Origin of the sequence: uncultured Winogradskyella sp. (genome assembly GCF_947496485.1) — a bacterium.
Classification (GTDB): domain Bacteria; phylum Bacteroidota; class Bacteroidia; order Flavobacteriales; family Flavobacteriaceae; genus Winogradskyella.
Genome location: NZ_CANMCZ010000003.1, coordinates 230,687 through 346,029 on the forward strand (window position 1 = coordinate 230,687; position 115,343 = coordinate 346,029).

The following is a 115,343-nucleotide window of genomic DNA, read 5'->3' on the forward strand; positions in this document are numbered from 1 at the left end:
TCCTTCTTTTACATCTATTGTTTTATGGATGTAAAGGGAGTAAGGATATCCATGTTTTAAAAGAATTTCTTTACACATACAATGCTGAAAATTTTGGATATAGCGATATAAAAAAACTATATAGTCTAGACTCTGTAACTAGAGCACAGTCCTTTTTTAAAAGTGAATCTTTACAGCATTTAGAAATGAACATACAAACTGAGCTTAAGAAAATTGTGCTCAAAAGAACTAAAGATAGTCTTCTAATTTGCTATCAATTATTAAATCCAATACTAGATATAAAAACGGAAGGAGTATCTATTACACTAGACCCAATTATTAAGGACTTAATAAAACCAGTTTTTGTTAGCACAGATACTTATGGTAAAATAGGAAAGCTAAAATTTGATGCAGGCATATCAGACACAGCAACAGGATTATACAAGGATATCTTGGGTAGAATACAGTTTGTAGAATCGTCTAAAAACACCAAAAGTTGGCAAACAGCAGAAGAAAATACTTTAGGTACTTATAAAGCAACCTATCTAAGAGAAAATTCTGATGGACCAAAAAAAGTATACTCAAAAAATATTCTAGAGTATTTAACCTATAAATCAAAAAAAGACAATCATACATTAAAAATAGATAATCATACAACTATTGAAACAGATGTTTCTGGCGTGCTAAAAAAGATAAATACTTCCGAAGCTCAAATAATGCTTCAAAATAATGATACACTTAGTGTTTTAGGTTCTAAAGTATCGATTTTTGAAAGCTCTGAAGAAAATATCCGCAATAGTGTTATTTCAGATCTATTAGCGCTAGAAAAATCTGAAAATTATCGTTTTAAAACAACCTTAAGTGAGGCCATGTCTGATAATAATATTAGAATAATATCTTATTCAAACACTTTAGATACTGACAGTTGGGAAACTTTAATTGAACAACTTTCTACAACTAAAAACCTAACAAAAGAGACCGAAAATAGATTGTTATTAAAATTTAGAGCTCTCTTTTACTTGCACCCAGAGTATTGTGCTCGAGCTGTTTCTCAAACTAAAAATGAAAGCGTTAACTCTAAATTATTTATAGTGATAAGTAAAGCTTTATCCATAACCGAAACCCCATATGCCATAGATGCGTTGGCACTACTTATTGAAAAAAATAAAAATGAAGAAGGCGTTTTACAAAGATTAATTCCTGTATTAACAACAACTAAACATCCAACAAACAAAGCTATAGAAGTAATAAAAGAAATTGCTTTTGGTACTACTGAGCCATTAAATCCTTATATGATGTCTACAGCTCAACTTTCATTAGGTGGAATGGCTCATCAATTGTGGCAGATAGATTCTTTGAAATCTAATAATCTTACACGATATCTATTAGATAAAACAATATCAAAAAAGGATACCATACAGCAAATATTAATACTAGGAAACACAAGGTCTTATCTGGTTTTTCCACGATTAAAATCATTAATTAATAATGATTTGGTCTCTAAAAACGTAAAAATTGAGGCCATTTCAGCAGTGGCACTTATTGATAATGCTAATGTTTCAGATTTTTTAAAAAAATTATTGAGAAACAAAGAAGAGTATATAAAAAAGGAAGCTCAAAAAATCATAGATTTTCGAGACAACTATTTCAAATAAACAAGTCGTAATCACTCATTCTATATTGAATTTACGATAATATAACAGCTATTAATTAATATAAAAATCATGAAAATAAACGAAAACAAATTAAACGATTTATTAGGCAAAGTTGTAACCGAAATGGGAGCTGCAGCCAATGGACCTCTCGTAACGATTGGAGATAAATTAGGGCTTTACAAAACACTTTCAGAGTCTAACTCTATGTCATCACAACAATTAGCAGATGCTACGGATACGGCAGAACGATATGTGCGCGAATGGGCTTCGGCGCAAGCCGCATCAGGATATATTAATTATAATGCTAGTGATAAGACATTCTCGATGTCGCCAGAGCAAACCGCAGTTTTTGGCAATGCCAAAAGTCCTGTTTTTATGACTGGAGCATTTTATGCTATCTCATCAGTATATCATGACGAACCAAAAATAGAAAAAGTTTTCAAAACAGGTGAAGGTGTTTCTTGGGGAGATCATAATGATTGCTTATTCTGTGGTACTGAAAAATTCTTTAGTCCATCTTATGAAGGCAATTTAATTTCTAGTTGGTTACCTGCACTAGACGGTGTCATCGACAAATTAAAAAATGGAGCTAAGGTTGCAGATATAGGATGCGGTCATGCAGCATCGACTATAATAATGGCCAAGGCATTTCCGAAATCTCAATTTATCGGTTATGACTTTCATGATAAATCTATAGAGCAGGCGAAAGAACGAGCAAAAACAGCTGGAGTCTCAAATATTAGATTTGAAGTAGCTACTGCAAAAGATATTCCTGGAAATGAGTATGATTTAATTACGTTTTTTGATTGTCTACACGATATGGGAGATCCTGAAGGAGCCTGTGCCCATGCCAAAAGCATATTAAAGACAGATGGTACCTGTATGATTGTAGAACCATTTGCACATGATTCCCTTGAGGAAAATCTTAACCCTGTCGGACGCGCATTTTATGCCTTTTCTACAATGTTATGTACTCCTTGTTCTCTAAACCAAGAAGTAGGACTTGCATTGGGAGCTCAAGCTGGTGAAAAGCGATTAAAAGATACCATAATCAATGGAGGATTTAGTCAGTTTAGAAAAGCAACAGAAACACCTTTTAATTTAATACTAGAGGCACGACCTTAATATTTTTTTAATTTAAAGCATATAATATGAAAACTCATTTAAAACTATTGAGAAATACATTACTACTACTTATTATTGGTTCATTTAGCTATGCTCAACCTCCTGAAAAGGATATTATCACTTATGAATTCCCAGAAGCTCAGCAAGAAATAATAGAAACGTTTGGAGAAATTGTTCAGAGTTTAAAGGATAGAGACTTAGATAAACTAATTTCTTTTCATGGCTATGGGCCAAAATTTACAGAATTTAAAGATGGAGAACCACGCAATGGTGGTGAAGTAAATGAATCTTTTGAACGCGAAGTTTTTGGAGCAGTTACTGAAGTTGTAAAATTCGACGCTAAAGATTTGCAAATTGCGGTTTATGGTGATGTTGCTAATGTGACGTTTCACTCAGATTTTCATCTCAAATTTGGAGAAGATCTCGTTATTATAAATGAACAAATCACTTTGTTATTTGTCAAAACAAAAAAAGGTTGGAAAATAGTTCACGAACACCATTCACCATTGAATCCTAAAAGTGAGAATTAAAAAAATTAGAAATCATGAAAACAAATAAAAAAGGAGTCTACACCACTATTCTATTTACAATACTATTTTTAGTAGCATGCTCAAGTGACGACAATAATGACACTACACAATTCACTTTCCCAGAAAATGAAACGATATTTTTAGATTCTCAAGAAAAATTAAATGCTTTTGGAGCTCTAGGAAAAACGGTTTTTACCGAAGTTATAGTTATTGGCAATTCAAACCAACCCAATAATTCAATAACAAGTTTAAATGCACTTAGTACACTTACTTCCGTAAAAGGACTAACTATACATTATAACACTCAACTTACCACGCTACAGGGAATAGCCAATTTACACACTATTGAAACAGATGGACTCATTATAGAAGAAAACCCAAGCCTTACCAATTTAAATGGTTTAATTGGGTTGCAATCTATTGAAGGCAATGCTTTTGTACAAATGAACGGCATTATGGCAAACCTTGATGGCTTAAACAATGTATCAAGTATTAGTGGCGATTTAATTATAGAAGAAAACCCTAATCTTTCTAATTATGAAGGTTTAATGGGCTTACAATCTATTGGTGGTGATGCTTTTGTACAAATGAATGGTATTTTAGAAATGAACGGTATTACAGCTAACCTTGAGGGTTTAAATAATTTAGTCAGCATTGGAGGAGACTTAACACTGCATGAAAACCCAAACCTTATTAATGTAAGTGGATTAATTGGTCTAGAAACTATTGGAGGCAATGCTTTTGTAAGTATGAACGGTTTTATGGAGAGTCTCGATGGCTTAAATAATGTGATAAGCATTGGAGGTGACATAACAATTGAAAATAATCCTTTATTAATGAATTTTTGTGGCATAAGACCTGTAATGGTTTCTGATGGTTTTAATGGTACATACACCGCAAATAATAATGCTTTTAATCCAAGTTTCTCAGAAATAATCGCTTTGTCTTGTGATTGATTAAGAACAATTACTATAAAATATTACAAAACAGATTCGCAAAAATAGGATTACAACCTACAAAAAATGATACCTGTATAAAATTCAGTATATTAAAAAGATTGCAACCAACCTTTTAGAACTTATGAAAACACTTAATATAACAATTCAAATAGTTGTTCTTATCCTTATATTATTTATATCTGCGTGCAAAGATAAAACAGCTAAACAAAACCCTGCATTAGCCTCAATAGACTTAAAGCGTGGTGAGCTCTTACTTTGTAGTACTGAGCAATTTGGTGAAGTAAGTTTCTCATTAGATTGCAACTATGAGGTTAGAGAAGTATTTGATCTGGCTATTTCGCTATTACATTCATTTGAATATGCTGAAGCTGAAAAGGCATTTGTTAAAGTTATAGATGCTGATCCAGAATGTGCAATGGCATATTGGGGAGTTGCCATGAGTATATATCATTCTCTTTGGGCAGCACCAGACCCTGAAGTATTAATAAAAGGGTCTAAACTCATAGATATTGCACAAACATTACCAAATACTGGTATTACAAAGCAATATATTGATGCTATAGGCTCTTTTTATAAAGATTATGAAACTAAAACTCATCGAGAGAGAGAATTATTTTATGAAAAGAAAATGGAGGAACTCTATTTAAGCAATAAAGAAGATACAGAAGCTGCAGTATTCTATGCCTTAGCTATTCGCTCAGCTGCAGATCCAAATGACACGACCTATACTAAACAGAAAAAATCTGGCAAAATTCTCGAAGAGCTCTTTTTAGAACAACCGAATCATCCAGGAATTGCACATTATATAATACATTCCTATGATTATCCTGAGTTAGCTCAAATGGGATTACAAACTGCAAGACGTTATGCAGAAATAGCACCAGCATCTGCACATGCACAACACATGCCGTCACATATTTTTACACGTTTGGGACTTTGGCAAGAATCAATTGACACTAATATCAACTCTGCGTCCTCTGCTGTTTGTTATGCTGAAAGCGTTAATCCTGAAGCCAATTGGACACAAGAGATTCATGCAATTGATTATTTAGTCTATGCCTATTTACAACAAGGAAATAACCAAAAAGCCCAAGAATACTTAGAAGAAATGCAAGCTATCAAAGCTGTTTTCCCAAAACAACATTTTGCCTCAACTTATGCTTTATCGGCGATTCCGGTAAGACTAGTTTTAGAAAACAAACAATGGAAAAAAGCTTCCGAATTACAATTACCTTCTATCGACTTCAATTGGGAAACATTGCATTGGGAAAAAGCGATACATCATTTTGGTAAAGCATTAGGACTTTCGAGAAATGGGAAAATTAAATTAGCCGAAAACGAATTACAAATCTTGAAAACTTTACATCAAAATCTTTTAGATAAAAAAGACAAATATCAAGCAGGTCAAGTCTTCATTCAAGTAAATACAACTGAAGCATGGATTGAATTGGCAAAAGGCAATAATGATAAAGCGCTTTCTTTAATGAAACTTGCTGTAAAACTAGAAAATGAAACCTCTAAACATCCTGTAACACCAGGAGAAGTTTTACCTGCAGATGAGCTCTTAGGAGATATGCTCTTAGAACTTAACAAACCTAAACAAGCCTTAAAAGCTTATGAAGTAAATCTAAGAGGTCATCCTGGAAGATTTAACGGAATTTATGGAGCGGCAAAAGCTGCAAAACAATCTGGAAATGATGAAAAGGCTACATTCTATTTTAAGCAACTTATTGAGTTGACTAAAAATTCTAATAGTGACAGACCAGAATTAGAAGAAGCAAAATTATTTATTGCAAAACCACAATCCATTTAAGCAATGCAAATAAAAATTTTAGTAGTCATTTTTGTCTTTGTTTTAATAACATCTTGTAACCAAAAGCAAAACAAGCCATTGCCTATTTATAACCCTTCAAATTTCAATCCAGCATTAGTGGATAAAAGCCTTCAAAATAAAACCGAAAATCATACGGTTTCAGATTTTAGTCTCATCAATCAAAATGGAGATACTATAACTCAAGACACTTACAAGGATAAAATTTATGTTACCGATTTCTTTTTTGCAAGTTGCACTACCATCTGTCCGATTATGACCAATAACATGGTAGAAATTCAAAATCAATTTCTCAATGACAATGATATTATGCTATTATCGCTTTCAGTTACACCAGATATTGATAGTCCTGCAGTATTACGAGACTATGCGCTTACCAAAGGTGTCATAGATTCTAAATGGAATATCACCACAGGAAATAAAAAACACATTTATGATTTAGCTCGTAAAAGCTATTTTGCTGTTGTAGAAAAAGGCGATGGTGGATTACAAGATTTTATACATACACCCAATTTTATTTTAGTCGACAAGGAGAATCAAATTCGCGGTATTTATGATGGTACTGATAATGATGATATTGAACAAATAATCGCTGACATCAAAAACCTAAAATCTAGTTATTAAGTTTAAAAGAGTTCCTTTAACTATCGTTTAAAAAAATTATCTTTGATAAATTTCTCCTTTCAAATATGAACGATACTCTTGTTTTATTAATAGCTATTATAATTTCTGCAGGTATTGGTGGTTTTATTGGCTTAAAATTCGCCCAATTAAAAAGTAAAAGTGATAAAAGTACACTTGAAGAACGTCAAAATCAACTCAATAACAACATTGAAGAATTAAAACAAACTTTAGAAAAAATAGAATCTGAACGTGAAGCTATTAGAAGAGAAAAAGACTTTTTAAATACTGAACTCTCAAGAAAGAACACGGAATTTGAAAATCTTCAACAACAAAATCTTAAACGTGATGAAGAGTTAGCAAAACAACAAGAACAACTTAGAAAAGATTTTGAGTTGTTGGCTACAAAAATACTAGATGAAAAGTCTGAAAAATTTACGCTTCAGAATAAAGAGAACATTAAAAATATTTTAAATCCACTTGAAGAAAAGATAAAAACCTTTGAGAAAAAAGTTGAAGACACCCAAAAGGAAAGCATTAGTATGCATTCCGCTTTAAAAGAACAACTTCTTGGCTTAAAAGATCTTAATCAACAAATGGCATTAGAAGCCACAAATCTTACCAAAGCTTTAAAAGGTGATAGCAAAATGCAAGGAAATTGGGGCGAATTGGTTTTAGAACGTGTTTTAGAAAAATCTGGATTAGAAAAGGATAGAGAGTATTTTGTACAACAGAATTTTCAGCGCGAAGATGGCTCACGCGCCATGCCAGATGTGGTGTTACATCTACCTGATTCTAAAAAAATGATTATTGACTCAAAAGTTTCTTTGACTGCTTACGAGCGCATGGTCAATGCTGAAGATGACGAAAAAGCACTATTCTTAAAGGCTCATGTAAATTCGATTAAAAAACATGTAGATGACCTTTCTGCAAAGAATTATCAGGATTTATATGATATAGAATCGCCAGATTTTGTATTGATGTTTATTCCTATTGAACCTGCTTTTGCAGTTGCCATTAATGAGGACAACAATTTATATAACAAGGCTTTTGAACAAAATATAGTCATCGTAACCCCTTCTACCCTTTTAGCGACGTTGCGTACTATAGATACGATGTGGAACAACGAAAAGCAACAACAAAATGCTATTGAGATTGCAAAACAAGCTGGTGCATTGTACGATAAGTTTGAGGGTTTGGTCACCGACTTAACTGGAGTTGGTAAGAAGATTGATGCTGCTAAAACAGATTATTCTGCAGCTATGAACAAGTTGGTTGCTGGTAAAGGGAATTTGATTTCGAGAGTTGAGAAAATTAAAAAAATGGGTGCTAAAGCCAAAAAAGCGCTTCCTGAAAGTATTATAAAACGTGCTTCTGAAGATGATATTTAAAATATTCTCTTTAAAGGGCATAACTACAATTATTCTATAATAAAGGCATAAATTAGTTAATTGCTTATAGCAATAATGTTTTTTATTATCACGTTAATAAGTGATATATTTGTTTATCACGTAAATAAGTGATATATTTGTTTATCATGTAAATAAGTGATATATGAAAACTAGCGTAATTACTGGAGATATTATAAAGTCTAGGAACCAAGCTGAGCCAAAAATTTGGATGACTGCTCTAAAGCAAGCGTTATCTTATTTAAGTCCTGAAAAAAAATATTGGGATATCTATCGTGGCGACAGTTTTCAATTAGAATACAAGAATATTTCTGAGAGTTTTAAAGCTGCAGTATATATAAAAGCATGTGTAAAATCAATTCATGGGCTAGATGTTCGTTTAGCAATTGGTATTGGTGAGAAAACTAATGAAGGTGATACGGTAAGTGAATCAAGTGGTAGTGCTTTTATTTACTCAGGTGAAACACTAGAAACACTAAAAAAAGAAAAACAAAATCTACGTATAAAAACCGACGATTCTGAAATAGATTATGAACTTAATCTATACTTTAAATTGATACTTATAGCTATGGATAATTGGACTATTAATTCCGCTGAAATAGTTAAGTTAAGTATTGAAAACCAACAGGCACTACAAAAAGAATTAGGGAAACTTATAGGAATCAATCAAAATGCAGTAAGTATGAGACAAAAGCGCGCTCATCTTGATGAAATTATGGCATTAAATAATCTATACCGAGAAAAAACAGCAATTTATTTCACAGAAAAATGATATTAATAAAACTTTTAATTGCACATCTCATTGGAGATTTCTTTTTGCAACCTCAGAAATGGGTTAAGGATAAAGAAAAAAAGAAACTTAAATCTGTTTGGTTATATGTGCATATTGCTATTCATATTGCTTTGATGTTTGTAATTGTATGGGATTTATCGTTTACAATTCTCATATTAAGTATTGGACTATCACATTTTATTATAGATGCTACAAAACTTATTTCACAAAAGAAAACAACAAAACGGTTTTGGTTTTTCTTAGACCAGTTTTTACATATTCTTGCCATCATAGTTTTGGTATACGTGTTATCAGATTCATTCATGTTTAGTAGTGTCTCTCTTTCAGAACATCATCTATTACTTCTATTCTGTTTACTAGTTCTAACAAAACCTGCTTCTATAATTATGCGAACCATCTTCACCAAGTGGGACATTTCTAAACTTACAAAAAATAATAAATCGTTAAAAGATGCAGGGAATTACATTGGTATATTAGAACGTTTATTAGTCTTTATTTTTATAGTAGCTGATCACTGGGAAGCTGTTGGCTTTTTAATTACCGCAAAATCTGTATTTAGATTTGGTGATTTAACAGCCTCTAAAGAACGAAAACTCACTGAGTATATACTTATTGGCACCTTATTGAGTTTTAGTATTGCCATTTTAATAAGTTTATTGTATTTAAATATTAAATCATATGTATAAAACTATAGACTCTTCAAGAATAAGTATCTCGCAATTAATGCTACCATCGCATTCTAACTTTAGTGGTAAAATTCACGGAGGATATATTCTAAATCTTATGGATCAAATTGCTTTTGCATGTGCGTCTAAACACTCTGGCATGTACTGTGTTACAGCATCTGTTGATACTGTAGATTTTATAAATCCAATAGAAGTTGGTGAATTAGTTACGATGAAAGCATCTGTGAACTATGTTGGTAAAACATCTATGGTTATTGGTATTCGTGTAGAATCTGAACATATACAAACCGGAAAAGTAAAGCATTGTAATTCTTCTTATTTTACTATGGTTGCCAAGAACGAAGCTGACGAGTCCAATGAAGTACCAGGATTAATAATAAATGATAAAACAGAGGTATTGCGATTTCTGAAAGCCATAAAACGAATGACTACTAAAAAATCTAGACAAAAAGAATTTAATCGTATTGACTTTGCTTTTGAAGATTATCTCAAAGAATTGAAAAACTACAAAGTAAAGATTCAACTACCCAACGATTATAAAAATTAACGTTTTAGCCATAAAAAAGAAAAGCGACTAATTTAAATTAATCGCTTTAATACTTTATAAATCTTTATTTATTGTTTTATAAATCGTTTTGTATGTGCGGTTTCATTATCAGAAACTCTAACTAAATATACACCACTTTTCCAATTAGACACATCTACAGAGGATTCTAATTGTGTAAGAAGTCCTTTGTAAACTCGCTTCCCTAAAACATCAAAAACTTCCACTCGTAAATCAGTTTTCTTTTCGGATAGCTTAATATTTAAAGTGTTTTTTGCAGGATTGGGCGAAATCGTAAACTCATCATTTTGAATTAACGATACTTGCGAAAAAGCATATGCTGAAATAAAAAACAGCAAATAAAGTAATTTTAGTCTCATAATAAGTAGGTGTTAATAACAGCTAAGTTAATGATTATTAATCAATTTACTTTACACTTCATCGAAAAGCGTGCCATTATTTGCTTAGGTACATCTTTCGTCTAGAATATAAATCATAAAATTCATCATCCTTTAAACTATCTATAAACAAAATACTTTCACCTGTACTTTTCATTTCTGGTCCCAGTTTTTTATTCACATTAGGGAACTTATTGAATGAAAATACGGGTTGCTTTATTGCATAACCATCTAGTTGCGGATTAAAGTCAAAATCAGTTACTTTTTTCTCTCCTAACATTACTTTGGTAGCATAATTTACATAAGGTTCCTTATAAGCTTTTGCTATAAATGGTACTGTACGAGACGCTCTCGGATTTGCTTCTATGATATAAACCGTATCATCCTTAATAGCAAACTGTATATTTATTAAACCTACTGTATCTAATGCACGAGCAATTGTGTGTGTATGGTCTATTATTTGCTGCATTACTAAATCACCTAAGTTAAATGCTGGTAAAGTTGCATTGCTATCACCAGAGTGAATTCCACATGGTTCTATATGTTCCATAATGCCAATGATGTAAACGTTTCCGTCTGCATCACATATGGCATCAGCTTCTGCTTCGATAGCTCCATCTAAATAATGATCTAACAGTAATTTGTTTCCAGGAATAGATTTTAATAAGTCAATAACATGTGCTTCTAATTCTTGTTTATTAATTACGATTTTCATCCCTTGTCCACCAAGTACATACGATGGTCTTACTAAAATCGGAAAGTCTAATACATCTGCTATCGCTAACGCTTCATCAGCAGATTCAGCAACGTCAAATTCTGGGTAAGGGATATTATTAGCCTTCAATATGTTAGAAAAGCTTCCTCTGTCTTCAGCTAGATCTAGAGATTTAAAGCTAGTTCCCATTATTTTAACTCCCCATTTTTCTAACTTTTCTGCAAGTTTTAAAGCAGTTTGTCCACCTAACTGAACAATGACTCCTTCTGGTTTTTCATGCTGAATAATATCGTAAATGTGTTCCCAAAATACAGGCTCAAAATAGAGTTTATCAGCAATATCAAAATCTGTTGAAACTGTTTCTGGGTTACAGTTAATCATAATAGTTTCATAACCACATTCTGCAGCAGCTAGTACACCATGAACACAACAGTAATCGAACTCAATACCTTGACCAATTCTATTTGGACCAGAGCCTAACACTATAATTTTCTTTTTATCAGTGACCACACTTTCATTATGAACAGAAATTTGTCCATCTGGTGTTTCTACTTCACTTTCGAAGGTTGAATAATAATATGGTGTTTGCGCTTTAAACTCTGCAGCACAAGTATCTACCAACTTATATACACGATTAATATTTAATTCTCTTCGTTTATTGTAAACTTCGCTTTCTAGACATTTTAGCATGTGTGCTATTTGCCTGTCACCATAGCCTTTTTGCTTTGCCTCAAGCAATAATTCTCTATCAATAGAATCAACTGTATAAGTTGAAATTTCTTTTTGCAATTGAAACAACTCTTCATATTGCTTTAAGAACCACATATCAATCTTAGTAATTTCAAATATTCTACTTAATGGAATACCTATTTCTATGGCATCATAGATTGCAAAAACACGATCCCAACTTGCATACTTTAGCTTGCTTATAATTGTATCATAATCTTTGTAACCTTTTCCATCGGCACCTAATCCGTTTCGCTTAATTTCTAAAGATTGTGTTGCCTTATGAAGTGCTTCCTGGAATGAACGACCAATCGCCATTACTTCGCCTACGGCTTTCATTTGTAAACCTAAGGTTCTGTCAGAGCCTTCAAACTTATCAAAATTCCAACGTGGTATCTTTACAATAACATAATCTAATGTTGGTTCAAATAAAGCTGATGTAGATTTTGTAATTTGATTATTTAATTCATCAAGAGTGTAACCCAAGGCTAATTTAGCAGCAATCTTTGCAATAGGATAACCAGTTGCTTTACTTGCCAAAGCAGATGAGCGAGACACACGTGGATTAATCTCAATAGCTATAATTTCTTCTTCTTCGTCTGGACTTACAGCAAACTGAACATTACATCCACCAGCAAAATCACCTATACTGCGCATCATATGTATGGCCATATCTCGCATTTTTTGCTGTGTTTTATCAGATAATGTCATTGCTGGAGCAACTGTAATAGAATCACCTGTATGTATGCCCATTGGGTCCATATTCTCGATCGTACAGATGATGACAACATTATCATTTTTATCTCTCAATAATTCTAGCTCATATTCTTTCCAACCTAATAACGCTTTATCAATCATTACTTCATGGATAGGAGAAATTTCTAATCCTCTGGTTAAGGATTCATCAAATTCCTCTTCATCGTAAACTATAGAAGCTCCTGCTCCGCCTAAAGTAAATGATGCTCTAATACATAAAGGAAAACCAAATTCTTGAGCTATTTCTTTTCCTTTTAAAAATGAAGTTGCCGTTTCTTGTGGTGCCATACCTACACCAATTTTCAGCATTAATTCTCTAAATTTTTCTCTATCCTCAGTGATATTTATCGCATCAATATCTACTCCAATGATATCTACATCAAAATCTTCCCAAATTCCTTTTTCATCAGCTTCAATACAAAGATTTAATGCCGTTTGTCCTCCCATCGTTGGCAAAACCGCATCAATTTGAGGATGTTCTTTTAAAATTTTTATAATAGATTTCGTATTCAACGGCAATAAATAAACGTGATCTGCCATTGTAGGATCAGTCATTATAGTTGCAGGATTAGAATTGATAAGAATCGTTTCTATTCCATCTTCTCTGAGTGAACGTAAAGCTTGTGAACCTGAATAATCGAATTCGCAGGCTTGACCTATAATAATTGGACCAGAACCAATAAGTAAGATAGATTTAATGTTTTTGTCTTTTGGCATGAGTTAAAATTTTATGGTGAGCAAAAATAGTTATCAATAGGATACAAAAAAAGACGTTACACCTAAGTAACGTCTTTAAAATATTAACAATTGTTAATCATTATTTTTTATGTCTTGTTTCTGAAGATACAGACAATCTCTTTCTACCTTTAGCTCTTCTACGTGCTAAAACTTTTCTTCCGTTAGCAGAAGCCATTCTCTCTCTGAAACCATGTTTGTTTCTTCTCTTTCTTTTTGACGGTTGAAACGTTCTTTTTGGCATTGTCTTATATTTTTAGAATCTTAAAATCTTTTTTTATGTTTGAGTGCTATCTCAAAACTGCGTGCAAATATACAACAAGTTTTTACTTTAGCAAATGGTAAAATAAAAATTTTTATATAGAATTTTATTACCTTTGCGCACTGCAAAAATACGCACAACATGTTCAACAAAAATATAAAATTAGTCATTGCCGCTTTAATTATTGCCTTCGCAGTATATCAATTCATTGAAGGTGAAATAGGCAACGGCATCATGTACATTCTGCTTTCTACAATATTTATTTTCTTATACTTTAAGAATGAAATGATTTTATTAGCTTTTTTAAGACTTAGGAAGCAAGATTTTCCTGGTGCAAAAAAATGGTTAGATAAAATCAAAAATCCAGAAGGAGCGCTGGTAAAAAAGCAACAAGGCTATTTAAATTATTTAAATGGAATTATGGTTTCTCAAACCAATATGAACGAAGCCGAAAAATACTTTAAAAAAGCTATTAGTTTAGGTTTATCTATGGATCATGATTTAGCTATGGCAAAACTAAACTTAGCTGGTATCGCATTTTCTAAGCGAAGAAAACAGGAAGCACAAAAATTATTAGCTGAAGCAGACAAGCTAGATAAAAGAGATATGTTGGCAGATCAGATTAAAATGATGAAGCAGCAGATGAAGAAAGCAGTGATACCAAAACAACAATATGGTCAACCTACTTCTTCTAGACAAAATCGTAGAAGCAGAAGGTAAAATATTATAACAATGGCGCAGCAAGCCTCGCCAATGCTTCTATAATCTTTGTTTTTTTTGAGCGATTTTTCCACGATTGATAATCTAGTTTTTCAGAATCCTTAAGATCATCATTAAATAATTCTACCAACTGTCCACCAAACTCTTTATGGTAAACTAAGGCGTTAATTTCAAAATTAATATTAAAGCTTCGGTAATCCATATTTGCTGTACCAACAGTTCCAAATACTCCGTCGACTACCATGGTTTTGGCATGAACAAATCCTTTTTTATAAAGATAAACCTCAACTCCTGCCTCCAATAATTGCTCTATATAAGAGTTAGTAGCATATTCTGCGACCCAAGAATCTGATTTTTTTGGGACAATAAGTTTAACTTCTATATTACTTCTTGCTGCAACCTGCAGTGCAGTAACAATTTCATCATTAGGAATAAAATAAGGTGTAGTAATATAAATAAAGTCTTCAGCATTAGTTATAGCTACAAATATAGCCTCCATGATGTTAGACCAATCTGTATCTGGTCCACTCGCAGCAATTTGTAATGGAACCTCTTTTTTACAATTATGATCTGGAAAATAAGTTTTTGAAATTTGTAATTTATCCTCACTAGCAAAATCCCAAGTTGTAAAAAACAAAATTTGCAAGGGCTTTACAGCCTCGCCAACAATCCTTAAATGCGTATCTCGCCAATAACGACTGTTATTCGCATTAACATATGCATCTGATATATTAATACCACCAACATATCCTATATAACCATCGATAACTATAATTTTTCTGTGATCTCGGTAATTCATTTGACCAGTGAATTTAGAAAACAATACTGGCATAAAGGAGTACATTTCTATACCACAATCCTTTAATTTTTGTTTCATTGTAGAAGAAATAGAGCTACCGACGTCATCTATAACAATTCTTACAGCAACACCTTCTTTGGTCTTATCGCAAAGTAGATTTAAGACTTCTGTACCAATCTTATCATCTTTAATTATAAAATACTCGAGATGTATATGATGTTTTGCTCCCTTTATATCCTCAAAAAGTAATTTAAATTTTTCATCTCCATTTATAATGAGTTTAACGTCATTATTAATTGTCATTTTTGACTTTTCGCTATTATACAATAAAGGAATAAGCTTTGACTTTTCATCTAAAAGTTCATCTACTTCATTAATACTTTTAGTGTCTAACTCTAATTCCTCTTGAACCTTTTTAATAATCGATTGATTGAGAACATTCTTTCTGTCGAAAATTTTTGATTTACGGTACTCTTGTCCAAACAGATAATATACTAACAAGCCTACAAAAGGAAAAACCAACAAAACAATAATATAACTTAGTGTCTTTGTTGGATTTATTCTTTTAAATAAAATAGTGAATATGGCGGAAAGGGCTAAAATATAGTTTAATCCTACTAGTATCTGCCAAATATGATTTTTTACGAAATCCAAATATTAAGGTTTAGCACTGTAGTAACCTTCTTTTGGTATTTCTATAGTGTAGGATTTTCTCGATTTATTATTTAAATGTGGCTCTCTCAACCAAGGGTTATGCAACTTTAAAATCTTATAATTAATTCCAAAACGCTTTGCGAATTTAGAAAAACTAGTTACAGCTGTATCAACTTCTACCTTATAAGTAGGCACTTGTTTGTATAAATCGCTTTTATTGAAATTAAAACCATATTTATCTGGATTTGAAAGTATTTCTTTCAATGCTACAATCCTAAATACATAACGACCCGTTTCTTCACCAAGTAGTAGATCATAGTAATCCGAAACACCTTGTTCTTTAAAGCGCCTTGAAATACCGGCATTTCCAGCATTATAAGCAGCAGCAGCAGCTGTCCAAGACCCTAATTTTTCTTTGGCCTTCTTTAAATATTTACAGGCTACTTCTGTAGCTTTTTCTAAGTTATAACGCTCATCAACATTGGCGTTTACTTCTAATCCGTTTTCTCTTCCTGTGGCTTTCATTATTTGCCAAACACCACTTGCTCCAGCTGGTGATTTTGCTGTTTGAACTAAACCACTTTCTATAACCGCCAAATACTTAAAATCATCTGGCACACCATTCTTTTCTAATATTGGTTCAATAATTGGAAAATATTTTTGAGCACGTTTAAACATCAATAAGCCATTTGATTGCCAATAAGTGTTAACTAAGAGTTCTCTATCCATACGCTCGTAAATATCAGCATTCTCCACAGGCACTAATTCTCCTGCAAAGTTTATGCCTTCTGGCATCTCTAAAGCATAGACATTATAATCGTTGATAATTGGTTGTTCTTTTCCTAAAGTTTTATCTGAAGGTGCTTTTTGCATTGAGAATATAAAAAGGCCTGATACACAGATGACTCCAATTATAGCTAAGGTGTTTTTTAAGATTTGCATGGCGTTTATTTTTTCACAATGTAACTAATACCTCATAAACTTCAAAATGATTATGCGAAATCTATTTAATTCTTTCAAAATCAGGACTCTATAAGTCTAGGTAAATTTTCATTAAACCACTTAAATTTTGTGATTACCATGATATGTGTTCCGCCTTTAATAACAATACAATTTCCACCGCAAGAATGAGGAAAAACAATGTCTTTATCACCATGAATGTAAATAGCATCAGGATGCGGTTCTTCCTGATCCCAACATACCACTTGCTTAATCGCCCAATCCAAATACGTTTTATCGCTTACAGAAAGATACTTTTTATAGAGATCTACTCGCTTTTTAATAGTTTCACCAAAAGCATATTTAGCTAATAAATCTATATTGCTCACCAACTGCGTTGGTAGAATTTTATAGGCTTTAGTATATTTAATAAGTTTAAATCGTTTTGGTAGCTCATGATGTGATTTAACACTAGAAACCACAAAGAGTTTTTTTAATGTTAGATATTTACTCATCTCTTGAACCAAAATGCCACCAAACGAAACACCTAATAAAACAATGTTTTCATGCTTAATATATTTGCACATACGCTTTGCATAAGCTTGGAGTGTTTCAGTTTTTTCAGGGATTTGCCATGCTAACCAATGAATTTCATATTGTGCTTTTGGCAACTCAATATGTTCGAATATAGTTGGATTTGCTGCCATTCCTGGCATTAAATATACATGTGTTATTTTAGTATTCATTGGGCTTAAAACTCTTTAACAAAAATGTCTTAATTGATTACAATTTAAGGTTTTAACATCTGTAAACTCATACTTTCACAGATTTTTTGTACCTTTGCACAGCAAAACTATATAAATTATAGTATCTACACGCCAACCGCTAATCTTAAATTAAGAAATTATGACTGAAACTGCTGAACTGATTGACAATGAATTTCTCCGTCAATTTGAATTAAAGGTTGACAACGACATGGCTATTATTGAATATTCTTTACAAGAACGAAAGATATTCTTAACGAAAATGATTATTCCTGACACTATAAGAACAGATGAGTTTGAATTAGACTTTATTGACTTAGTGTTTAGCAATATTAAAGAACGTAACATTAGTGTAGTACCAACAAGTCCTGAAATTGCAAAATTTGTAAGACGAAATAGAAAATATAAGCGTATGCTACCAGTTGGTATTCGTATATAATTTAAAAATAAATACATCATAAAAAAATCCGAAACTCTAAGCTTCGGATTTTTTTATATTATGACACTAAAGATTCAATAAAGTTGAACCTTACTGAGCCATCCTCATCAATCCTAGTTAAACACACCTTGTGAAGTGTGTTTACCAACTCCGGATTCCATGGTGCTTTTACTTTTACATAGTTTTCTGTAAACCCATGGATATAACCCTCCTTATTTTCACCTTCAAATAAAACAGTTCTTTCTGTACCTAATTGCTTTTCGTAAAATGCTCTTCTCTTTTTTGCAGATAACCCTCTTAGCATTTTACTTCGTTTTGCTCTTACATTTTTAGATACAACTCCATCCATTAAGGTAGCTTCCGTATTATCGCGTTCCGAATAGGTGAACACATGCAAATAAGATATATTTAGTTCATTTAAGAAGTTATAAGTTTCTAGGAATAACTCATCTGTTTCCCCAGGAAAACCTACTATCACATCCACACCAATACAGGCATGTGGCATTACTTGTTTTATTTTAACAACACGATCTATGTACAATTCTTTCATGTAACGACGTTTCATCTTTTTAAGAAGCTCATTACTTCCACTCTGCAATGGTATATGAAAATGAGGTACAATTGCTCGTGATTTAGATACTAAATCAATCGTTTCATTCTTTAATAAATTAGGCTCAATAGACGAGATTCTTAAACGTTCTATTCCTTCTACCTTATCAAGTTCAGTTACTAAATCTAAAAAGGTATGCTCATGTTTTTTATTACCAAATTCGCCTTTACCGTAGTCTCCGATATTTACACCTGTAAGTACAATTTCTTTAATACCTTGCTCTGAAATTTCTTTAGCATTATTCAACACATTTTGCATAGTATCGCTACGAGAAATACCTCTAGCTAAAGGAATTGTGCAATAGGTGCACTTATAATCACAACCATCCTGTACTTTTAGAAACGCTCTGGTTCTATCTCCTATTGAATAGCTACCAACATAAAAATCTGCATCTTCAATTTCACAAGAGTGTACTTCCCCAAAGTCATTTTTGGTTAAGTCATTTAGATAATCAGTGATCTTAAATTTTTCAGTAGCACCCAAAACCAAATCTACCCCATTAACATCTGCTAATTCTTCTGGCTTCAGTTGAGCATAGCAACCAATCGCAGCAACGAAAGCATCAGGATTTATATTTTGTGCTTGTTTTACGATGGTTTTAAAACGTTTGTCTGCATTTTCAGTTACAGAACATGTATTGATAACATAGATATCTGCTTTCTGCTTAAAATCCACACGATTAAAACCCTCATCCTCAAAACTTCTTGCTATCGTAGAAGTTTCGGAAAAATTAAGTTTACAACCTAAGGTATAAAATGCGACTTTTTTTTGTTCCATGTTTTGTTATTTCAAACTTGGTTCAGGATTTTTAATAATTTATATTTACTCGGTTCTAATTTAGAGTGCGCAAATTTACATAATTGCTAGACGTCTTGCAATGTATTGATTCCCTCTAACGTTAAAAATCAATAATATACAAGTATATGTCTAAAGCAGAAGCTAGAATAAAGGAGGTTATTTCCTTTTTTAAAAATAAGGATACCGTTCTTGGCTATCGAAAATTAATGGATTGTGTCATTGATACTCAAGATTTAGATATCTACAAAGAGGTTATTGCATTGACCGATTGGAAGGAACAATTTCCTGAAAAAGAAGATGAACTCATAGAAAAGTCACTTGTAATATTAGAACGTGTTTCTAAACTTCCCATTACCGAATATGATATTAATAATCCAGTAGTAATTGGTACAGATCTAACCAAAAGTTATGGTCACAACCGTTTTAAACTTGGGCCGATTTCTGTTGAAATTAGAAAAGGTGAAGTTTATGGTCTTGTTGGTGAAAATGGGAATGGTAAAACTACCTTATTGAGAGTTTTAGCAAAGGAGTTAAAATATAATACTGGTGAATTAGATTTTAGATTTGATAAGGCATATAATTCTGATTACGATTTACGTACCAACTTAGTTTACATTCCACAACGCACACAAAAATGGTATGGAAGCTTAAAAGACAACCTCAAATTTGTGCTTTCCAGCTACGGCATTCCACCAGATGAAAACGAAACGAGAGTCTTAATGATGATTGCACGTTTTGGGCTATGGAATTACAAACACCTCAAATGGAATGAGCTCTCTTCTGGTTACAAAATGCGGTTTGAACTCGCCAGAACATTACTAAGACAACCAGAATTATTGCTACTAGATGAACCTCTAGCAAATCTCGATGTCTTAGCACAGCAAGTTATTTTAGAAGATTTAAAATCGATGTGTAACTCAATCAATAATCCGATTGCTTTAATTCTTAGTTCTCAACAACTATATGAAGTTGAAAAGATATCAGATAAAGTTATTTATCTAAAAAATGGTAAATACAAAGACAACAAAGCTGAAGTTAAAGAAGAAAAACATCAACTCATCGTTGAAATAGATTGTGAGGCTAATCGCGAGACTTTGCTATCAATTTTTGAAGGATTGCATTTGGAGAAATTAATATATAATGGAGGAATTTATGTTGCTTATTTTAAAGCAGATATGACCTTCTATAGTGTACTAGAAACACTAGGCAAACATAAAGTAGATGTAACCTATACTAGAAATATTACAAAATCCACAAGACGCTTTTTTGTATCCTAATTACACATAAATGAAAAAATTTATATACAACACCAACCAGTATTTATTAGAGCGATTTCCAACGATTTGGAACACTAGACTTGCCTGGATGTTGCTCATTGCATTAATGCTACATGTTATATTTTTTATGTTTGGGTTCATTACGCTCACAAACCCTGAAACTTTACATGAACGTAGTATTATAAGTATCTTTTTCAAAAACGGAACAGTATTCTTATCTATAATAATCTCAATCTTACTTCTTGTTGTTTGGCTTATTTATATGTTTAAGAATAATGGGTTTAAAAACTTTTATCCAACAAGTGGTTCTAAATTATTTGGGCAATTTTTTGCTTATGCAATTATTATCTTTAGTTGTAGCACGTTCTATTTATCTTACCAATATGGTTTAAAGACTTACATTGCCTCAACTTATAATGATGCACAAATCAATAAAGAAATTGAAATTGCAAATGACGCTGCCCTATTCTTTTCTGAAAATGTATCTGATTATACTATTGATAATCGAAGATACCCAAAACCTTTCTATGAATTATACTGTGAAAAACTAAATGAATTTATTGATTTTGACGAAGCTTATTTAGAATTTGGAGACAAATACTATCAGTTTTATTCGCTTTACACTAAAGAAGTACCGTTAACTGATCGCTATTCTTACGCTTATCAGAATACAATAGATAATTCAGATAGCACAAATTTTAAACTCGTTTACAGTAAGATTAAAGACACTTTAAGAGTTTTATATTTCAAAGATACCGTTGTTAACGTAAAGCCATTCATTAAAACTGCAAAACCAAGCTATTACAATGCTTCATCCACTTTTTTTATATCGAGGCATGATGCACTAATCGTTGATCATTATAATTTTAATCACCAACTATATTCGGAGTATGACGATTACAGTTACAACTATAATCCAAAATACTCGATTAGACATCAGTTGAGAAATAAGAGAAATTATGAACTTTTAGAACGAAATGATAAAGATGAAATTAAAAAGCTACTCGAAGACTTTTTAAAATTTTCAAACTATTATAAAATTCCAAATAATATAACAGCTGACCAATGGTTTAATTTGGTTTATAATCCTGGCAATTTTGAAGTCAGAAGTTTTATACGCACCATTCCAAAAACCAAATATGAATATGAAACAGCAATTTCGTTAGAGCAAACCAAATATGAGAAGTTCTACACAGACTATGTCACAGATTATCATTTAGAGCATAATAAGCTTAGTAATGTTTTTGAAAATATTGAAGAGATAAAGGCAAGCAATCCATTTATGGAAAGTATTCACTTTTTTATGTGGCTTACCTTCTTTTTGGCATGTGTAATTTTTATGTTTAGGATTACTGGATTAAAACCGCTTTTATTTAGTGTGTTAACTATAGGTGTATTGGCATTATTTATATCATTACTCACTGCCTTACTATTTTATATAATGCGAGATTATGATGATATTATATCCTACTTTATATTATATATCGTTTTAATTATCAGTTTAATTATTTTAGCGATACCCATATTTTTTATTGAAACTACTAAAAAGCTTATTGTAGCTATTTGCCTCAACATCTCAATACTTGGATTTCCTTTATTGTTATTTCTAATCATTGGAATTATCTCAATGCATCAAGAAGAAGCTTGTAGAAATAGTTTAGATTATTCTCTAGGAAATTATAAGTGCGATACGCTAATAGAAAGTCTAGGTTTTAACTGGAGTTATGTCCTTTTTGCACTTGGTATTATATTTATATTCTTTTATTCTAAAAATATTAAAAAGTGGAAATCACTTCCAGAAGGTTAATTATGTTAGGAGCATTAAAATATTTTAGATTAGTCAGAAATAAGCTTTGCTGCGTTAGTTTTGTGTTTCTTTTTATTGCATGTGGCAGTGACAGGGATATAAATAAAGACCACCTCGTTTTTAGATACAATGAACACAAAAACATTGGTTCACTAGATCCCGCGTTTTCTAAAGATAATGCAGATAATTGGGCTAACCATCAATTATTTAACGGGTTGGTGCAAATGGATGATAAACTCAATGTAAAGCCTTGTATTGCGAAAAATTGGACAATTACTGATAGTGCAACAACATACACATTTAACTTAAGGAACAACGTCTTTTTTCACAAGCACAAATTATTTGGAACAGATTCTACTCGCACTGCAAATGCTTCTGACTTTGTATATAGTTTCAATCGGTTAAAAGATAAAGCTTTGGCTTCACCTGGTAGTTGGGTGCTAAATAAAGTAGACCACTTTTCTGCAATTAACGATTCTACTTTTCAAATAAAATTAACTCAGCCATTTCCTGCATTTTTAGGACTATTGACAATGAAATATTGCTCCGTTGTTCCAAAGGAAATTGTGGAACATTATGGCAATGATTTTAGATCGCATCCTATTGGCACAGGTCCTTTTAAATTTAAGCGTTGGGAAGAAAATATAAAGCTCGTTTTTAGACGAAACAACAACTATTTTGAGGTTGATAAGGATGGGAATTCTTTGCCTTATCTCGAAGCTATTGCTATTACATTTCTACCAGATAAACAAAGTGAATTTTTACAATTCGCACAAGGAAATATTGATTTCGTATCTGGTTTAGATGCATCTTATAAAGATGAAATTTTAACTTCAGATGGAAAGTTAAAATCACTTTATATCAAAGATGTTGATATGATACGTGGTCCTTATTTAAATACAGAATATTTGGCTTTTTATATGGAAACTAAGGTTTCAGAAATCCAAGCATTAAAATTACGAAAAGCTATAAATCTAGGTTTTGATAGAAACAAAATGATAACCTATTTGCGAAATGGTATTGGTGTTCCTGCAAATGGTGGTTTTATACCAAAAGGCTTACCAGGTTTTGATAATTCGATTGGTTATACCTATCAACCAGAATTAGCCAAACAATTAGTATCTGAGTTTAAGTCTGAAACCGGAATTGAAAATCCAGAAATAACGTTGACTACAACGAGTAATTATCTAAGCTTCTGCGAGTTTATTCAACGTGAGTTACAAAAAACAGGATTGAATGTTAATGTAGATGTGATACCAGCTTCAAGTTTGAAAGATGGAAAAGCCAACGGACAATTAGATTTCTTTAGAGCAAGTTGGGTTGCAGATTATCCTGATGCGGAGAACTATTTGTCACTCTATTACAGTAAAAATTTTGCGCCAAAAGGACCGAATTATACGCATTATAACAATAATGAATTCGACAGCATATATGAAGCGGCTTTCTTAGAGACCGATTCAGATAAGCGCACACAACTCTATACCAAAATGGATTCTATTATTATGGCGTCAGCACCAATAGTTCCTATGTTTTATGATGAAGTAGTTCGTTTTACTAGAAAAAGTGTGAAGGGCTTAGGTATAAACGCTACTAATCTATTAGAACTCAAAGCAGTTAGAAAGACTAACTACTAAAACTTAGAGAAATAATAAAGATCATCTCCTCCTTCTCCTCTCAACCGCCTTGATGATAGATATCCTGTTGTCAAATCATCATTTAAGAAAAAAGAAAAATCATCACCAATACTGTTAATTGGCTTATCTAAAGACACAGGTTTTTGTTCAGCATCAGAAGATTCTAAATCGTAACTATAAATATCTATACCACCTTTTCCTCCACGTCTATTTGAAGAAAAATATAGTTTATTATCCGAACTGATAAATGGAAAAATCTCTGTTCGAGATGAGTTTATAGTTTCGTCCAATTTTGTGACTTCACCATAAGTCTCATGATTAGAGACTGAGACTTTGTATAAATCTGACTTTCCTTTTGTACCTTTTATATCAGCAATGAAGTATAGCGTTAAGCCATCTGGACTCAAAGCAGGATGTGCAAAATTAAAATCTGGTTCACAGAATGGTAAGGTCGTAAAATTGGTCCAACCTTTTCCTTCAACGTATTCTGCACGTTGAATTAATAGGTTGAAAGTATTCTTATCCTGTAATTTATTTTCACCCTTTATTGTATGGTTAGATGTAAAATACATAAACTTTCCATCTTTTGAATATGTTGCTACTGACATATTAGACATACCTACTTCAGGCCTGGTAATTAGCTTTGCATCCTTTATTTCTCCATCTTCGTCTGCTACGCCTTCATAAATGCCAAAAAGTTGCTGTGCATATTTATCTAATATTGGGCGTCCCCTTTTAGTAACCAAATTAGAACTAAAATAGATTTTATCCTTAACAACACGCGCTGCAAAATGATCTAATTTGTTATTAATTTCGAGTTTTTTTACCTCAACATCTTTGCTTTGAGAAAATCCGAAGGTTAAGGTTAATAAAAAAAGTAGTGTTGTAAATTTGGGGTTTAGTATCATGTTATTCTCTTCTATATTGTTTTGTTTCTTCAAAAATGTGTTCTAAAATAGATTTATCCTTAGCTGTAAATTCTTCTTTACGTCTCGCCATAACCACTTCAGCAACTTCAAATGCTTTGTTGGTTTTATATGTTACGAAACCTTTACTTCCACCCCAAGAAAAGCTTGGGACAAAATTGCGAGGAAAACCACTTCCAAAGATATTAGCACTTACACCAACAACTGTACCAGTATTAAACATAGTATTAATTCCGCATTTGCTATGGTCTCCCATCATAAGTCCACAAAATTGTAATCCTGTTTTGGCAAAGCCTTTGGTTTGGTAATCCCAAAGTCTAACTTCTGCATAATTATTCTTTAGGTTAGAATTATTTGTATCTGCACCAAGATTGCACCACTCACCTAAAACTGAGTTTCCTAAAAAACCATCGTGTCCTTTATTAGAAAAACCAAATAGGACAGAATTATTAACCTCACCACCTACTTTACTGTGCGGTCCGATAGTAGTTGGCCCATATATTTTACTTGCCAGCTTTAAAGTTGCATTATTACAAAGTGCTAAAGGACCTCTAACCATAGAACCTTCCATAACTTCGGCATCTCTACCAATATAAATAGGTCCAGAGCTTGCATTTAGAGTAGCAAAGTTTAAGGTCGCTCCTTTTTCGATAAAGATATTTTCAGGATTAATAGTATTTACTGTGGCAGGTATTGGTTGCGACTTCCTACCTTTAGTTATTAAGTTAAAATCTTCAATTATTGCGTCTCCATTCTTGGAAAAAATATCCCAAGTATTTTCTATCGTTAAAATATCACCAGCAAATTCAACTGCTTCAAACGTTGAGAAATCTTTAACTTCTTCACCTTCTTTAGTAAAAAATGCAATTACATCTTCACCTTTAAACAAAGCCTGATTATGACTTAAGTTTTTAACAACTTCAACAACCTCCATGTTTGGTAAAAAAGAAGCATTTATCATAATGTTATCTTCCATTTCTACCATCGGAAATTTATCTGATAGGTAATCTTCAGTAACTGTTGTAGTGGTATATTCTAAAAACGACTCCCATTTCTGGCGAATTGTTAAAATACCAACTCTAATATCTGCAACCGGTCTTGTATATGTAAATGGTAATAGATTATTACGATATGGACCATCAAATAATATATAGTTCATCTTAAGTTTAAAGTTTTTTTGCCTTCCAAAAGTAACTTAATTACAGAAAACAAAAAAGCCTTCGAGGTAAATCCTGAAGGCTTAATGTATATAATAAAAAATGCTTATTTCTTAAACTTAGCGTATTTGTTTTTGAACTTGTCAATACGACCAGCAGTATCTACTAATTTCGATTTACCAGTGTAGTAAGGATGTGATGTTCTAGAAATTTCTAATTTTACTAATGGATATTCAACACCATCAACTTCAATAGTTTCACTTGTATCTGCTGTAGATTTAGTTAAAAACACGTCATCGTTAGACATATCTTTGAACGCTACTAATCTATAATTTTCTGGATGTATACCTGCTTTCATCACTAAATGCTTTAAATAAATTCGATTTTTTCGAGGTGCAAATTTAAGTATTTTTTATAAATGTACAATCTTTTTAATACTTTTTATTTCACCAAAATATGTAACAATTGTGTAACTTTGAGTACTAACTAGTCAATTAACTAAAAACTCATCTTAATTATGGAACATCAAAAACCAACAACAGGCAAATTTGCATTAAATTATGGTCTAATTTTAGGTCTTATTATGTTAAGTATTTCTGTTATAATGTATGTTACAGGAATGACATTGGAAGGCGTACAGTGGCCTGTCTTTATTTACTATATTGCATTTCCTGTTATGATTATGTATGGCATAAGTCAATACAAAAAAAGTAATGCAAATGTATTAAGTCTTGGAGATGCGATGAAAGTTGGATTGGCTATTGCTATTGTAAGTGCTCTAGTGTATGTAGTGTGGATATTCGTATTTAATTATGTAGTAGATCCTGAATTCACAGCGCAAGCTATAGAAGTAGCAAAAGATAAAATGCTTGAAAGTCCAAATGTTACTGAAGAACAGGTTGAGCAAAGTTTAAAATGGATAGAAATGTTCTCTAGTCCAGCAGCTGCATCGGCAGGTTGGACAGCAATGAGTCTGTTTTTCGGTTTGATCTACTCGCTTATCGGTGGATTAGTAATGAAAAATAATTCATAGCAACGCCTTAAATAATTTCTTTATTTTTGAAGTCTAGAAATTAGACAACATCAATATGAATATATCAGTAGTTATACCACTACTTAACGAAGAAGACTCTTTAAAAGAATTACACGATTGGATAGTATCAGTGATGCTATCCAATCAGTTTTCTTACGAAATTTTATTTATTGATGATGGTAGTACTGACAATTCATGGAAAGTCATCTCTGAACTTTCTGAAATTAGCCCAAATGTAAAAGGACTCAGGTTTCTAAAAAACTTTGGGAAGTCTCAAGCACTTCATGCAGGTTTTGCTGAAACTAAAGGCGATGTGGTTATTACCATGGATGCGGATTTACAAGATAATCCTGAGGAAATTCCTGATTTATACAGAATGATTTCTGATGACGGTTTTGATTTAGTTTCTGGTTGGAAAAAGAAACGTTATGATTCTTATTTTTCTAAAAACCTACCTTCAAAACTATTCAATTGGGCAGCAAGACGCACTTCTGGTGTTAAATTGAATGACTTTAACTGTGGTTTAAAAGCTTACACTAATCAAGTCGTAAAACACATAGATGTCTATGGCGAGATGCATCGTTATATTCCAGTATTAGCAAAAAATGCAGGTTTTATTAAAATTGGTGAAAAAGTAGTGAAACACCAAGCACGCAAATACGGAAAAACTAAGTTTGGTATGAATCGATTTATAAATGGTTTTTTAGATTTAATAACCATTTGGTTTGTTTCACGTTTTGGTAGACGACCAATGCATTTGTTTGGTTCACTTGGAGTGATTATGTTTATTATCGGTTTTGGATTTGCATTCTATCTAGGATTAGACAAACTTTTTTTCAACCCAACAGGAAGACTCATTACAGAACGACCTCAATTCTATTTAGCACTTTCTACTATGATTATTGGTTCGCAATTCTTCATTGCTGGTTTTTTAGGCGAACTTGTTTTACGATCTAAAAGACAACAGCAACGCTATTTTATTAAAGACAAATTAAATTTGGCGTAACCGTTTAGATTTTGACATACTAAAGACAGTTTCAAATTGCGAATTGTTTATTTTTGTTATTTAAACCTTTTATCCATGATATACATTAAACCAGAAATTCTAGAACGTGTAAATACTTGGTTGACACCAACTTTTGATAAGGAGTCACAAGAAGAGATCAAACATCTTATTGCTTCAAATCCCAAAGAACTTGAGGAGAGCTTCTATAAGGATTTAGAATTTGGGACTGGTGGAATGCGCGGTATAATGGGATTAGGTACTAATCGTATTAACAAATATACTTTAGGTAAAAACACACAAGGTTTGAGTAATTACCTAAAAGAATCATTCCCAAATGAAAAAGTAAAAGTGGCTATTGCGTACGATTGTAGACACAATAGTAAAACTTTCGGAAAGGTTGTGGCAGATGTATTTTCGGCTAATGGGATTCAGGTGTATTTATTTGAAGATTTAAGACCAACACCAGAGTTATCTTTCGCATTAAAACATTTAGGCTGCCATTGTGGTATTGTATTAACAGCATCACACAACCCACCAGAATATAATGGTTACAAGGTATATTGGCAAGATGGTGGACAATTAGTACCACCCCAAGATTCTGCAATTATAGCCGAAATTAACAGATTAGATTATTCTGAGATTAAATTTGAAGCAAATAATGATTTAATTCAGTATATAGGTAAAGATATTGATGATGTATTTATTGATAATTCAGTAAAAAACGGAAGTTTCAATACTTCTACTGAAGCTAAAGCTAACTTAAATGTAGTTTTCACTTCTCTTCATGGGACATCTATTACAGCAATACCAGAAACACTTAAACGCGCAGGTTACTCAAACGTAAATATTGTTGAAGAACAACGCGAACCCAATGGAGATTTCCCTACAGTGGTATCACCAAATCCCGAAGAACCCGAAGCGCTCAAAATGGCTATGGCTCTTGCAGAAAAAGTAGATGGTGATATTGTTATTGGTACGGATCCAGATTGTGATCGTCTAGGCGTAGTTACAAGAAATTTAGAAAATGAGTTGGTGATTCTTAACGGAAACCAAACCATGATTTTAATGACCGATTTTCTTTTAAAACAGTGGGAAAATGAAGCTAAAATTAATGGAAAACAATTTGTGGCCTCTACAATAGTTTCTACACCAATGATGTCTGTTTTAGCTAATGCGTATGACGTGGAATGCAAAATTGGCCTAACGGGTTTTAAATGGATAGCTAAAATGATAAAAGATTTCCCTAACCTCGACTTTATTGGAGGTGGTGAAGAAAGTTTTGGTTTTATGGTTGGAGATTTTGTTCGCGATAAAGATGCAGTTACCTCTACACTTTTAGCTTGTGAGATTGCAGCACAGGCAAAAGCTAACGGTAAAACGATGTATCAAGCTTTAATAGACTTGTATTTTGAGCATGGTTTATTTAAGGAACGCTTAATTTCATTAACAAAAAAAGGAATTGAAGGGGCCCAAGAAATTAAACAAATGATGATTGATGCCAGAAAAAATCCACTTAAAGAAGTAAATGGTTCTAAAGTCATTCGTATTGAAGATTATCAGTTATCTATTGCTAAAGACGTTGTCAATAATACTGAAGAAGCCATTGAAATTCCAAAATCTAATGTATTAATTTACTACACAGAAGATGGTAGTAAAATAGCTCTGAGACCTAGTGGCACTGAACCGAAAATAAAATTCTATATCAGTGTGAACACAAAATTAGACAATGTGTCTGATTTTGCTAAAACGGAGCAATTATTGGAAAACAGAATTGATGCCATTTTAAAGGGCATGAATCTTTAATGAACTATTTTAAACAAATACTTCGCTTTGCGATACCATACAAAGGCTATGCGATTTTAAATATAATTGCGAATATCTTTTACGCCTTATTTTCTGGTTTATCATTTATGGTACTAATGCCATTATTAAATGTTTTATTTGATAAAGATGCCGTTAGACTAATGGAAAAGCCTACGTATAATGGTTTTACTGAAGCTGCCACTTATTTTAATGACTATTTAAACTATCATATTAGTCAACTAGCAGACAATGATTCTTCAAAAGCTTTAACCTTTGTTATTATTCTAATTCTTATTGTTTTCTTTCTTAAGAATATATTTAGTTATCTAGCAATGTATTTTATTACATTTTTAAGAAATGGTACATTAAAAGATATTAGAAATGAGCTTTATGATAAAACTATAGAATTACCGCTTTCCTATTTTTCAGAAAAAAGAAAAGGTGATATCATGGCAAGACTAGGAACAGATGTTTTGGAAATTCAGCATTCATTTTTATCAATTTTAGAATTACTGTTTAGAGAACCACTCACCATCATTTTTACAATTTTATTTATGCTTACTATAAGTGTAAAACTTACGGTTTTTGTATTCATATTCATTCCAATATCAGGTATCATTATTTCTTTGATTGGAAAGAGTTTAAAAAGAAAATCAGATAAGGTACAAAAGGAACAAGGTTACTTTTTATCCTTATTAGAAGAATCTCTTGGAGGACTAAAAGTTATTAAAGGCTTCAACATGGAAGCCATCTTTAACAAAAAGTTTCAAGGGTCAACTCAACGCTTTTTTCATTTTTCAAATTCGCTTCTTAATAGAACAAACTTAGCCAAACCTACAAGTGAGTTTTTAGGTATAGGTGTCATTGGTGTTTTATTATGGTTTGGAGGTCGTATGGTATTAGTAGATGGAACTCTTGAAGGCGAGCAGTTCTTAACATTTATGGGACTAGCATACAATATTCTAACACCAGCTAAGGCTATTAGTAAAGCAAGCTATAGTGTTAAAAAAGGTAATGCAGCTGCAGAACGTGTTTTAGAAATATTAAATACTGAATCCCCTTTAAAAGATAGTCCAAATGCAATCACCAAGAGTGATTTTAAATCTGAAATAAAATTAAACAACATTTCATTTAAATATGAAGATGATCTCGTTCTCAAAAATTTCTCACTTCAAGTACCAAAAGGAAAAAGTGTAGCTTTAGTAGGGCAATCTGGAAGTGGAAAAAGCACCATTTCTAATCTTGTAACACGTTTTTATGATGTAAATGAGGGCAGTATTAGTATTGATGGTGAAGACATTAAAGGGCTTACAAAACATTCACTACGCGATTTAATAGGATTAGTAACCCAAGATTCTGTTTTATTTAACGATACCATAAAAAATAACGTTTTATTAGGCAAAGAAAATGCGAGCGATGAAGAAATAATCAATGCCTTAAAAATCGCTAATGCATGGGAATTTGTTAAAGACTTAAAAGGTAAATTAGACTTTAATATTGGAGATTCTGGTACTAAACTTTCTGGTGGACAAAAACAACGTATTAATATAGCACGTGCTGTCCTTAAGAATCCACCAATAATGATTTTAGATGAAGCTACCTCAGCTTTAGATACCGAAAGCGAACGTATTGTTCAAAATGCAATAGAAAATATGATGAAGAATAGAACCTCTATCATTATAGCACATCGCTTATCTACAATACAAAGTGCAGACTTAATAATTGTAATGCAAAAAGGTGAAATTGCAGAGCAAGGATCTCATTCAGAACTTATCTCAAAAGATGGTGTTTACAAAAAACTTGTGGACATGCAGAGCTTCGAGCCTTAAACCAAAAAATGTAACATATAAAATAAAAAAGGATGTATAATTAAATACATCCTTCTTCTTTGTTATCAGATTTGGGGAACTGATAACGGTTAATAGGTTAAGCTGGGTCAAACATATAATAAAATATAGTACAAAGCAAGAAAAAAATGCTTTTTATCGCTTTTTTTTGCATTTAATCGAATATTTTAACCATAACACTCTGATTATCAATAAAGCTTACAAATGTTTAATTTTTAAAAAAATCAATTAAACTTTTAGTAATTTAGAGAGTCTAAAGAACAAAGTAAATTATTTGAATACCGAATCGGAATTTATAGAACGTTTAAAAAACCCTTTAACTAAAGAAGCTGCTTTTAGAGAGTTATTACAACTCTATAAAGAACGCTTGTATTGGCATATTAGAAAGATTGTAATCAGTCATGACGATGCAGATGATGTACTACAAAATACGTTTATAAAAGTATATCGCAGTATTGACAAGTTTAAAGGTGATAGCAAGTTATTTTCGTGGTTGTACAGAATTGCAACTAATGAATCGATTACACTTATCAATAAAAATGCAAAACGATTACAAATCACAAATGAAGAACATCAAACTAATGCGATTAACAACTTAACAGCCGATGTATACTTTGAAGGCGATGAAATTCAACTAAAATTACAAAAAGCTATAGCTACTTTACCTCAGAAACAACAAATGGTGTTTAACATGAAATATTTTGACGATCTAAAATACAAAGAGATGTCAGAAATATTATATACTAGTGAAGGAGCTCTAAAAGCTTCCTATCATATTGCAGTTAAAAAAATAGAAGCCTTTTTAACTTCAGATTAAACTATTTTAGTAATTTGAAGTCATAGATACAAATGAAAAAAGATAAACTACATAATATTAAATCAACTGGTTTTAAAACACCTGAGAAATACTTTGCCTCTTTTGACGAGAAAATTTTTGAACACATAAGTGAAAAGAAGTTTATAGAAGAAATTGAGACTTCGGGTTATTCAACGCCTAAAAATTATTTTGACACTGTTGAAGATAATATTTTAAAGAATTTAGATACTGAGGTTAAACCTATAGTACATCTTATGAGTAGAAAAAACTTCTACTACGTAGCAGGAATTGCAGCATCATTATTACTATTATTTGCAATATTCATCAATAAAGAAAATGTTAATGAGATATCTGCGGAAATGGTTGAAACTTATTTAGAAGATCAAGACTTAGATAGTTACGAGATAGCACAATTACTAACTGATGCGGATATCTTAGAAGAAGATTTTACAATAATTGAAACAACTTACAACGAAGATAATTTAGAAGCTTATCTTCTAGAAAATGCAGATATAGAAACTATCATTGAACAATAAAAGACATGAAAAAAATATTTATACCAATACTAATATTCTTTATTAGCGCATCTAGCTTTGCTCAGGGTGGTGAAAAGATGAAAGAACGTATTAGAGCTCAAAAAATAGCATTTATTACAGATAAATTAAACTTAACCTCTGATGAAGCGCAAGGCTTCTGGCCAATATATAACGCTTACGAAGAAACAGTCGAAAATATAAAATCTGTTGATTTAAGAGCTATAAAAATGGCAATGCGAAAAGGCAAAGATATTTCTGATAAACAAGCAGATGAGTTATTACAAAAACTAATTAAAGCTGAAGAGGAAATACACACAGCCAAACTAAAACTAGTAGAGGACTTAAAAGAAGTCATATCTTCTAAAAAGATTATTAGGCTAAAAGGAGCTGAAGATCAGTTTAACAAAATGCTGTTAGAACGACTAAGGGAGTTCAGAGAAAAGCGCAATAAGAATAGAAATTAAAAACATTAAAAACAGCCGATTGGCTGTTTTTTGTTACCTAAAAGTTAGTTTACTTATCCTGCCATTACCAGCAGCATAAGCTATGGAGTCATTTAAAAACCTAATCGTATAAAAACCTTCATCACTTAAATGCTTCCAAGAATCTCCGAAATCATTACTATAATCTATACCTTTAAAACCAATAGCTACTAATTCCTTACCATTACTATTTGGAACATATTGAACGCAACTTCTGTAACCTGGACCTTTTCTATCTGCAACAACTTGCCAGGTTTTACCACCATCACTAGTTCTTATTTTATTAGCTAAAGTATCATTAGGTTTCGTGTAATCTCCACCTATTGCAAAGCCATTCATTTCATCATAGAAATCTATAGAATACATGCCTGTCGTTTCTTTACCTTGTATGATCGGAGTATCATAAACGTTCCAAGTGTAGCCTTTATCAGGCGAATATAAAATACGGCTAGATTTCCCTCCTGTAGCTACCCAAGTATGGTCCCCTACAATGGCAATATTAGTATCACTTGCTGCAAAAGCTGCCTCACCTTCTTTCGCTTCTGGCAAATCGTCGCAAGATAATTTTGTCCAAGTTTCACCGCCATCTCGTGTAATGATTATACTCATACAGTCGTCTGTTGGATCACCAATAGCAATACCTTCTTGGTCGTTCCAGAAATCCATAGAATCGTAAAAGGCTTTTGAGTGGTTATCTTGATAAACAATTTTATTTTTTTCTACATCAATATCTAAACTATAAAGTAATGCAGGTGAACCTATACTTATCCCAAAACCACTCTTAGCAGTTGCTGCTAGTGCTCTAAAGTTGGGTATAAGTGAATCGCTTTTTATTGATACCTGAATATGTTTGGGCAACTTTGCACCAGTTATAAAATTGTCATCAAAAATTACACCTAAGTTTCCTTTAGAACTTAGATAAGTAAGACCTATTGAATCTACAATCTCGATGGCTCTTACATTCAAAAGAGAATCCTGCACTAAAGTTTCAATGACAACTTGTTTTTTTACAGCATATAATCTATCAAAGCGCTCATTGTATTTTTTTACACTACAACTTCCAAGTCCAATAATGATTAAAACAGCTACAAGAATAACAAACGATTTTTTCATAAACTAATTTTCATTAAAAATAGAAAAGCTTTGTGATATAATCACAAAGCTTTTCAAATTAACAATAATCAATCAAATAAAACTAAATCATCACTCTAGTTTTCGTCTTTTAATGCTTTTACATCTATTATTAATTGTTGCATAGATGCTCTATTCAATCCATTATAAATACCTCTAATGTGTTTGTTTTTATCAATGAGTAAAAAATTTTCAGTATGTAAAAAATCATTTATATCCTTTGGTTCACCTAAATCATTTTCAACAAAATAATGATCTCTACCCAAATTGTAGATATCTAACTTATCACCAGTCACCAAATGCCATTTATTATCTATGACACCATATTTCTCTGCATAGTTTTTAAGAACAGGAACAGAATCTCTTGATGGTGTAACTGTATGCGATAGAAATAGTATGTCGTCATCTTCTTTAAACTCTTCTTGAAGTTTAAACATATGTCTCGTCATTTGAGGGCAAATACCAGGACAACTAGCAAAAAAGAAATCCGTTATATAAATCCTGTTTTTAAAGGTCTTTTGAGTTACCGTTTCACCTAACTGATTTGTCAATTCAAAATCTGGTATTTTATGAAACTGTTTCTCTTCTTCTGTTCCAGGAGTTAACCAATTTGGTGTAAATGACTCTTCATCGTAGTAAGGTAAATAGTCTACTCTACTGGTATCAATAGCCTTTATATTCTCATTTTTAGTGTCATTTACACAACTCAGAAAAATAAGAATAAAGCATACCAAAACGAATTTAAATTTATTTCTCCTTAACAACTTTTTCATTTTCTAATTTATAACAAGAATTAGCACGCAACATACCAAATATCCTTCCATTTTTAGCTTCATAATTAACGTAAAGACTTCCGTTTTCTAACCAAGCTTGTTGCAAACCCTCTTCCTTACCCATATTGAAATTTAACTTCTTCGCTAATTGACCATTAGGAAACCATATTTTTTGAACGCCATGCCTTTTACCATTGTTATAATTAGATTCGGATACCAACTCACCATTCTCAAAATAATTAAATTTCACACCATCGAGTTTATTCTTTTTGTAAAAAGCATCTTTTTTTATCGTACCATCATTAAAATAAGAATAAGATTCCCCTTCTCTCTTACCATTAAAAAACCCAGATTTCTCAGCTAAAAGACCATTCTCATGATATGAAACTGAATACCCATTAAAGGGCTGGTCTTCATAAAACCATTGTCCTTTAGTCGAATTCAACTTTATCTGTTTTTTGTCTACAACTATATTCTCTACTCGTCTTGCAGACATGTCTTTTGTTAAAAGTAATTCTTTAGTTGACTGCTTATTGCAACCAAAAAAAATACATGTTAAGAATAAAATATAAAAATTAATTAATCGCATTTGGTGTGCCTTGATAAGGTCCTGCGAATAATAAATATCGTCCAAGCGAACCGTAAACCTCATTAATAACATGGTAATGATATTCCGCCTCTCCCGCATGTTGTGTTATACTTGTATGGCCACCAGAAGCATCTAAATCTGTTGGATACGAATTTGTGGAGTTACATTTTCTTCCATAGATAAAGAATCCATCAGAAATAATACCTATTAAGTTTTCATCATCATTAGAAAAAGCTAAAGGCTCTAAATGATAATGATAAACGCTAGGTCCAATATGTGCTCCTACATAATCTAAACTACCAGCAGCACCATCCAAAGGACCCGCACCTTCTTGGTCGTTAAAAATAAAAGCACCACTAACAGCAATACCTATGGAACCTAATTGAGTTGCTGTAGTAGAACTAGCCATTTGTGGACTTGAAGATACTGTTAAAGATGCTTCAAAATCACGACCAGAAGTATCAATTCTTGTTGGTGTCATTTGTGCTTCACTAGTTACTGTCGGTGCTACATATAATGGATGTGTTGAACTGTAATAAGGAGTTGTATGATTTGGAACACCATCTGTCTCAATAACCACATTGGTACCATCTAAATATATATCGGTATAGTCGACATCGAATTCCGCAAATGCGGCATGAAGTTCTCCCACTGGTCCATCATCTGATGAAGTAGAGTTATCATCGCTAGAGCAAGCTAAACTCAATATAGAACCTGTTATAATTAATAGTAAAAGTTTAAAAAGATTTTTCATATTATTGATTGCTTTAATATTTAGTATTTTATTTTTAGATGCTTAAAAAAATATAAACTTGTGGTTTCATTTAAAATGCTTTTTAACCAACCTATCAAAATCGCTATTTATTAAACTAAATTATAGTCCTATAAATTCAATTATCTCTTTGTCTTCTTCTTTTGTTTTTGCCTGTATTTTTTGAATAAAAAGCCTTTAGTTCATCAATATCTAATTCACCATCATCGTTTGTATCTATTTTAGTAAAATTATCAATTAATTCACGCCTATCTTTTGCTGAAACTTCTAACTCGTTTAACTTTCCGTCTTCATTTTGGTCAACTTCTTTTAGCACCTTTTTGGCAGACACCTTTTTAGGTCTTCTGTTTTCCAAAGAAGCTTTTAATTCATCTAAATCAATAAAACCATCTTCATTAACATCAATCTCATCAAAATCTTCAGAAATTTTACCTCTTCTATCTTTTGATGCTTCTTCTTTACTTATTTTATTATCATCGTCCGTATCTAACATTTTTAATATCTCTGATGCATCTGGTCGACCACCTCTTTGTTGTCCTCCACCTTGCCTATCGCCACCTCTTCCTTGGCCGCCTCTTGGAGGTCCTTGAGAGAAAACAGTGAAACTTATTAGTAATACTAAAAATGTAGTTGTTAATTTTAATTTATTTGTTTTCATATTTATTTTGATTTTAGTTTACCTGTATTTTGATGTACTTTTTATTTTAAACTTGTGCATGTTCTTGTTAAAAAAACCATAAAAAAAAGACCCTCCAATTTTGAAGGTCTTTAAACAAAATTATCTATTTATTTATTCCGAGGTGGTGGTCTACGACCTCTATCTTGGTGAGGTGGCGGTCTGTGACCATCGGGACCATTTGGTGGTGGTTTGTTTCCTACATCACCTCTCTGTAAAGCATCTATTAATATTTTTTTAAATTTTTCCTTTTGCTCTTCATTGGCGATATCTTGAATCATTTTAAAATGATTAAAAATTTCCTTCTCCTTTTCTGTTTGTTTTGCACCAATTAAAGAAGTTATAGAATCAATATCCACTTTATTTACACCAACATCGGTCAACTTACTAAATAAATTGTCTTTTAACGCTTTAATATCATCAGATAAACGCCTCATCTTTTCATGATGTTCTTTACTTCTATCTTTAACTTGTTCTAGTTGTATATTACTAAACCCAAGCTCCTTAACAATAAAATCTTTATTCCCTTGGTGTCTATTAGGTCTGTTACTGTTACTTTTTCCCATATAATTAAATAAGAAAAATCCATTCGCAACAATTAGGAAAATAATCAATATGTATAAAATTGTATTTTTCTTCATAACTAATTTAATATAGAAGATTCTGTACTGGTATGTAGTCCATAAGATTCCGCAAAACTACTTACGTTGTCATTATAAGTGCTTTCTTTTAAACTATTTAATGCTATAATATTTAAAACAACTACACAGACTAGAGTAGCCAATTGTACTTTAGGAGTAAACCAAGTCCAAGTAGCATCTTGTATGTCGTGTGAAGCATTACGAATTTGATGCATCACTTTTTCTTTGAAAAAAGGAGACACCTCAACTTCCTTTATAGAATCAATTGAATCAAAGGTGTCTTGCACTTTTCTATTAATTTCAGAATTTAGTTTCATGTGTTTTTCTTATTACTGTTTTATGCTCACATACTATTCGCTATAAATAATTCTTTCTTAGGACTAATCTTTGTAAATACTCGTGTTATAATCAATTATTTAGATGCATAAGTTTGTAAAAACTTGCGCTAATGTTCATTTTTATAATAATTTCCTAGCCTATTTTGTAAATTCTTTTTGGCTCTAAACATAACAGATTCAACAGATGACAGACTACGCTTAGTTATTTCAGCAATTTCTTGATAACTCTTCCCATCTATTTTATGAAGTATAAAAACCACACTCTGACTTTCGGGCAAACTGTTTATAGCTTTAAACAAGGTTGCATTCAACTCCTTGTTTTCAAGTAAGATTCCTGGATGATTTATATCTGTAAAGTAATTAGTCTTATCAAACGGAATCGCATTACCAGTAATAGACTGCAAAAACGCAAAACGCTTTTTGGTATTCTTCCTCCTAATAAACTCTAGGCATTTATTTGTAGTAATTCTGTAAATCCATGTGGATAATTTAGAATCTCCTTTAAACTTGTTAATAGAATTAAAAACTTCAACGAAAACCTCTTGCGCAATATCTTCAGCATCCTCTTTATTAGGAACAAAAGAAATACAAGTGCCGAAAACCTTTTGCTGAAAATCATCAATAAGCTTACTGTAAGCATTAGTGCTTTTCAGTTTTAATTCTTCTATAAATTCAACTTCTGTCAATAAATCGGATTAATACATAATTAGATTTAGATGTAATTCTAAACAAATACTTGCGCTTTTTTTAATTAATTTTATAAGATAACACTTTTGAATAAAGTCTCACACTTTTAAACTTTTACCTTACCTTTGCACGCTTATATTTTTTGAAATGCGACTACATAGAAACTTATGCTTTGCGGTAATTGACGGACTACACCTCATTTTTAATGAAGGCGAATATGCTGATAAAGTGATTCAGCAATTACTAAAACGAGATAAACGTTGGGGAAGCCGAGATCGAGGCTTTGTTGCGGAAACGGTATATGGTATTGTACGTTATCAAAGACTTTACGCTGAAATAGCAAATGTAAAAGCACCATATCACAGAGATGACCTATGGAGGATGTTTGCAGTATGGGCAACCTTAAAAGGCATAAAATTACCCGATTGGAAGTACTTTACAGACACACCAACACGAAAGATAAAAGGACGTTTTGATGAGCTTTCTAAAATTAGAAAATTTAAAGAATCTATACCCGATTGGATTGATGAATTAGGTGTAAAAGAATTGGGTGAAGCTGAGTGGACTAAGGAGATTGCAAAGCAAAATGAACAAGCCGATGTTATTCTTAGGGTAAATACACTTAAAACAACTAAAAAAGATTTACAACTTAAATTACAATCTGAAGATATAGAAACGGAATTTTTACCCAATCATCCTTCAGCATTAAAGTTAGTAGAACGCGCTAATGTTTTTAAAACTGAAGCTTTTAAAAATGGCTGGTTCGAAGTACAAGATGCTTCTTCGCAATTAGTTGCAGACTTTTTAGATGTTAAACCAGGCATGAAAGTTGTTGATGTTTGTGCAGGTGCAGGTGGTAAAACATTGCATTTAGCATCACTCATGGAAAATAAAGGACAAATCATAGCCATGGATATTTACGAAAGTAAATTGAAAAAACTCAAAATTAGAGCGCGTCGCAATGGTGTACATAATATTGAGATGAAGGTTATTGATTCTACCAAACCAATTAAAAAATTACATGGGAAAGCAGACCGTTTATTAATAGACGCTCCATGTTCTGGTTTAGGCGTTTTAAGACGAAATCCTGATGCAAAATGGAAATTACAACCAGAGTTTGTTGAGAGCATTAAGCAAACGCAAGTGGAAGTTTTAGAACAATACTCTAAAATGGTTAAACCTGGTGGTAAAATGGTATACGCAACCTGTTCGGTTTTACCATCTGAAAATCAGAAACAAGTAGAAAAATTCTTAACTTCGGAAGTAGGAAAAGAATTTACTTTTTTAAAAGACAAAAAGGTACTAGCTCATAAATCTGGTTTCGATGGATTTTACATGGCACTATTAGAGAAAAAGATAGACTAGTTTTTTAATAAAAATACAGATGAAGAACTTTTACTTAATAATTCTATTAATTCTAACAACTAGTAGCGGATTTGCTCAAATTCCTTCAAACTATTACGATAGTGCAAATGGTTTAACAGGTTTTACATTAAAAACACAGTTAAAAAATATAATTAGTAATGGTCATAATGATCAAGGCTATGGTGCATTATATTCTGGTTATGTAACTACGCATTCAGATAATATTTCAGAAAGTGGGTATGAAAATGATAATACAGTTTTATTATTCTACACAGAAAACCCAAGTGGAACAGATTCATACACTTATAATCATGGTTCTAACAATTGCGGAAACTATAATTCCGAAGCAGATTGCTACAATCGAGAACATATAATTCCACAATCTGCATTTGGTAGTGCTTCTCCAATGCAGAATGATATTCACCATGTTATACCAAGTGACGGTTTTGTAAATGGTCAAAGAGGTAGTTTACCATTTGGTACAGTTGGATCAGCTAATTGGACCTCGCAAAACGGATCTAAGCGAGGAAGTAGCAGTTTAACAGGATATTCTGGAACCGTTTTCGAGCCCATAGATGAATTCAAAGGAGATATTGCAAGATCTATACTTTATTTTGTGACACGTTATGAAAATACTGTAGATGGTTATACAAGTTTTGATATGTTTAATGGCACAGAAGACCAAGCTTTAGAAGATTGGGCTATAGATATGTTATTGGATTGGCATTATAATATTGATCCTGTTGACCAACACGAAATAGACAGAAATAATGCAGCATATAACTATCAAGGAAATGCAAATCCGTTTGTAGATCATCCTGAATATGTTAATCTCATATGGAACCCAAATCCAGATACAGAATCACCAACAAATCCAACGAATTTAATAGCTTCTAATCCAACAGATGATACTATAGAGTTAGATTGGACTTTAGGTACGGATAATGTTGGAGTTGTTGCACACAATATTTATATTAATGATGTTCTTAGTGGACCAAACATGACATCTAACCCTTCATTTATTGCGTTAGGTTTAAACCCAAACACAACATACTGTTTCAAAGTTTCTGCTTTGGATGCAGCAGGTAATGAATCTGGTTTAAGCAATGAAGCTTGCGCAACGACATCTGAAAGTGGAACGGGTGGCGGAGTATGCACTTCAGAGTCTTTTGAAAATATTGGAACATCTTCAAGTTCTTATTCCAATGTCAGCTGGACAGGTGACGACGGTATAACTTGGAATGCTACAGATGCTCGAACAGATCAAACGCTTGATAATAGAGCAATAACAGTTAGAAATGGTTCACTGGAAAAAACAAGTTTAATTTACGGCATTGAGGAACTAACTGTAACAACTCAAAGAGTCTTTAGTGGAAGTTCTGGAACGTTCGATTTAATAGTAAACGGAATTGTGGTTGGTACCATTCCATATGATGATACACCTATTACATCTACTATCGTTGTAGGTAATCTTAATGCGTCTTCATTAGTCATTAATAATAATAGTACCGCTTCAAACAGAGTCATGTTTGATAATATATCTTGGACATGTGGTCAACTTTCTGCACAAGAATATGAATTAGACAATGTAAAACTGCATCCAAATCCTATTAGTAATAATTTAATGATAGATTTAGATTCTAATATTGATACTAAAATTGAAATATTTGATATTTTAGGAAAACTCGTGTACAAGCAAAATATCAATATGTCAAGCATATTAGATCTTCAATCTCTAAAGACTGGAGTTCACATTATTAAAATTACTCAGAATAACACTAGTATAAATAAGAAAATTATAAAACAATAAATGAAGCAATTATACACTACACTATTTTTAATTTTTGGTTTAATTACCTTTTCTCAACAAGCCTATTATACCAATGGTCAAAACAATATTGACTTTACGCTCACAGGAGATAATATGTATAATGCGTTACAAACAAAAATTAGTAATAATTTTAATACATCTTACACATACGGCGATATCAGAGACGATTTTAAAATCATGGACTTAGATCCTACTAATGCTGACAATGTTCTTTTACTCTACGGAAGTGTTAATAATGTAAATTGTAGTGCAACTACAGACAGAAGAATAAGAGATAAGGATGACTTTGGTGGAAGTAATTGCGATTACAATAGAGAACATATTTTTGCCAGATCTAATGCAAACCCAGGAATGGGTTCTACGAGCAACTCTTTTACAGGTATAGTTGCAGATCCTCATAATCTAAGACCTACTGATGTGCAGAGAAACGGAAATAGAGGCAGTAAAAAATTCGCAGATGGAACTGGAAATTCTGGTGATGTAGGAAGTGGTAATTGGTATCCTGGTGATGAATGGAAAGGAGATGTCGCTCGAGCAATGATGTATATGTATGTAAGATATGGTGATAGATGCTTACCAAGTCTTAATGGATCAGGACCAACCCAACCATTAACAGATATGCTTCAGATATATTTGGAGTGGAACGAAGAAGATCCTGTCTCAGATATTGAAAATAATAGAAATGATCACCTTGAGAATGTTTACGGCAATCGAAACCCTTTTGTTGACAACCCATATTTAGCGAAAATCATTTGGGGAGGAGATGAAGAGCCAGAAGATACTTGGGGAATATTATCAGTTGATCAAGTAGAATTAGATACAGTGTTAAGCCTTTATCCAAATCCTGCGAAAGATATTGTTAATGTAAATATTTCTAATAACATTGAAACAAGAATTGAAATCTACGATGTGCTAGGAAAACGTATTTTTATTAGAAAAGTAAATGAATCTATGCCAATAGATATTAGTTCATTAAAATCAGGAATTTATCTTTTTAAATTTATTCAAGAGAATAACACCTCAATAAAAAAACTAATTATTCAATAATTCAAAAGCAGCTTAAAAAGCTGCTTTTTTTTGTTTAAAACCTGTTGAATACTTCGTTATTTGGGTTTCAAATATTGGTAGGTATATCGTAAAATCGATTAACTTTGTGTTTTTATTTTTCACATCAAATACAAGACATAAATGATTCATTTCTTTGGAAACCAAAACAGTAAAGTATTTGCTGTTCAAGCCACAAAAGAATTATCAAAAGAAACCATCTCAAAGTTGACATGGTTATTTGGCAACCAACCCCAAATAGAACAAGCATCAATTGATGCTTTTTTTGTTGGTCCAAGGGCAGCAATGATTACTCCGTGGAGTACAAATGCTGTAGAGATAACTCAGAATATGGGAATCTCAGATATCGTTAGAATTGAGGAATTCATTAGCGCAGATGAAGATTTTAAGGGTTTTGACCCTATGATTTCTGAGAAGTTCTCAAGCCTTAATCAAGAAGTTTTTTTAATTGATATTAAGCCTGATGCGATTCTTGATATAGAGGATATTTCTACTTATAACCAACAAGAAGGATTATCACTTAGCGATGAAGAAGTGGAATACTTAGAAAGTGTTTCAAAAAAAATAGGCCGTCCATTAACAGACTCTGAAGTCTTTGGATTTTCGCAAGTCAATTCTGAGCATTGTCGTCATAAGATTTTTAATGGTACTTTTGTTATTGATGGAGAAGAAAAAGAAACGTCTTTATTCAAACTCATAAAAGAAACATCGAAACAAAATCCTAATGATATTGTTTCAGCATACAAGGACAACGTAGCGTTCGTAAAAGGACCTGTTGTAGAACAATTTGCACCGAAACGTGCAGATATTCCAGATTATTATTCAACTCAAGATTTCGAATCTGTTATTTCTCTAAAAGCAGAAACACATAATTTTCCCACAACTGTTGAGCCTTTTAATGGAGCAGCTACAGGATCTGGTGGAGAAATTAGAGATAGACTAGCTGGTGGAAAAGGCTCATTACCTTTAGCAGGTACTGCGGTTTATATGACATCGTACTCAAGATTAAATGATGAGCGTCCATGGGAAAAAGCATTTCCAGAACGTAAATGGTTGTATCAAACTCCAATGGACATTTTAATAAAAGCGAGTAATGGAGCTTCAGACTTTGGAAACAAATTTGGGCAACCTCTAATATGTGGATCTGTATTAACCTTTGAACATGATGAGCATAATGATGAAACATTAACTAAAACCGAAGGCTCTAAACCTCGAAAACTGGGTTATGATAAAGTCATAATGCAAGCTGGTGGTATTGGGTACGGAAAAGCAGAACAAGCATTAAAAGACACACCAAAAGAAGGAGATAAAATCGTAATACTTGGTGGTGACAATTACCGAATTGGTATGGGAGGAGCTGCTGTTTCTTCTGCTGATACAGGTGAATTTGCTTCTGGCATTGAATTAAACGCTGTTCAACGTTCTAACCCAGAAATGCAAAAGCGTGCGGCAAATGCTGTTCGTGGTATGGTAGAAAGTGATGAAAATTTCATCGTTTCTATTCACGATCATGGAGCTGGTGGTCATCTCAATTGTTTATCGGAATTGGTCGAAGATACTGGTGGACTTATTGATTTAGATAAATTACCAATTGGTGATCCAACACTTTCAGCTAAAGAAATTATAGGTAACGAATCTCAAGAACGCATGGGACTAGTAATTGCTGATAAACATTTAGACACCTTACATAAAATTGCGGATAGAGAACGTTCACCAATATATGATGTTGGTGAAGTGACCGGAAAACACCGTTTTACATTTGAGTCTAAAACCAATGGTGACAAACCTATGGATTTAGCATTAGAAGATATGTTTGGGAGTTCCCCTAAAACCATAATGAATGATATCACTGTTGAAAAACAATATTCTGGTATATCATATAACACTAATAATTTCTACGATTATCTAGATAAAGTTTTACAACTTGAAGCTGTAGCGTGTAAAGATTGGCTAACCAACAAAGTTGACCGTTGTGTTGGTGGAAAAGTTGCAAAACAACAATGCGCAGGTCCACTGCAATTACCTTTAAATAATGTTGGCGTAATGGCTTTAGATTATAAAGGAAAAGAAGGTATTGCAACATCAATTGGCCATTCTCCTATTTCAGGATTAATTAATCCTGAAGCTGGTAGTAGAAATGCGATTACTGAAGCATTGACAAATATAATTTGGGCACCATTAAAAGATGGATTAAAAAGTGTTTCATTATCTGCCAATTGGATGTGGCCATGTAAAAACGAAGGTGAAGACGCTCGCTTGTATGAAGCAGTTAAAGCAATTTCAGAATTCTCAATCGATTTAGGTATTAATGTACCTACCGGAAAAGATTCATTATCTATGAAACAAAAGTATCCTGATGGAGATGTAATTTCCCCAGGTACAGTTATTATATCTGCAGCTGCGAATTGTAATGATATTACTAAAGTTGTAGAGCCAGTTTTTCAAAAAGAAAAAGGTTCAATTTATTATATCAACATATCACAAGATTCTTATGAGCTTGGAGGTAGTTCTTTTGCACAAATCAATAATAAATTAGGAAACACAACTCCCAATGTAAAAAGTGCAGATTATGTAAAAACGGTATTTAATACGATTCAAGATTTAATAAAACAAGATCAAATTGTTGCAGGACACGATGTGGCTTCAGGTGGATTAATCACAACCTTGTTAGAAATGTGTTTTGCCGACAACAATTTAGGAGCTGAATTAGATATCGCAAGTATTGGAGAAAAGGACTCACTTAAAGTTCTCTTTGCCGAGAATGCTGGTGTTGTTATTCAATCGCAAGATGATAAAATTGAAAATGTCCTTTCAAACTCTAATATAGAATTCCATAAAATTGGAAATGTTACTGATAGCGACATTTTAAGTATCATCAATGGAAACCAAGTTTATACAATGACTATCTCAAGATTACGAGATATGTGGTATAAAACCTCCTTTCTACTTGACCAAAAACAAACAGCAAACAATTTAGCACAAGATCGTTTTGATAATTATAAGAACCAAGCTTTAGACTATACATTCCCTAGTCATTTTACCGGAAAACTTCCGCAAATAGATTCAAGTCAGTCTCGACCAAAAGCTGCTATTTTAAGAGAGAAAGGCAGTAATTCTGAACGCGAAATGGCAAATGCAATGTATTTAGCTGGTTTTGATGTTAAAGACGTACACATGACAGATTTAATTTCTGGCCGTGAAACTTTAGAAGACATTCAGTTTATTGGTGCTGTTGGTGGTTTTAGTAATTCTGATGTTTTAGGTTCAGCTAAAGGTTGGGCCGGAGCTTTCTTATATAATGAAAAAGCCAATACTGCTTTACAGAATTTCTTCAAAAGAGAAGATACTTTATCCGTCGGAATATGTAATGGATGTCAGTTATTTATGGAATTAGAAGAGATTAATCCAGAGCATGAAATACATGGAAAAATGCTTCATAACGATTCTCATAAACACGAAAGTTCTTTTACTTCAGTAAAAATTCAGGAGAATAATTCGGTGATGCTTTCAACACTTTCTGGGACAACTTTGGGTGTTTGGATTTCTCATGGAGAAGGAAAATTTGATTTACCTTATTCTGAAGACAAATACAATATTGTTGCCAAATATGGCTATGCAGAATATCCTCATAATCCTAACGGTTCAGACTTCAATACGGCTATGATGTGCGATAAAACTGGGCGCCATTTGGTAACTATGCCACATATAGAGCGTTCTACTTTTCAATGGAATTGGCCATACTATCCAAAAGGAAGAAAAGATGAAGTTTCCCCTTGGCTAGAAGCTTTTGTAAATGCTCGTAAATGGATTGAAAAGAAATAAGTTTCTATAAAATTTGAGTTGTTAATATTTGGTCGTAATTTACCTACAATTAATAGCTAGTTATGATTCTAAAGTATTTTGATACTGCTCATTTAAGCCATGTTGTAGAAGAGCTTTTCTATTTATCATTTGATGAAAATGATATACCGTTTGAATCAACTGTATTACCAATAAGCTGTATATCAATTACACATATATATGGCAAAAATCAAAGTGCAGTCTTTAAGAAACAAAAAACTGTTTTAAATGGTTTAATAATAACAGGTCAATTTTATGAATCTTACCAATTTTTGGTGAATTCTAAAGGACATTCATATGGTATTTCATTTCATCCGACAGCAATTTATAAATTAACTAAAACAGATGTATCCAAACTAACAGAAAAACACTTACCGCTATCCGATGTTTCTAAAATACTACACGACCTAATTAAACCTATCTTTATTAGATATCAAGATGATATTCCTAAGCTTACAAAAACACTAAAAAAGATATTTTTAAGTCTTCCTTTAGTAAAAAACAATACTATAGATCAAATAGATAAAGCTATTGATTTTATTCGTGTTAAAGAAGGTATGCTTAATACTTATGAGCTTTTAGACCATGTAAGTTTCAGCCAAAAAACTCTCGAAACACAATTTAAAAAAATTGTTGGATTAACACCTGGAAAGTATATACGTCTAAATCGTTTTTTAAAATTAATGAGAAAATATGAAGGCAAAGAAATTGGCCTGAAAGACTTAATTTATATGTACAATTACTATGACCATTCTCACTTTGCTAAAGACTTTAAATATTTTATGAAACAATCCCCAAAAGAATATTTTAATTCAGAGCATCCATTCCTCAACGAATATTTAAACAAATAGCTTCGATAATTTACATCAAATACTCATATAAAGTTTATAATTTCGAACTTTATGCTTTTATGCTATTAGTATATGATTTGTTAGGGTTATTATATACACTTAGCCAATAAATAAAGGTGAAATTACATTACTAAAAAGGGGTTTTAAAGGTATTTAAGCCTCTTTTTTTTATAATTACTTTTAAAATCCAAAAAGGAAAAGCACTTTCAAGATTAAATAAAAGTGCTTTATATTGAAATTAAATACCTACTGCTGAACGGCCTCTATTCTTCCATCTGTTTTGGCTTCCATTTCTCTATAAGCTTTAGTTACTGTCCACTTCATCAATAAAGAGACGATAAATGCTATTACAAATAAACCTGCAAACACTTCTAAGGTCGTATCTAATGAGCCTGTTTCTTTTTTAACAATGTCGTAGATTGTTGGCCCAACAACTCCCGCTAATGCCCAAGCTGTCAATATCATTCCATGAATAGCTCCTAGTTGTTTTGTTCCGAATAAATCTCCTAAAAATGCTGGTAAGGTTGCAAAACCACCTCCATACATTGTTATTACAGTAAACAATACTATCAAGAATGTTAGTTCCATAGATATTTTTGGTAAGAAATAAAACGCCAATATTTGAAATGCGAAAAATACGATATAGGTATTCGCTCTTCCCAAATAATCTGAAAGACTAGACCATAAAATTCTACCCAATCCATTAAAAACACCTATTAAGCCAACGACAGCAGCTGCCTCCATTGGTGTATAACTCAATTTTTCTTGCATCATTGGACTAGCTGCTGATATAATGGCGATACCACATGCAATATTTATAAACATCATAATCCAAATGTAATAAAAGCGTGAGGTTTTTAAGGAAGCATTGGCATCAATATTAGAAATATCTGCTTTTATGGTTCTGCCCTCTCCTGATCTAAAACCGTCCGGTAAATAGCCTTCTGGTGGTCTTTCAATATATCTAGCAGAAGACAATATTAAAATCATGTAGATAACACCTAAAACATAGAATGTATTAGATACACCAACGGCATCAAATAACGATTGCATAATTGGGCCAAATATTAAGGCGGCAAAACCAAATCCCATAATAGCCATTCCTGTTGCTAAACCACGTTTGTCTGGAAACCACTTAACCAATGTACTTACAGGTGTAATATATCCAAGTCCTAAACCAATACCTCCAATTACACCATAACACAAATAAAACAATGTTAAGGATTCCAATTGTATTGCTAATCCCGAGCCTAAAATACCGACACCATAAAACAAGCCTGCTGCAGTACCACTTATTTTTGGTCCAACTTTTTCTACCCAACGACCTAAAAATGCTGCTGATAAACCTAAGAATAAAATTGCTATTTTAAATGCCCATTTTATAACACTACCATCCACATCAAAGACATCTTTTACAGGATTTGTCATTACAGAATATGCATACACAGATCCTATTGAAATATGTATTCCAACTGCAGAAGCAGCTATTAACCAACGGTTTTTTAGTTTTTGTGTTTGCATAATAAGGTTTATTATTTAAGCTTTGGTCTTAACAACCATTTTAATTAATCGTTACTTCTCTAAAGTAGTTTTTCAATATGTCTGATGCTGCCTGTAATTCTTGTTCAGTATTTTCGCGAGCGTCTTTGAGTTCATATTCCCAACCTAATACTTCCCATTTGTGAACACCTAATTTGTGATAAGGTTGAATTTCAATTTTTTCAACAGTTTTGTAGTCCTTAAAATGTTTTCCTAAAGCATGTAATATTTTTGGACTATCTGTAACTTCTGGAATTAAAACATAGCGCAACCACATTTTTTTTCCAGAGTTTTCTCTATGATTTGCTAAATTAAAAGCTATTTCTTTATTGGGCATTCCTGTTAGAGCCATATAACCTTCTTCTGTCATGTGTTTTATGTCTAACATGATTAAATCGGCATAATCATCCAGTAATTCTTTTGAAAAGTGATTTAATATTCTGCCATTAGTATCAATATTGGTATGTATTCCTTCTTCCTTTAATCTTTTAAAAAAAGGAATTAATGCTTTAGATTGTAATAAAGGCTCACCACCAGATACGGTAACACCTCCTTTTTTTCCAAAGTATGGTTTCATTTTAAGAGCCATTTGTACCAGTTCTTCTATATGATATTCTTTACCGCCTGAGGTACTAATAGAATCTGGATTATGGCAATACAGACATTTTAATTTACAACCTTGAAGAAATACAATGAATCGTATTCCTGGACCATCATGTGTTCCAAAAGATTCAATAGAATGAACTCTTAAAATGTTTTCGGTTGTTTTGATATGTCCAAGTTTTTAAAAAAAGCATCTAAAACAAATAAGGTTTTATATTTCTTTATTCAGATGCTTTTCAAGATATTAATACAAATTACATGGATTCATGAAAAGAACGTGTAATAACTTCTAATTGCTGTTCTTTCGTCAATCTAACAAAATTTACAGCGTAACCAGAGACACGAATAGTTAATTGCGGATATTCCTCTGGATGTTCCATAGCATCTAATAAGGTTTCCTTATTTAATACATTTACATTAACATGTTGCGCATTTCTTGAAAAATAACCATCTAAGATAGTTGCTAAATTTTCTATTTGATCCTCGTTTTTGGCACCTAATGATTTTGGTACAATTGAGAAGGTATTCGATATACCATCTTGAGAATCTTGATAATTAATTTTGGCTACCGAGTTTAATGATGCAATAGCACCTTGAGAATCACGTCCATGCATTGGGTTAGCTCCTGGTGCAAATGGTACACCTTTAGCTCTTCCATCTGGCGTTGCTCCTGTTTTTTTGCCGTAAGATACGTTTGATGTAATAGTTAAAACAGACATGGTTGGATTTGCATTTTTATAAACGGGTAACTGCTTTAATTCATTATTGAAATCGGCAACGACTTTAGCGGCAAGAGTATCTACTCTATCATCATCATTTCCATAGCAAGGGAAGTCCCCTTCAATCTTAAAATCAACGGTTAAACCATCTTCATCTCTAATTGGCTTTACTTTAGCATATTTAATAGCAGAAAGTGAATCTGCGACAATTGATAAACCTGCAATACCATAGGCAATATCAATACTCGGATTGGTATCAATTAACGCCATTTGTGCCTTTTCATAATAATACTTATCGTGCATATAGTGAATAATATTCATTGAATCATTATAAACACGCGCCACTTCTCTCATGGCTATTTTAAAGTTAGCCTTTACTTTATCAAAATCTAAATACTTGCAATCACAAGCTTCAATACCATCAACCATCTGTACACCTGTTTCTTCGCAACGTCCACCATTAATTGCCAATAATAGAGTTTTCGCTAAGTTGGTACGTGCACCAAAGAATTGGATAGACTTCCCTAACTCTTGATAAGACACACAACATGCAATTCCGTAGTCATCAGAACCTCTACTTTTTCTCATTAAAGCATCATTTTCAAACTGAATTGAAGAGGTGTCGATAGCTACTTTAGCACAGTAATCTTTAAAATTTTGTGGTAAATCTTCAGACCATAGTATAGTCATATTTGGTTCTGGTGATGGTCCTAAGTTGTATAATGTATTTAAGAAGCGGAATGAAGTTTTAGTCACTTTAGTTCTTCCGTCATCAAACATACCACCGATAGCTTCAGTTACCCAAGTTGGATCTCCAGCAAATATTTCATCATAAGCTCCCATTCTTAAATGACGTACCATTCGTAATTTCATAACGAATTGATCGATGTATTCTTGAGCTTCTTCTTCTGTAATTAAGCCTTCTTGTAAATCATTTTCTATATAAATATCTAAAAATGTAGAAACATTACCTAAAGACATAGCTGCACCATCTTGTTCTTTAACAGCTGCTAAATAAGCCATGTAAGTCCATTGCACAGCTTCTAGTGCATTTTGTGCCGGTCGTCTTAAATCTAAATTGTATTTGGCACCCAAAGCAATCATTTCTTTCAACGATTTTATTTGCTCTGAAACCTCTTCTCTTAAGCGAATAACAGCTTCAGTCATTGGCCCGGTAATGTTCTCTAAATCTTCTCGCTTAGATTCAATTAAAAAATTGATTCCATATAATGCAACACGACGATAGTCTCCTATGATCCTGCCTCTCGCATAATTATCTGGTAAGCCTGTTAAAAATCCTAAGGAGCGAAATTTCTTAATTTCAGTAGTATAAGCATCAAAAACACCATCGTTGTGTGTTTTAACGTATTTTGTAAATAAATTCGTTATAGCATCATTAGGTTTTACACCTTGTTCTGATAATGCCTTTTGAACCACCTTAAAACCTCCAAAAGGCTTCATAGTTCTTTTTAATAGCTCATCAGTTTGTAAACCAACAATGACTTCGTGGTTTTTATCAATATAACCAGCGTCAAAAGCGCTAACTGTAGAAATAGTTTCTGTATCTACACAACGTACACCATTGTTTTGTCTTTCTTCTGTAGTAGCTGCTTTACAAATGTCCCATAATTTTTGGGTTTTGGCACTTGGGCCAACTAAAAACTGGTCCGTTCCATGGTAAGGAGTAATGTTTTTTACAACAAAATCTCTCACATTAACTTTTTTAGTCCAAGTTCCGTTTCTAAATTGCTTTACTTCCATGATTTATTCTATTAATATTTTGTGAAATCTTATATATATATTGAATATTCAAAGGTAGTTACAGCGGTCAACTAGAAATATGATATTTATCATCAAATGCTTTTAAACAAAGGTTTTATAGCGTTTTCGATTCACGAAAACGTTTGAAAAATCATGCTTTAAAAATAAAAAAACAGAGTTTTAACTAATTAACAAAACAATCACTAAAAGTTTCTCTTTTTTCTTTTATTATTGACAGAAAAAAGAACAAAACATTTATATTTTCGTAATTATTTAAAAAAATGAGTTTTTTTAACCCCTCGAGAATTCCTTTAAAATTTAGATATTTTTAATTACGATGAAACTTTAGTGTTGCACTCTTGTAAAAAGAGAAGTTGTAGCCAAACAAATGAGGATTTAGTGAAGAGCCTCTTTTATAATCATCTGATTATGAATAGTTGTTGCTACCAATATTGCTATTCATTAGGATTAATCTCTTTTATTTTCATATTTTCGTAATATTCTGGATTAATTATTGCTGATTTAATATGACAAAGATAACTCGCCTCTTTGATTTTCCTTATTATCAATTAGAGCATAAACCAAGTGATTCTGCTTTAGTCACAAAATATGATGGTATATGGACACCTATATCAACTAAAGAATATATAGACAAGGCTAACGCAATAAGTAGAGCTTTATTAAGGCTTGGCATCAATAAAAATGATAAAATTGCAGTAATTTCTACTACTAATAGAACCGAATGGAATATCATGGACATTGGTATTTTGCAAACTGGTGCTCAAAATATTCCTATTTATCCAACAATTTGTGCTGAAGATTATGAATATGTTTTAAATCATAGTGAATCGATCTATTGTTTCGTTTCTGATGAAGAAGTTTTAGAAAAAGTCAGAAAGGTTCAAGCCAATACAATGATTAAAGAGGTATACTCATTTAATCATATTGAAGGTTGTAAACATTATTCTGAATTATTTGAGCTTGGAAAAGATGAAAGCAATCAATCAGAAGTTGAAGCTCGAAAAGATGAAGTAAAACCATCTGATTTAGCAACCATTATTTATACATCTGGTACCACAGGAAAACCAAAAGGTGTGATGCTTTCTCATTGGAATATTACGAGCAATGCTTTAGACAGTTCTCCAAGAGTACCATTAAAAGAGGGTGAAAATAGAGTGTTGAGCTTCTTGCCTATTTGCCACATTTTTGAACGTGTCTTAATTTATGTATATCAATATGCAGGTACTTCAATTTATTTTGCAGAAGGCATTGATAAAATTGGTGAAAATGCAAAAGAAATAAAACCTAATCTTATGAGTGTTGTTCCTCGTTTACTTGAAAAAGTTTTCGACAAAATAATGCTTAAAGGCGAAGAATTAACTGGAATAAAAAAAGGTCTATTCTTTTGGGCTGTAAGATTAGGAGAACGTTGGGAACCGTATGGCGCAAATGGTGCTTGGTATGAGTTTCAGCTAAAAATAGCAAACAAACTAATTTTCAGTAAATGGCGTGAAGCATTAGGAGGAGAATTAGGAACAATGGTTTCGGGCAGTGCTGCATTACAACCTAGGCTAGCTAGAGTTTTTGGAGCAGCAAACATGAGAGTAATGGAAGGTTATGGACTTACTGAGACATCACCTGTAGTTTCAGTAGGCTTGTATAAAAACAAAATGTATAAAGTAGGGACAGTAGGCAAAACCATTGACAATGTAGAAGTGAAAGTAGCTGAGGATGGTGAACTCTTGATCAAAGGTCCAAACGTAATGCAAGGTTATTATAAAGATCCTGAAAAAACAGCTAGTGTAATGACAGGTGAATATTTCCATACAGGAGATAAAGGTGAAATAGATGCCGATGGTTTCTTAAAGATTACAGGTCGCAAAAAAGAGATGTTTAAAACCTCTGGAGGAAAATATGTGATTCCACCACTTTTAGAAAACGATATGAAACAGTCGCTTTTCATAGAACAGATTATGGTCGTAGGAGAAGGAGAAAAAATGCCAGCGGCATTAATTCAGCCTAATTTTGATTTCATTCGCGATTGGATTGACCATAAGCAAAATGGAGTTGGCAAATCAGATGCTGAAATTGCCAATTCAGAAATTGTGATTAATCGTATTCAGAAAGAAATTGATAAATACAACAAAAACTTTGGTAAATGGGAACAAATCAAACGTTTTGAACTCACGCCAGATATATGGTCTATTGATGCTGGACACCTTACACCTACCATGAAAATGAAACGTGCTATTATAAAAGATATTTATCAAAATCTTTATGATAAGATATATTCTTAAGCAAAACTTAAAAGATTAACCCTAAATTTTAACCATTAATCGTTGGTAATAAACGTTTTATACTATTTTTTTTATTTTAGGTAGTCCTAACCGCTAAATCCTAAAAAATGAAAACCAAAACATTTATCATCGCTGGCATTTGTGGCGGTATAGCTAATTGGCTTCTAGCTAGGCTAAGCTATGGTATTATTTTAGAAGATTACTTTCCACAACCCACTACAAACACGCGCTCGTTAACCTATATCTTTTTAGGTTGTTTATCTTTAGGATTCTTTTTGTCATATTTTTTTAATCGTTGGGCACAAATATCTACAATTTCTACAGGGGCTAAAGCCGGAGCATTTTTCGGTCTGTTCTTAGCATTATTTTATGGTTTTATCAAATTGGCAATGGAAAATTCTATGACCACTGAGTTATTTACACTAGATATTGCTGTATCGATTGGAATAACATCAATTACTGGTGCTCTTGTCGGATATATTAACGGTAAAGTGTAATAATGGTAAAAAAAGTACCTGAATTAAATACTTCTCAAAATTATTACCTCTAATCATTGAAGTAATATCAAATTAATAATTTGATATTTTATTATGCATGCATAGTATTTTTTTACTATCTTTGGGTTCCAATATGGTTTCATGAAAGACAAAACAATAGATTATATACTGAGAACCACATGGTTAGCCGTTAACAAAATGTATAACGAAGAAGCTGCGAAGTTTGATTCGACTATGGCAACTGGTTTTGCATTATTAAGCATAGATCCAGAAAACGGAACTCCTTCTACTTCGTTAGGTCCAAAAATGGGAATGGAAGCCACAAGTCTTTCTAGAACTCTCAAAACTATGGAATCTAAAGGACTAATTGTACGTAAACCAAATCCTGAAGACGGGAGAGGTGTTTTAATTTTTTTGACAGAATTTGGCAGAGAAAAAAGAAATTACTCAAAAGAAAGAGTACTAACATTCAATGAAGCTGTAAAAGCTAATGTTTCGCCTGAAGAACTGGCTAGCTTTCAAAAAGTAGCAGAGGTCATCAATAACATGATTTCTAATAAAAAGATATACAATAAAAAAGAACACATTTTAAAATAATGAGCAAACGTAGAATTAAAAAAATAGCAATCATTGGTTCCGGAATTATGGGATCGGGAATTGCTTGTCATTTCGCAAATATTGGTGTAGATGTGCTTTTGTTAGACATCGTTCCTAGAGAACTAAATGACAAGGAAAAAGCTAAAGGTCTTACCTTAGAAGATAAAGTAGTTAGAAATCGCTTAGTAAATGATGCTTTAACAGCTTCATTGAAGTCTAAGCCATCACCTATCTATCATCAATCATTTAAAAACAGAATTACAACAGGTAATTTAGAAGATGATATTGCCAAAGTAGCTGATGTCGATTGGATTATGGAAGTTGTAGTTGAAAGATTGGATATCAAACAACAAGTTTTTGAAAAACTCGAAAAGTATAGAACTCCTGGCACTTTAATTACTTCTAATACGTCAGGTATTCCTATTAAATTTATGAGTGAAGGTCGTTCTGAGGATTTCCAGAAGCATTTCTGCGGAACACACTTTTTTAATCCTGCTCGTTACCTAAAATTATTTGAAATTATTCCTGGACCAAAAACGGATGCTTCAGTATTAGAATTCCTTAACGGATATGGTGAACAGTTCTTAGGTAAAACCTCGGTAATTGCTAAAGACACTCCAGCATTTATTGGAAATCGTATTGGTATTTTTAGTATTCAAAGTTTATTTCATGCTGTTAAGGATTTAGATTTAACTATTGAGGAAGTAGATAAACTATCTGGGCCAGTAATTGGTCGACCAAAGTCAGCTACTTTTAGGACTGTTGATGTTGTTGGTTTAGACACTTTAGTACATGTTGCCAACGGTATTTACGACAACTGTAAAAATGATGAGCGTTTAGAGCTTTTCAAACTTCCAGATTTCATCAATACTATGATGGAAAACAAATGGTTAGGAAGTAAGACTGGTCAAGGATTTTACAAGAAAACAGTTTCAGCAGAAGGCAAAAAAGAAATATTAAGTTTAGATTTAAATACTTTAGAATACCGTTCGGCTAAAAAAGCAAAATTTGCCACTTTAGAATTAACAAAAACGATTGATAAGGTAGCAGACCGTTTTAAAGTATTAATAAAAGGAAAAGATAAAGCAGGAGAATTCTACAGAAAGAGTTTCTCTGCATTATTTGCATATGTTTCAAATCGTATTCCTGAAATCACTGATGAACTTTATAAGATAGACGATGCTATGAAAGCTGGATTCGGATGGGAACATGGCCCTTTCCAAATTTGGGATGCTATTGGTGTAGAAAAAGGTATCGAAATGATGCAAGCCGAAGGTTTTAAACCGGCAGATTGGGTTGCAGATATGATAGAATCTGGTAGTGATAGCTTTTATTCTATTAAAGATGGTGCAACATACTTCTACGACATTCCTAAGAAAGAACAAGAAAAAGTTCCTGGACAAGACAGCTTCATCATCTTAGATAATATTAGAAAAACAACTGAAGTTTTTAAAAATTCAGGTGTTTCTATTCAAGATTTAGGTGATGGAATTCTTAATGTAGAATTTCAATCTAAAATGAATACGATTGGTGGTGATGTCTTAGCGGGAATTAATAAGGGTATTGATTTAGCCGAAAAAGATTTTGCTGGATTAATCGTAGGAAACCAAGGTCCAAACTTCTCGGTTGGTGCAAACATAGGGATGATCTTTATGATGGCGGCTGAGCAAGAATATGATGAACTTAATGCAGCAATCAAATACTTCCAAGATACGATGATGCGTATGCGTTATTCTTCAATACCAACAATTTCTGCACCTCATGGTATGGCACTTGGTGGCGGTTGTGAGATTTCCTTACATGCCGATAAAGTTGTAGCCGCAGCAGAAACTTACATGGGACTTGTAGAGTTTGGTGTAGGTGTGATTCCTGGTGGTGGAGGCTCTAAAGAAATGGCTTTAAGAGCATCGGATACTTTTAGAAAAGGAGATGTTCAATTAAATACACTTCAAGAATACTTCTTAACTATAGGTATGGCTAAAGTATCAACATCTGCTTACGAAGCATTTGACTTAGGCTTAATGCAACAAGGAAAAGATGTTGTAGTCGTTAATAAAGACCGTCAAATAGCAACAGCAAAAGCACATGCGAAACTAATGGCAGATTCAGGCTATACACAACCTGTAAAACGAAATGATGTTTTAGTGTTAGGAAAACAAGCACTAAGTATGTTTATGGTTGGAACAGATTCTATGGAAGCATCTAACTACATAAGTGAGCATGACCGCAAAATTGCAAATAAATTAGGTTACGTAATGGCTGGTGGTGACTTATCAGAACCTACGAAAGTTAGTGAGCAATACTTATTAGATATTGAGCGTGAAGCCTTTTTATCACTTTGTACAGAGCGTAAAACTTTGGAAAGAATTCAACATATGTTAACCAAAGGAAAACCTTTAAGAAACTAAGACAATGAAAACAGCATATATAGTAAAAGCATACAGAACCGCAGTTGGTAAAGCACCTAAAGGCGTGTTCCGTTTTAAAAGAACAGATGAATTGGCAGCAGAAACCATCAAATACATGATGAAGGAATTGCCAAATTTAGACCCTAAACGTATTGATGATGTTATTGTTGGTAACGCAATGCCAGAAGGCTCACAAGGACTCAATATGGCGCGTTTAATCTCTTTAATGGGATTAGAAGTTATTGATGTTCCAGGTGTAACTGTTAACCGTTTTTGCTCTTCGGGAGTAGAAACTATTGGTATGGCAACAGCAAAAATCCAAGCTGGTATGGCAGATTGTATCATTGCTGGTGGTGCAGAAAGTATGAGTAGTGTACCAATGACAGGTTTTAAACCTGAATTAAATTACGACGCTATCGTAAAATCTGGTCATGAAGACTATTACTGGGGAATGGGAAATACCGCAGAAGCAGTAGCACAACAATTTAATGTATCTCGTGAAGATCAAGATGAGTTTGCATACAATTCTCATATGAAAGCATTAAAAGCACAAGCAGAAAATCGCTTTCAAGACCAAATAGTTCCTATCGAAGTTGAGCAAACATACATCGATGCAAACGGAAAAAAAGCAACTAAATCGTATACCGTAACTAAAGACGAAGGCCCTAGAAAAGGAACTAGCAAAGAAGCTTTAGCTAAACTAAGAGCAGTATTTGCAGCTGGTGGAAGCGTAACAGCAGGTAATTCATCACAAATGAGTGATGGTGCTGCATTTGTTATGGTAATGAGTGAAGACATGGTTAAAGAGTTAAATCTTGAGCCTGTGGCCAGAATGGTAAACTATGCAGCAGCAGGTGTTGAACCGCGTATTATGGGTATTGGACCAGTTAAGGCGATTCCGAAAGCATTAAAGCAAGCAGGCTTAAAACAAGATGATTTATCTTTAATAGAGTTAAATGAAGCCTTTGCATCGCAATCATTAGCGGTAATTAGAGAGCTAGACTTAAATCCAGATATCATTAACGTAAATGGTGGTGCAATTGCTTTGGGTCATCCATTAGGGTGTACTGGTGCAAAACTATCCGTACAATTATTTGATGAAATGCGTAAGCAAAACATGCAAGGTAAATATGGTGCAGTAACCATGTGTGTTGGTACTGGCCAAGGCGCATGTGGAATATTTGAATTTTTAAATTAGAAAAAGAACATTAAGATTATATAGTTATGGAAGCAACTCAAGAAAAAGAATTATTAAGAGGTGGACAATTCCTTGTAAAGGAAACAAACTGTGAAGATATATTTACTCCTGAAGATTTTTCAGAAGAACAAAATATGATGAAAGATGCGGTTATGGAATTTAATGACCGTGAAATCATCCCACATAAACCTCGTTTTGAAGCAAAAGATTATGCTTTAACTGAAGACGTAATGCGTAAAGCTGGTGAATTAGGATTTTTAGGTGTTGCGGTTCCTGAAGCGTATGGTGGGTTAGGAATGGGATTTGTTTCAACATGTTTAACTTGTGACTATATTTCATCAGGTACTGGTTCTTTCAGTACAGCATTTGGTGCGCATACTGGTATTGGTACAATGCCAATTACACTTTATGGTACAGAAGCCCAAAAACAAAAATATGTACCGAAACTAGCCACTGGCGAATGGTTTGGCGCCTACTGTCTAACAGAACCAGGCGCAGGCTCTGATGCAAATTCTGGAAAAACAACTGCTGAGCTTTCTGCAGACGGAAAATCGTACAAAATCAACGGACAGAAAATGTGGATTTCTAACGCAGGTTTCTGTAGTCTGATGATTGTTTTTGCACGTATAGAAGATGATAAAAATATTACTGGATTCATTGTTGAATATGATTCAGAAAATCCAAATGGTATTACACTTGGAGAAGAAGAGCATAAATTAGGTATTCGTGCGAGTTCTACACGTCAGGTCTTTTTTAACGATACTGTTATTCCTGTAGAAAACATGTTAGCTGGTCGTGGCGAAGGTTTTAAAATTGCGATGAACGCACTTAACGTTGGTCGTATTAAATTAGCTGCTGCTTGTTTAGATTCTCAAAGAAGAATCATTACAACAGGTGTTCAATACGCAAATGAACGTAAACAATTTAAAACACCTATTGCCGATTTTGGTGCTATAAAAACCAAGATTGCCGAAATGGCGACAAGCGCATATGCTGGGGAATCTGCTACATATAGAGCTGCAAAGAATATTGAAGACAGAATTGCTATTCGTGAAGCTGATGGAAACACACATCAAGAAGCTGAACTTAAAGGTGTTGAAGAATATGCTATTGAATGTTCAATCTTAAAAGTTGCCGTTTCAGAAGATGTTCAGAATTGTGCAGACGAAGGTATCCAAATCTTTGGTGGTATGGGATTCTCTGAAGAAACACCAATGGAAGCTGCCTGGAGAGATGCGCGTATTGCACGTATCTATGAAGGAACCAACGAAATTAATAGAATGTTGTCTGTCGGTATGTTAGTTAAGAAAGCTATGAAAGGGCACGTCGATTTGTTAGGCCCTGCACAAGCTGTACAGCAAGAGTTAATGGGAATTCCATCTTTTGAAACACCAGATTATTCTGAGTTGTTTTCAGAAGAAAAAGCAATGATTGCAAAACTTAAGAAAGTATTCTTAATGGTTGCAGGTGCTGCAGTTCAAAAGTTTGGACCAGAAATGGAACAACACCAACAGTTATTAATTGCTGCTGCAGATATCTTAATTGAAATCTACATGGCTGAATCAGCTATTTTAAGAACTGAGAAAAATGCGAAGCGTTTTAGCGAAAAAGAGCAATCTGCTCAAATCGCTATGTCTAAATTATATTTATACAATGCAGTAAGTATAGTTGAAGGAAAAGGAAAAGAAAGTATTATTTCTTTTGCAGAAGGTGACGAGCAACGTATGATGCTTATGGGACTTAAGCGTTATACCAAATACACAAATTATCCAGATATCGTTGACTTACGTAACGAAATTGCAGAAAAAGTAAAAGCAGAAAATAAGTACTGTTTTTAATTTAAGTTTAAGTTTGAAAATGAAAAGCCAATTCTACCGACTACCATCGGAATTGAATTGGCTTTTTTTATTTTACTATATTTATGTTGCTATAAAATCAAATTATGAAAATCTTAAAATTCATTTCCTTCTGTCTTTATTCTTCCTTTATATTATCTCAATCCAATACAGAGGTTTTCCTGTTTGATTTAGAAACAAACAACTCAAAGATTGAAGTCAAAAATGGAAAGAACATTTCCAATAACGAAGGCTATGACAATCAACCTTCTTTTTTAGATGACCGCTATGTCGTTTTTGCTTCTACCCGAAATGGTCAAACTGATATTGCCAAATACGACAAACGATATAACGGTAAAATATGGGTAAATTTTACTGATGGTGGTGAATATACACCACTTAAAATTCCGAATAAAAATGCTGTTTCTGCTGTAAGATTGGATAAAGATGGTAAACAACGTCTATACAGTTATAACTTAAGTAATGGAGAGTCTACAGAACTTATTAATGATTTAGTGGTTGCCTATTATACATGGTATGATGAACATATATTAGTTTCAGCCGTTATTGAAGATCAAGACCTCAACCTTTTTACAACTAATCTTCAAGAAGGAACAAACAGAAAATATGCTACTAAAGTTGGGCGTTCGTTTCATAAAATCCCAAATTCTAACTTAGTGAGCTATATCTCTAAAGAAAATGAAAGCCAATGGCAAATAAAATCATTAAACCCATTAACTGGAGAAACAAACGTTATTGCTAATACAATGCAAGAAGTTGAAGATATATGTTGGTTAGATGGTAAAACGATACTTTCAGGAAAAGACAACATTCTATATAAATTAAGATTGCAACGCGATAATGATTGGAAACAAGTAGCAGATTTGTCAACCAATGGAATCACAAAAATTACACGCCTTGCAGTAAACACATCAGCAACTAAATTACTGATTGCTGGAGATATTGGTACTGAAACCGCTTCTACGGAAACTACCAATGAAACTGCTGAAGAAAACACAAATACTGACACCAATACTGAAACATCAACGACAACAAAAACAAATGCAGGAGCTATAGTACAAAAACACATAAAACCCTATAATGATGGTAATTTGGATGAATTTGCGAATGCCTTTTCAGAGAATGTTGTGGTAAAACGATTTCCTAATACAACTATCTCTACTGGAAGAGAACAAATGAAACAAGGTTATACTACGTTTTTCAAAAACAATAAAAATTTAAGTGTTCTGGTAAATAAAAGAATGGTATTAAATGATATGGTTGTTGATGAGGAATTGGCAACGGTTAATAACAACACTATAAGACAAGCTACAATCTATAAGACTAGTGATAAAGGTATAGAAACCATGACTTTTATTGGTAATCAGCAATGTGATACTAATCCAGAATTAATTGTAAATAGTCAACTCAATGCCTACAACTCTAAAAATATGGATGCTTTTATGGCTACTTATACTCAAGATGTAAAGTTGTACAACTATCCTAACGCGCTATCAACTTCTGGACAAGAAGAAATGCGTAAAGGCTACGCCAGCTGGTTTGAACAAGCCAAAGGTCTTAATGCGAAAGTGATTAATAGAATTGTCATTGGAAATAAAGTCATTGACAAAGAAGAAGTAAAAGCCAATGGACAAACATTTTATGCCATTGCTATTTATGAAGTTGAAAATGGGTTAATTAGTAAAGTGACTTTTATACAATAGTGCCGCTTTCAATTAATTAAAACTTTATATCAATTAGAAGAAATCAAAATCAATTCTTCCTGAGGTGCAATTAAATATTCAGCACCATCTTCTTTAACCACAGCCATCTCCTCTACCGAGATTGTCTTTGTGCCCCCATCAGCTAATTTCCATGCATGAAAACCATCAAAGGCAAAAGTCATACCTTCTTTAATTATTTTTTCTGAAGCTGGTCTTACATGAGATGCTTGGGAACCACCAAGATTTGGGCCGACATCGTGCGCCACATAACCTACCGGATGTCCTGTACTCCACATCACATAATCAGAACCTGCTTTTTCCATCAGTACACGTTGTGCTCTATCGACATCAACACCTTTTGCTCCTGGTTTCATAGCAGCTAAAGCTGCTCTATTGCCTGCTTTACCGCTTTCCCAATAATGTGAAATATCGTCTGGTGCCTCAGTCTCTCCTTCTTTTAAAACATAAGCAAAACGCTGAATATCACTCACCCAACGATCATAGACTTTAATACCGAAATCAATTTGAATGACATCTCCAGGCATAATCACTTTATCTGTAGCGTGAGAATGTCCGCGGTCTGCACCAGAATTGACATTAGGATTTTGATCAGGCGCCCAACCATCTGTCACTCCATATTCTGCCATCTTCTGTTTCAAAAACTTTGCAATGTCTGCATCTGAAGATTTTCCAGGGATAACGTGCTTATAAACCTCAATTTGCCAATCAGCTGTTAATTGTGCTGCTTTTCTTAAAATATCAACTTCTTCTGGTAATTTAATGGATAACCATTCATAAACCAGCTCAGTTGATGATACCAGTCTTCCATGATTATCACCTAATAATTCATTTAAGTTTTGTCTTTGAGTGTATGTTAAGCCATCAGCCATAGCATTGCTTTTAGAAGAATTAACAGCAATCGTTTTAAATCTTTTGTCTTTTATAAAGTCGACCGCCTTGACCACAGCAGATGTTCCGCGTTCAACACTAACAACTTCATCATGTATATTTAAATCATCCAAGGCAGTGGCTTCACCTGATGGTGAAAACACTTTAGAATGGAATCCTTCTTCATCATTATAAAATAAAAAAGCTGCTGTACCTCCTGCATTCTCACCACCAATATGATCTGCAATTGGGTCGTTATTATTCTCTCGACAAATAACTAGCCAACAATCTACTTGCGCAGATTCAAGTGCTTTTGGTAAAAGTTGATTAATACGTTTTTTTCTAATCTCTGGCCATGGGCTTTCTCCCCAATACTCAGCTGAAATTATAGTGACTTCGGTCTGTTCAGTTTTATTAGTTTCAGCACAGCTAAGAAAAAAGGTTAGCATCAGGATTAAAAATCGGTAGTAATTGTTCATATTTAAACTTTATGTATCTTGACGAAAGATACTAATTATAGAAAAATAGATTAATAAAAATTATCCGATTTTTTGTATGTTTCTATCGGTTTAATAAAATCTAAACTATTTAAAAGCTAAGACCATGAAGAATTTTATTTTAACCATACTCACATTTATCGCTTCTTCAGTTAGCATTTGTTGTATTGCGCAAACTAGAAGCTTAGAACCAAAACTAGAAAACATTGCATGGATTGCTGGTACATGGCATGGTGAAGCTTTTGGTGGGCATGCAGAAGAAATTTGGAGTGAACCTTCGAATGGTTCAATGATGGCATCATTTAAATTTTCTAACAATGATAGAGTCTCATTCTATGAAATAGAAGTCATAAGAGAGGTTGAGAACACTTTAATCCTTCAATTAAAACATTTTAGATCCGATTTAAAAGGTTGGGAAAATAAAGATCAAACTATTGATTTTCCTTTAATAGAAATTACGGAAAATAAAGTTGTTTTTGAAGGTATGACTTTTGAAAAAATAAGTGATACAGAAATGAATGTTTATGTAGATATAGAAAATGATAAAGGAAAGATTGAAACAGTAAAATTTACTTACAGAAAAAAATTAGATAAAAAGAAAATCATCAAACAACTCATTAAGGTTCAATATACTGAAATTGCTCCTACTTTAGATGGTATGGCAAATGAAGCCATATGGCAAAATGCACAATGGCAACCCTTAGATCAATTATGGTTAGGCGAACAGCCAGCAGAAGATGATTTTAAAGGTAAGTACAAATTAACATGGACAGAAGAAGCTTTGTATTTGTTAGCAGAAATACAAGACGATAAACTAATTGATATTTACCAAGATCCGCTTACAACATGGTGGGATGATGATTGTTTAGAAGTTTTTATTGATGAAGATAATAGTGGTGGTGAACATCAATATAATCATAACGCCTTCGCTTATCATATTGCACTAGACGGAAATGTAGTTGATATGTCCACAAAAAAAGAAGGAAAACTTTATAACTCTCATGTAGCATCTAAGGTGGTTACTAAAGGTAATACATCTATTTGGGAAGTTAAAATTTCACTCTTTAATGATGCTTATGATGATAATGGAAATAATACACCTCTAAAACTTTATGTAAATAGAAATGTAGGCTTTGCCCTTGCCTATTGTGATAATGATAATAGCAAAACCAGAGAAAATTTTATGGGCTCAGTAGAAGTTCAAGGAAATGATAAAAATAGAGGTTGGATAGATGCTGGTATTTTTGGCACACTTTTATTAATTAAATAATTTCAGTCCTTACAGGTATTAACATATTTTTAAAATATTCTTTTTAACAATAGCTTATTTTTAGACTTACTTAAACCATCTATAAATGAAATATTCAATTTTCTTATTTTCAATACTTTTTTCAATTTCAATTGCGGCTCAAACAGACTCTAAAATCTATGATATTATAGATGCTGTTTCAGAAGAACGCTTAAGAAATGATGTAAAATCCTTAGCCGATTTCGGCACGCGTCACACCTTAAGCGATACCATTTCAGAAACCAGAGGCATTGGTGCTGCACGCCGTTGGATTAAATCTCAATTTGATAATATATCTAAAGATTGCGGTGATTGCTTAGAGGTTTTTTTTCAAAAAGATTTAGTTGAAAAAGGAACAAATCAGCGCATTGTAAAAGATGTTATGGTAGTCAATGTCGTGGCTATTCAGCGTGGCACAAAATATCCTAATCGTTATATAATAATGAGTGGAGATATAGATTCTAGAGTATCAGATCCAACAGATTTCACATCAGATTCTCCAGGTGCTAACGATAATGCAACGGGTATGGCTGGCGCTATTGAAGCTGCTAGAGTTCTATCTAAATATAAATTTGAAAGCAGTATAGTCTATTTAGGTTTGTCTGGTGAAGAACAAGGGCTATTTGGAGGACAAGGCATGGCAAAATATGCCCAAGATAATAATTGGGATATAATAGGAGTCTTAAATAATGATATGATTGGTAATATTTCTGGAGTTGACGGAATTGTTGATAACCGAACATTCCGTATTTTTTCTGAACCAACTACCACTGGAGAAAAAGATGCAGAAAAATTAAAAAGACAAGCCAGAGCGCGTCGTTTTTATGGTGGCGAAGTAGATGGTATATCACGCCAGTTAGCACGTTATGTACACAAAACAACAGACACTTACATGCCAGAAATGAATCCTATGATGGTTTATCGCTTAGATCGTTTTGGTCGAGGTGGTCATCACAGACCATTTAACGATGTGGGTTTTGCTGGGATAAGAATTATGGAAGCTCACGAAAACTATACGCAGCAACATCAAGATATTAGAACAGAAAATGGTATTGATTACGGAGATACTTTTGAGCATGTTGACTTTCCTTATTGTAAAAAATTAACAGCTGTTAATGCAATTACAATGGCTAGCCTCGCTTCTGCTCCACCTTCTCCAAATGAAGTTGGCATTGGTGGTATCGTTGAAGCTTCAGCTAAATTACAATGGAGTAAAGTTGAGGGAGCAAAAGGCTATAAAATTTATTGGAGAGACACCACATCACCAACTTGGGATTATAGCCGCTATGTCGGAGATGTTTCTGAATTCACTTTAGATGGTATTGTTATTGATAACTTCTTTTTCGGAGTCGCTGCTGTAGGCGAAAATCATCATGAAAGTATGGTTGTTTTTCCGAATAAAATAATCCGATAATATGACTATCATTCCTGCGCTGACAGGAATCTTAAATAATTAATAAATATGATTAAAAATTTTATAGTTTTTATAGCTCTTTTGTTTAGTACATTAATAACTAATGCCCAATTACTTCAAGACAAATCAGCCTTCACAAGACAAGATACATTAAGAGGTAGTATTACACCAGAACGCGAATGGTGGGATTTAACCTATTACCATTTAGATATTGAAATAAAGCCAGATGAGAAGTTCATTTCAGGAAAAAACTCGATTCAATATAAAGTTTTGAAGCCTAGTAAAGTAATGCAAATCGATTTGCAATCTCCGATGGAAATTATAAAAGTACTTCAAGACGGAAAAGAACTAAAAATTAACCATCAAGGGAATGCACATTTTATAACATTGACCAAAAATCAAAATATTGGTGAAGTAAATTCGATTGAAGTTCACTATAAAGGTCAACCAAAAGAAGCAAAACGTGCACCTTGGGATGGCGGATTTTCGTGGAAAAAAGATCAAAATGGTAAACATTTTATAGCAACATCTTGCCAAGGTCTCGGAGCAAGTGTTTGGTGGCCAAATAAAGACCATATGTATGATGAAGTTGATAGTATGCTTATAAGCGTTACCAACCCAAAAGGATTAATGAATGTTTCTAATGGACGTTTAAAAGCGTTGATGGACAATGGCAATAATACTATAACATCGCATTGGTTTGTAAACAATCCAATTAATAACTATGGAGTTAATGTAAATATAGGAGATTACGTAAATTTCTCTGAAGTATACAAAGGTGAAAAAGGTGATTTGGACATGGATTACTGGGTGCTAAAAGATAATCTTGAAAAAGCCAAAGAGCATTTTAAAGATGCACCAAAAATGATGAAAGCTTTTGAGCATTGGTTTGGACCTTATCCTTTTTATGAAGATAGCTTCAAATTAGTTGAAGTGCCATATTTAGGAATGGAACACCAAAGCTCTGTAACTTATGGCAATCAATATAAAAAGGGTTATCTAGGAAACGACTTGTCACAAACAGGTTGGGGTTTAAAATTCGATTTTATTATTATTCACGAAGCTGGTCACGAATGGTTTGCGAACAATATCACATACAAAGATGCCGCAGACATGTGGATACATGAAGGGTTTACTGCCTATTCAGAAAATCTGTTTTTAGACTATTATTACGGTAAAGAAGCTTCAGCTGATTATGTGATTGGCACACGAGCTAATATACAAAATGATAAACCAATTATCGGAACATATAACGTAAATAACGAAGGTTCTAGTGATATGTATTACAAAGGCGCAAATATGTTACATACGTTACGCCAATTAGTCGAAGATGATGTATTATGGCGAGAAATTCTTCGCGGTCTAAATACAGAATTTTATCATCAAACGGTTACTACAAAACAGATTGAAGACTACATGAGTAAAATGACAAAGAAAGATATGACGGCTTTTTTTAATCAATATTTGAGAGATATTCGTATTCCAACTTTAGAGTATAAAATTGAGAATAATGAACTTAAATTTAGATATGTAGATATCGTTAAAAACTTTGATATGCCAATTGAAGTAGAAATTAACGGTAAATCAGAATGGATATTTCCTAGTTCTCAATGGAAAACTAAACCCATTAAAACATCTGATTTTAAAGTAGACAGAGATTATTATATTGAAGTCAATAAAATCTAGTATTTGGCATAATTAAATCCTAAAATCTAGAATGAAAAAAGGTCTTGCATATTGCTCCTTGCTTTTTCTTTTAAGCTCATTTATTATTTCAAACAACAATAACTTTGCCGACTTAATAATAGAAAAACTTCAAAATTATAGAGATATTGAGTGGCCTGAAAAAGTATACCTTCATACAGACAAAGATTTGTATTTGCTAAATGAAACTATTTGGTTTTCTGCATATTTAGTCAATGGCATCACCAATAAAAAAAGTACTAAAAGCGCTGTGCTTTACGTAGAACTGATTAATGATCGAGACAGTATTGTTGGCAAAAGAAAATTGTACTTCGAAGATATAAGCTCTGGAGGTGATTTTAAAATTGAAAAAGAATGGAAAAAAGGCAAGTATGTATTACGAGCATACACCAATTATATGCGTAATGAAGACCCAACTTATTTTTTTAAAAGGGAAATAGACATTTGGGAAGTCGATAAAAAAGATAGTCTAAGTATTTTAAATAATGATACACCATCAGAAAAACCTACTTATTCTGATGACCGTCCAGATTTACATTTTTATCCAGAAGGTGGATATTTAGTGGAAAAATTAACCAGTAAAGTTGCTATTAAAATTAAGGATGAAATCTATGACAAAACACACCTTAAAGGGTATGTCGTAGATGAAGATGGCACCCTTATTTCAGATTTTAAAACTTCAAACTACGGTTTAGGCTATTTTTATATAACTCCAAATTCTAATAAAACATATTATGCAAATCTAGAGGTAAATGGGTCCTTTTATAAATATCGTCTACCAAAAGCATTACCGTTAGGATATAATTTAAGTGTTAGCTATAAAAATGATAAGCTATTAATAGATGTTAAAACAACAACAGAAAAAGGACTTTCCAATTCTTACTTAATAATTCACCAAAGAGGAGATATCCTTTTTGAGAAATTAGAAACCACAGATAAAACTAATTATTTCATTAGCCTATCAACCAATGATTTACAAGATGGAGTAACACACCTAACATTATTTAATCCTGAAGGTAAACCCGTTTGTGAGCGTTTAGTTTTTATTGAAAATCCTAAAAATAAAGCCACCATTAAAATTAAAAAAAACAAAGAGGTTTTGGCTATCAAAGAGAAAGCTTTTTTACAACTCAATGTGGAAAATTATATAGGTGCAAATCTTCCAAGTCATTTATCACTAAGTGTTAGAAATTCCAACACAATACCTTATAATAATAATTCTGAAAATATTAAATCATGGTTATTACTCAACTCTGATTTAAGAGGAGAAATTAAAAATCCAGGTTACTTTTTTTCCGAAACTAAAGATTACAAAAAGAAATATCTATTAGATTTAGTGATGATGACTAATGGATGGAGACGTTTCACATGGCAAGATCTACTCTACAGAAAAAATAAAACTTCGCCTTATAATATTGAAAAAGGTATTATTATTTCTGGTAACACCAAGCTACTAAATACGCCATATACACTGACACCTGCTTATACATCATTAACATTTCTCGGAGAAGAAATAACACAACAACCTATTCAAAAATCTAACGCTGACGGTAAATTTAGTTTTGGCCCTTTTATAATTTATGATTCTATACCAACCATTATTCAATCGAGATTGACAGATTTTAAATCTAAAGAACAAAAAGATAGAGAATTATCAATTTCAATAAACGAGAATATTCCTAGTCCAAATATTATCAAAAATATCAGGAAGAAAACCCACCTACATAATAAAAATGAAGCCACTAAGTATTCAAATATAAATGAATATATAAGAGATATTAATTTTCAATTTAATCAAAACAGTGAAAAGTTGGATGAAGTCGTCGTTGTTGGAAAAAAGAGAGCAGAGAAGAGCTTAAGAGAACAAGAAATGAGAGATATCGCAACATTTAACTTTCCAAGTTATAGACTAGATGTAGAATCAGATGAAACCTTAGAAAATCAACCTCTTACTTCGCTACTGGCTCAATTTCCTGGATTAAATTTTACTGGAAGGAGTTTTTTTATAAGAGGAAGCGCAGGTTCCCCTAAAATTATTATTAATGACATAACAACTGATTTAGATGAACTGTTAAGTATACCTACAGATCAAATTTCGTTTATAGATTTTTATAGAGGCGCAAATTCAGCAGTTTTTTCTGATGCTAGTAATGGAGTACTTGTTGTTTATACCAGAAGAGGAAAATTTACATCTACAGGAAAAAGAAAACCAGGTATTATCAACTTTATTACCAAAGGTTTTTACACTGCTAAAGAGTTTTACTCACCAGATTACACCAAAGATATTGCTGAAAATTCTAAATACGATTTACGAAAAACACTTTACTGGAATCCTAAAATTAGAATTACAGCCGAAAATAAGACACAACAAATTTCGTTTTTTACAAGCGATATAAGAGGTGATTATATTATTGAAGTTGAAGGTATTTCAGAATCAGGTATTCCTTTACATCAAATTAGTACCTTTTCAGTAGAATAAATATGATATTAAATTAATAGCTATAAAATTTAAAACCATTGGAGATTCCAGAAATTCATTTTGAACGCGATACGGACTGGTACGATTGGCTTTTAACTAATCACGATAAACAGAAAGCCATATATCTCATCTTTTATAAACTTGAAACCGGAATACCAACCATGCGTTGGGAAGAAGCCGTAAAAGTGGCACTTTGTTTTGGCTGGATAGATTCGACAGTAAAAAGTCTTGGTGGAGGAAAACGTATCCAATACTTCTCGCCTAGAAATCCAAAAAGTAACTGGAGCGCTCTAAATAAGAGATATATTATTGAATTAGAAGCTCAAAGTTTAATTCAGGAATCCGGATGGAAACTTATAGATTTAGCTAAGAAAACAGGAACTTGGACAGCAATGGATGATGTTGAAAATGGTATTGTTCCAAAAGAATTGCAAGATGCTTTTGATAGCAATCCTCGAGCTTTTGAAAATTATTTAGGTTTTTCCAAAAGCTATAGAAAAGGGTATTTATCTTGGCTCAATAGCGCAAAACGTAAAGCTACTAGACAAAAAAGAATTAAAGAAATTATTAAGCTTTGCTCAGCGAATATAAAAAGTCGTAATGCGTGGTAATTAATACATCAACTTCTTAATATTTTCCATGTAGCCTCTACTCACTCTTACTATATCACCATTTGTCATCGTAACATCATAGCTTTTTGAGTATTTATGCAATTCTTTTACAGCATTCAAATTAATGATTGAAGAACGATGTACTCTTATAAAGACAGTAGAATTTAACTTTTCCTCTAAAGCAGAAATGCCATAATTACTTACATAGGTTTTATCCTTTGTTACTAATTTTGAGTAATCACCATAAGCCTCAATCCGAATAACTTTTTCCAATTCTATGGTCACCAGCTTATTTTGAGACTGCACCAAGATACGCTCAGGTGATTTCGTCGTATCCATGAGCAAACTTTCTGCTAAAGGTCTAGCCTTATTTTCTGATGTATTCAGCTTTAATCTATCTACAGCAACTTTAAAACGTTCTTTTGTGTATGGCTTTAATAAGTAATCCACAGCATGAACTTCAAATGCCTTTAAAGCATATTCATCATAAGCGGTTGAAAAAATAATTTGTGGTAATTCTTCTATATGCGTGAGCACGTCAAAGCCTGTCATACCTGGCATCTGTATGTCTAAAAACACTAAATCTGGTTTAAATTCATTAATTATCTTTACAGCATCTACTCCATTATTAGCCTCACCTAACAACACCAATTCTGGGTAATCGTCTAGATACTCTTTAATTAAGTGACGTCCTGCAGATTCATCGTCTACTATAATTACTTTTCTCATATAGCAAAAGATATTTTTAAACCCTTTGGAGTATTATCAGATAGATTTAAAGTGCTTTTATACATTTTCTCTAAACGAAGCTTAGTGTTTGTAAGACCTATTCCTTTATCAAATACTGAAGTCTTGTCCTTTATACCAACACCAGTGTCTGTAATTTCAAAATGCAACTTATCATTTTTCTTAAAAATATGAATGGCAATTTTTCCTCCTTCAATCAAAGAGGATAAACCGTGCTTAACGGAGTTTTCGACTAAAGGTTGTAATAACATTGGTGGAATCATTTCATTGTTTAAATCTTCGTCTACTGAAATTTCGACTTCTAAGCGTTCTTGAAAACGCTCCTTCTCTAAATCCAGGTATTTATTGACAAATTCCAATTCTTCATGAAGTGGCACTTTTTCAACTTGCGATGCTTTTAATTGATAGCGAAATAAATCAGATAATTCAGCTATTAAATGCCTCGTCTTTTCGTTTTCAGAAGGTACTGACGCACTAATCGTATTAAAAATATTATATAAAAAATGCGGGTTTAACTGTGCTTTAAGTGCTGAGAGTTCACTTTTTAGAGCTGCAGTTTTTAATTCGCCTTCTACTTTTATTTTTTTCTGATTTTCTAAAAAATAGCGATAAGCAAAAAAGCATCCGAATTGAATATATAAGAATAACGTAGGAATATACCAATCCCAAATACCTGATTTACCTGGTAAATGCCACTCATTTAAATAATCTAATAACAAATATCTCGACTCTCTAACATAATACGCAACTACAGGAATAAGTAATGCTACAAAAATAATCTGTACAACTGTTCTTTTCTTTTTAAAGAGCTTAATACCGACAAACCAAATAAATATCGAGGCAATGAAATAAAACACATACTGCATACCAGACATTGACCAATAACCTTTAAGGTTAACCCAACCAAATAGTCCTTCTCTTTCATAACCATCTCCTAAATACCATAACACTATTCTATATATCACTGAAAAGAACAGATAAAATAAGGCAATAATTAGAATTTCTTTCTTTTTAATACTTTTCATAATTTATTATTTTACTTACTCCCAAACCCACGATACCTCTGAAGTCTCAGGATTATAGCTAATTATAAGTATTCCTTTACTTGTCAACATGTTATATGCTTCAGAGACTTTAATTTCATCTCCATCCTCCCACGCTCTCGCATCACCATCATCATATTTAAATACCAATCCGCCCTCAAAAACGAGTAAAATGTTATAACGGTCTTTAATAGTTTCAGATTTGGTAATCTCCTTACTGACTAAATGAGGTGTATTAGATTTTATTTTGATATCATCATATTTTTCCTTTGATTCATTCTCTACTTCATAAGTTTCCATTTTTCTTATATCAATTTGCAAAACAAATATTTCTAAAGTACCACCATCTATTTTAATGACTTCCATGGTTTCACTTAATGGAAATTTTACTTCCAACGTATATTTTCCATTCACAGTAATTGCATCATTTTTTCTTATTAGTCTACTGTTCCCATTTTCGTCAATTAAATTCATAACAACGTTCTCAGGATATTTAAAGCTCTCAGCATCATTTTTTTTGATAAATACAAAGTACTCTTGTGCTATTGAGCATTCAAATGAAGTCAATAAAATTAAAAAAATAAATATTACTCTAATTTTCATTTTGATGAGTTTTAATCAAATATAGCTTAAGCATCTCTCTAAACTAAATTCAAACAGTTAAGTCGTCCTATAGACCGATGAATGGGAATACCAATTTATCCCCTTATATGCCAACTTAACAGTTTTGACGTGTACAACATAAGCAAGTGTCTCATATTTGTATCAGAAATTAAATCTAATTACCATGAAATTTTTTATAGCGCTATTAATTCTAACCACTTGTGGATTAACCACAGCACAAAATACAATTACAGGGAAGATTGTCACACAAGATCAAAAGCCTGTTCCATCCGCTATACTTTCATTGCTCAATTCTGATTCCAATGCCTTTATTAAAGGTGAACTTTCTAACGATTCAGGAAATTTCAATTTTAAAACTATTGAAAATGGTTCTTACATCCTTATAATTACAAGCTTAGGCTTAAAAGACTATAAGTCTGAAATTTTTGTACTAAACTCTAATAACAAAGAATTTGGTACCATTATAATGACAACAGATTCAGCAGAGCTAGATGAAGTCATTGTGGTTGCAGAAAAACCAATGATTGAAGTTAGAGCTGACAAAACGATATTTAACGTTGCAAATACCGTTAATGCTATTGGTGATTCTGGTTTTGAGTTATTAAGAAAAGCTCCAGGCATAATAATCGATAATTCAGATAATATCGTTGTTGAAGGGAAAGCTGGTGTTTTGGTCTATATTGATGATAGACCTTCTGTATTACGAGGTCAGGATTTGGTAAACTATCTAAAAACTTTACAGGCAAGCGACATTGAAGCTATAGAAATTATTACGCAACCCTCTTCTCGTTTTGATGCTGAGGGAAACGCAGGCATTATAAATATAATCTTAAAAAGGGATAAATCCTTGGGCACTAATGGTACAGTTGCTTCGAGTTTAACAATAGGTGACTTTGCTAGGACTAGTAATTCAGTGTCCTTTAACAACCGAAATAAGACAACCAGCTTATATGGTACGTATAGCAATAACTTCGGAAAAAGTACAGGTTTCATTAATCTCGATAGAACTCAAAACGGAACCAATTTTAACGCAATGACAACGAGTATTTTTGATAATAACAGTAATAATATAAGACTGGGTTTTGATTATTACGCCAACAAGAAATCAACTTTTGGAATTATAATGAATGGGAATTTCAGTAATTCATCTAATGAAAGTGATTCTCGTACTCCAATTACATTAAGCGGAGATAATAGCCCTTCCGAAATTCTTATTGCTGGTAGCGATTCTAATAACAGAACGGCCAACCTCTTTACCAACATCAACTACAGATTTAAAGATACACTTGGTCATTCATTAAATATTGATTTAGATTACGGAAAATATAATAGTGCAAGAGAAAATCTGCAACCCAATCGCTATTTTAATGGTGACGAAACCCAAGTTTTAAGCGAAAATATTGTTTTCTTTGATACACCTATTGATATTTCAATCATTTCTGGCCAAGCAGATTATGAACAAAACTTCCTAAAAGGTATCTTAAGTCTTGGAGTAAAATATTCTAAAGTAAAAACCGAAAACAGTTTTGATGCATACGATAGAACTAATGGTATCATTGATTTAGACGAAACTCAGTCTAATGATTTTGATTACGACGAGCAAATCAATGCAGCTTATTTTAATTACAGTAGAAAATTAGAAAAATTCAATATTCAGTTTGGACTTCGTGTTGAGAATACCATTTCTTATGGTCTTTTAGAAAGTATGCAAAATAATGTAAATGATCGTGTAGAACGTAACTATACCAATTGGTTTCCTAGTGGTGGTTTAACATATCAGATTAATCAAAAGAATAGTTTAGCATTAATTTATAGTAAACGAATTCAAAGACCTAACTATCAAAGTTTAAATCCTTTTCAGTATCGAATCGATGAGTTGTCATTTAGACAAGGTAATCCGTTTTTGCAACCACAATACACAGATAATATAAAACTATCGCATACTTATAATTACAGATTAACAACATCACTAAGTTATAGTTTTATCGAAGATTTTTTCGCACAAGTAACCGAAGCTGTTGGAGACGATCAAAATTTTATCATACAAAGAAACGTTGCAAACCAAAAGATCCTAAACCTTGGAGTTTCTTATCCAACAAAACTTAACGACTGGTGGAGAATTTACCTTAGTATCAACGCTTACAGAAGTATTTATGAAGCTACAAATCCAGACTTTGTATCGACAGAACAAAATACCTTAAGTCTGTATGCGCAAAATACATTTAAACTTCCAAAAGGCATAACGGCGGAAGTTTCTGGTTGGTACAGTTCACCATCAGTTTGGGGAGGTACATATGAAATAAAAAGCTTAGGGTCATTAAATATTGCATTTCAAAAACGATTTTTTGATGACAAACTCACTACTAGAATTGGTTTTAATGATATTCTCTTTACATCACCATGGCAAGGAACAACACGTTTTGGTGACTTATTTATTAATGGGAATGGTGGTAATGACAGCAGACAAATACGTTTTAATCTCACTTATAATTTTGGACGAGATGAAGTTAAAAAGACACGCAAACGAAATACAGGAATAGAAGACGAAAAAAACAGAATAGATTAATAATTAAAAACCAATATTATGAAAGCAAAACAACTAACAACATTAATAGTATGCATAGGTATTGCTATGGCAGGATATTCACAAAAAACATATCTAAAAATTACAAAATCAAAAAAAGCGAACGACTATGAGATGTATCCACCAGGCACAAAGTTTGAACTAAAAAATGAGCAAGGTTACATAGTCTTTAAAAATAGTGACCAGCCTGGTATTATTGAAATTGATGAAGACTATACGCTGTATATTTACCCTACTTGGAAAGAAGATGCGGACATATTTGAACTTACCGAAGGTAAAGTTGAAAAAATACTAGCAGATAGCTATTCAGAAGAAGATAGTGACGATCATTCGATAAAAAGTAATGGAATCTCAGCCAATTACACTGTCAGTGATTCTAAAGAAAGAGAGGGTAAAAAGAATTTAGAATTTAAGCTTAGTAATGGCATCACATTTATCTATGAAGACGATAAATATAGAGCATATCTAAATGAAAAACACAATTATATTAGAATTGAAGGTAAATACCTTATCCAATCAGAAATTGGCACTTTAAAAGTAAGTTTCAATCCAAATAATGGTGTTGTTTGGTGGGTTTTTGAACCTGTAAAAGAATAATAACCCTACTTTAAGTTAGTCTGTCTTTACGAGCACAAGAGCTAAGGCGTCTCACAACGAGATTACTTAGCTGTGCTCGCAAGGACAACTTATTTTATAATCCACTTATATAACTACCGTAAGGATCTTTAATCTGCAAGCCTTCTGAATAGCGATACTTGCTCAGTTTTTTAAATTGTACCAATCCCCAAAGAATAAACTCTTTTTCAAAATAAACATCACGATTATCTATATCTGGCTGATAATCTGCGAGTAAAGCATCAAGAGGTGTCACCTCATCTAATTTGGCTTTATAAGTAGCATCATCAAAATCATCTAATAATTCAAATCCATCTCCGTTGAAAAACCAAGATATTAATTCGTCATATGGCGTTTCTTCCCCTTGTTTTTCTAACTTTTCAATTTTCGGAAAGTATTTAGGGAATAAGGTTTTAATCGCTTCATCCATTAAGACATTTGCTACAAAATCTGCACCTTCTTGTTCCCCTTCATAAACCAATTCTACTTTACCAGTTATCGCAGGTATGACTCCAACGAAGTCAGACAATCGTACTGTAGTTTTATCGTCTCCAGCAATTAAAGCTCTACGCTCTGCTGTACTCAATAAATTTTCAAAAGCCGTTATACTCATTCTGGCACTGACACCACTTTTTACATCTACATATTCACTTTCTCGAGCTTCAAAACTAATTTGTTCTAATAAGTCTTTTGCTAAATCTGGTACATAAACGGATTCTGATTGTCTCGAATCTAGTCGTGCCTCTTGAGACGTTATACTTCTGGCAGTATCAATTGTTTCTGGATAGTGCGTTAAAATCTGACTACCAATTCTATCCTTAAGAGGTGTTACAATACTTCCACGATTGGTGTAATCTTCAGGATTTGCGGTAAATACAAATTGCATATCTAAAGGTAGTCGCAACTTAAATCCCCTGATCTGAATATCACCTTCTTGTAAAATATTAAACAGTGCCACTTGAATACGTGCTTGTAAATCTGGTAATTCATTAATAACAAAAATGCAACGATTAGCTCTAGGAATCATACCATAATGAATAACGCGATCATCTGCATAACTCAATTTAAGATTAGCTGCTTTTATGGGATCCACATCACCTATGATATCAGCTACTGTAACATCTGGAGTTGCTAATTTTTCAGCAAAACGTTCATCTCTATGTAACCAAACGATAGGTGTGTCATCGCCTTTCTCATTGACTAATTCAACTGCATACCTAGAAATTGGTTGCAATGGGTCATCATTTATTTCTGAGCCTTCTACAAATGGAATATACTCATCTAATAAATTAACCATCATACGTGCTAAACGTGTTTTTGCTTGACCTCGTAATCCAAGGAGATTAATATTATGACGAGAAAGAATCGCTCGTTCTAACTCTGGAATTACCGTATTTTCATAACCATGAATCCCTTCAAAAGTTGTGACTTTATTTTTAATATTCTCAATCAGATTATCGCGCAATTCATCTTTTATAGATTTTGACTGATAACCAGCTTTTTTTAATTCGCCTAATGTTTTAATGTTTTCAATATTCATCTTTATCCTTTAATTCTTTTTTTTCTGTTGTTTTCGTAATCTTCAAATATCATTTCGCCCAGCCCTTTTAATCCTGTATAAAACGCTTTACCTCTATTGGCTTGGGTAAATTCACGTATAAATTGCATCAAATATGGATCCTCGGCAATCATAAACGTCGTAATAGGTATATGTAAACGTCTTGCCTGTTGGGCCATAGCATAACACTTATTAGTAATAAATGGGTCTAACCCATTACTATTTTTATAATACTGTCCATCTGGCATGCGCAAGCAACTTGGTTTACCATCTGTAATCATAAAAATCTGTTTGTTGGTATTTCGTTTTCTACGCAACATATCCATTGCCAATTGTAATCCTGCAACGGTATTGGTATGATATGGTCCGACTTTTAGATACGGTAAATCTTTAATTTTAATTGGCCATGCATCGTTTCCAAAAACTAAGATTTCTAAAGTATCTTTAGGGTATCTTGTTGTTATCAATTCCGATAAGGCCATGGCAACTTTCTTTGCAGGAGTAATACGATCTTCACCATACAATATCATACTATGGCTAATATCAATCATCAATACCGTACTCATTTGGCTTTTATGAAGTGTTTCCTCAACAACTAAATCATCTTCGGTTAAATTAAAATCACCAATTCCATGATTTATTTGAGCATTTCTAATGCTTTCAGTAATAGAAACCTTGTCTAAAGCATCACCAAATTGATAGGCTCTAAAATCACCTGTATGTTCATCACCTAAACCGACACCTTTACTCTTATGATTACCAGAACCACTTCGCTTTATTTTTCCAAAGATATGGTCTAAAGCTTGTTGGCGAATCGCACGCTCTGTTTTAGCGGTAATCGTTGTTTTACCTTTGCCATCACCATTTCCTGTGGGATCAATTTCTTCTCTTATATAGCCTTTGTTTTTTAAATCTTCGATAAAATCATCAATGGTATACTCTGGTGTGGTTAATTTATACTCCTTATCGAGTTCTCTTAACCAATCGATGGCCTCATCAAAATCACCAGACGTATATGTTATAAGCTCTTTAAAAATTTCAAAGAGCTTTTCGAAAGGAGATTGATTTGGTGCTTCGTAGGTTTTAAAAACGAAACCTTTACGTAATTTGTTTTTTATCATAGCAAGATAAATTTACTGCTTTTTTTGTTTAAACAGCCTAATGATTTGTTAAAGCATCTTCTAAGTTCTTTTAATAATCGATTGAGTTAAAAAAAACAAAATATTTGCTTTAATTTCAATTTTGTAACTTAGAAAAATAACTAACAAAAATTAAAATGAAAAATTTACTTATTACAGCTCTATTATTTTTATTCACAATGACATTTTCTTGCAAGGAGACTGCAAGTGACAAACTTGAAGAAACTATGGAAGAGCATTCAGAAAATCTAGAAAATAGATCGGAAAACATTGAAGATGCTACAGAATATGTTGAAGATGGTTTTGACGACTTGGAAGATGCTATTGAAAATTTCAAAAAAGCTTTAGAAGGTGTTGAAAATTCTAAAGACAGGCAAGAAATAAGAAAAAGAATCAATAAAATAATTGACGATCTAGATTTGAAACAACAGGATTAAACCAAGCTAGAATTAATCTATTTACAATCAATTTAAACTACAAAATAACTTATAGTTTCAATTAAAATAAAAAGTTAGCGTAAGGATTTAAGTATATTTTAGATTCTTGCGTTTTTATTAACTTTACTTCAAACAATTACTGAAATGTCTGAAGAAATTGAAGAGCAAATCGAAAAACCTAAAAAAGGAATTAAATGGACTACAGACAAAATAATGAGCTCCTCAGCTTTGTTTATTAGTGTCATTTCTCTTATTGCATTATTGTATCAATCGTATTTGGCAAGAGAGGAAAACAAATTAATTCAAGTACAACAAAGTGCTTCAGTATTACCATATTTAAGTCAATGGTTCAGTTATAAATCAGGAAGTTTTAAAATCATTATTGGCAATAAAGGAGTTGGGCCTGCATTTATAAAAAAAGTTGAGATGACCTTCATTAATCAAAAAAATGACACGTTATCTTTTAATAATAGTGATCATCTATTCAGAACAATTTTTAATAATACAATAGGGTTGGACTCTATCAGCTATTCCACAAGTACGTTTACTGAAGGTCTTGTACTTCCTGCAAATGAAGTACAAGAAATAATAGCCTTAAAAGATAGGAATGCCATTGAAACATTCCGAAATACAATTGTTCAAACTGATTTATCTTACAGAATAACCTATGCAGATGTGTATGGTACAGAATGGGTTATATCTGGAGAAGAAGAAATTCCCTTAAAGCTTGAAAAATAAAATCTTACATTAACATCTCTTTTTCAATTCTGTAATTTCTTTTCCTTAATTTTAAGCATTAATTAACCAACTTTTTAAAAGATGAAACGTTTTTTCTCAATAGTTATGCTATTCTGTATAACTATGCTTTCCGCTCAAGAATTTTCAATGGATATGGTCAAAAATATGACACCTCGTAATATTGGTCCTGGTGGCATGTCTGGTCGTGTAACTGCTATTGATGTTGTAACCAATAATCCGGATGTGATGTATGTTGGTACGGCTTCTGGTGGGTTATGGAAATCTAATTCTGGAGGTATTACTTGGGAACCTATTTTCGATAAAGAACTGACAGCTTCCATTGGAGCTGTAGAAATTCAGCAATCTAATCCAAGCGTTATTTGGGTTGGAACTGGTGAAGGAAATCCAAGAAACTCCCTAAATGGTGGCTATGGAGTCTATAAATCCCTTGATGGTGGAAAAAACTGGATGGCAATGGGTCTTGAGAAAACACGTCATATTCACAGAATCATTGTCGACCCAACAAATCCAGATGTAGTATATGTTGGTGCTATTGGTTCACCTTGGGGAGAACATCCTGAACGTGGTGTTTTTAAAACCACTGATGGTGGAAAAACATGGGACAACATCTTATTCGCAAATAATAAAACTGGCGTAGCAGATTTAATAATGGATCCTACAAATCCAAATAAATTGATTGCTGCCATGTGGGAACACAAACGTGATCCTTGGTTCTTTAATTCTGGAGGAGAAGGTTCTGGGTTACATATTACTCATGATGGTGGAAAAACATGGAAAAAAATCACAGAAGACGATGGATTTCCTAAAGGAAATCTTGGTCGTATTGGAGTTGCCATTGCCCCAAATAAGCCAAATATTATTTATGCTTTAGTTGAAGCTAAAAAGAATGCTTTATATAAAAGTGAAGATGGAGGTTTTAAGTGGAAAATGGTTAATGACAAAAGTGATATTGGTAATCGTCCGTTTTATTATTCTGAAATCTATGTAGACCCACAAAATGAAAATCGTGTGTATTCTGTGTTTACGTATGTAAACGTATCCGAAGATGGAGGAAAAAACTTTACGCAGTTGATGCCAGCTTATGGAGTTAGTAATGGTGTGCATCCAGATCATCATGCATGGTGGATTCATCCAGAGAACGGTAATTTTATGATTGATGGTAACGATGGTGGTATGAATATCACGAAAGATGGTGGAAAATCTTGGCGTTTTATTGGAAACTTACCTGTAGCGCAATTCTATCATATTAATGTAGATAATGAATATCCATATAACGTTTATGGTGGAATGCAAGATAATGGGTCTTGGAGAGGTCCAGCTTACGTTTGGCGCGCTCAAGGCATTAGAAATAGCTATTGGCAAGAAATTAGCTTTGGAGACGGTTTTGATGTTGTTCCAGATAGAGATGATTCACGTTATGGATGGTCCATGAGTCAACAAGGATTTGTAAGCCGTTACGATTGGCAAACAGGAAACAACTATGGTGTTAGACCAACACATCCAGATCCTGATGTGCGCTTACGTTTTAATTGGAATTCTGCAATCAATATAGATCCATTTAATAATAGTACACTTTACTTTGGGAGTCAGTTTGTACATAAATCCACAGATAAAGGTGAAACATGGTCTGTTATCTCACCAGATTTAACTACAAATGATCCTGAAAAACAAAAACAATCTGAGAGTGGTGGATTAAGTATGGATGCAACTGGTGCAGAAAATCATACTACTATTTTAGTAATTGAGCCTTCACCTATTGAAAAAGACATGCTTTGGGTTGGGACTGATGATGGTCGCATACATTATACACAAGACGGAGGAAAAACTTGGAATGATGTTTCAAAAATTAAAAGTTTACCTGAAGGAAGCTGGATAGCACAAATAAAAGCGTCTAATAAAAATAAAGGTGAAGCACTATTAATTGCGAACGATTACAGACGATTTAATTACAATCCATACGCCTACAGAACCAAAAACTATGGAAAAACTTGGGAACGCATTGTAGACGAGAGTGATGTACAAAGTTACACACTTGCTATTGTTGAAGATATAGCAGAACCTAATTTGATGTTCTTAGGAACTGATGATGGTTTATATGTATCAATAAATGCTGGAGAGAAATGGACCAAGTGGACTGAAGGCTTTCCAACAACATCTGTAAAAGATTTAGTGATTCAACCACGTGAACACGATTTAGTGATTGGAACATTTGGACGTGCGGCTTGGGTTTTAGATGATATTAGACCTTTAAGAGAAATGGCTAAAAACAAATCAGTAATCACTTCTAATATTAAGCTTTTCAATCCACCAACAGCTTATCAAGCTGCATACCAGCAACCCACTGGTAGTCGTTTTGGAGGCGATGCACTTTATCATGGAGAAAATCGTGGTGGAGGTGCTCGTTTTACTTATTTGTTCAATAAAAAAGAAACCAAGAAATCTGATGTAAAGTCAGATTCAAAAAAAGGCGATAAAAATGTAAGTGATAAGAAAGTTGACCCAGAAAATAAAGTAAAATGGGATTCACTAACATTAAAATTATACGATGGTGATAGATTAATTAGAACTTTAAAAACTAAAGCACCAAAAGAAAATGGTATTCATAGATGGACTTGGTATATGGATGAGGCTGGTGTTAGTAGACCATCGAGAACTATCAGAAAACAAACCAGAGAACCTGGAGGAGTTTCTGTAAAACCAGGTACTTACAAAGCTATAATTCATTATGGAGACCAAATGTCTGAAACGTCAGTAAAAGTAGAATCAGATCCAAGATTAGAAGTGTCAATGAAAAATATTGATGAAGTTTATACTACAGCTAAGCAATTAGAACGAATGCAAAAAACTACTGCAGATGCCATAAAACAACTTGTTGAAAGTAAAGGCATAGCAGAGAAGTACAAAAAAGAATTATCTAAACTAGATAAAGACGTCTATAAAGAGCAAATTGAAGCTTCAAAAACTATAGTAAAAGCTATAGACAGTCTAATTGATAAGTATTTAGGTAAAGTCGATAAACGTCAAGGTATTACCAGAAATCCAGAAGTAACACCTTTACAAAGACTAAGAACAGCACAAGGTTATGTATATAACAGTCAAACTGGCTTAACCTCAACAGAAACGACTTTAATAAAGCACGCTAAAAATGCTATAGGTGAACTCTTAGGAGAAACAAATAGCTTTTTTAATAAAGAATGGGAAGACTATCAAACTAGTATGAAACAGATTCAAATGGATCCGTTTAAGGAAATTAAAACGTTTAGTATAGATTAAGGAATTTTAATAAACAAAAAACGCTCTAGATACTAGAGCGTTTTTTGTTTATTCTACCCACTTAAGGCCATTAGTGTCTTCAACCTTTATGCGTTTTCCCGATGTGGAAATAAAACCTTCTTTTTTAAACTGAGAGAGAATTCTGATTGCTGACTCCGTAGCAGTGCCAACCATATTGGCATAATCTTCACGAGAAAGGACTATGCTTAAAAAACCGTTAGAATCAACACCAAAGTCATTATGGATGTATAAAAGTATTTCGGCCATTCTGCGTTTTACAGATTTCTGAGCCATATTTACTAAGGATTCATCAGACACTTTTAAATCCTCTGCCATTTTCTTTAAAACATCCATAGTGAATTTTGGATTTTTTTGTAAATCATTCATTATTTCACTTTTGGGAATAAAGCACATTTCCATATCGTTTAAAGCCACAGCACTAAGATTTGTCTTTTGTTCAGTAACTAAAGAGCGTTTACCAAGTAAGCCTCCTTTTACAACCAGTTTTACAACTTGGTCTTTTCCGTTTTCGCTCAATTTGGTGAGTTTACAAACACCGTCTTTGACACAATATACTCCATTTAGGGTATCACCTTCCTCAAAAATAACTTGCCCCTTTCTATAGACTTTGCCTGTTTTACACGCTGAAACACGCATAAGCTCTTCTTTTGTCAAAGATTTCAATGAATTGAACTCTTTGATAATACACTGTTCACATTTACTCATACCTGATATTTTTGAACTAGCTCAAATATACTAATTACATGACAAATATCATATTTTAAATATTAAGGATATATCACCTTTGTTACAGGTATGAATGAGCAAATAAAAATGGAAAACAACACTTGTTTTCATTGTGGTGATAATTGTGGCAATAACACAATTACATTTCAAGAAAAGTCTTTTTGTTGTAACGGATGTAAAACTGTTTTCGAAATATTTAACGAAAATGATTTAACATGTTACTATGATTTACAAAACTCTCCTGGTGCAATTCCAAAAGAAATCGAAGGGAAATATGATTTTCTAACTCAAGAGAATATCATTGAAAAATTAACAGAATTTAGAAGCGATACTTTAGAGATTGTAACACTTTACATTCCACATATTCACTGTAGCTCGTGTATTTGGATCTTAGAGAACTTAAACAAGTTAAATTCAAATATTTCTGATTCTCAAGTTAACTTTGGAAAGAAAACAGTTAGAGTTACTTATAATTCTACTGAAACTGATTTAAAGTCTGTTGTTTTATTGTTGAGTTCCATTGGTTATGAGCCGTATATAAGCTTAGACGATTTTAAATCAGGGAAAAAGCATATCAATCGTACCTTAATTTACAAACTCGGTATTGCAGGATTTGGGTTTGGAAATATTATGTTTCTGTCCTTTCCTGAGTATTTTGAAATTAATGAGTTTTGGTTAGAGCAATACAAACATATGTTCCGGTGGTTGATGTTTGCGCTTTCTATTCCTGTTGTTTTTTATTCCGCTCAAGACTATTTTATTTCGGCATTTAAAGGTTTAAAAGCCAAACTCTTAAATATTGATATTCCTATAGCATTAGGAATATCTGTATTATTTGTAAGAAGTACTATTGAAATTGCTTTTGATATAGGCTCAGGTTTTTTTGATAGTCTCGCAGGTTTAGTATTCTTTCTTTTAGTTGGAAAGTTTTTTCAACAAAAGACCTACGACTTTTTATCATTTGAGCGCGACTATAAATCATACTTTCCTATCGCCATAACTAAAATAAATAAGGAAGGATATGAAGAAACTATTCAGGTTTACGATATTGAAAAAGGAGATCGTATTTTAATCCGAAATGAAGAATTAATTCCTGTTGATGGTATTTTAATCAATGGAAAAGCTAAAATCGATTATAGTTTTGTTACTGGCGAATCTCAAACCTTATCAAAACATTCTGGAGATAAATTGTTTGCAGGAGGCAAGCAAACTACAGGAGTTATAGAACTAGAGGCTATTAAATCTGTTGAGCAAAGTTACCTTACTCAACTATGGAGTAATGACGTTTTTAGTAAAAATAAAGAAGATGGCTTTACCGACATAACCAATACGATAAGTAAACATTTTACAATTACAATTTTGAGTATTGCTATTATCGCTACCGCATTTTGGTTATTTACAGATCCCAGTAAAGCTATGAATGTGTTTACGGCAGTTCTCATAATTGCTTGCCCTTGTGCTATTGCCTTATCCGCACCATTTACTTTTGGCAACTTATTACGAATTTTCGGAAAGCTTAAATTTTACATCAAGAATGCCAGCGTTATAGAACAATTAGCTCAAATCAACACCGTAATTTTTGACAAAACAGGAACTATTACATCTAACAAAAGTAGTAATGCTGAATACGATGGTGAACAACTTTCAGATACTGAGAATTTAGTACTTAAAAATTCGCTACGTGGTTCTAATCATCCATTAAGCAGAACCTTATATTATATTCTTGATGAGTACAACATTATAACATTAGAAAACTTTGAAGAGCACATTGGTCAAGGAATCGAAGCTAGACACGATGATATAAATCTAAAAATTGGATCTGCTAACTTTGTTGGTAATGCCGCAGAAAATGCAGTTTTAAACACCACTGTTCATGTAAGTAGTAATGATGTTTATAAAGGAAAATTTACTTTCTATAATAGCTACAGAAAAGGTGTTTCAAAACTATTCAACAAATTAAAAAAACATTTTGATTTAGTTATTCTATCTGGTGATAATGAAGGTGAACGCGAAAACTTAAAAAAGCTACTACCAGCAAAAACCAAGTTAATTTTCAATCAAAAACCTGAAGACAAATTAGAGTATATTAAATTTCACCAGTCCGAAGGGGCAAAAGTATTAATGGTTGGTGATGGCTTAAATGATGCAGGAGCATTAGCACAAAGTAACGTTGGTATTGCAATTTCTGAAGATGTAAATGTCTTTTCACCAGCATGTGATGCTATTTTAGATGCTTCAAAATTTCATCAATTATACAGTTACATTATAGCTTCCAAATCAGCTATAAAAATTATTAAATGGAGCTTTTTACTCTCCTTTTTCTATAATATCATCGGTTTATATTTTGCTATAACAGGTCAGTTAGCACCTGTCGTTGCGGCTATATTAATGCCTTTAAGTTCTATTAGCATAGTTGTGTTTACAACAATATGCACCAATATTTTAGGAAGAAAATTAAAATAAATATTTCAACATGATAAAAGTCATGTTTTAAAAAAAGGTTCAGCTTTATTTTTGAGCCATAACTTCAAATAGGTATGAGTGTTATATACATTGTTTTAACGGTTAGCGTCATTGTTGGCATAGCTTTTTTCATCATTTTTTTATTGGCTGTAAAATCTGGTCAATATGATGATAGCTATACACCATCGGTGCGCATGCTGTTTGAAGACGAACTCGTAAAAGAAGAATTAAAAGAATCAATAAATACAAAAACTGACTAATACAATAAATATGGAAATGCAACAATTCTATTACGATAATAAAATCGTTAAAAAATTCCTTTACGCCACCATTCTTTGGGGAGTTGTTGGGATGCTTGTAGGTCTAATTCTGGCCTTTATGTTTCTATTCCCAAATATGACCGACGGTATTTCGTGGTTAAGTTTTGGGCGTTTAAGACCATTACACACCAATGCAGTGATTTTTGCCTTTGTAGGTAATGCCATATTTGCAGGTGTTTATTACTCTCTACAGCGTCTTTTAAAAGCTAGAATGTTCAGCGATATGCTGAGCAATTTTAATTTTTGGGCTTGGCAATTACTTATTGTTGGTGCAGCAATTACATTACCATTAGGCTATACTACGTCTAAAGAATATGCAGAGTTAGAATGGCCTTTTGACATCGCTATTGCTCTAATTTGGGTAGCTTTTGGTGTGAACATGATTGGTACTATTCTTAAACGTCGTCAAAGACACTTATATGTTGCTATTTGGTTTTATTTGGCAACATTTGTTACTGTTGCAGTACTTCATATTTTTAATAGTTTAGAATTACCGGTTAGTGGCCTTAAGAGTTATTCCGTTTATGCAGGTGTACAAGATGCATTAGTACAATGGTGGTATGGACATAATGCGGTTGCATTTTTCCTAACGACACCATTCCTTGGCTTAATGTACTATTTTGTGCCAAAAGCTGCTAATAGGCCTGTTTATTCATATAGATTATCTATAGTGCATTTCTGGTCATTGATATTTATATATATCTGGGCAGGACCTCACCATTTATTATACACAGCTTTACCAGAATGGGCTCAACATTTAGGTGTTGCGTTCTCAGTAATGCTTATTGCTCCTTCTTGGGGAGGTATGATAAACGGATTGTTAACCTTACGTGGAGCATGGGATAAAGTTCGTACAGATCCTGTTTTAAAATTTATGGTCGTGGCTATTACTGGTTATGGTATGGCAACATTTGAAGGGCCTATGTTATCACTTAAAAATGTTAACGCCATTGCTCATTTTACCGATTGGATTATTGCACACGTGCATGTCGGTGCACTAGCATGGAATGGATTTTTAGCGTTTGGTATGATCTACTGGTTAATCCCTCGATTGTTCAAAACCAAACTACATTCTGTGGGCTTAGCTAACTTACATTTCTGGATAGGCACTTTGGGTATTCTCTTATATGCATTACCTATGTATGTCGCTGGTTTCACTCAAGCAAGTATGTGGAAACAATTTAGACCAGACGGTAACTTATTTTATGGTAACTTTTTGGAAACAGTAACCGAAATAATGCCAATGTACTGGATGAGAGCTATTGGAGGTACACTCTACATTACTGGTATGCTTATTCTAGTTTACAATGTTATTATGACCGTTGTAAGATCTAATTCTAAAGTTACAGATGAATTGGCAGAAGCACCAGCTTTGCAGCGCGTATCTAAGCGCAGAGTTGCTGGAGAAGGATGGCATACTTGGTTAGAACGTAAGCCAGTTTTATTAACTATATATGCTACAGTAGCTATTTTAATTGGCGGTATCGTTCAGATTATCCCAACAATAGTTGTTAAATCGAATATTCCAACTATAAGTAGTGTGAAACCCTATACACCTTTAGAATTAGAGGGACGTGACCTATACATTAGAGAAGGTTGTGTTGGCTGTCATTCACAAATGATTCGTCCATTTAGAAGTGAGGTAGAACGTTATGGAGAATATTCCAAGGCTGGTGAATTCGTTTATGACCATCCTTTCCTTTGGGGAAGTAAAAGAACTGGTCCAGATTTACATCGTGTTGGTGGTAAGTATTTAGACTCTTGGCACTTTAAACATATGTATGATCCACAACAGATGTCTACAGGTTCTATAATGCCTGCATATCAGTGGCTAATCAGAGATGAGCTAGACAAATCAATGACAGAAAAGAAAATGGAAGTGATGGTAACATTGGGTGTTCCTTATTCCGAAGAAGAGATAGTAAACGCTCAAGATTTAATGAATGTACAATCAGAAGCCATTGTAAAAAATCTGATAGAGGATCCTGATTTAGCAGAATCTTTCGAAAGAAGTAAACAAGAAGCCTTGGCCGCTGGTGAAGATTATGTAGAAATGAAAGACCGAGAAATTGTTGCTCTAATTGCGTATTTGCAACGTTTAGGAACAGATATAAAAGTGAAAGATATAGCTAACGAAACCGCTCAAAACCAATAATATTATGCTGAAATTTGTAAAAAATCATATGGAAAGTATCACTGGCATAGAAATCTATCCTTTGATCTCACTATTAATATTCTTCATCTTTTTTGTAGCCTTATTTTATTGGGTCATAACGGCGAAAAAAGAATACATCACTACTGTTAGTAATTTACCTTTAGACAATCAAAACGAAACATTATCATGAGACATTTAATTCCATCATACATAAGAGTGCCTGTTGTGTTTTTAGCCATAGTAGGTCTCGTAGAATATTTTATCGAATCTGGTGATCAACCTGCATTTATGGAGCAACCAATAATCCTCTTGTTCTTGCTTTTAGTACTGCTTGTACTTCTAGCTATTGAGGGTATAGTAGGCTCAATGGATAATATCTTATATCAAAGTTTAGACGAAGAAGCCAAGGCAAGATATGATGCTAAAAAAGAAGCTCCATCTAAATTAGTCTCATGGGTTAGTAACATCTACAAAAAACTTGTTGGTGGTAAACCTATTGAAGAAGAGGGTGAAATTATTTTAGACCACAACTACGATGGTATAAAAGAATTAGACAACAATCTACCTCCATGGTGGGTATATAGTTTCTATTTAACGATAATTTTTGGTGTTGTCTATATGATCCGTTACCATGTATTGAATGCCGATGATCAATTTGTAGAATACGAAATAGAATATGCAGAGGCCAATAGAGCGATTGAAGAACATTTAAAAAATGCAAAAAATCTTGTTGATGTAAATACTGTTGAAGTATTGACTGAGGCTTCTGACTTAAATGCAGGAAAAGGCATTTACGAAGGCAAATGTGTTGCGTGCCATAGAAATGATGGTGGTGGCGGAATTGGACCCAATCTAACAGATGAACATTGGATTTTAGGAGGTGGCATTAAAAATGTCTTTAGAACAATCTCTGAAGGTGGTCGAGACGGTAAAGGTATGGTGTCATGGAAAAAAGAAGGGTTAACACCTTTGGAAATGGCTCAGGTTGCCAGTTATGTTTTAGAATTTCAAGGTACAACACCAGGAGATGGAGCTAAAAAAGCCGAAGGTGAAATTTGGGTGGACGAATCCGCTACTGAAACTGATGCTATTGACGAAAACACAGAAGAAAAATCAATCGAAGACACTGTTGAAACTGAAGAGGCTACTTCCGTAGTTTCAAATGACTAACACTAGAACGTAAACAGTAAACTGTCCCAAAATGGAAACACCATCAAACGAAGTTTTTAGAGATTCCATTGGCACCATCGATGAAGAAGGTAAACGCAGTTGGATATTTCCTAAAAAACCTTCAGGTTATTTTTACAAAAAGCGAAAACTAGTAAGCTATATATTATTAGCATTCTTATTCGCTGCGCCATTCGTAAAAATCAACGGTAACCAGTTTCTATTGTTTAATGTTTTAGAACGACGATTCAATATATTTAGTTTTCCTTTTTGGCCACAAGACTTCCATTTATTCGTGATTTCCATGATAATTGGTGTCGTATTCATTACACTATTTACAGTAGGATTCGGTCGTATATTTTGTGGTTGGATTTGCCCACAGACCATCTTTATGGAAATGGTCTTTAGACGCATCGAATATTGGATTGATGGCGATAGAAATAAGCAAATCCGACTAAAACGACAAAAATGGGATGGCGAAAAAATAAGAAAGCGCCTTTTAAAGTGGTTTATCTTTTTAGTAGTATCATTTTTAATTGCCAATGTCTTTTTGGCGTATTTGATAGGTGGTGACAAACTACTTAACTATATAACGGATGGACCTTTTGAACATATGAGTACTTTAATCCCTTTGCTCATTTTCACAGGAGTTTTCTACTTTATTTTTGCATGGTTTAGGGAACAAGTCTGCATCATAGCATGTCCTTACGGACGTTTACAGGGAGTACTTTTGGATACTAAATCTGTAGTCGTTGCTTATGATCATAAACGAGGTGAGGGTGAAAGTGGAAGAAAAAAGTTTAGAAAAAACGAAGATAGAGCTGCACTTGGTCATGGAGATTGTATTGATTGTTTTCAATGCGTACATGTATGTCCAACTGGCATTGACATAAGAAACGGTACACAATTAGAGTGTGTAAATTGCACAGCTTGTATTGATGAGTGCGACAATATTATGGAAAAGATTAATCTTCCTAAAGGATTAATACGTTATGCAAGTGAAGAAAATATAGAAAAGAAAACGCCATTTAAACTGACCGCTAGAATGAAAGGCTATATTGCCGTATTGATAATTCTAATTGGAGTCTTAGGCGGAATGCTTGCACTAAGAAATGATATTGAAGCACGTATTTTAAGATTACCTGGTCAATCCTATGAACAGAAAGAGGACAATATGATTAGTAATGTGTACACCTATAAACTTGTAAATAAGACCTCCAACACTATTGAAAATGTAAGCTTTAAAATAAGAGGTACAGAAGGTGAAATAAAACTGGTCTCAGTTACGGACGAGTTTAAAATTAAAGCACAAGGTATAGCAGAAGGTACATTGTTTATTGAATTGAAACGGAGTAATTTATCTGGCGATAAGAATAAACTAAGGATAGATGTTTATAGTAATGACAAATTAATTGAAACGACTACCGTTGGCTTTTTAGGACCTAGAAATTATAATTAAAAAGAATTGTTATGAAAATTAATTGGGGAACAGCAATCGTTATAGCATTTGTAGGCTTTATTGGCTTTATCATGTACTTTGTTATTAGCATGGCCACAGATGATAAGTACGACCATGATTTAGTTGTTGAAGATTACTACAAACAAGAATTGAAATTTCAAAAAGATATTGATAAAGAAACAAATTCAAAATCATTAAACGCTAACATATCTTGGAAAAGGACCAAGGATGGTATTGTTATTGAATTTCCAAAAGATTTAGACATTAAAGCTATTGAAGGCAAAGTGTTCCTATACAGACCATCTAATAAGCACCTAGATCTCGAAATACCAATTTCGTTATCTAATCACAATTTGCTCATACCTGACAAACGTTTGTTAGATGGTCGTTGGAACATAAAAATAGATTGGATATACAAAGGTAATTCCTATCTCTACAAAAAGGAAATAATGTATTAATATGTTAATCTCTGCTTTTATATTAGGCTTATTAGGAAGTTTGCATTGTGTTGGTATGTGCGGACCAATTGCCTTTATGTTACCAGTAGATCGTTCCAATACCTTAAAAAAAATAAGTCAAATCAGTATCTATCACTTCGGTAGATTACTAGCTTACAGTATAATTGGTTTGGTGTTTGGGTTAGTAGGTAAAAGCCTCTATATCTTTGGTATACAACAGCAATTATCTATAGCCATAGGAATCTTTATGATTATTCTTGTCATCATTCCTTATAAAACTATTGGTAAGTATAACCTATCAAAACCTTTAAATAAACTCATTTCTAAAGTAAAGACTAATTTAGGACAGGCATTAAAAAAGAAAACAGCCGATACATTTTTAACTATTGGATTTCTTAATGGATTTTTACCATGCGGCCTAGTTTATATGGCGGTTTTCGGTGCTGTAGCTACTGGAAGTCTTTTTCAAGGAAGCCTTTATATGGTATTCTTTGGACTAGGTACTATTCCTTTAATGACTACAGCTATTTATTTAGGTAAGTTTTTAAATAGTACTGTAAAACAAAGAATTCAAAAAGCAATTCCTGTATTTGTGGTTCTTATTGGTGTTTTGTTTATTCTTCGTGGGTTAGGATTAGGAATTCCTTACATCTCTCCTGCCCCAATAGTTGAAATAGCTTCGAGTGCTATAGATTGTCATTAATATTTTATATTAGACCTTTCGTTTAATATTCATTAATACAAATGACAAATACCAATCGTACTTATTCCCCAAAAGGTATCATCAAAACTTTAACTATACTACATTATGCTTACTGCGTTGCCACATTAATTTTTGGAATTATTGCAATTTTTATCACAGAAAATGGGACTATGAATTTTTCGGATACAGAAGATATATTCTTTTACCTTGTACCTGGTTTTGCTATAGTCTTAGCTTTTATGAGTAACCTTGTTTTTCAACAAAACTTAAAAAGGGTTCAGCAAAAATCAACACTAAAAGAAAAACTTGTTCATTATCAGTCTAGTAGAATTATTAGATATGCTATGCTAGAAGCACCAGCATTCTTTGCCATCGTCATCTTTATAATTACGAGTAATCAATTATATCTAATTATTGCTATAATAATGCTAACTTATTTATTTCTATTAAGGCCAACTAAGCTTATTATAAGAGAGGATTTAGATCTCAATTCGAAACAAGAACTAGAATTTCGTGAAGCTTTAAACTAAAAAAACGCCAAAGAAACAAATCTTTGACGTTTTAAATTGATGATAAAACACTAACTAATAAACATCAAAAATTATATTTTAAAAGTCATTACAGGCAATGTAGAATGATTAGCTAGATCTTCCGAAATACTGCCTTCAAAGAAATGTGCTAAACCTTTTCTTCCGTGTGTCGCTACAGCAATAACGTCTGCACCAATAACGTTGGCAAAATTTAAAATTCCCTTTTCTATAGAATAATCTGAAACCACATTTACGCTTGGTAAATTTTCTAAATCTCCATCTGCCTTTCTTAAAAAGTCTGATACACGCTTATCTATTTCAGAAGAACTTCTAAAGCTTCCATCAGGAGCATTTACATAGACCAGGTGCATCTTTACCCCAAGCATATCAAGAGTCCTTTTAGCATTTAAATATGGAGCAACTGCTTCGTCAGAAAAATCGCTGGCAAATACTCCATTTTCAAATTCCATCAAAATCGGATTGTGCTTTATCACTAAAACAGGTATATCCGAATGGCGCACCACCTTTTCAGTATTTGAACCTATTAACACCTCCTTTATACCACTAGCACCATGAGATCCCATGACGACAAGATTAGCATCATGCTCATTAGCAACGTCGTTAACTTCACTCCAAACTTTAAAATGTTTTACAATAGGAGTTAGTTTAATATCCTCTAAATAAGGTTTGTCTAAAAATTGATCAAACTTTTTCTCAGCCAATTTTAAGTAAAATACAGCCTCTTCACTTAGTGCATCACTTCCTGCAGTTAAAATGGCATTAGACAATTCTAACATGTGCAGAACAATCAGTTCAGAATCATATTTTTTTGCTAAAATAGCTGCTGCCTCTAAGGCATATTCAGAGTGTTCCGAGAAATCTATTGGTACAATAATTTTTTTCATTTTTCGTAGTTTTAAATTGTCATTGAAAATAATTGAGTCTCTGGCTTTTTTCGTTGTAATAATAAATCAAAAGCCATACATATATTTCTGACAAAGGGTTTTCCTTTTTCAGTTATGGTTACTTGTTTTCTTTCAAACTCAAGTAAGCCATCTTGTTCAAATTCTTTGAGTTTTATGAGGACTTCTGGTAATTCTTCAAAAACCATATCATTGGTTAACCATGATGTTTTAAAATTACACATTAGATTAAGAATATGCCCTCTTATGATAAGGTCTTCCGTATTCAAAATATGTCCTCTGTAAACCGGAATTATACCTTCTTCAATTAAATGGTAATATTCCTCTATAGATTTTACATTTTGAGCAAAACCATACCAGCTATCGCTTATTGAAGACGCTCCTAAACCAATCATAGCTTGGGTTTTAGAAGGTGTATAACCCATAAAGTTTCTGTGTAAGGTTTCATTTTGCATGGCTTTATATAATGAATCGCTTTTTAGAGCAAAGTGATCCATACCTATTTCTTTATATCCTACATTTTCTAAAATACGTTTTCCGATTTCATATTGTTGACGTTTAGACTCGCCAGAAGGTAAATCAGAATCATTAAAACCGCGTTGTCCATTACCTTTAATCCAAGGAACATGAGCGTAACTATAAAAAGCAATACGATCTGGTATTAATGTTCCCGTTTTAATAATGGTTTCTATGACATCTTCTTTACTTTGAAAAGGTAAACCAAAAATAATATCATGACCAACAGAAGTATAACCTATTTTACGCGCTAATTCTGTGACTCGTTTTACGTTCTCAAAAGGTTGAATGCGATTAATTGCCGCCTGTACTTTTAAGTTATAATCTTGTACTCCAAAACTAACACGTCTAAAGCCTAAATCGAATAACGTTTGTAAATGTAATTCTGTAGTGTTGTTAGGATGTCCTTCAAAACTGAATTCGTAATCTTCAGCTATTTCCGAAACTTTCAGCAATTCAGAAATTAAAAATTTTAAATTATCTGGTGAGAAAAATGTCGGTGTTCCGCCTCCTAAATGCAATTCTTTAATTTTAGGTTTTTCACCTAGCAAATTTCTATAAATACTCCACTCTTTTAATAATGCTTTTATGTAAGGCGATTCTACTTCGTGACGTTTAGTGATGCGTTTATGACAACCACAAAATGTACAAAGAGTCTCACAAAATGGTAAGTGTATATACAAACTCAACCCCTCTGAACTATTACTTTCAGAAAATGATTGCTTTAAAGACATTTTCCATTGTTGCAACGAAAAGGTATCAATATCCCAATACGGAACCGTTGGATAACTTGTATATCGTGGTCCAGCAACGTTGTATTTATTAACTAATGAGTGGCACATACTTTTTATTTGATATCCAAAATTACTGGTATGTCTAGTCATAAAACATGATATTTGTCATGTATCTATTTTAACGAACTCTAAAAATGCTAAAAACTGAAAACTTTGAGGTCACTCTAGCAGATAAGCAAAGTGTAATTTTACCAGAAGATTATATCAGTAATTTTATTGCTAATAATCACAAGCGAATAAGAGTAAAGACAACTTTTGAAGGGAAATACATTGAATTCTATGCAGCTTTAAAAAGGGAAAAGTCTGGAATATATCGTATATATTTTAGTAGAGCTAAACAAAAAGAATTAGGTGTTTTTATGAATGACTATTTTATGCTTCAAATCTTTGAGGATACTTCCAAATATGGTGTAGAAATAGCGGAAGAACTTGAAGCAGTTTTACTCAGTGATTATGAAGCTTATACCATATTTGAGAATTTAACTCCTGGACGAAAACGCAGTATTATTTACACCGTTTCAAGATATAAATCTGCTCAAACCCGAGTTGATAAAGCATTAATCATAGCTGAAAATCTAAAACGTGGTGTTTTAGACTCTAAATTGTGGTTAAAGAAGAATTAATACTGTACTTGCATTAACGCAATTATCTACTTAACTTTACTAAAAACAAAATTACTTATCATGAAAAATATAAAACTAGCTGCTATCGCTTTTACTCTTGTATTTGCAACATCTTGTAAAGAGAATAAAAAAGAAACTGAAGAGACTTTAGAAACAGAGATTGAAGAAGTTATAGAAGAAAATTCAACTGAAAAGAAATTGTCTATTTCATTATCTCCCAAAAGTGATAGCAATGTAGAAGGTACTATCAATTTTACTGAAAAAAATGGTTTGGTAACTATGGTAGGTACTATTACAGGTTTAGAAGAAGGTGAGCACGCTATCCATATTCACGAAAAAGCGGATTGTTCATCTCCTGATGGAAAATCTTCTGGTGGTCATTGGAATCCTACAGCACAACCTCATGGTGCATGGGGAGATGCAACAGGCTATCATAAGGGTGATATTGGTAATTTTAAAACCGATGCAAGTGGCAGAGGAACCGTAACAAAAACAACAGACGAATGGTGTATTGGTTGTGGTGATGACACTAAAGATATTTTAGGTAAAGCAATTATCGTACATATTGGTGTAGACGATTTGAAATCTCAACCTTCTGGTGCCGCAGGTGCTCGTGTAGGTTGTGCAGGAATTATAGAATAATTTTATTAAAATAAAAATAAAGAAGCTACTTTAAAGGTAGCTTCTTTATTTTTACATAAATCTTATTTGGTATGAATCCATCAGCTAGTGGCTGGATAAAGAAATTACTCAATCAAGTTTCTGAGACCATGTATTCTCAAACAGAAACTAATGAGTTTTATAACAGATTAAAACAAGCTGGTTTTATATATGGAAGCAATATAAAAGTTGTACTAGATATTGTTAAACCCTTTGATTTTACAGAAGAAGAACGCTGTAAAATCAATTTACTACTCACTTATTATTTTATTTATAAAAAAGAAAAGCCTGAAGAGGATTTTATTAATAGCTTAATAAGGTACTATAAAACTATTAGCGATCAAAAGCGTTCATTTTTTGAAGAATTATTTGGTGATAAAAAGCCAGATAGTTTACTAGAAAAAATGATCCACAAGCGTATTCATATTGATGATAATTTTATTTCTAAAAGTTTTAATTATTTTTTGATTAACGCTTTGTTATTTGTTGATGTATTAGGTTATAAACGCTTTTTAAAGAACGAAAAAGACATCAGAAATTACGTGAATAATCTTGAATCTTCTCTAGAAACTATTGTGTTCTCTGTTATAGATAACAAATCAGAAAAAACCGAGTACGATGATAACCTCATTAAGTTATTTGAAGAGTCTATTCGACATAAAAATTCTAAATTACCTTCATACAGCAATGCTGTTTCTCTTATTAATGAACCTCTAGAGAAATTATACGTTATAGACTTGGTATGCATGGCATCATGGACAGATAAAATTATTGACACTGAAGAGCGCGAATTCTTAAACCGTTTAAAAACTGATTTATCATTAAATAATGAAGATATCGCCAAATCTGTAGATGACATCAATACGTTTTATGATGAACACAAAGAAGATGTCGCCTTTTTAAGCTCTAAAAATCTAGCTCAAAGTTTTTATGATAATAGTAGTAAAGTCGTTTCCAAACTTATTACACGTAATAGTAAACGCTTAATTAAAGAATTATCTGAAAGCAAGGAAGCTATGTTTCTTTTAGCACAATCGACACAACGAAATCTAAGTGATGATGAGCAAAAGAAAATTCAATCGCAACTATTAGACATTTTTAAATCCATACCAAGTTTAGCAATATTCATGCTACCAGGAGGTATGTTGCTATTACCTTTATTTGTCAAATTTATTCCAAAGTTATTGCCTTCAGCCTTTGATGATAATAGGATTGAGGATAAAGATTAATTTAAATTTATTCTAACCAGTTCTTAAAGTCCTTTACCCGCTCTCTAGCCACTATAATTTCTTGCTCGTTAAAATGGTTGAGTTTTATTTGTAAACGCGAATTCGTATAACTCACCATATCCTTAATGGCATTGATGTTAACATAGAATTTACGGCTAATTCTAAAAAATACATGAGGTTCTAAGTCATCTTCTAACTGATCTAAAGTCATATTCAAAAGATAATTTCTACCTTCATTTGTAAATGCATAAGTACCTTTGTTTTCGCTATAAATGCATTCAATATCCTCAATATTTATGAGTTTTAAGTGCTGACCAACCTTAACTGAAAAGCGCTTTTTATACTCACGTTCAATAGGATTAACGAGTAGTTTTTTAATATCATTAAAATCTAAAGTAACAGACTGTTTTTGTGGAGCTCTAGTTTTAAATTTATCAACAGCGATTTTTAAGTCTTCATCATCTATTGGTTTTAATAAGTAATCAATGCTGTTAAGTTTAAAAGCTTGTAAGGCATACTCATCATAAGCTGTTGTAAAAATTACTGCTGATCTAATATCAATGGCTTCAAAAATTTCGAAAGACAATCCATCACTTAATTGTATATCTAAAAATATTAAATTCGGATGCTCATTATTCTGAAACCATTCAATAGATTCTTCAACAGAATGTAACATAGTTTCTGCTTCAACATCCAAAGATTTTAGCATACGTTGCAAACGTCTTGCTGAAGGTTTTTCGTCTTCAATTATGATTATACTCATTATTTAAAATACTGTTTTATAATTAATAATCTATTCCCAAGTTGTGGTCTCTGTCTCATTCTCATCTTCCAAAAATTCTTGTATTTTTTTCTCTTCCCAGCTCTTTTTAAAAATTTTTCTTCCATTAAAAACATTTATTCTATGTATGATAATGAAAACTGTCCATACTACTAAAACACTGAGGTTTAAAGCTATGATATTGTTTTTATATGGCCCTTCTTCAATGATATAAAAGTTGTATAAAAGAAGTCCAACAACAATAGCGTATAATACCAAATGCAAATAAAATATTTGGACTTGCTTAACTTTTTGTTTTGCTTTAGCTAGCAGTTGTTCTTCGTCAATATTGTTTTTCATTGTTGATGCTTTAACTGTTTACTATTCAAACTTCAAACTTACTACTCCCAACGTTTACGCTCCTTCTCCATGTATTCTTCGATTTTTTTGTTCTCCCAATTCTTTCCAAAGAAAAAATTTGGACCAAAAACACCTAAGAAATGAAATGCCAATCCTATTCCCCAAAAAACGGCTGTAGCATAAGGTCCAAAACCGCTGAAACCTGCATTTACTCCAATTAGTATGATTAAAAATAGATTGACAATCACATAAACTGCAAGATGCCAGTAAAAACCTATAATAGCATCTACTTTTTTCTTTGCTCTTAGATATGCTTCTTCTTTTCTATAATCTCTCGACTCTTTATATTCATCGTAGGGTTCTATATTATATTTTTCCATCTTTAAAAATGTTTTAATCTTTGTTTAACTCATCTTTCATATACCTTTCAATTTTACGCTCTTCCCAATCGTCTCCTAAAATCAACGGAATACCATAAACTGAAAAGGCGTGTATTGCCAATGCAACTCCCCAAACTAACCATGTAGCAATCGTTGAGAAGTCAAAAAAAGCTTCATTAAATGTTTCACCATTATTTGTATTATGCATTATTTTAACTGCAGTAATCACAGTATTGATTACAATGTAAACCACTAGGTGAGTATAAAATTGCTTTAATTTTTCAACTCTATTCTTAGCTTTTATATATTTTAAATTAGAATCTTGTGTTTCCATAATCTGATTTATTAGTTCCAACGACTTTTTTGATCTTCCTTATTCATATATTCTTCAATTTTGCGCTTTTCCCAACCTGCACCTAAGGCTCCGTCATCTACAAACACTCTATAGGCCTGAAAAACCAAACTCAATCCCCAACCAAATGTTGGAAACCAAAACCATTGTATGGTATTATATGAAGTTTTATACCAAATAAATATTAAAAATGGTATAACAAATACATAAGCAATTAAACTGTAGTAAAAGGCTTTTAATTCTTCTACGCGTTTACGAGCTCTAACGTAATCGTCGTTTAGACGTTCTTGTGATTTTTGTGTTGTTCTCATGATTGATACTTGTTTTGTGAGCATAGGAATTGCAACTGCAAAATCTTTATCTCGTTGATTGATGTGTACTTTTCTATTAGATAGCAATTGATAACGTTGCTTTATATTTTCTAACCCTACTCCACTACTCTTTTTTACAATTTGTTTCGGTTGGAGATTGTTCATTACTACTAAGTGATTTCCATCTTCATATATTTTGATGTGCAATGGTTTATTAGAAGTTACCATATTATGCTTTACCGCATTTTCTAAAAGTAGCTGTAACGATAAAGGCACAACTTTACTTTCTGGATTGGATGCTTTATCTGGTATTTCAAAAATAATACTGTCTTCAAAACGCGTTTTTAATAAAGACATATAGGTTCTTGCAAAATTCAATTCTTCATCTACAGTAACTAGTTCTTTACTTTTTTGTTCCAAAACATAGCGATATACTTTAGATAAAGATGTAGTAAATCGTTGTGCGTTATCTGGGTTTTCTTCAATTAAGCTTGTTAGTACATTTAGGCTATTAAACAAAAAATGTGGATCTAACTGGTTTTTTAAAGCATCAAACTTTGCACTAGCCGCACCTGCAATTACTTTTTGTTCTTTTATTTTGTTTTTCTGATATCTGTTATAGAAAAATATAATGTGGAAAACAGAAACAATAATAAGTGTAATCCAAAGGCCAAATGAATAACCTTGCCAAGACTCTCTGCTTAAAAAAGTTTCGAAAGGTGTACCATATATGACTACAGAAATAAATGTTCTTAAAAGAAAAATACCGACTAAAGTAATTATTGTACATCCGATTATACCAACTATAATCCTCTTAATTGTATCGCCTTTTTTCCATTGGCGTTTTTCCATGTAATCAAAAAATGCCATGTTAGAATATCCCAGAACAAAGGAATACAACTGATAGAAACCAAAGTTTATTAAAAACTCATTTACATTTTTAAAATCAAAACCATCAGAAAGGAAGTTGCCAATAAGAAATACTAGGCATCCGATAATAAAGGTTATAATGATATTTTTAATTGACTTTGTCATGTTTATAATTTCGTTTCTTATTCTTTACACTTTTCTACAACCTGCTCAGCACGCTCTTTTCCCCAATTAGGATGAAAATCACTCTCTGGCTTAAAGGTATCAAAAAGTTCAATGGATGCCTCGACTTCTTTACAATATGGTGCTGTATCCTGACCAAAATATCTTGCACTTCCCATTGCCCAATCTGCTTTGCAAAATGCTGCTCTAGGATTTTCTGAATCTAATTCTAAAGCTTTGGTATACAATTCTGCGATTTTACTGGCATACTTCATTCCATAAGTCATTCCATCATATGCCACCCAATTCGTATATACCTGACCTTGCATCACTAATAACTCTGCATTATCTTCACTTTTAGTCATAGCAATATCTAAATGCTCCTGTGCTTTATCTAACTGTGCTTTTAAAACGGCTTCATCTTTTTCATTCCAGCTTTTCAGGCTATTGATTTGGGCAATATAATAGTTTGGCAACCATTCAGTCGGTTCTGCCTTAGCGATACGTTCAAACATATTTTGGGCTTCGTCGGTTTTGTCGTCTTGCCATAGTTCAAAAGCTTTAGTCATTCCTTTTTCAAAATTAGTTTGCGCTTGCGTAATTCCTGTAATTACGAATAAAGCAATGGTGATTAAGTTCTTCATTTGTGTTAGTTTTTAAAATTATAGCGTTATTGATATTGATTTGTTTTCTATAAGCTGAAAATTAGCGTCATCCCATTTTGGAGGTCCCATAAAACCTTTTGCGTTGTTAGAGCAACCGTAATCCTCTTTTGGAATACCAAAAAAGTTGCTATCTAATTTACCATTATTATTTTCATCATGAAAGATTGAAACCGCATAAATTCCTTCCGGAATATCCTCAAAAGTTATAGTACATTGATTATCTTTAATTTCACTTTTTGTGGCTTTAAATGCCGTTTTTAAAAAGCTAGATTCCGTCTTGTAAAGTGCTATAAATATTTTACCATCATTGCTATGAGCATTTTTTACTGTAACAGTAATATTATGTTTTTCTTGAGCTTCAGACTGGTAACTCACAAAACTTAAAACAATGGCAACTGCGATTTTTATTAATACATTCATAACGGTGTGTTTTAATTTGATACAAATATCTTACACAAATGCAGATCTTTAAAACAAGACTTACCGAATTGTAATTTTTTAATGACGAATTGTAATTTTTTCAAATTAGTAGTAAAAAGTAGTAACTTAGTAAGCCTTTTAGCTACTCATATTTCATAATCACTTTTTAAAATCCAATCAGTATGAAATCAAAGATTCACAATCGCATCCTAATTATCACCTTAGCACTATTTTCTACATTAGTGTTTTCACAAACCGACAAACGTCTTAAAGGCATCGAAAAACAATTTAACTCTGTTTTAGAAAGTACCAAAGCAGCAGGATTTGCTGTTGCCATTGTGGAAGGAGACAAAGTCATCTATGCCAAAGGGTTTGGTTATAGTGATTATGAAAACAAAGTGCCAGCAGATGCTAATACACTATTTGCCATAGGTTCTTCTACCAAAGCATTTACTTCTGCACTACTAGGATTGCTTCGCGAGGACGACAAACTATCTTTTAATGACAGCCCATTAAAACACCTTCCTAATTTGGAATTTTATAATGATGATATGAACAATAATATCAATATCAAAGACTTAATGCGCCACAGCACAGGCTTACCAAGACATGATGGCGCATGGTACTTTTTTCCAAGTCATGATAAAGATAGTTTGGTAGCACGCATGCAATATCACGAACCTTTTACAGGAGTACGTGAGCAATGGTATTATAATAATTTTGGATTTCTACTACAAGGAGTCATTACTGAGAAACTTACAGGCAAATCTTGGGAAGACAATATTGAAGAAAAATTCTTTAAACCTTTAGGTATGAAGCGCTCTAAAACAATGATTGAAGGTATGAAATCGAGTTCTAATGCCGCTTTTGGTTACACTTTAGATGCTGATAGAAATATTGAAAAAATGGATTACTACGATATTGCAGGTATGTCTCCGGCAGGAAGCATTAATAGCAGTGTTAAAGACATGAGCCAATGGTTAATGACTTGGATTAATAAAGGAAAATACAATGATGAGCAAATTATACCAGAAAACTATGTAAGAGAAGCTATGAGTTCTCAAATGGTAGTCGCTGCTGGTTTACCGACAGAAGAATTACCTGATGCACAATTTGCAAATTACGGCTATGGATGGTTTTTACATTCTTACAAAGGACATTATTTGGTAGAACATGGTGGCAATATTGATGGGTTCTCTGCTAGTGTTGCATTTTATCCTTCAGATAGTTTGGGTATTGTGGTTTTATCCAATCAAAATGGGTCAGCTGTTCCGAGACTTGTTAGAAACATAGCTGCAGATTATATGCTTGGCGAAGAAAAAACAGAATGGGCAAAAAAGCATAAAGAAGACACCGAAAAAATGCTCAAAAACCAAGAAGAAGCTAAAGATAATACTGAAACTTCTAATGTAAAAAACACAAGACCTTCTCATATTAAGCTAGATTATACTGGCGCATATGAGCATAAAGGCTATGGTAAAGTTGATATTATTATAGAAAATGATAGTCTATTTACTGAGCTTAACGACAAAAGACAATATCTACATCACTATCACTATGATACGTTTGAACTAATAGATGTCATTGAAGGTAAGGTAGATACTGCAGCAATTGGCAAATCTCTAAAAATAACCTTTAGCACCAATGAAGCTGGTGATATAGATTATGGTCGTGTAGGTATTGAGCCAATGGTAGATCCCATTGCCTTTAAACGTACTCCCAATACTATCGATGTAGATGTAGAAACATTACAACAATATGTAGGTAAGTATGATCTTATGGGCACAGAAATAAAAGTATATATTAAAGATGAGAATGTATTATATGCCTTTGTACCCAACCAACCAGAATACGAGTTAGTACCAACTGCAGAACATAAATTTAGTCTCAAAGTTTTAGATGGCTATAAGGTTGAATTTATTAAAACGGATGGTAAGATTAGTGCGATAAAATTTATACAACCTAATGGTACTTTTACTGGGCAGCGGAAGGCTGAGGATTGAAAAATATAAAGTTCTGGGTATGAAAATTTTATCTATCTATAAACAGTTGGATACAAGCTGAAAAAATGCACCGGTTAACAATAATAATACTGATTTTTGGACTTTTAAGTTGCAACAGTGGAAAGCAAAAAAAGGAAATGGAAACACAAACCTTGGATTTGGAAACTTTAGCATTTGAAGGAATTAGAATAGACTTTCAATTCAATTCGGACAAACCGACTTTTGGAGATTTGTTTTTAATTGTTGGATTTGAAAATCCTGACTATCTTCCTAACAGCAGAGAATTTGAAAAACTTGTTGAATTGGAATTTGAACAAGTCGATGATTATTTCGGAATCAGGAATAAAACGGATATTGGAGATGACATCAAAATTTGGCTATTTCCAATTATAAATGGAGAAGAAGTTTATGATAATCAAGGACCTTTTGATGCCATTCGAATAACTTATGGCGTGTTACGAAATGACCAAAAAACGGCTAAACTATTTAAAAAAATATTTGACTCGATAAACTCAAAACTTGATGTAACACCAACAATTGAGGGAAAACGAATTGAAAATTTTGAAGAAATAAATGAAATAATAACGAAAACCATTCAATATTGCAAAGAAGAATTAAAGGTAGAACCAGGTTCTGTTAAAGCATTACAACTTGATTGGTGAAAAAAGCCAGCGCACAACTAACCATACACAAACACGTTGGACATAATTTATGAAAACACTTTTGCTAACATTAATATTCTGTATTCTTAATTTGATTAATCCCGAAATTATTGGAAAATATCAGATTGAAAGTGAACTATCTTTTGACACACTTGAATTAAAAGAGGATGGCACTTTTGAGTATAAATCGCAAGGTGACAGTTGCTGGACTTGGTCTGAGTTTTCTGGACTTTGGGAACTAAAAGGTGATAGCTTAATTCTTAGACGTAAATATTCGTTTTTCGAAAAAGCTACAAGCTTTCTTGAAAAAACAGATATTAAAAATTCGGACAATGTTACTTTTGAGGTAAAAGACAATTCTGGTAACCCAATCTCAAATTTTGAAATCAAATATTGGTGTCAGAATGAGAATGAGCAAATTCAAAAAACTGACCAAAACGGATTTGCAGAATTTAATAAGTGCTCTAAAATAGAAGATGACTATGACTCGGCAGGAATTGGAATTGAATTTTTGAATTCCGGAAATAAAACTACCGTGACGTCATCTATTCTTAAAAAATCGAACAGAATTTACCTTACTTTAAATTTTAAGCCAAAAGAGATAAATAAAACTGTGGAATACTCATTTTTATATAAAAATGGAATATTGACAACAATAGATTTTCCATATGTGACTGAAACAAGCGCATATAAAAAATTATAGACAACAACGTCTATAATTCTTTGCTAGTACTCGCCGAATTACTAAAACAAACATACTAACAATAGACTTAGTTGACGGCATCTTCTCCTGAAATTTAAGCACTTAAATTCTATAAATATTTCCCCTCATCTGACTTTTGTAAAACATTAGTTTTAAACCACTACCTTAGAGCTAAATCAATCCATATAATAAAATATACTATGCTCAACAATAATAATATGACGAGGTCTTTTTATTTAATTATCCTATTAGCAATTTTATTTTGTGGATGCAAGAAGGAATCCTCAAAGACAGACCAATTACAACATAATCTCAATCATTGGACCTTTACAGAATTTACAAAAGTCGATAGTCTTAATCCCATTCTAAGGCCAACAGCAAGCCTAAATTTTGAATGTCCTGTAACAAACAAACAACAAAATTGGGAAGAAAGAAATGTGCTAAATCCTTCGGCAATTGTAAAAGGCAGTGAAGTTTACTTATTTTATAGAGCGCAAGATTCAGGCGGAACATCTCGCATTGGCCTCGCAATTAGTTCTGACGGACTTCATTTTATAAAACAAAAAGAGCCAGTATTCTATCCTGATAATGATTTCATGAAAACGTATGAATGGAATTATAAAAAGATGGATAATAATGAAAAATTGGAAGATTGTCTAAACTGTTATTTTGATGGAGTTGAAGATCCAAGAATTATAGAAAGTAATGATGGGACTTATATTATGACTTATACTGCATATGATGGAAAAACAGCTCGGCTCGCCATTGCATCCTCTAAAGATCTTATTTCTTGGACTAAACATGGACTTGTTTTAAAAGAGGATAAAGATCAATGGTCAAAATCAGGAGCCATTGTTGTAGAAGTAGTAGGAAACAAAAATATTGCTAAAAAAATAGATGGTAAATATTGGATGTATTTTGGAGATACAAATTTGTTTCTTGCCACGTCAGAAGATCTAATAAACTGGGAAGTGTGTAAAAATGAGGAAAATAAAAGAATGATATCTGTATTACACCCTCGAATAGGGTATTTTGATAGCAGATTAGTTGAACCTGGTCCATTTGCTATATTTAAAGAACAAGGCATTTTATTAATATATAATGGAAGTAATGCAGCTAATTTTAACGACTCCAATTTACCTAAATTCACATATGCAGCTGGTCAAGCCCTTTTCGATAAGACCAAACCCTATAAGCTAATTGATAGAACAGACAACTATTTTATTTATCCCGATAAAGATTATGAAAAAGTTGGTGAAGTAAATGAAGTTTGTTTTGTAGAAGGGTTAGTGCAGTTTAAAAACAATTGGTTTCTTTATTATGGGACAGCAGACTCAAAAATAGCCGTAGCAGCTCACCATATAGAAAAATAGGTCAACACTTACTACAATAATGTGTATAGATTATTGAAGCTGAATTCTGATTAGGAATTCATTGCAATTTGCTATCTTTCGTTTTCAGTGTAAAAGTCCGTTGGACATTTTCCACAGCGAGTCATACACAAAATTGTTATAAGTAATGACTCGAAAATTAGAAGTCTAAATCTCTAAAATTATTGATTTTATAGAATTTTAAATAAAACTTGTATCTTTTATCAAAAAAAAAATATAACAATCAATAATTAGATTTTTGAAAATTCTCAACAACTTAAAATGAAAACGTGATGATAAAAAAAGAAGAAAAATTAAAGGATTTATCTGTTAAGAAAACTGGAGCAAAAGATAAACTTAGTCCTCTTAAATGGACTTTATTTATTCTTTTCTTTCCCATATCATGGTTTTTATTTCCATCTTCTTATTCTAAAGAATAAGGAAATAGCATTTAAGTAGAATACAATTCTGAATTACTAGCAAAACTTTGAATTTTAAATTGGATTGAAAACCAAACTAAATATTGGAATAACAAAATTTCATCTCTGTCAGAAATTAAAACAACCAATAATGAAAACATCTTCTAAGCTATTCTTTTTACTCCTTTTTACTCTTTTAAGCATTAAGTCTTTTTCACAGAAAATTGTTGAATATTATGACCCTGTAAAAAATGATAGTATTAGAGTTGGAACAGGAGAAAATGACTTTTTACCCTTTATTCAAAAAGGTTATACTCTAATGCTTCCTGAAAATAAGGAAATTAAAGGTGTACTCATTTTACTCGAAGATTCGAGGTATGACAAAAAGAATAGGAGCTCAAAGCAGATGTATAATCAAGCATCTGAGAAAGACTTTGCGGTATTATCAGTTTCAACCGAAATTCCCCTTGACTTCTACTTTTATAAATCATCTATGATTTCTACACATAAGCTAATTCGAGAAGTTTTTAATAAACATAATTTACCAAATGAGAACATTTTCTTTTTAGGAGCAAGTTTAGTAGGACATAGATCGATGCGATATATTAAATTCATGAAAGAGGGGGATTTCGAGTTTCAACTCAACATAAAAGGTATTGTCATTTGCAATTTTACACTAGATTTCACAAGAAAATGGTATCAACATAAACGTGATATCAGAATTAACCAAATTGACCTTTGGGAACCAAAATTTATAAATTATTTATTAGAAACATATTTAAAGGGCACGCCTAAAACTAATCCAGAGAGTTATCACAATTTCTCATCATACAGCTACTTTGATGAAAAAAATAGAAATGTTCAGATTTACAAAACCTATGCTGTTAGAGCGTATATAGAACCTGCAATAAAATATAAACTAACAAAGCAACTAAGAACCTTGTATGAAAATAATTCAACAGATATAGTTGGTTTTTTAGCTGAGTTAGAACTGTTAGGAAATAAAAACACCGAATTAATTGTTTTACAACCGGAAGATAATACCTCACCAAAAAAGAATACCCAATCTACTTGGGATGCAATAAATAAATATGAACTTATGGATTGGGTTCTAAAGCAAACGGAAAAATAACTACACATTTGAGAAATGCCAACACCAATTCATAGTAAAATAATAAATAAAGCATATAGTAAATTATTTAAAAAGTACGGAATTGAACGAAAAGAACAATCTCGTTCGATATTGGAAGTATAGAGTCTGAATTAATTGCTTCGTTCAGAGCTATTCGGACAATTCCTTCGGAATTTTCTATCTGCGATTTGTTTACTAAATTAGTTGCTGAAACATGCAACGAGATCACACAAAAGACCGTTGCTCACCTTTAGATTAATCAATATGAAAGTTACAGCAGATAAAAATGAAAAAGTTGCCAATATGATATTTGGATCTATTTATCCACTTTACCTGAATAGATTGGAGAAAAATGGCAGAACAAAAGAAGAACTCAACCAAGTAATTGAATGGCTTACTGGTTTTGATGAAGATGCTTTACAAGCACTTATGGATGAAAAAGTAACTTTTAGAACATTCTTTCAAAAAGCCAAAATACACCCAAACGCACACCTGATTAAAGGAGTCGTTTGCGGTTATCGAATTGAAGAAATTGAGGATGAGTTTGAGGTGTATAAACAATGTAGACAAATGGAAAAACTGATTGATGAATTGGCAAAAGGCAGGAAGATGGAGAAAATCTTGAGAAAGTCTTAAATAAAGTATTTATAATAAAAAAAGACCATCTTTATAGGATGGTCTTTTTCGATATTATTTAATGCTTATACTAAAACATCTCTCTACCAGAGAAATGGAAAGCACCTTCAATAGCTGCATTGTCATCACTATCACTTCCATGAACAGCGTTTTCGCCAATAGAAGCTGCATATAACTTTCGAATAGTACCTTCTGCTGCATCAGCAGGATTGGTAGCACCAATTAATGTTCTAAAATCTTCAACAGCGTTATCTTTTTCTAAAATTGCTGCAACAATAGGTCCACGAGTCATATATTCTACTAACTCACCAAAAAATGGACGTTCTTTATGTATACCGTAAAATTCCTCTGCATCTGCATTAGTCATTTGCGTTAATTTCATAGCTACGATTCTAAAACCTGAAGCTGTGATTTTTTCTAATATTGCGCCAATGTGTCCTTTTTCAACAGCATCTGGCTTTAACATTGTAAATGTTCTGTTAGTTGCCATGTATATTTTTTTAATGAGGTGCAAAAGTAATGCATTTCTTTAATTAATCAAGTCTACCTATTATTAAATTATTGTTACTTCGAAAGCGTTAGTTAGAGTGAGATTATTATTTCTACAATTTTACATCGAGAACTTTTAAGTATATCTTAATTTCATATTAAAATAGTTTACTAAACCTTGAAAAATTGTAAATTCGCCAACTATGAGTGAAGCACAAATTTCTGAAATAAAAACTCTACTAAGTTCACCAAAGAACATCGTCATCGTACCACACAAAAATCCAGATGGAGATGCTATGGGTTCTACTCTAGGACTATATCACTATTTAAAAACTTACAATCATAATGCTGTTGTTATTGCACCAAATGATTATCCTGAGTTCTTAAAATGGTTACCGGGAGATGACATGGTTGTGAAATTTGAAAATCAACAAGAAGAAAGTAAAACTTTAATCGAAAACGCGGAAATTATTTTTACTTTAGATTTTAATGCACTTCACAGAGCTGGTGATGGTTTAGCTAAACTTATAGAAGGTTCTACTGCAATGAAAATAATGATAGATCATCATCAACAACCAGATGATTATGCAAAATATATCTACACGGATATTAGCATGTCTTCTACCTGCGAAATGGTTTATAATTTCATTGAAATGCTAAATGATACTGATAAAATTGAAGCAACAATTGCTACCTGCTTATATGTTGGTATTATGACAGACACTGGCTCATTCCGATTTCCTGCAACAACTAGTAAAACACACCAAGTTATTGGTAGTTTAATCGATAAAGGAGCAGATAATTCTGAAATTCATAATAAAATATTCGACACCAATAGTTATAGTCGTTTACAGTTGCTTGGTAGAGCTATGCAGAATCTAAAGGTAATCCCTGAATTAAGAACAGCCTTCATCAGCTTATCTCAGGATGAATTGGACGAGTTCAATTTTAAAAAAGGAGACACTGAAGGTTTTGTAAATTATGCCTTATCATTGAAAGATATAATCTTTGCGGCAATCTTTATTGAGAGCCAAAAAGACCAAATTATTAAGATATCCTTACGCAGCAAAGGTGATTTTTCGGTAAATGAATTTTCGAGAGCTCATTTTAATGGAGGAGGTCATACTAATGCGGCTGGAGGGCGCAGTGAAGAGGATATGCAAACGACGATTGATAAATTTATTAGTATATTACCAACCTATAAACAAGATTTGTCCCAATAAACCCATAATTGGGTGACAATTAAAAATATTAAAAATGAAAAACCTACTACTTCTTATAACAGTATTACTGCTATGTTTTAGCTGTAAATCTCCAGAGGCTAGAATGCCCGAATCTGTTCATTCTGGTTCGTTTTTAAAAGAATCAGCAGAACGAAATAGAAAGCTTAACGAATTAGAACGTGGGCAAATTGAATCCATAATAAAAAGCAATCCAGAAAAAAACTACATCGCCTCTGAAAGTGGTTTTTGGTATTATTATGATAACCAAATTGAAAGTGACACGGTTCAACCAAAATTTGGTGATATTGTTGATTTCGACTTTAATGTTTCAAATATTTCTGGTACTGAAATCTATTCAAAAGAAAACAAAACTTATGTCATGGATAAGGAAGAATTATTCACAGGTTTACGAGAAGGTTTAAAATTAATGAAACCTACCGAAAGTGTAACCTTTATTTTTCCATCTCAAAAGGCCTATGGCTACTATGGCGATGAAAATAAAATTGGAACTAACATTCCTTTAATTTGTGAAGTAACTTTAAACACTATAACCCAAAACAATGATTAAAAATGCACTTACAACATTAGTTGTATTATTAGTCTTGGCGAGCACATCTTGTCAAGAACGTTATCCAGATTTAGAAGATGGTATTTATGCCGAATTTGTAACCAATAAAGGTACAATGGTTGCAAAATTATTTTATGATAAAGTTCCTGTAACTGTTGCCAATTTTGTAGCATTAGCTGAAGGTAATCATCCAATGGCTGAAGAAAAGTTTCAAGGAAAACCATTCTATGACAGTGTTACTTTCCATAGAGTAATAGATAAATTTATGATACAAGGTGGAGATCCAACTGCTAGCGGTAGTGGTACACCTGGATATAGATTTGCTGCCGATTTTAGTCCAGAACTAAGACATAATAAACCAGGCATACTATCTATGGCAAATAGTGGAGGTATTAATACTAATGGTAGTCAATTTTTTATAATGGAAGTGCCTTGGCCAAGCTTAGATGCATTTGATGCACAAGGCAACATGAAGCCCTGTGATCAGCCGAGAGTAAGTTGTCACTCTGTTTTTGGTGAGCTTGTAAAAGGTATTGAAGTACAAGATTCCATTTCTAACGTAAAAGTTGTAAACCCAGCAGCCAGAAACCATAAACCTGTAGAAGATGTGGTTATCACAAAATTAAATATTATAAGAAAAGGAAAAGCTGCTAAATCTTTTGATGCGCCAAAGGTGTTTAGTGAAGAAATGCCGAAAGTAGAGGAGAATATTAGAAAAAATAAAGAAGAGGCACAAAAAGCGGTTAAGGCAAAAGCTGATCTTGCCAAACAAGAATGGTTGAAAAGTAATACAGAACTAACTGGACGCCGCATAGAATCACCAACAGGTATGGCTATGATTTTCACAAACGAAAGTAATGGTGTTACTCCTAAATCTACTGACAGAGTAAATATTGATTGTGCTGGTTATTTTGAAGATGGCACGTTATTTTGGACTACTTGGAAAGAGATAGCTCAGAAAAATGGTAAATATGATGAAAGACAAGAACAACAAGGAGGTTATGCTCCTTTTGATATGCCATATAATGAAACCGCAACTTTAGTACCTGGTTTTAGGGAAGCTATGCTGAATATGAAAATTGGAGATAAAGCTCGTGTGTTTATTCCTTACTATTTAGGTTATGGAGAAAGTGGAAGACAACCATTAATTCCTGGTAATACTAACCTTGTATTTGATATTCAACTTACAAGTATTAAAAAATAAAAATATAATTTCATAAACATAAAAAGCAGCCTATGGCTGCTTTTTATGTTATATAATGAATTAAGCTTTAGGGATATTTTTTAATATTTCTAAAACAAATTCCCAATACTTTTTTGCTGAAGAAATCTGAGCACGTTCATCTGGTGAATGTGCTCCTTTAATATTTGGTCCAAAACTAATCATATCCATATCAGGATAGTTCTGTCCAAGAATTCCACATTCTAAACCTGCATGACAAGCTGCTACGTGAGGCTTTTCGCCATTATTCAATCGCTCATAAATAGGCACCATTACTTTTAAAATAGCAGAATCCATATTTGGTGCCCAACCCGGATAATCACCTGAGAATTCAACCTCGCAACCTGTCAGCTCAAAAGTTGCGCGCAAAGTATTAGCTAAATCTAGTTTAGAACTTTCAACGGAACTACGTGTTAAGCAACCAACTTTAATATGACCATCTTTTACAATAACTCTCGCAATATTGTTGGATGTTTCAACCAAATCTTTAATATCTGGACTCATTCTATACACACCATTACAAGCTGCATACAACGCTCTTGTAATACCTTCCTGCACGCCTAAATCCATTATTTTACTTGGAGTATCTGTTTTTGAAACTATAATTTCCAATTCAGGCTCCATAGTTTTAAATTCAGTTTTAATAGTTGAGGCTAGTGTTTTCATTTCAGCTTCAAAGGCTTCTTCATGCACAGCATCAATAACAACAGTTGCATTGCT

General features: G+C 32.7%; 105 protein-coding genes (2 of these 105 running past the window's edge). 66 read left to right on the forward strand and 39 right to left on the reverse strand.

The window, feature by feature from the left end; genetic code table 11:
* The 10 genes from Q0822_RS11390 to Q0822_RS11435 all read left to right on the forward strand — a co-directional run.
* Positions 1-1,634, forward strand: partial view of a hypothetical protein gene (locus tag Q0822_RS11390; RefSeq protein WP_299123686.1) — the 3' portion only. The gene continues 28 nt to the left of window position 1, outside the view; the window shows 1,634 of its 1,662 coding nt (coding positions 29-1,662); its start codon lies beyond the left edge, outside the window; the stop codon is at positions 1,632-1,634.
* Between the two features lie 69 nt (positions 1,635-1,703).
* Positions 1,704-2,759 (forward strand): class I SAM-dependent methyltransferase, encoded by a 1,056-nt coding sequence (locus Q0822_RS11395; protein WP_299123689.1) that lies wholly within the window; start codon positions 1,704-1,706, stop codon positions 2,757-2,759.
* Positions 2,760-2,785: 26 nt separating this feature from the next.
* Positions 2,786-3,289 carry a nuclear transport factor 2 family protein gene (locus Q0822_RS11400; RefSeq protein WP_299123692.1) on the forward strand — a complete coding sequence of 168 codons (504 nt, stop codon included), beginning with the start codon at positions 2,786-2,788 and terminating at the stop codon, positions 3,287-3,289.
* 14 nt (positions 3,290-3,303) lie between these two features.
* A complete protein-coding gene (locus Q0822_RS11405) occupies positions 3,304-4,245 on the forward strand; it encodes a hypothetical protein (RefSeq protein WP_299123695.1) in 942 nt (313 codons plus the stop codon).
* A 124-nt stretch (positions 4,246-4,369) separates the two neighbouring features.
* Positions 4,370-6,061, forward strand: a complete 1,692-nt coding sequence (locus Q0822_RS11410; protein ID WP_299123697.1) for a hypothetical protein — start codon at positions 4,370-4,372, stop codon at positions 6,059-6,061.
* A 3-nt stretch (positions 6,062-6,064) separates the two neighbouring features.
* A complete protein-coding gene (locus Q0822_RS11415; RefSeq protein ID WP_299123699.1) occupies positions 6,065-6,703 on the forward strand; it encodes an SCO family protein in 639 nt (212 codons plus the stop codon).
* A 65-nt stretch (positions 6,704-6,768) separates the two neighbouring features.
* Positions 6,769-8,091, forward strand: coding sequence for a DNA recombination protein RmuC (gene rmuC, locus Q0822_RS11420; RefSeq protein ID WP_299123700.1), 1,323 nt, complete (start codon positions 6,769-6,771; stop codon positions 8,089-8,091).
* 163 nt (positions 8,092-8,254) lie between these two features.
* A complete protein-coding gene (locus Q0822_RS11425; protein ID WP_299123702.1) occupies positions 8,255-8,881 on the forward strand; it encodes a transcriptional regulator in 627 nt (208 codons plus the stop codon).
* Positions 8,878-9,588, forward strand: coding sequence for a DUF3307 domain-containing protein (locus tag Q0822_RS11430; protein ID WP_299123703.1), 711 nt, complete (start codon positions 8,878-8,880; stop codon positions 9,586-9,588). The genes Q0822_RS11425 and Q0822_RS11430 overlap by 4 nt, the downstream gene beginning before the upstream one ends.
* Positions 9,581-10,135 (forward strand): acyl-CoA thioesterase, encoded by a 555-nt coding sequence (locus Q0822_RS11435; RefSeq protein WP_299123705.1) that lies wholly within the window; start codon positions 9,581-9,583, stop codon positions 10,133-10,135. Before Q0822_RS11430 ends, Q0822_RS11435 begins: the two co-directional genes overlap by 8 nt.
* A gap of 68 nt (positions 10,136-10,203) precedes the next feature.
* On the opposite strand, the gene Q0822_RS11440 is transcribed toward Q0822_RS11435, so the two are convergent.
* The 3 genes from Q0822_RS11440 to rpmH all read right to left on the reverse strand — a co-directional run bounded on the left by Q0822_RS11440 (position 10,204) and on the right by rpmH (position 13,706).
* Positions 10,204-10,512 carry a T9SS type A sorting domain-containing protein gene (locus Q0822_RS11440; RefSeq protein ID WP_299123706.1) on the reverse strand — a complete coding sequence of 103 codons (309 nt, stop codon included), beginning with the start codon at positions 10,510-10,512 and terminating at the stop codon, positions 10,204-10,206.
* Positions 10,513-10,588: 76 nt separating this feature from the next.
* Positions 10,589-13,444 carry a carbamoyl-phosphate synthase large subunit gene (gene carB, locus Q0822_RS11445; RefSeq protein ID WP_299123707.1) on the reverse strand — a complete coding sequence of 952 codons (2,856 nt, stop codon included), beginning with the start codon at positions 13,442-13,444 and terminating at the stop codon, positions 10,589-10,591.
* A 100-nt stretch (positions 13,445-13,544) separates the two neighbouring features.
* Entirely contained in the window at positions 13,545-13,706 is a 162-nt protein-coding gene (gene rpmH / locus Q0822_RS11450; protein ID WP_299123709.1) for a 50S ribosomal protein L34, read from the reverse strand.
* A 159-nt stretch (positions 13,707-13,865) separates the two neighbouring features.
* On the opposite strand from rpmH, the gene Q0822_RS11455 reads away from it, so the two are divergent.
* The gene (locus tag Q0822_RS11455) at positions 13,866-14,444 is read left to right on the forward strand and encodes a DUF2892 domain-containing protein (RefSeq protein WP_299123711.1); all 579 of its coding nucleotides are present in this window, start codon (positions 13,866-13,868) and stop codon (positions 14,442-14,444) included.
* A gap of 4 nt (positions 14,445-14,448) precedes the next feature.
* Here the strand turns inward: Q0822_RS11455 and cls are convergent, their stop codons facing one another.
* The 3 genes from cls to Q0822_RS11470 all read right to left on the reverse strand — a co-directional run bounded on the left by cls (position 14,449) and on the right by Q0822_RS11470 (position 17,582).
* Entirely contained in the window at positions 14,449-15,897 is a 1,449-nt protein-coding gene (gene cls, locus Q0822_RS11460) for a cardiolipin synthase (RefSeq protein WP_299123713.1), read from the reverse strand.
* Between the two features lie 3 nt (positions 15,898-15,900).
* On the reverse strand, positions 15,901-16,839 hold the full coding sequence (locus Q0822_RS11465) for a lytic transglycosylase domain-containing protein (protein WP_299123715.1): 939 nt from the start codon (positions 16,837-16,839) through the stop codon (positions 15,901-15,903).
* A gap of 80 nt (positions 16,840-16,919) precedes the next feature.
* Positions 16,920-17,582: an alpha/beta hydrolase gene (locus Q0822_RS11470; RefSeq protein WP_299123718.1), complete on the reverse strand. Its 663-nt coding sequence runs from the start codon at positions 17,580-17,582 to the stop codon at positions 16,920-16,922.
* 160 nt (positions 17,583-17,742) lie between these two features.
* Here Q0822_RS11470 and Q0822_RS11475 point away from each other — a divergent pair, with 160 nt between their 5' ends.
* The gene (locus Q0822_RS11475) at positions 17,743-18,039 is read left to right on the forward strand and encodes an N-acetyltransferase (protein WP_299123720.1); all 297 of its coding nucleotides are present in this window, start codon (positions 17,743-17,745) and stop codon (positions 18,037-18,039) included.
* A 58-nt stretch (positions 18,040-18,097) separates the two neighbouring features.
* Here Q0822_RS11475 and mtaB read toward each other — a convergent pair whose 3' ends face one another.
* Positions 18,098-19,426, reverse strand: coding sequence for a tRNA (N(6)-L-threonylcarbamoyladenosine(37)-C(2))-methylthiotransferase MtaB (gene mtaB, locus Q0822_RS11480; RefSeq protein WP_299123722.1), 1,329 nt, complete (start codon positions 19,424-19,426; stop codon positions 18,098-18,100).
* Between the two features lie 146 nt (positions 19,427-19,572).
* Here mtaB and Q0822_RS11485 point away from each other — a divergent pair, with 146 nt between their 5' ends.
* From Q0822_RS11485 to Q0822_RS11495, 3 genes are read left to right on the forward strand one after another with little or no spacing between them, the layout of a single operon-like run.
* On the forward strand, positions 19,573-20,724 hold the full coding sequence (locus Q0822_RS11485) for an ATP-binding cassette domain-containing protein (RefSeq protein WP_299123726.1): 1,152 nt from the start codon (positions 19,573-19,575) through the stop codon (positions 20,722-20,724).
* Between the two features lie 10 nt (positions 20,725-20,734).
* Positions 20,735-22,531, forward strand: coding sequence for a hypothetical protein (locus tag Q0822_RS11490; protein WP_299123729.1), 1,797 nt, complete (start codon positions 20,735-20,737; stop codon positions 22,529-22,531).
* A 2-nt stretch (positions 22,532-22,533) separates the two neighbouring features.
* Positions 22,534-24,165 carry an ABC transporter substrate-binding protein gene (locus Q0822_RS11495; protein ID WP_299123731.1) on the forward strand — a complete coding sequence of 544 codons (1,632 nt, stop codon included), beginning with the start codon at positions 22,534-22,536 and terminating at the stop codon, positions 24,163-24,165.
* Here Q0822_RS11495 and Q0822_RS11500 read toward each other — a convergent pair.
* The 3 genes from Q0822_RS11500 to Q0822_RS11510 form a co-directional block, all read right to left on the reverse strand.
* Positions 24,162-25,106: a hypothetical protein gene (locus Q0822_RS11500; protein WP_299123734.1), complete on the reverse strand. Its 945-nt coding sequence runs from the start codon at positions 25,104-25,106 to the stop codon at positions 24,162-24,164. The two genes, Q0822_RS11495 and Q0822_RS11500, sit on opposite strands and share 4 nt — an antisense overlap.
* The gene (locus tag Q0822_RS11505; protein WP_299123736.1) at positions 25,075-26,250 is read right to left on the reverse strand and encodes a GlmU family protein; all 1,176 of its coding nucleotides are present in this window, start codon (positions 26,248-26,250) and stop codon (positions 25,075-25,077) included. Before Q0822_RS11505 ends, Q0822_RS11500 begins: the two co-directional genes overlap by 32 nt.
* A gap of 104 nt (positions 26,251-26,354) precedes the next feature.
* Positions 26,355-26,606 (reverse strand): type B 50S ribosomal protein L31, encoded by a 252-nt coding sequence (locus Q0822_RS11510; RefSeq protein ID WP_299123738.1) that lies wholly within the window; start codon positions 26,604-26,606, stop codon positions 26,355-26,357.
* Between the two features lie 159 nt (positions 26,607-26,765).
* On the opposite strand from Q0822_RS11510, the gene Q0822_RS11515 reads away from it, so the two are divergent.
* The 7 genes from Q0822_RS11515 to Q0822_RS11545 all read left to right on the forward strand — a co-directional run bounded on the left by Q0822_RS11515 (position 26,766) and on the right by Q0822_RS11545 (position 33,754).
* Positions 26,766-27,281, forward strand: coding sequence for a DUF4199 domain-containing protein (locus tag Q0822_RS11515; RefSeq protein WP_299123740.1), 516 nt, complete (start codon positions 26,766-26,768; stop codon positions 27,279-27,281).
* 55 nt (positions 27,282-27,336) lie between these two features.
* On the forward strand, positions 27,337-28,287 hold the full coding sequence (locus Q0822_RS11520; RefSeq protein ID WP_299123742.1) for a glycosyltransferase family 2 protein: 951 nt from the start codon (positions 27,337-27,339) through the stop codon (positions 28,285-28,287).
* A gap of 75 nt (positions 28,288-28,362) precedes the next feature.
* Entirely contained in the window at positions 28,363-30,090 is a 1,728-nt protein-coding gene (locus Q0822_RS11525; RefSeq protein ID WP_299123744.1) for a phospho-sugar mutase, read from the forward strand.
* Positions 30,090-31,919 (forward strand): ABC transporter ATP-binding protein, encoded by a 1,830-nt coding sequence (locus Q0822_RS11530; protein WP_299123746.1) that lies wholly within the window; start codon positions 30,090-30,092, stop codon positions 31,917-31,919. Before Q0822_RS11525 ends, Q0822_RS11530 begins: the two co-directional genes overlap by 1 nt.
* Before the next feature lie 292 nt (positions 31,920-32,211).
* Positions 32,212-32,754: an RNA polymerase sigma factor gene (locus Q0822_RS11535; RefSeq protein WP_299123748.1), complete on the forward strand. Its 543-nt coding sequence runs from the start codon at positions 32,212-32,214 to the stop codon at positions 32,752-32,754.
* Between the two features lie 32 nt (positions 32,755-32,786).
* A complete protein-coding gene (locus Q0822_RS11540; protein WP_299123750.1) occupies positions 32,787-33,290 on the forward strand; it encodes a hypothetical protein in 504 nt (167 codons plus the stop codon).
* Positions 33,291-33,295: 5 nt separating this feature from the next.
* The gene (locus Q0822_RS11545) at positions 33,296-33,754 is read left to right on the forward strand and encodes a sensor of ECF-type sigma factor (protein WP_299123752.1); all 459 of its coding nucleotides are present in this window, start codon (positions 33,296-33,298) and stop codon (positions 33,752-33,754) included.
* A gap of 33 nt (positions 33,755-33,787) precedes the next feature.
* On the opposite strand, the gene Q0822_RS11550 is transcribed toward Q0822_RS11545, so the two are convergent.
* From Q0822_RS11550 to Q0822_RS11585, 8 genes are all read right to left on the reverse strand, one after another.
* A complete protein-coding gene (locus Q0822_RS11550; RefSeq protein ID WP_299123754.1) occupies positions 33,788-34,885 on the reverse strand; it encodes an oxidoreductase in 1,098 nt (365 codons plus the stop codon).
* A 95-nt stretch (positions 34,886-34,980) separates the two neighbouring features.
* Positions 34,981-35,676 carry an SCO family protein gene (locus tag Q0822_RS11555; RefSeq protein WP_299123756.1) on the reverse strand — a complete coding sequence of 232 codons (696 nt, stop codon included), beginning with the start codon at positions 35,674-35,676 and terminating at the stop codon, positions 34,981-34,983.
* Positions 35,651-36,172, reverse strand: coding sequence for a toxin-antitoxin system YwqK family antitoxin (locus Q0822_RS11560; RefSeq protein ID WP_299123758.1), 522 nt, complete (start codon positions 36,170-36,172; stop codon positions 35,651-35,653). The genes Q0822_RS11555 and Q0822_RS11560 overlap by 26 nt, the downstream gene beginning before the upstream one ends.
* A 79-nt stretch (positions 36,173-36,251) precedes the next feature.
* The gene (locus Q0822_RS11565; protein ID WP_299123760.1) at positions 36,252-37,019 is read right to left on the reverse strand and encodes a YHYH protein; all 768 of its coding nucleotides are present in this window, start codon (positions 37,017-37,019) and stop codon (positions 36,252-36,254) included.
* 136 nt (positions 37,020-37,155) lie between these two features.
* The gene (locus Q0822_RS11570) at positions 37,156-37,695 is read right to left on the reverse strand and encodes an EF-hand domain-containing protein (protein WP_299123763.1); all 540 of its coding nucleotides are present in this window, start codon (positions 37,693-37,695) and stop codon (positions 37,156-37,158) included.
* A 128-nt stretch (positions 37,696-37,823) separates the two neighbouring features.
* Positions 37,824-38,354, reverse strand: a complete 531-nt coding sequence (locus Q0822_RS11575) for a hypothetical protein (RefSeq protein WP_299123766.1) — start codon at positions 38,352-38,354, stop codon at positions 37,824-37,826.
* Between the two features lie 2 nt (positions 38,355-38,356).
* Positions 38,357-38,671: a hypothetical protein gene (locus Q0822_RS11580; protein ID WP_299123768.1), complete on the reverse strand. Its 315-nt coding sequence runs from the start codon at positions 38,669-38,671 to the stop codon at positions 38,357-38,359.
* A gap of 128 nt (positions 38,672-38,799) precedes the next feature.
* Complete coding sequence (locus tag Q0822_RS11585; RefSeq protein ID WP_299123770.1) at positions 38,800-39,378, reverse strand: sigma-70 family RNA polymerase sigma factor; 579 nt, start codon at positions 39,376-39,378, stop codon at positions 38,800-38,802.
* Between the two features lie 148 nt (positions 39,379-39,526).
* On the opposite strand from Q0822_RS11585, the gene Q0822_RS11590 reads away from it, so the two are divergent.
* The 5 genes from Q0822_RS11590 (at position 39,527) to Q0822_RS11610 (ending at position 48,331) form a co-directional block, all read left to right on the forward strand.
* Complete coding sequence (locus tag Q0822_RS11590) at positions 39,527-40,744, forward strand: methyltransferase domain-containing protein (RefSeq protein ID WP_299123772.1); 1,218 nt, start codon at positions 39,527-39,529, stop codon at positions 40,742-40,744.
* 19 nt (positions 40,745-40,763) lie between these two features.
* Positions 40,764-42,554, forward strand: a complete 1,791-nt coding sequence (locus Q0822_RS11595) for an endonuclease (RefSeq protein ID WP_299123774.1) — start codon at positions 40,764-40,766, stop codon at positions 42,552-42,554.
* Positions 42,555-43,622 carry an endonuclease gene (locus tag Q0822_RS11600; protein WP_299123776.1) on the forward strand — a complete coding sequence of 356 codons (1,068 nt, stop codon included), beginning with the start codon at positions 42,555-42,557 and terminating at the stop codon, positions 43,620-43,622. It abuts the gene before it with no gap.
* Between the two features lie 141 nt (positions 43,623-43,763).
* A complete protein-coding gene (gene purL / locus Q0822_RS11605) occupies positions 43,764-47,462 on the forward strand; it encodes a phosphoribosylformylglycinamidine synthase (RefSeq protein ID WP_299123778.1) in 3,699 nt (1,232 codons plus the stop codon).
* Between the two features lie 62 nt (positions 47,463-47,524).
* Positions 47,525-48,331 (forward strand): DUF6597 domain-containing transcriptional factor, encoded by an 807-nt coding sequence (locus tag Q0822_RS11610; RefSeq protein ID WP_299123780.1) that lies wholly within the window; start codon positions 47,525-47,527, stop codon positions 48,329-48,331.
* Between the two features lie 246 nt (positions 48,332-48,577).
* Here Q0822_RS11610 and Q0822_RS11615 read toward each other — a convergent pair whose 3' ends face one another.
* The 3 genes from Q0822_RS11615 to pflB all read right to left on the reverse strand — a co-directional run bounded on the left by Q0822_RS11615 (position 48,578) and on the right by pflB (position 52,953).
* Positions 48,578-49,852, reverse strand: a complete 1,275-nt coding sequence (locus tag Q0822_RS11615) for an OFA family MFS transporter (protein WP_299123782.1) — start codon at positions 49,850-49,852, stop codon at positions 48,578-48,580.
* Between the two features lie 40 nt (positions 49,853-49,892).
* Positions 49,893-50,642: a pyruvate formate-lyase-activating protein gene (gene pflA / locus Q0822_RS11620; protein WP_366125108.1), complete on the reverse strand. Its 750-nt coding sequence runs from the start codon at positions 50,640-50,642 to the stop codon at positions 49,893-49,895.
* An 85-nt stretch (positions 50,643-50,727) separates the two neighbouring features.
* The gene (gene pflB, locus Q0822_RS11625; protein WP_299123785.1) at positions 50,728-52,953 is read right to left on the reverse strand and encodes a formate C-acetyltransferase; all 2,226 of its coding nucleotides are present in this window, start codon (positions 52,951-52,953) and stop codon (positions 50,728-50,730) included.
* A 527-nt stretch (positions 52,954-53,480) separates the two neighbouring features.
* On the opposite strand from pflB, the gene Q0822_RS11630 reads away from it, so the two are divergent.
* From Q0822_RS11630 to Q0822_RS11660, 7 genes are all read left to right on the forward strand, one after another.
* Positions 53,481-55,250 (forward strand): long-chain fatty acid--CoA ligase, encoded by a 1,770-nt coding sequence (locus tag Q0822_RS11630; protein ID WP_299123788.1) that lies wholly within the window; start codon positions 53,481-53,483, stop codon positions 55,248-55,250.
* Positions 55,251-55,357: 107 nt separating this feature from the next.
* Positions 55,358-55,747: a hypothetical protein gene (locus Q0822_RS11635; protein WP_299123790.1), complete on the forward strand. Its 390-nt coding sequence runs from the start codon at positions 55,358-55,360 to the stop codon at positions 55,745-55,747.
* Positions 55,748-55,888: 141 nt separating this feature from the next.
* On the forward strand, positions 55,889-56,344 hold the full coding sequence (locus Q0822_RS11640; protein WP_299123792.1) for a MarR family transcriptional regulator: 456 nt from the start codon (positions 55,889-55,891) through the stop codon (positions 56,342-56,344).
* A complete protein-coding gene (locus tag Q0822_RS11645) occupies positions 56,344-58,752 on the forward strand; it encodes a 3-hydroxyacyl-CoA dehydrogenase/enoyl-CoA hydratase family protein (protein ID WP_299123793.1) in 2,409 nt (802 codons plus the stop codon). Before Q0822_RS11640 ends, Q0822_RS11645 begins: the two co-directional genes overlap by 1 nt.
* 4 nt (positions 58,753-58,756) lie before the next feature.
* Complete coding sequence (locus Q0822_RS11650; RefSeq protein WP_299123794.1) at positions 58,757-59,950, forward strand: acetyl-CoA C-acyltransferase; 1,194 nt, start codon at positions 58,757-58,759, stop codon at positions 59,948-59,950.
* Positions 59,951-59,976: 26 nt separating this feature from the next.
* Positions 59,977-61,788 carry an acyl-CoA dehydrogenase family protein gene (locus Q0822_RS11655; protein WP_299123796.1) on the forward strand — a complete coding sequence of 604 codons (1,812 nt, stop codon included), beginning with the start codon at positions 59,977-59,979 and terminating at the stop codon, positions 61,786-61,788.
* A 104-nt stretch (positions 61,789-61,892) separates the two neighbouring features.
* Entirely contained in the window at positions 61,893-63,509 is a 1,617-nt protein-coding gene (locus Q0822_RS11660) for a nuclear transport factor 2 family protein (RefSeq protein ID WP_299123797.1), read from the forward strand.
* 29 nt (positions 63,510-63,538) lie between these two features.
* Here the strand turns inward: Q0822_RS11660 and Q0822_RS11665 are convergent, their stop codons facing one another.
* On the reverse strand, positions 63,539-64,876 hold the full coding sequence (locus tag Q0822_RS11665) for a M24 family metallopeptidase (RefSeq protein WP_299123799.1): 1,338 nt from the start codon (positions 64,874-64,876) through the stop codon (positions 63,539-63,541).
* 124 nt (positions 64,877-65,000) lie between these two features.
* Between Q0822_RS11665 and Q0822_RS11670 the strand changes: the two genes are divergently transcribed.
* The 5 genes from Q0822_RS11670 (at position 65,001) to Q0822_RS11690 (ending at position 72,390) form a co-directional block, all read left to right on the forward strand.
* Positions 65,001-66,164: a DUF6265 family protein gene (locus Q0822_RS11670; RefSeq protein WP_299123801.1), complete on the forward strand. Its 1,164-nt coding sequence runs from the start codon at positions 65,001-65,003 to the stop codon at positions 66,162-66,164.
* Between the two features lie 85 nt (positions 66,165-66,249).
* Complete coding sequence (locus tag Q0822_RS11675; RefSeq protein WP_299123803.1) at positions 66,250-67,596, forward strand: M28 family metallopeptidase; 1,347 nt, start codon at positions 66,250-66,252, stop codon at positions 67,594-67,596.
* A 48-nt stretch (positions 67,597-67,644) separates the two neighbouring features.
* Positions 67,645-69,282, forward strand: a complete 1,638-nt coding sequence (locus Q0822_RS11680) for a M1 family metallopeptidase (RefSeq protein ID WP_299123805.1) — start codon at positions 67,645-67,647, stop codon at positions 69,280-69,282.
* Positions 69,283-69,313: 31 nt separating this feature from the next.
* A complete protein-coding gene (locus Q0822_RS11685; RefSeq protein ID WP_299123807.1) occupies positions 69,314-71,779 on the forward strand; it encodes a Plug domain-containing protein in 2,466 nt (821 codons plus the stop codon).
* A gap of 38 nt (positions 71,780-71,817) precedes the next feature.
* Positions 71,818-72,390: a YdeI/OmpD-associated family protein gene (locus tag Q0822_RS11690; RefSeq protein ID WP_299123809.1), complete on the forward strand. Its 573-nt coding sequence runs from the start codon at positions 71,818-71,820 to the stop codon at positions 72,388-72,390.
* Here the strand turns inward: Q0822_RS11690 and Q0822_RS11695 are convergent, their stop codons facing one another.
* The 3 genes from Q0822_RS11695 to Q0822_RS11705 are packed head-to-tail and all read right to left on the reverse strand — an operon-like array spanning position 72,391 to position 74,783.
* On the reverse strand, positions 72,391-73,119 hold the full coding sequence (locus tag Q0822_RS11695; RefSeq protein WP_299123810.1) for a response regulator: 729 nt from the start codon (positions 73,117-73,119) through the stop codon (positions 72,391-72,393).
* On the reverse strand, positions 73,116-74,162 hold the full coding sequence (locus Q0822_RS11700; RefSeq protein WP_299123811.1) for a histidine kinase: 1,047 nt from the start codon (positions 74,160-74,162) through the stop codon (positions 73,116-73,118). The genes Q0822_RS11695 and Q0822_RS11700 overlap by 4 nt, the downstream gene beginning before the upstream one ends.
* Before the next feature lie 15 nt (positions 74,163-74,177).
* Positions 74,178-74,783, reverse strand: a complete 606-nt coding sequence (locus Q0822_RS11705) for a hypothetical protein (RefSeq protein WP_299123813.1) — start codon at positions 74,781-74,783, stop codon at positions 74,178-74,180.
* Positions 74,784-74,967: 184 nt separating this feature from the next.
* On the opposite strand from Q0822_RS11705, the gene Q0822_RS11710 reads away from it, so the two are divergent.
* On the forward strand, positions 74,968-77,370 hold the full coding sequence (locus Q0822_RS11710) for an outer membrane beta-barrel family protein (RefSeq protein ID WP_299123816.1): 2,403 nt from the start codon (positions 74,968-74,970) through the stop codon (positions 77,368-77,370).
* Between the two features lie 18 nt (positions 77,371-77,388).
* On the forward strand, positions 77,389-77,985 hold the full coding sequence (locus Q0822_RS11715; RefSeq protein WP_299123818.1) for a hypothetical protein: 597 nt from the start codon (positions 77,389-77,391) through the stop codon (positions 77,983-77,985).
* A gap of 94 nt (positions 77,986-78,079) precedes the next feature.
* On the opposite strand, the gene Q0822_RS11720 is transcribed toward Q0822_RS11715, so the two are convergent.
* Positions 78,080-79,543 (reverse strand): magnesium chelatase, encoded by a 1,464-nt coding sequence (locus Q0822_RS11720; protein ID WP_299123820.1) that lies wholly within the window; start codon positions 79,541-79,543, stop codon positions 78,080-78,082.
* Positions 79,544-79,545: 2 nt separating this feature from the next.
* Entirely contained in the window at positions 79,546-80,682 is a 1,137-nt protein-coding gene (locus Q0822_RS11725; RefSeq protein WP_299123822.1) for a VWA domain-containing protein, read from the reverse strand.
* A gap of 155 nt (positions 80,683-80,837) precedes the next feature.
* Here Q0822_RS11725 and Q0822_RS11730 point away from each other — a divergent pair, with 155 nt between their 5' ends.
* The 3 genes from Q0822_RS11730 (at position 80,838) to Q0822_RS11740 (ending at position 85,169) form a co-directional block, all read left to right on the forward strand.
* Positions 80,838-81,137: a hypothetical protein gene (locus tag Q0822_RS11730; RefSeq protein ID WP_299123824.1), complete on the forward strand. Its 300-nt coding sequence runs from the start codon at positions 80,838-80,840 to the stop codon at positions 81,135-81,137.
* Positions 81,138-81,281: 144 nt separating this feature from the next.
* Complete coding sequence (locus tag Q0822_RS11735) at positions 81,282-81,875, forward strand: hypothetical protein (protein WP_299123826.1); 594 nt, start codon at positions 81,282-81,284, stop codon at positions 81,873-81,875.
* An 81-nt stretch (positions 81,876-81,956) separates the two neighbouring features.
* Positions 81,957-85,169, forward strand: a complete 3,213-nt coding sequence (locus Q0822_RS11740) for a hypothetical protein (RefSeq protein ID WP_299123828.1) — start codon at positions 81,957-81,959, stop codon at positions 85,167-85,169.
* Positions 85,170-85,217: 48 nt separating this feature from the next.
* Here the strand turns inward: Q0822_RS11740 and Q0822_RS11745 are convergent, their stop codons facing one another.
* Complete coding sequence (locus Q0822_RS11745) at positions 85,218-85,853, reverse strand: Crp/Fnr family transcriptional regulator (protein ID WP_366125107.1); 636 nt, start codon at positions 85,851-85,853, stop codon at positions 85,218-85,220.
* 150 nt (positions 85,854-86,003) lie between these two features.
* On the opposite strand from Q0822_RS11745, the gene Q0822_RS11750 reads away from it, so the two are divergent.
* The 9 genes from Q0822_RS11750 to Q0822_RS11790 all read left to right on the forward strand — a co-directional run bounded on the left by Q0822_RS11750 (position 86,004) and on the right by Q0822_RS11790 (position 95,171).
* A complete protein-coding gene (locus Q0822_RS11750; protein WP_299123832.1) occupies positions 86,004-88,379 on the forward strand; it encodes a heavy metal translocating P-type ATPase metal-binding domain-containing protein in 2,376 nt (791 codons plus the stop codon).
* A gap of 74 nt (positions 88,380-88,453) precedes the next feature.
* The gene (gene ccoS, locus Q0822_RS11755; protein ID WP_299123834.1) at positions 88,454-88,639 is read left to right on the forward strand and encodes a cbb3-type cytochrome oxidase assembly protein CcoS; all 186 of its coding nucleotides are present in this window, start codon (positions 88,454-88,456) and stop codon (positions 88,637-88,639) included.
* Between the two features lie 10 nt (positions 88,640-88,649).
* Positions 88,650-90,854 carry a cytochrome-c oxidase, cbb3-type subunit I gene (gene ccoN / locus Q0822_RS11760; protein WP_299123835.1) on the forward strand — a complete coding sequence of 735 codons (2,205 nt, stop codon included), beginning with the start codon at positions 88,650-88,652 and terminating at the stop codon, positions 90,852-90,854.
* Between the two features lie 4 nt (positions 90,855-90,858).
* Positions 90,859-91,044: a CcoQ/FixQ family Cbb3-type cytochrome c oxidase assembly chaperone gene (locus Q0822_RS11765; RefSeq protein ID WP_299123836.1), complete on the forward strand. Its 186-nt coding sequence runs from the start codon at positions 90,859-90,861 to the stop codon at positions 91,042-91,044.
* Entirely contained in the window at positions 91,041-92,024 is a 984-nt protein-coding gene (locus Q0822_RS11770; RefSeq protein ID WP_299123838.1) for a cbb3-type cytochrome c oxidase N-terminal domain-containing protein, read from the forward strand. Before Q0822_RS11765 ends, Q0822_RS11770 begins: the two co-directional genes overlap by 4 nt.
* Positions 92,025-92,055: 31 nt before the next feature.
* Complete coding sequence (ccoG, locus tag Q0822_RS11775) at positions 92,056-93,480, forward strand: cytochrome c oxidase accessory protein CcoG (protein WP_299123840.1); 1,425 nt, start codon at positions 92,056-92,058, stop codon at positions 93,478-93,480.
* 11 nt (positions 93,481-93,491) lie between these two features.
* Positions 93,492-93,938: a FixH family protein gene (locus Q0822_RS11780; protein WP_299123841.1), complete on the forward strand. Its 447-nt coding sequence runs from the start codon at positions 93,492-93,494 to the stop codon at positions 93,936-93,938.
* Between the two features lies 1 nt (position 93,939).
* Complete coding sequence (locus Q0822_RS11785) at positions 93,940-94,641, forward strand: sulfite exporter TauE/SafE family protein (RefSeq protein WP_299123842.1); 702 nt, start codon at positions 93,940-93,942, stop codon at positions 94,639-94,641.
* A gap of 41 nt (positions 94,642-94,682) precedes the next feature.
* Positions 94,683-95,171 carry a hypothetical protein gene (locus tag Q0822_RS11790; RefSeq protein ID WP_299123844.1) on the forward strand — a complete coding sequence of 163 codons (489 nt, stop codon included), beginning with the start codon at positions 94,683-94,685 and terminating at the stop codon, positions 95,169-95,171.
* 71 nt (positions 95,172-95,242) lie between these two features.
* Here Q0822_RS11790 and Q0822_RS11795 read toward each other — a convergent pair whose 3' ends face one another.
* Positions 95,243-96,076, reverse strand: a complete 834-nt coding sequence (locus Q0822_RS11795; protein WP_299123846.1) for a universal stress protein — start codon at positions 96,074-96,076, stop codon at positions 95,243-95,245.
* A gap of 11 nt (positions 96,077-96,087) precedes the next feature.
* Positions 96,088-97,452: an oxygen-independent coproporphyrinogen III oxidase gene (gene hemN / locus Q0822_RS11800; RefSeq protein WP_299124180.1), complete on the reverse strand. Its 1,365-nt coding sequence runs from the start codon at positions 97,450-97,452 to the stop codon at positions 96,088-96,090.
* An 86-nt stretch (positions 97,453-97,538) separates the two neighbouring features.
* Between hemN and Q0822_RS11805 the strand changes: the two genes are divergently transcribed.
* The 3 genes from Q0822_RS11805 (at position 97,539) to Q0822_RS11815 (ending at position 99,916) form a co-directional block, all read left to right on the forward strand.
* Positions 97,539-98,027, forward strand: coding sequence for a YdeI/OmpD-associated family protein (locus tag Q0822_RS11805; protein WP_299123848.1), 489 nt, complete (start codon positions 97,539-97,541; stop codon positions 98,025-98,027).
* Between the two features lie 60 nt (positions 98,028-98,087).
* Positions 98,088-98,669: a superoxide dismutase family protein gene (locus tag Q0822_RS11810; RefSeq protein WP_299123850.1), complete on the forward strand. Its 582-nt coding sequence runs from the start codon at positions 98,088-98,090 to the stop codon at positions 98,667-98,669.
* Between the two features lie 71 nt (positions 98,670-98,740).
* Positions 98,741-99,916, forward strand: coding sequence for an LETM1-related biofilm-associated protein (locus Q0822_RS11815; protein ID WP_299123852.1), 1,176 nt, complete (start codon positions 98,741-98,743; stop codon positions 99,914-99,916).
* Positions 99,917-99,923: 7 nt separating this feature from the next.
* On the opposite strand, the gene Q0822_RS11820 is transcribed toward Q0822_RS11815, so the two are convergent.
* The 7 genes from Q0822_RS11820 to Q0822_RS11850 are packed head-to-tail and all read right to left on the reverse strand — an operon-like array spanning position 99,924 to position 104,196.
* Complete coding sequence (locus Q0822_RS11820; protein WP_299123854.1) at positions 99,924-100,679, reverse strand: LytTR family DNA-binding domain-containing protein; 756 nt, start codon at positions 100,677-100,679, stop codon at positions 99,924-99,926.
* 30 nt (positions 100,680-100,709) lie between these two features.
* Positions 100,710-101,036, reverse strand: coding sequence for a 2TM domain-containing protein (locus Q0822_RS11825; protein WP_299123855.1), 327 nt, complete (start codon positions 101,034-101,036; stop codon positions 100,710-100,712).
* 41 nt (positions 101,037-101,077) lie between these two features.
* Positions 101,078-101,416 carry a 2TM domain-containing protein gene (locus Q0822_RS11830; protein WP_299123857.1) on the reverse strand — a complete coding sequence of 113 codons (339 nt, stop codon included), beginning with the start codon at positions 101,414-101,416 and terminating at the stop codon, positions 101,078-101,080.
* 13 nt (positions 101,417-101,429) lie between these two features.
* Positions 101,430-101,750, reverse strand: coding sequence for a 2TM domain-containing protein (locus Q0822_RS11835; RefSeq protein WP_299123859.1), 321 nt, complete (start codon positions 101,748-101,750; stop codon positions 101,430-101,432).
* 11 nt (positions 101,751-101,761) lie between these two features.
* The gene (locus tag Q0822_RS11840) at positions 101,762-103,114 is read right to left on the reverse strand and encodes a histidine kinase (protein WP_299123861.1); all 1,353 of its coding nucleotides are present in this window, start codon (positions 103,112-103,114) and stop codon (positions 101,762-101,764) included.
* 17 nt (positions 103,115-103,131) lie between these two features.
* Positions 103,132-103,755, reverse strand: a complete 624-nt coding sequence (locus tag Q0822_RS11845) for a hypothetical protein (protein WP_299123863.1) — start codon at positions 103,753-103,755, stop codon at positions 103,132-103,134.
* An 18-nt stretch (positions 103,756-103,773) separates the two neighbouring features.
* Entirely contained in the window at positions 103,774-104,196 is a 423-nt protein-coding gene (locus Q0822_RS11850) for a DUF2141 domain-containing protein (protein ID WP_299123865.1), read from the reverse strand.
* 182 nt (positions 104,197-104,378) lie between these two features.
* Between Q0822_RS11850 and Q0822_RS11855 the strand changes: the two genes are divergently transcribed.
* From Q0822_RS11855 to Q0822_RS11885, 7 genes are all read left to right on the forward strand, one after another.
* On the forward strand, positions 104,379-106,199 hold the full coding sequence (locus tag Q0822_RS11855; RefSeq protein WP_299123867.1) for a serine hydrolase: 1,821 nt from the start codon (positions 104,379-104,381) through the stop codon (positions 106,197-106,199).
* A 137-nt stretch (positions 106,200-106,336) separates the two neighbouring features.
* Positions 106,337-106,861 (forward strand): hypothetical protein, encoded by a 525-nt coding sequence (locus Q0822_RS11860; protein ID WP_299123868.1) that lies wholly within the window; start codon positions 106,337-106,339, stop codon positions 106,859-106,861.
* A gap of 49 nt (positions 106,862-106,910) precedes the next feature.
* The gene (locus Q0822_RS11865) at positions 106,911-107,564 is read left to right on the forward strand and encodes a hypothetical protein (protein ID WP_299123870.1); all 654 of its coding nucleotides are present in this window, start codon (positions 106,911-106,913) and stop codon (positions 107,562-107,564) included.
* A 218-nt stretch (positions 107,565-107,782) separates the two neighbouring features.
* The gene (locus Q0822_RS11870; protein ID WP_299123872.1) at positions 107,783-108,937 is read left to right on the forward strand and encodes a glycoside hydrolase family 130 protein; all 1,155 of its coding nucleotides are present in this window, start codon (positions 107,783-107,785) and stop codon (positions 108,935-108,937) included.
* Positions 108,938-109,227: 290 nt separating this feature from the next.
* Complete coding sequence (locus tag Q0822_RS11875; RefSeq protein WP_299123874.1) at positions 109,228-109,374, forward strand: hypothetical protein; 147 nt, start codon at positions 109,228-109,230, stop codon at positions 109,372-109,374.
* A gap of 130 nt (positions 109,375-109,504) precedes the next feature.
* Positions 109,505-110,485: a hypothetical protein gene (locus Q0822_RS11880; protein WP_299123876.1), complete on the forward strand. Its 981-nt coding sequence runs from the start codon at positions 109,505-109,507 to the stop codon at positions 110,483-110,485.
* 264 nt (positions 110,486-110,749) lie between these two features.
* Entirely contained in the window at positions 110,750-111,121 is a 372-nt protein-coding gene (locus Q0822_RS11885; protein WP_299123878.1) for a DUF2200 domain-containing protein, read from the forward strand.
* Between the two features lie 70 nt (positions 111,122-111,191).
* On the opposite strand, the gene Q0822_RS11890 is transcribed toward Q0822_RS11885, so the two are convergent.
* A complete protein-coding gene (locus Q0822_RS11890; RefSeq protein ID WP_008268905.1) occupies positions 111,192-111,611 on the reverse strand; it encodes a nucleoside-diphosphate kinase in 420 nt (139 codons plus the stop codon).
* A 202-nt stretch (positions 111,612-111,813) separates the two neighbouring features.
* Between Q0822_RS11890 and Q0822_RS11895 the strand changes: the two genes are divergently transcribed.
* The 3 genes from Q0822_RS11895 to Q0822_RS11905 are packed head-to-tail and all read left to right on the forward strand — an operon-like array spanning position 111,814 to position 114,605.
* Positions 111,814-112,833 (forward strand): bifunctional oligoribonuclease/PAP phosphatase NrnA, encoded by a 1,020-nt coding sequence (locus Q0822_RS11895; RefSeq protein WP_299123881.1) that lies wholly within the window; start codon positions 111,814-111,816, stop codon positions 112,831-112,833.
* Positions 112,834-112,867: 34 nt separating this feature from the next.
* A complete protein-coding gene (gldI, locus tag Q0822_RS11900; protein ID WP_299123883.1) occupies positions 112,868-113,401 on the forward strand; it encodes a gliding motility-associated peptidyl-prolyl isomerase GldI in 534 nt (177 codons plus the stop codon).
* The gene (locus tag Q0822_RS11905; RefSeq protein WP_299123885.1) at positions 113,394-114,605 is read left to right on the forward strand and encodes a peptidylprolyl isomerase; all 1,212 of its coding nucleotides are present in this window, start codon (positions 113,394-113,396) and stop codon (positions 114,603-114,605) included. The genes gldI and Q0822_RS11905 overlap by 8 nt, the downstream gene beginning before the upstream one ends.
* Positions 114,606-114,665: 60 nt before the next feature.
* Here Q0822_RS11905 and Q0822_RS11910 read toward each other — a convergent pair whose 3' ends face one another.
* Positions 114,666-115,343 carry the 3' end of an aminoacyl-histidine dipeptidase gene (locus tag Q0822_RS11910; protein WP_299123888.1) on the reverse strand. 786 nt of this gene lie beyond the right edge of the window, so 678 of the gene's 1,464 nt are visible here — the last part of the coding sequence; its start codon lies beyond the right edge, outside the window; the stop codon is at positions 114,666-114,668.

Bases quoted from the DNA above. Each gene is read 5' to 3' on its own strand.
- mtaB (WP_299123722.1), bottom strand. From the start codon at position 19,426: ATGGAACAAAAAAAAGTCGCATTTTATACCTTAGGTTGTAAACTTAAT.
- purL (WP_299123778.1), top strand. From the start codon at position 43,764: ATGATTCATTTCTTTGGAAACCAAAACAGTAAAGTATTTGCTGTTCAA.
- Q0822_RS11410 (WP_299123697.1), top strand. From the start codon at position 4,370: ATGAAAACACTTAATATAACAATTCAAATAGTTGTTCTTATCCTTATA.
- Q0822_RS11660 (WP_299123797.1), top strand. From the start codon at position 61,893: ATGAAAATCTTAAAATTCATTTCCTTCTGTCTTTATTCTTCCTTTATA.
- Q0822_RS11590 (WP_299123772.1), top strand. From the start codon at position 39,527: ATGCGACTACATAGAAACTTATGCTTTGCGGTAATTGACGGACTACAC.
- Q0822_RS11490 (WP_299123729.1), top strand. From the start codon at position 20,735: ATGAAAAAATTTATATACAACACCAACCAGTATTTATTAGAGCGATTT.
- Q0822_RS11730 (WP_299123824.1), top strand. From the start codon at position 80,838: ATGAAAAATTTACTTATTACAGCTCTATTATTTTTATTCACAATGACA.
- Q0822_RS11735 (WP_299123826.1), top strand. From the start codon at position 81,282: ATGTCTGAAGAAATTGAAGAGCAAATCGAAAAACCTAAAAAAGGAATT.
- Q0822_RS11565 (WP_299123760.1), bottom strand. From the start codon at position 37,019: ATGAAAAATCTTTTTAAACTTTTACTATTAATTATAACAGGTTCTATA.
- Q0822_RS11580 (WP_299123768.1), bottom strand. From the start codon at position 38,671: ATGAAACTAAATTCTGAAATTAATAGAAAAGTGCAAGACACCTTTGAT.
- Q0822_RS11875 (WP_299123874.1), top strand. From the start codon at position 109,228: ATGATAAAAAAAGAAGAAAAATTAAAGGATTTATCTGTTAAGAAAACT.
- Q0822_RS11455 (WP_299123711.1), top strand. From the start codon at position 13,866: ATGTTCAACAAAAATATAAAATTAGTCATTGCCGCTTTAATTATTGCC.
- Q0822_RS11550 (WP_299123754.1), bottom strand. From the start codon at position 34,885: ATGAAAAAATCGTTTGTTATTCTTGTAGCTGTTTTAATCATTATTGGA.
- Q0822_RS11570 (WP_299123763.1), bottom strand. From the start codon at position 37,695: ATGAAAACAAATAAATTAAAATTAACAACTACATTTTTAGTATTACTA.
- Q0822_RS11765 (WP_299123836.1), top strand. From the start codon at position 90,859: ATGCTGAAATTTGTAAAAAATCATATGGAAAGTATCACTGGCATAGAA.
- Q0822_RS11710 (WP_299123816.1), top strand. From the start codon at position 74,968: ATGAAATTTTTTATAGCGCTATTAATTCTAACCACTTGTGGATTAACC.
- Q0822_RS11700 (WP_299123811.1), bottom strand. From the start codon at position 74,162: ATGAAAAGTATTAAAAAGAAAGAAATTCTAATTATTGCCTTATTTTAT.
- Q0822_RS11680 (WP_299123805.1), top strand. From the start codon at position 67,645: ATGATTAAAAATTTTATAGTTTTTATAGCTCTTTTGTTTAGTACATTA.
- Q0822_RS11885 (WP_299123878.1), top strand. From the start codon at position 110,750: ATGAAAGTTACAGCAGATAAAAATGAAAAAGTTGCCAATATGATATTT.
- Q0822_RS11645 (WP_299123793.1), top strand. From the start codon at position 56,344: ATGAGCAAACGTAGAATTAAAAAAATAGCAATCATTGGTTCCGGAATT.
- Q0822_RS11695 (WP_299123810.1), bottom strand. From the start codon at position 73,119: ATGAGAAAAGTAATTATAGTAGACGATGAATCTGCAGGACGTCACTTA.
- Q0822_RS11575 (WP_299123766.1), bottom strand. From the start codon at position 38,354: ATGAAGAAAAATACAATTTTATACATATTGATTATTTTCCTAATTGTT.
- Q0822_RS11850 (WP_299123865.1), bottom strand. From the start codon at position 104,196: ATGAATGTATTAATAAAAATCGCAGTTGCCATTGTTTTAAGTTTTGTG.
- Q0822_RS11610 (WP_299123780.1), top strand. From the start codon at position 47,525: ATGATTCTAAAGTATTTTGATACTGCTCATTTAAGCCATGTTGTAGAA.
- Q0822_RS11675 (WP_299123803.1), top strand. From the start codon at position 66,250: ATGAAATATTCAATTTTCTTATTTTCAATACTTTTTTCAATTTCAATT.
- Q0822_RS11475 (WP_299123720.1), top strand. From the start codon at position 17,743: ATGACTGAAACTGCTGAACTGATTGACAATGAATTTCTCCGTCAATTT.
- Q0822_RS11865 (WP_299123870.1), top strand. From the start codon at position 106,911: ATGAAAACACTTTTGCTAACATTAATATTCTGTATTCTTAATTTGATT.
- Q0822_RS11890 (WP_008268905.1), bottom strand. From the start codon at position 111,611: ATGGCAACTAACAGAACATTTACAATGTTAAAGCCAGATGCTGTTGAA.
- Q0822_RS11485 (WP_299123726.1), top strand. From the start codon at position 19,573: ATGTCTAAAGCAGAAGCTAGAATAAAGGAGGTTATTTCCTTTTTTAAA.
- Q0822_RS11820 (WP_299123854.1), bottom strand. From the start codon at position 100,679: ATGAGTATAATCATAATTGAAGACGAAAAACCTTCAGCAAGACGTTTG.
- Q0822_RS11465 (WP_299123715.1), bottom strand. From the start codon at position 16,839: ATGCAAATCTTAAAAAACACCTTAGCTATAATTGGAGTCATCTGTGTA.
- Q0822_RS11810 (WP_299123850.1), top strand. From the start codon at position 98,088: ATGAAAAATATAAAACTAGCTGCTATCGCTTTTACTCTTGTATTTGCA.
- Q0822_RS11560 (WP_299123758.1), bottom strand. From the start codon at position 36,172: ATGTCTGCAAGACGAGTAGAGAATATAGTTGTAGACAAAAAACAGATA.
- Q0822_RS11780 (WP_299123841.1), top strand. From the start codon at position 93,492: ATGAAAATTAATTGGGGAACAGCAATCGTTATAGCATTTGTAGGCTTT.
- Q0822_RS11405 (WP_299123695.1), top strand. From the start codon at position 3,304: ATGAAAACAAATAAAAAAGGAGTCTACACCACTATTCTATTTACAATA.
- Q0822_RS11860 (WP_299123868.1), top strand. From the start codon at position 106,337: ATGGAAACACAAACCTTGGATTTGGAAACTTTAGCATTTGAAGGAATT.
- Q0822_RS11835 (WP_299123859.1), bottom strand. From the start codon at position 101,750: ATGGAAACACAAGATTCTAATTTAAAATATATAAAAGCTAAGAATAGA.
- Q0822_RS11805 (WP_299123848.1), top strand. From the start codon at position 97,539: ATGCTAAAAACTGAAAACTTTGAGGTCACTCTAGCAGATAAGCAAAGT.
- Q0822_RS11670 (WP_299123801.1), top strand. From the start codon at position 65,001: ATGAAGAATTTTATTTTAACCATACTCACATTTATCGCTTCTTCAGTT.
- Q0822_RS11495 (WP_299123731.1), top strand. From the start codon at position 22,534: ATGTTAGGAGCATTAAAATATTTTAGATTAGTCAGAAATAAGCTTTGC.
- Q0822_RS11880 (WP_299123876.1), top strand. From the start codon at position 109,505: ATGAAAACATCTTCTAAGCTATTCTTTTTACTCCTTTTTACTCTTTTA.
- ccoN (WP_299123835.1), top strand. From the start codon at position 88,650: ATGGAAATGCAACAATTCTATTACGATAATAAAATCGTTAAAAAATTC.
- Q0822_RS11665 (WP_299123799.1), bottom strand. From the start codon at position 64,876: ATGAACAATTACTACCGATTTTTAATCCTGATGCTAACCTTTTTTCTT.
- Q0822_RS11845 (WP_299123863.1), bottom strand. From the start codon at position 103,755: ATGAAGAACTTAATCACCATTGCTTTATTCGTAATTACAGGAATTACG.
- Q0822_RS11720 (WP_299123820.1), bottom strand. From the start codon at position 79,543: ATGAATATTGAAAACATTAAAACATTAGGCGAATTAAAAAAAGCTGGT.
- hemN (WP_299124180.1), bottom strand. From the start codon at position 97,452: ATGTGCCACTCATTAGTTAATAAATACAACGTTGCTGGACCACGATAT.
- Q0822_RS11725 (WP_299123822.1), bottom strand. From the start codon at position 80,682: ATGATAAAAAACAAATTACGTAAAGGTTTCGTTTTTAAAACCTACGAA.
- Q0822_RS11595 (WP_299123774.1), top strand. From the start codon at position 40,764: ATGAAGAACTTTTACTTAATAATTCTATTAATTCTAACAACTAGTAGC.
- Q0822_RS11415 (WP_299123699.1), top strand. From the start codon at position 6,065: ATGCAAATAAAAATTTTAGTAGTCATTTTTGTCTTTGTTTTAATAACA.
- Q0822_RS11830 (WP_299123857.1), bottom strand. From the start codon at position 101,416: ATGGAAAAATATAATATAGAACCCTACGATGAATATAAAGAGTCGAGA.
- Q0822_RS11785 (WP_299123842.1), top strand. From the start codon at position 93,940: ATGTTAATCTCTGCTTTTATATTAGGCTTATTAGGAAGTTTGCATTGT.
- Q0822_RS11655 (WP_299123796.1), top strand. From the start codon at position 59,977: ATGGAAGCAACTCAAGAAAAAGAATTATTAAGAGGTGGACAATTCCTT.
- Q0822_RS11400 (WP_299123692.1), top strand. From the start codon at position 2,786: ATGAAAACTCATTTAAAACTATTGAGAAATACATTACTACTACTTATT.
- Q0822_RS11715 (WP_299123818.1), top strand. From the start codon at position 77,389: ATGAAAGCAAAACAACTAACAACATTAATAGTATGCATAGGTATTGCT.
- Q0822_RS11855 (WP_299123867.1), top strand. From the start codon at position 104,379: ATGAAATCAAAGATTCACAATCGCATCCTAATTATCACCTTAGCACTA.
- Q0822_RS11685 (WP_299123807.1), top strand. From the start codon at position 69,314: ATGAAAAAAGGTCTTGCATATTGCTCCTTGCTTTTTCTTTTAAGCTCA.
- Q0822_RS11740 (WP_299123828.1), top strand. From the start codon at position 81,957: ATGAAACGTTTTTTCTCAATAGTTATGCTATTCTGTATAACTATGCTT.
- Q0822_RS11430 (WP_299123703.1), top strand. From the start codon at position 8,878: ATGATATTAATAAAACTTTTAATTGCACATCTCATTGGAGATTTCTTT.
- Q0822_RS11815 (WP_299123852.1), top strand. From the start codon at position 98,741: ATGAATCCATCAGCTAGTGGCTGGATAAAGAAATTACTCAATCAAGTT.
- carB (WP_299123707.1), bottom strand. From the start codon at position 13,444: ATGCCAAAAGACAAAAACATTAAATCTATCTTACTTATTGGTTCTGGT.
- Q0822_RS11520 (WP_299123742.1), top strand. From the start codon at position 27,337: ATGAATATATCAGTAGTTATACCACTACTTAACGAAGAAGACTCTTTA.
- Q0822_RS11635 (WP_299123790.1), top strand. From the start codon at position 55,358: ATGAAAACCAAAACATTTATCATCGCTGGCATTTGTGGCGGTATAGCT.
- Q0822_RS11425 (WP_299123702.1), top strand. From the start codon at position 8,255: ATGAAAACTAGCGTAATTACTGGAGATATTATAAAGTCTAGGAACCAA.
- Q0822_RS11905 (WP_299123885.1), top strand. From the start codon at position 113,394: ATGATTAAAAATGCACTTACAACATTAGTTGTATTATTAGTCTTGGCG.
- Q0822_RS11750 (WP_299123832.1), top strand. From the start codon at position 86,004: ATGGAAAACAACACTTGTTTTCATTGTGGTGATAATTGTGGCAATAAC.
- Q0822_RS11600 (WP_299123776.1), top strand. From the start codon at position 42,555: ATGAAGCAATTATACACTACACTATTTTTAATTTTTGGTTTAATTACC.
- Q0822_RS11615 (WP_299123782.1), bottom strand. From the start codon at position 49,852: ATGCAAACACAAAAACTAAAAAACCGTTGGTTAATAGCTGCTTCTGCA.
- Q0822_RS11515 (WP_299123740.1), top strand. From the start codon at position 26,766: ATGGAACATCAAAAACCAACAACAGGCAAATTTGCATTAAATTATGGT.
- Q0822_RS11505 (WP_299123736.1), bottom strand. From the start codon at position 26,250: ATGAACTATATATTATTTGATGGTCCATATCGTAATAATCTATTACCA.
- Q0822_RS11525 (WP_299123744.1), top strand. From the start codon at position 28,363: ATGATATACATTAAACCAGAAATTCTAGAACGTGTAAATACTTGGTTG.
- Q0822_RS11825 (WP_299123855.1), bottom strand. From the start codon at position 101,036: ATGAAAAACAATATTGACGAAGAACAACTGCTAGCTAAAGCAAAACAA.
- Q0822_RS11555 (WP_299123756.1), bottom strand. From the start codon at position 35,676: ATGAAAAAGTTGTTAAGGAGAAATAAATTTAAATTCGTTTTGGTATGC.
- pflB (WP_299123785.1), bottom strand. From the start codon at position 52,953: ATGGAAGTAAAGCAATTTAGAAACGGAACTTGGACTAAAAAAGTTAAT.
- Q0822_RS11795 (WP_299123846.1), bottom strand. From the start codon at position 96,076: ATGAAAAAAATTATTGTACCAATAGATTTCTCGGAACACTCTGAATAT.
- Q0822_RS11650 (WP_299123794.1), top strand. From the start codon at position 58,757: ATGAAAACAGCATATATAGTAAAAGCATACAGAACCGCAGTTGGTAAA.
- Q0822_RS11545 (WP_299123752.1), top strand. From the start codon at position 33,296: ATGAAAAAAATATTTATACCAATACTAATATTCTTTATTAGCGCATCT.
- Q0822_RS11540 (WP_299123750.1), top strand. From the start codon at position 32,787: ATGAAAAAAGATAAACTACATAATATTAAATCAACTGGTTTTAAAACA.
- Q0822_RS11440 (WP_299123706.1), bottom strand. From the start codon at position 10,512: ATGAGACTAAAATTACTTTATTTGCTGTTTTTTATTTCAGCATATGCT.
- Q0822_RS11895 (WP_299123881.1), top strand. From the start codon at position 111,814: ATGAGTGAAGCACAAATTTCTGAAATAAAAACTCTACTAAGTTCACCA.
- Q0822_RS11840 (WP_299123861.1), bottom strand. From the start codon at position 103,114: ATGACAAAGTCAATTAAAAATATCATTATAACCTTTATTATCGGATGC.
- Q0822_RS11705 (WP_299123813.1), bottom strand. From the start codon at position 74,783: ATGAAAATTAGAGTAATATTTATTTTTTTAATTTTATTGACTTCATTT.
- Q0822_RS11530 (WP_299123746.1), top strand. From the start codon at position 30,090: ATGAACTATTTTAAACAAATACTTCGCTTTGCGATACCATACAAAGGC.
- ccoS (WP_299123834.1), top strand. From the start codon at position 88,454: ATGAGTGTTATATACATTGTTTTAACGGTTAGCGTCATTGTTGGCATA.
- Q0822_RS11640 (WP_299123792.1), top strand. From the start codon at position 55,889: ATGAAAGACAAAACAATAGATTATATACTGAGAACCACATGGTTAGCC.
- rmuC (WP_299123700.1), top strand. From the start codon at position 6,769: ATGAACGATACTCTTGTTTTATTAATAGCTATTATAATTTCTGCAGGT.
- Q0822_RS11790 (WP_299123844.1), top strand. From the start codon at position 94,683: ATGACAAATACCAATCGTACTTATTCCCCAAAAGGTATCATCAAAACT.
- Q0822_RS11470 (WP_299123718.1), bottom strand. From the start codon at position 17,582: ATGAATACTAAAATAACACATGTATATTTAATGCCAGGAATGGCAGCA.
- Q0822_RS11395 (WP_299123689.1), top strand. From the start codon at position 1,704: ATGAAAATAAACGAAAACAAATTAAACGATTTATTAGGCAAAGTTGTA.
- Q0822_RS11870 (WP_299123872.1), top strand. From the start codon at position 107,783: ATGACGAGGTCTTTTTATTTAATTATCCTATTAGCAATTTTATTTTGT.
- rpmH (WP_299123709.1), bottom strand. From the start codon at position 13,706: ATGCCAAAAAGAACGTTTCAACCGTCAAAAAGAAAGAGAAGAAACAAA.
- ccoG (WP_299123840.1), top strand. From the start codon at position 92,056: ATGGAAACACCATCAAACGAAGTTTTTAGAGATTCCATTGGCACCATC.
- Q0822_RS11510 (WP_299123738.1), bottom strand. From the start codon at position 26,606: ATGAAAGCAGGTATACATCCAGAAAATTATAGATTAGTAGCGTTCAAA.
- gldI (WP_299123883.1), top strand. From the start codon at position 112,868: ATGAAAAACCTACTACTTCTTATAACAGTATTACTGCTATGTTTTAGC.
- Q0822_RS11435 (WP_299123705.1), top strand. From the start codon at position 9,581: ATGTATAAAACTATAGACTCTTCAAGAATAAGTATCTCGCAATTAATG.
- Q0822_RS11770 (WP_299123838.1), top strand. From the start codon at position 91,041: ATGAGACATTTAATTCCATCATACATAAGAGTGCCTGTTGTGTTTTTA.
- Q0822_RS11630 (WP_299123788.1), top strand. From the start codon at position 53,481: ATGACAAAGATAACTCGCCTCTTTGATTTTCCTTATTATCAATTAGAG.